This window comes from Janthinobacterium sp. PSPC3-1 (assembly GCF_049896105.1).
Taxonomy (GTDB): domain Bacteria; phylum Pseudomonadota; class Gammaproteobacteria; order Burkholderiales; family Burkholderiaceae_D; genus Janthinobacterium.
Window position 1 is genome coordinate 1 of the sequence record NZ_JAFCTQ010000019.1, and the last position, 113,357, is coordinate 113,357.

Here is a 113,357-nt window from a genome sequence, read left to right on the forward strand (position 1 = left end):
GGCATTCGGCGTGCTCAGGTCGGGAAAAATATTTGATCCAACCTTGCACAACGCTTGACGGGGATAACAGTATCTACCCGACCTACTTGATGGGTAACTCAACGTTTTTCTGGTCAAAGAACAGCGTCTGGATCTTCTCGCCGTCCTGCACATTGAGGGTATTGCGCTGGCCGGGCAGGAAATCGGTCAGCAGCTGGTGGTGGATGCGGGCGCCGGGTGCCAGGCGGGTGCGGGGGATCTCCTGGAAGATCACCACATTGTCGGCATTGACCTTGATGCCGACCCAGTCCAGGCGCAGGCGCTTGCCGTTGGCGGCCGTGATATGAAACTGCTTTTCCACGTAGCGGCGCAGCGCCGCTTCGCTGTCTTTCTGGCCCAGGTCGAACTGGCGCTGGTAGACCTGGGTCAGCAGCGCCTCGACGTCGTGGCCGGTATAGGTGTGGACGATTTCCGTGCTGCCGCTGGACGGGTTGTAGCTGATGTCGGCGATGCCCATATGGTAGTTATGGGCGAAGGCAGCCGTGCTGGCCACGGCCAGGGTCAGGGCCAGCAGGGTAGCCTTGATCACGACTCGCCGTCCTTGTCGCCCGCTGCGCCTTTGGCTTTCAAGGGTGTATTAAAGTCGCGCATCAGGTTTTCCTTGGGCGACTTCTCGCTCTTGAACAGTTCCAGGCGCGACGGCGTCAGCTTGCGCGGCCAGCTGTTGTTGCTGGTGTCGATGTCGGCCGTTTCCCAGTACGGGTCCTGCACCAGGCCCACTATCGGTTCGTCCGTGATGACGACCTTGGTGATTTTCTTCGGCGAGTAGCGCCACACTTCGGCCGGTACGCGCTCGATGTATTTCTTGCCGCTTTTCAGTTCGATCTCGAGGATCAAGGGCATCACCATGCCGCCCAGGTTGGACAGGTCGACCAGGTACAGATGCTTGCCCTGTTTCAGCAGCTCTTTTTCCCACGGTTCCAGGCTGGCGATCGCTTCGGCGTAGGCGTTGCGGTCCTTGTTGGTGACGGTGTAGTCGTCGTGCTGGTTATAGAAATCCTTCAGCTCCGGGTGCGCGTCGACCCGGCGCGGCATGCCCTTGTTGGCGCGGTCGGTGACGGATTCCGGCTGGGCCGCTTTCTGCGCCTTCTTCCAGGCTTTTTCCGTTTCCGGATTTTTGCTGCTTACGCCGTATTCGCTGATGCCGTCGATGCTGATGTCGACCGCATCGGTGGTGTAGAACCAGCCGCGCCAGAACCAGTCCAGGTCGGTGCCGGAGGCGTCTTCCATGGTGCGGAAAAAGTCGGCCGGCGTGGGGCGCTTGAACTTCCAGCGCTGCGCATATTCCTTGAAGGCGTAGTCGAACAGCTCGCGGCCCAGAATGGTTTCGCGCAGGATGTTCAGGCCGGCCGCCGGCTTGGCGTAGGCGTTGTTACCGAACTGCAGCAAGGATTCGGAATTGGTCATGATCGGCACCTGGTCGCGGCTACGCATGTAGTCGACGATCTCGCGCGGCTCGCCACGCGAGGCCGGATAATTTTCTTCCCATGCCTGCTGCGCCAGGTACTGCACGAAGGTGTTCAGGCCCTCGTCCATCCAGGTCCACTGGCGCTCGTCCGAGTTGATGATCATCGGATAGTAGTTGTGGCCCACCTCATGGATGATCACGCCGATCAGGCCATATTTGGTGCGCTTCGAATACGTCAGCTCGCCCGTCTTTTTATCCTTGACGGGGCGCGGGCCGTTGAACGAAATCATCGGGTATTCCATGCCGCCCACCGGGCCGTTGACGGAGATCGCGGTCGGGTACGGATAGTCGATGCTGTACTTGTTGTACTGTTCGATGGTGTGGACGATGGCCTGCGTGCTGTATTTTTCCCACAGCGGATTGCCTTCCTTCGGATAGTAGGACATGGCCATCACGTCGCTGCCGTCCTTCTTGTAGCCTTGCGCATCCCAGATGAACTTGCGGCTCGAGGCCCAGGCGAAATCGCGCACATTGGCGGCCTTGAAATGCCAGGTCTTCTGCGCGCGGCTGACCGATTTTTCGGCCGCTTCGGCTTCCTTCTGCGTGACGATGATCACCGGCTTGTCGCTGGTGCGCGCCTTTTCCAGGCGCTCGCGCTGGGCCGGCGTGAGGACATCCTGCGGGTTTTGCAGTTCGCCCGTGGAGGCCACCACATGGTCGGCCGGCACCGTCAGCTGCACGTCGTAGTCGCCGAATTCCAGCGTGAATTCGCCCGAGCCCAGGAACTGCTTGTGCTGCCAGCCGGCCGCATCGTAGTAGGCGGCCATGCGCGGGAACCACTGCGCCACTTCGAACAGCGCGTTCTTGTCCTCGGCAAAATACTCGTAGCCGGCGCGCCCGCCCAGCACCTTCTGTTCGTTGATGCGGTAGTCCCAGTCGATCTGGAATACGAAATCCTGGCCCGGTTTCAAGGGTTGCGGCAGGTCGATGCGCATCATGGTGCGGTTGATGACGTGCTTCAAAGGCTGGCCATCGGCGCCCTTGAGCGCACGGATATTGAAGCCGCCCTGGAAGTCGCCGCGCGCCAGGATGCCGCGCAGGCCTTCGAATTTCATGGTGTCTTCGCCGGCCGTCTTGGCCCAGGCCTGGCGCGAGGGCGCAGTGGCCATGCGGCGCGCGTCGGAGTCCGGCTTGTAGATATTCTGGTCCAGCTGCACCCACAGATAGCCCAGGGTATCGGGCGACTTGTTGTGATAGGTGACGGTGCCGCTGCCGGTGATCTCGCGTTTCGCTTCGTCGAGCGTGGCGCGGATGGTGTAGTCGGCGCGCTGCTGCCAGTAGGCGTGGCCGGGCGCGCCGGAGGCGGTGCGGTAGGTGTTCGGGGTGGGCAGCAATTCTTCCAGCTGGCGGAACTTGTCGTCGAAGGGCTCGGCGGCAAAGGCGGAAACGGTAAAGCAAAAAGCCAGGCAGGCCGCGGAGCCGGAAAGAATGCGCATGTTCACCCTGATATTGTTGTAAAGAAATAGTGGCGACTATTCTAAACGCAGGGGAGGGTCGGCCTTGTATCGATTTGTAATAAAGAAAGGCGAATTTTATGCCAGCTTTTGGCTGGCGCCGTGCATGCCGGGATTCGCCTTATTTTGCTTGGAAAAAGCGCCGGTTTACTCACTTTTCATCAGGCTGGCACGCAACTGGTCGAGCTGTTGTTTCATATCTACAACTTGCGCCACGCTGCACTGGCTGGCCGTCAAAATCGCTTCCGGCAGCAGCGCCGCCTGCTCGCGCAACTCGCTGCCCGCGTCCGTCAGCGTGATGATGACTTGTCGCTCGTCGCTGGCGGCGCGCGTGCGGTTCAACAGGCCGGCCTGCTCCATGCGCTTGAGCAGGGGCGTGAGGGTGGCCGAGTCGAGGAACAGGCGCTCGCCCACCTCGGACACGCTCAGGCCGTCGCGCTCCCACAACACCATCATCACCAGGTATTGCGAATAGGTCAGGCCCAGCTTGCGCAGGAGCTTGCGGTACAGCTTGTTCATGGCAAGCGAGGTCGAGTACAGCGCGAAGCACAGCTGGCTGTCCAGGCGCGGCACCTGGTGCAGGGGGTTGTTGGTATCCATCTGCACAGTATATATAGCGCGCGATCTAATTACAAGCGATTTGCAATCAAGTTGCAAGCGACGCCAGTGCGGCCAGCGCTGGCGCATCGAGCGTCAGTCCACCGGCGGCGACGTTTTCACGCAGATGGGCCACCGACGAGGTGCCGGGGATCACCAGCATGTTCGGCGCGCGCTGCAGCAGCCAGGCCAGCGCCACCTGCATCGGTGTCGCCTGCAGGCTGGCCGCCACCTGGCTCAAGGCATCGGACTGCAGCGGCGAAAAACCGCCGAGCGGGAAGAAGGGGACATAGGCGATGCCTTGCGCGGCCAGGCTGTCGATCAGCGCGTCGTCGACCCGGTGCGCCAGGTTGTAGTGATTCTGCACGCAGACAATCGGCGTGATGGCCTGCGCTTCGGCCACTTGCGCCGCATCGACATTGGACAGGCCGATATGGCGTACCAGCCCTTCCTGCTGCAGCTTTGCCAGCGCGGCCAGCGGCTCGGCCAGCGAGGAGCCGTCGGCGCCGTCCAGCCCGGGTGCGCGCAGGTTGACCACGTCGAGCACATCGAGGCCCAGGTTGCGCAGGTTGTCGTGCACGGCGTCGCGCAGTTGCTGCGGCGAGGCGGCCGGCAGCCAGGACTGGTCGGCGCCGCGCACGAAGCCGATCTTGGTGACGATGGCGAGACCGTCGCGGTAAGGGTGCAGCGCTTCGCGGATGATCTGGTTGGTGATGTGCGGGCCATAAAAATCCGAGGTGTCGATATGGTTGATGCCCAGCTCGATGGCCTCGCGCAGCACGGCCACGGCGGCGGCGCGGTCTTTCGGCGGACCCCACACGTGGGGGCCGGCCAGCTGCATGGCGCCGTAGCCGATGCGGTTGAAAACGAGATCGGAACCGGCGGGCGTGAACTGGTGCTGATTGGGAGAATAGGTGGTCATGGCTGCTCCTGTGGGGTGGATCGGGATACGGGAACAGTCATGGTAGCGCCGATGGCGCTGTGTGATAATCGGGGCAATCGCGCACAGGCTGTGCGCATTTACGCACAATCATATGCATCCATCCAGTCCTTCCATGGCCGACCTGGCCACCTTTGCCCAAGTACCCCAGCACCAGGGTTTTCGCCAGGCCGCGCGCCTGTCCGGCCAGTCGGCGTCGGCCATGAGCGAGGCGGTGCGCCGCCTGGAGCAGCAGCTGGGCATCCGCCTGCTGCTGCGTACCACGCGCAGCGTGACGCCGACCGAGGCTGGCGCGCTGCTGCTGTCGCGCCTGCGGCCCGCCTTGAGCGAGGTGGCCGGCGCGCTCGATGTGCTGAACGATTTGCGCGACAGTCCGCGCGGCAGCTTGCGCCTGAACGTGCCGGTCAACGCGGCGCGCTTCTTCCTGCAGCCGATGGTTGACCAATTCCTGCGCGCCTACCCGCACATCGTGCTGGAACTGGTGGTCGATAATAATTTCGTCGATATCGTCGCCAGCGGCTGCGACGCCGGCATCCGCTATGGCGAGCGGCTGGAACAGGACATGATCGCCATCCCGATCGGCCCGCGCACGCAGCGTTTCGCGGTGGCGGGCGCGCCGTCCTACCTGGCGCGGCGCGGCGTGCCGGCGCATCCGCGCGACCTGCTGCAGCATGACTGCCTGCTGGGGAAATTCTTGAGTGGCGCGATTCCGGCGTGGGAATTCGAGCGCGACGGGCAGAAGGTGAGCGTGGAGCCCGGCGGACCGATTATCGTCACGCCGACGGCCTTCGATTTTGCGGTCAGCATGGCCATCGCCGGCCATGGCCTGGTGTATCTGTTTGAAGAATGGCTGCAGCCGCATATCGATGCGGGCCAGCTGCAGCCGGTGCTGGAGGACTGGGCGATGCCGTTTCCCGGCCCGTTTCTATACTATGCGGGCCGGCGCCATCTGCCGGCGCCGCTGCGCGCGTTTATCGATTTCGTGCAGGCCAATTTTGCTCAATCGGCGTAGCGCTGGCGCAGCAGGTGCAGCATCGCCACATTCTGCTGCCACGCATCGGCAACCGGCTGCTGCGTCCAAGGCAGCGTTTGCAGATACGGCGCCGGGCCGAATTCGGGCGTAAACGTCAGCAGTTCGGCGCCGGCCGCGCGTCGCAGCGCCACGATCTGGTCCCACCAGGACAGGTGGGCGTCCAGCGCCTCCCTGGCTTCCGGTGCGCGGAAGTCGGCCACCTGCGGCCCTTGCGCATGGCCCACGCGCGCATGGATATGGCGCACCTGGGGCAGGGTGCGGGCCAGCGTGTGCGGTTGATCGGCCAGCAGCGATTCGCAGGCGCAGCACCAGTGCGACAGGTCGGCCGTCAGGGGCAACTGCGGGAACTGGTCCAGGTAGGGCAGCAGCAGCATCGGGTGGCCGCTGAAACGGCTGCGGTGGATTTCATGCACGATGGGCACGCCGTGCCTGTCCGAAATGGCGGCTGCCAATTCGATCAGTTCGGCGTTTTGCGCCTGGCTGTAGTAATCCTTGCCCGTGTGCGTGTTGACCAGCACGGGGCGCGCCAGGCAGGCGTTCTCCAGCAGTTCGGCCAGCGCGGCGCGATGCTGCTTGAAATCGCTGTGGAACACGGTCTCCCACTGCGCGGCGATCAGGGCCAGGCCGGCGTCGGCGATGCGGCCGGTCCACTCCTCGCGCAGGGCCACGTCCAGCGGCAGCGACATCTCGATGCCGTCGAAACCGGCCGCCAGCACCTTGTCGATAAACACGGCGGCCGGCAGCTCGTTATTGCCCCACTGCGGCGCAAAAATCTGGATACGCATTACTCGAAACCCCGCACCGGCAACGAGGCGTCGCGCTGTATCCAGTTATGCGCCGCGTATTCGGTCTGGCCGTCGGTGGCGTGTAGCGTATAGGCGTGGCGCGAGACGGGCGAGCGGTTCGGCGCGCTGTAGTGCGGCAGCAGGCCGTGGAAGCAGACCAGGGCGCCGGCCTTGACTTCCAGTGGCACGGCGGTGCTGTCGTCGGGCCAGGGCGTCGCATCGAGTTTTTCCACGCGTACCTGGTCGCCGTTGCGGATAAAGCGTTCGCGCAGCGGGCCGCGGTGGCCGCCCGGTTCGGCCCACAGGCAGCCGTTGTCCAGGGTCGCGTCTTCCAGCGCGAACCAGAAGGTGGTCACGCTGATCGGCGTGGTTTCAAAATAGGTGGCGTCCTGGTGCCAGCGCACTTCGCCGCCGATGCCGGGCTGCTTGAAGATATACATCGATTGCCACACTTGCGCGTCGGCCAGGCCCAGGTCGCGCGCCACTTGCGCCAGTGCCGGATCGGCGGAAAAAGCGCGGAACACGGGGTCCAGGTCGTGCATGGCGTGGCCGATCTTGTTGATCGACAGCGACTTGGCCTGCTTCAGCTGGCCGTCCGGGCCGAACGCTTCTTCTTCAAAAAAGCAGCGGATGGTGTTGTCGGAGGCGAGAAAATAATCGTTGGTGTTTTTCGCCTGATCGCGCGTGGTGAAAATCGACTGGCTGACGCTGGGATCGAATTCGTTGACAATCTGCTCGGCGCGCGCACGCAGGGCGGCGATTTCATCGAGGCTCTTGAAGCCGGGCAGCACCAGGTAGCCGTCGCGTTGGTATTGTTCTTTTTGTTCAAGTGTCAGCATGGCGGCGGCTCCGGAAGGTGATGGAAGACGCCATTGTAGGATGGGTGTGCATGGCAAACAATCGATCATCGGTTGACAGATTGTCGCCAAAACGCAGACAATCTTTGATATGGATCAATTGCAAGCGATGGAAATTTTCGTGGAAGTGGCGCAGCAGCGCAGCTTCACCGTGGCCGGCCAGCGCCTGGGCCTGTCACGCGCCATGGTCAGCAAGACCATCATGCAGCTGGAAGACAAGCTCAACGCCCGCCTGCTGCACCGCTCGACGCGCGAAGTGAGTTTGACCGATGCGGGGCGGGCTTATCTGGCGCCGTGCATGGCCACCGTCAGCCAGGCGCAGGAAGCGGCCCGTTCGGTGGCGCAGGTGGTGCAAACGGGCGCGGCGCTGGCCGGGCCGCTGCGCATCCAGGCGCCGTCCAGTTTTGGCAGCGCCTGGCTGGCCGACGCGGTGGCCCGCTTCAGCCTGCTGCATCCGCAACTGCGGGCCGAACTGTTTGTCGACGATGCGCTGCTCGATCCGATACGCCACGGCTTCGACTTGACCATCCGCGTCGGCGGCATTCCCGACAGCAGCGCGCTGGCCATGCGCCCGCTGGCGCCGTGCCGCGCCGTGCTGTGCGCCAGCCCCGCCTACCTGGCGCAACAGGGCATGCCGCAAACGCCGCAAGATTTATTGCACCACCAGTGCCTGCATTTCAGCCACCTGACCGATGGCACCAACTGGCATTTTCAGCGGGACGAGGGAGGCCAGCGTGAGGAGGTGAGCGTGCGCGTGCAGGCGGGCTTTACGGCCAATAACGGCCTGGTGCTGCAGCAGGCCGCAAAGCAGGGCCTGGGCATCGTCTACAGCACCACGTTTCTTGCCTGGCGCGCGTTGCTTGATGGCAGCCTGGTGCCGGTGCTGGCCGGCTGGTCGCTGCCGCTGAACTACCTGAGCGCGCTGTATCCGGCCAGCCGCCAGTTGTCGCCCAAGGTGCGCGCCCTGATCGACTTCCTGGTGCTTGAGTACCAGCCGGTGCCGCTATGGGACCGCGAGCTGGCGGCGGCCGGGATTGTGTAGCTACGCCGCCAGACGCTGGCGCTCGCGCCTTGGCGCAGTGGGCCGCTGCAAGGCCGGCGTGCTGGCGGCACCGGTCTTGAACACCGCCATCGCCTGCGCCAAGGTACCCGCCTGCTGCTGCATGCTTTCGGCCGCCGCCGACGATTGCTCGACCAGCGCCGCGTTCTGCTGGGTCATTTGATCCATCTGCGTGATGGCCATGTTGACCTGCTCGATGCCGGCGCTTTGCTCGGCGCTGGCGGCCGTGATCTCCGCCATGATGTCGGCCACCTGGCGCACGCTGGTGACGATTTCTTCCATGGTCTTGCCCGCCTCGTCGACCAGTGCGCCGCCCTGCTCGATCTGGCTGACGGAGTCGCCGATCAGGGTCTTGATTTCCTTGGCCGCACCGGCGCTGCGCTGGGCCAGGTTGCGCACTTCGGTGGCGACCACGGCAAAGCCGCGTCCTTGCTCACCGGCGCGCGCCGCTTCCACCGCCGCGTTCAGTGCCAGGATATTGGTCTGGAAGGCAATGCCGTCGATCACGCCGATAATGTCGGCGATCTTGCGCGAGCTGTCCTTGATGCCGTTCATGGTGGTCACCACCTGCTCGACCACGCTGCCGCCGCGACCGGCCACGCCGCTGGCCGAAATCACCAGTTGATTGGCCTGGCGCGCATTGTCGGCATTTTGCCGCACGGTGGACGTCAGCTCTTCCATCGAGCTGGCGGTTTCCTCCAGTGAACTGGCTTGCGATTCGGTGCGGCTCGACAGGTCGGCATTGCCGGCGGCGATTTCCTGCGAGGCCGTATTGATGGTGTCGCTCGAGCCGCGCACCTCGCTGACCATGCCCGATAGCTTGCCGTTCATCTCGCCCAGCGCGCGCAGCAGTTGCCCCGCTTCGTCGCGCGCCGAGCTGGTGACGGTGGAGGTCAGGTCGCCATCGGCCACCTGGCGCGCCAGCTGCACCGCTTTTGCCAGCGGTACCGTGATCGAGCGCGCCAGCAGCGACGCGCATACCAGCACGAACAGCACCATCAGCACCGTCAGGGCCAGCATCAGGTTGCGGCTGGTTTCATAGATCTGCTGGATTTCCTGCGCGCGGCGGTTGAGGTCGTCGCGTTCGTATTGCAGCAGCTCTTTGATCTTGTCCGCATAGTTTTTTGCTACCGGAGAAAATTTGCTGTCGACCAGGGTCGAGGCTTTTTCGGATTCGCCCTGTTTTTTCAGCGCCAGCACTTCGTCGCGCGACGACAGGTATTGCTTGCGCAGTTCACCGAGCTCGCCCCATATCTTTTGTTCTTCCGGCGTATTGATGGATGGCTCGATCAGTTTTTGCAATTCCGACGAGTTGCGCGTCGATTCGGCGATATCGGCGGCGAAGAATTCGTTGAGCGAACCGTCGCTGCTCTTGGCAATCGCCAGGCTGCGGCGCACGCCTGCAAATACATTGCGGTACCAGTCGCTGATATGGCGCTCGCTGGCCAGCGGTTCGTCCAGCAACTGGCGGGTCGACTCGGCCACCGTGTGCAGGCGGGCAATACCGATGCCGATCGCCAGCAACGAACACAGCATTACCACGGCAAAGCCCAGCAGCAAGCGCCTGCCGATGGTGATGTTATTGAGAAAAGAACGCATTGCAGCTGACTCCAAAATGAGTTTGTTCGGGATGCAGTGGGGCTGCCGGCTCCTGATGGGAGCTGGCGCTGGATAGACGGGGGTGGGGTCATCACTGCGGAGCGCAGAATATATATCAACTATTTTCCCTGCGGAAAATTTTATGTAATTAATATCTCATTTTGATATGCAGGTGTTGTATCAATGTTGAATATCGGCGCAGAAGAGGGGTTTTCCCTGCCTTTTGGCAGGGAAAGCGAAAGAAGGGAGAGCAGGAAGGGCGGCTCAGACTTGCCAGGCGCCGTCGGCATAGACGCGCTCGTCGTCGAGGTAGACCGCTTCGGTGACGGCAAAGATATCGACGTGGTAGCGCGCGTCCTTGCGTTTGAACTGCGGCTTGGTGTAGACGCCGTGCTTGGCGCCCAGCGACAGGTGGATGCCGCACATGCGCTCGTACGTGCCGATATCGTTGACCAGCTGTTCGCGCGTAAAGGCGCGGTTCATGCCGAAGCCCAGTTCGCGCACCCAGACCTCGCCTTCGTGGGCGCGGATAATCTCCAGCATGTCGAGGAACTCGGGCGTGGCGTTCTCGGTGCCGGCCACGCGGCCCTTCTCGACGATCAGGGTGATGGGCGTATCGGGGCGGTTGACCATGAATTTGGTATCGCCGAACACGAAGATGCGCACGCGGCCGTTGACGGCTTCCAGGTCTTGCGCCTCGGTGAATACTTCGCCCAGCGGAAACTGGCCGCCGATATTGTTCATGCCGCTGTAGTCGCCGATATTGAGCTTGGCCGATTCGAACGGCGAGGCGAACACCAGTTGCTCGCCGCCGCTGTCGACCATGCCGTGGCGGGCACGGTCGATGCGCTCTTTCAAGGCGTGGCCGACGCCGCGGTAGTAGGCGGGGTCGTAGGCCAGCGACGCGATATAGTGCAAGCCCTGCACGCCGGGCATGCGCGACAGGTGCACGTGTTCGATCACCTTCAGGCCGCGCTTGAACAGTTCGATGCGGATGCGGAATGCTTCCAGGCGGAAACTGGTCGACTGGATCAGCACCACCAGGCTGCCGGCCGGCAGCGCGGCAAATGCGGCCAGCACGGCGTCGGGCGTGACCTCGTCGAAATCGATCAGGGCCGCCTCCGGCAGGGCTTGCCGGTAGGCGTCGGTCAGCACCAGGTTGAGCCAGCTGCGCTTGTCGCAGACCAGCAGCGCCGGTTCGTCTGGCCGGTGGCAGATGGCCATGGCCAGCAGGTCGGCCACGTTTTGCGCGGCCACTTCGGTGGCGGCGGCGCTGATGGCGTCTAGCCGGCTGGTGTCATTGTCTGGAAGCGTCATGGTGGGGAAATCAAGGCAGGTAGGCTGGAACTGCGCATTATAAGGCGCAGGCGGTCTGTATCGCCATTGGCCATCGGAACCATGGCCGCCGACTGATTACCTTGTGTAGTGCCTAGTGGCAATGTATTATTTGTAAAACAGCCTGCCGCCGACGGTGGCAGTGCGACATCAACAGAGTAATGTTAAGAGTGCTGCGATGAGCTTGATTGGACAAGATATTCCGATGGAACGGCCCGATACCGATGGCCGCGCTGCCCTGCTGGTGCCCGTCACCGGCGTCAAGGAAGATGTCCTGATGACGATACGCAAGGGCGCCGCCATTGTCGGCTTCGCCAACCACGACCGTACCGTCACCGTCTATTTCGAGAGCAACCGCTTCGACGACCCGGTACTGGCCAAGTGGGAACACAAGGCGCGCAAGGCCTACGACCGCCTGGTCGAGAACGCGCCCACGGTATCGAAACTGACCACCAGCCAGACCAACTTCGAGCAGATCGGCTATATCAACGGCAAGGGCATCACCATCCGCCGCATGGACAGCCTGAAACGCTGGCTCGAATATTCCGATGCGATGGCGTCTTGCCCGGAGACGGAGATCGTGCCGAGAACGGTCATTGCCAAGGTTGATGTTGTCAAAGCCTAGGGCGGTTGATAAAAAGCCCATGGCGGCGTTGCGTTCGCCTCGCCGTACTGGCGTACTGTCTTCGGCGACGCGCCTTGCCCTGAGCATTTTCTCAAGCGCCCTTGATAATGCAGCTTAGGTTTCCCTAAACAACAACGATACTTGCCTGCGCCTTGAGCGGACAGGGCAGGCTGTCGTCGAAGGTCAGCTCGATGGCGCTGGCGACGAACATGCCGCCGATGTGCTGGGCGGCGATCTCGGGCGGGGTGCCGGGCTTGGTCAGGTTGACGTCCTGGGCGAACACGAACACGCGCCAGGTGCCGACCACTTGCTGGCCGTATTTCAACAGCAGGCGGTACGCTTCCTTCAGGTTCAGGCTGGCCGCATAGACGCCATCGTTGGCGCCGGGGTCGAAACCGAGGCCGTCGTCGACCAGCGGCTGGACGAAATACAGGCCCTGCGGCGCCTGGAACAGGGCGAACGCATACAGTTCGTTGCCACGGAACAAATCGTTGTTCTCGCGCTGGAAGCTGGCGCGCAGCCATAGCGGCTCGAACGCCTGCACCACGGCCGGCGTATCGGTTTCCACCGGGCCGGCGACATGGATATTGACCTGGGTTTCGCTGACGGCATGCTGATAGGTGCCGCCGCTGGTAAAGCGCTCATATTGCCATTTGATGTCGGCCGTGTAGGGCCGGCCCGCGTTCGGCGCTTCCGGCAAGACCCATTGCGCCACCACCCGTTCGCCCAGGGTCAGCTCGCCGGTGGCGGGTGGCGTCGCTTCCTGGCCGCGCCAGAACGGATCGGCGGCGTCCGAGCAGGCCACCGCAATCGCGCCCGAGGCGATGGCCGAGGCCACGCCCGCCACCGTGAACTCCGGTTCGCCCGAGCCGGCGCCTTCGAGCGAGCAGCAATTGACGCTGGGGTCGGTTTCCTCGAATTCGCCGCCCACGCTGAAGCTGGCCTGGCCCGCCCCCTGGGCCGCCGCGATGATGGCCACCAGCGCGGCGATGATGGCGATGATAATCGCCAGCACCTTCCACCACGGATCGGAAAACGGCAGCTCGCCATGCGTGCCCGCATAGGCGGGATTCGGCACCCAGGCCAGGGTAAAGCCGGTCGGCACCACTGGCCCCAGACCGGGCGGACAGCGGCACTCCTTGCCGTCGGAGGCGCCCCAGCCCTTGCCGGGCAGGTGGCCCTGCGGCTTCGACAGGGTCAACGTGCCTTCCTCGATGGCGCAGGTATAGGTATTGCTGGTGTTGTCGAAGCGCGTCTGCGACACGAAGATCTGCTGGATCGAACGGCGCGGCGTGTGGCCGTCGGCCTTGGCGACAAAGCTGACCAGGCGCTTGCCGGGCGCCGCATGCTGGAAGTTGGCGTCCCACATCACCAGCATGGCGGCGCCGGCCGGGATGCTGGCAAAGAAAAAGGTGCGCGCCACGGGCACGATGCCGGGGTCGCCCACGCTTTCCAGGTAGACGGTGACGTTCGTGAGCGCCGTGCCGGACATGTTCGTGACGTGGGCGGCGATGCGCAGATGGTAGAGGGCGTTGTCGAAGATGCCATCGGGCATCATGATATTGGTGACGGGCTCGATCGCGAAGGGCCGCGTCAAGACCTGCATCGGTGTGTCGCTCATGATGGAGTCTCCTGTTTGTCATCGCCGGCATCGACCAGCACATGGGTGACGCCGCCCATCACCTTGCCATCCACGGTTTCCAGCACCCGCAGCAGCGCGTATTCACGCGGTGCCAGTTCGCCGGCGCGCACGCTCAGGTAGACCGGCACGGCGCGGCCGCGCGGCACCTCGACTTCCAGCTTCTGTTCGCCGGGGCGGTCGCCGTCGCAATACGGCGTGCGCGTAAGGCCGGCCTCGATCTTGGCCGCCTTTGCGGGACGCCACTTGTCCAGTCCCAGGGTGGCCAGCACGGCGTCGGGCAGCTCGCCGCCCTGTTCCAGTTGCAGCACCACGCGTTTGCCCTGGCGCGGCAGGGCCGCCACGCTGATGGCCAGCAGCTGCGCGCGCCGCGCCGCCTGCACCACCGTCACATTGCGCTGGGCGATCTGTTCGTACAGCTGCGGCTGGAAGGCGAAGCCGATGAGGAGCGGGTCGGGCAGGGGATTGACGTCGCCCGGTCCGTGGGCCACGGCCAGCAGGCATTCGTGGCCGCCATTGACGATGACGGGCAGCCAGGGCACCAGGCACAGCACTTCCTGGGTGGCGCCGGGCGCCAGGTCGGCAAACGCCGAGCCGATTCTGGTGGCAAAACCGACGGCGATCTGGCCGGATGGATCGGCCCAGTAAAAATCCACGCGCACGCCGTTCGAGCTGCTGTTGCCGATATTGTGCACGCGGCCCCACAGGAAGTTATTGGCGCCGGCCACCGGTGCGCCGGGCGCGCCGTTCGGGTCGTTGCCGGGCACGACCCAGATATCGGCGCTGTCCCACCACCAGGGCTGGCCGTCTTCGATGATCAGGTGGGCTGGCATGGCGTTCTCCCGTTCTGCTTGTCCGAGTGCTACCAGCTTAGGCCGCAACGCCGGGTGGCGATTGATCAGTGTCAAAGCGCGGCAGGGTGCGGGCTGGTGCAGTGGTGGCGTCGCCGCCATGCCTGCGTAGGGTAATATTGCAAGGGAGCGCAGCCGGGATCTGGCGACAGTATTGGCCGCAGCGTTCGCCACGATGGATGTCTAAAAAGGTAGTAACGTGCTTGAACCCGTAAATGATCGTTGTATCGATGCCGCGTGCGGCAAGGAACTGCCGCTGCGCGTGGCTTATTGCCCGTTTTGCGGCACTTCCCAGTCGGCGGCAATGCCGGAACCGGTGGTCGCTGCCGCGCCCGCCGCGCCGGCCGTGATGCCGCCGCCGGTACCGCCGCAGTGGCGGCCCATGCCGCCCGCCGCCGTGACTCCGGCACCCGCCGCCGAGCCGGTAACGGCGGCCGCACCCGTTGCGCCGCAGCCGGCCAGGCCAGCCCCCGCCAAACCCGCCGTGGCCCGCTCCGTGCCGCCACCGCGCGCGCCCGTGCGCCTGCGCACCTGGCTGCTGGCCGTGGCGGCCCTGGTCGGTATCTGGTTCGTCAACAAGCCCGCCGACAAGCCGGCCAGCGTGGCCGAGCAGGTACAGGCGGGCACCGTGCTGGCGCAGCAGTGCGACCTGGACGGTGCGCGCAGCGCCCTGGCCGTGCTGAAAAGCGCCAAGGCGCCGGCCGCGCAAGTGAAGCGCTTGCAGGCCAGCATCACCAGTGCAGCCGTCACCTGCGACAAGCGGGAGAAGCGCGCGCAGGCCTGGGAGCAGGTGGTGCTGGCTTCCGGTCAGGCGTTTGACGCTGGCAAGCCCGAGCAGGCCGCCACGCGGCTGGCGGCGTATGTGAAACGCTGGGGTGAGGATGCCGATACGATGGCACTTGACGGCCGCATCAAGGTGGCGCTGGCCAGCCGCGAACTCGACACGGCCGATGCCTGCCTGGCCAGGCGCGACCATCGCTGCATGGAAAAGAGCCTGCTGGCGGCCGAGCGTTATCAACGGCCTGAACTGGCGGCGCGCACCAGGGTCTTGCGCGCCTCGCTGTCGCAGTTGCTGGAACGCGCCCTGCTGGACGGCGAAACGCCTCCCTGAGCGCCTGTTGACGACTGAAACCATTGCTTACAACTGCATGCGAAAAGGCCCATTCTTATGTGCGTTGGCGTACGCTGGAAAAGAATTCCCGGGTGTATATTACAGACTGATCTGTTTGTTTTGATAACAATGAAAGGGAATATCATGAAAGCAACTAAACACCTGATGACGATGTGTGCCGCCGGCATGATGGTCGTGGCGCTGGCCGCTTGCCAGAAGAAGGATGACATGTCGACCAAGGGCCCTGCCGAGACGGCTGGCGCGCAAATCGACGCCACCGCCGCCAAGGCCGAAGCCGATATCAAGGCCGCCGCCGCCAACGCCGATGCCAAGATGAGCCAGGCCGCCGCCGATACCAACGCCAAGATGGACCAGGTCGGCGCTGACGCCAGCGCGAAAATGAATGAAGCGGCAGACGCGGTCGGCAAGAAAGTCGAACGCGCGGGCGAAAAGATGCAAGAGTCCGCCAAAAACTAAGCTTTGATACGATGGCCGGCATGCCCGGCCATCGTGGCTGCGCTCAGGCGGCCGCGCGCGGCTGCCCGTTCTGCGGTCCCGGCACCACATTCAAGTCGACCACGCCGTCGCGCCAGGCGCGTTCCAGGTCTTGCTCCACCACTTCCAGGGTCGTGCCTTCCATTTGCTGAAATCCCCGCACGCCATACGCGCGGTTGCGTCCGTGCGCCTTGGCCAGGTACAGCGCCATGTCGACCAGGTTGACGCTGCGCTCCCAGGACAGCGGCTGGCCCAGCGGCGCCAGGGGGTAGGGCGCAAAGCCGATCGACACGTGGACATGGATGGCCTGGCCCTGGTAGACCACGCCTTGCGCCGCGATGCCGTCCAGTACTCTTGCCGCGATATGGTCCAGGCTGCCGCGCGTGACGGATGGCAGGAAGGCGAGGAACTCTTCGCCGCCCCAGCGCACGATCATGTCGGTTTCGCGCAACACCTCATGCAGGGTGGCGGCGATGGTGGTCAGCACCAGGTCGCCCGCCGCATGGCCGTACTCATCGTTGATCTGCTTGAAATGGTCGACATCGAGCAGGAACATGGCGCCCACCAGGTCGCTGTCCTTCTGCACGCCAGGCGCCGGCGGCGCGCCCGCGTGGCGGCGCATGAAGTCCTGGAAGTGGCGCCGGTTGTACAGGGCGGTGAGGGGGTCGCGGGAACTCTGGTGCGCCAGTTCCTGGTTCTTTTCCTTCAACCGCACATTCGCGTGGCGCACCTTGCGGTACAGCAGGCCGACGATGACGGCCGCCAGCGCCATCACCAGCGCCAGCAGCCACCACACGCGCTGTTGCAGGCGCCGGTTGTCCAGTTCGGCGCTCTTGACCTGGTTTTCACGGCTCAGCAGTTCAATCTGGCGCTGCTTTTTTTCCGTCTGGTATTTTTCCTGCAATTCATACACGGCTTTTTGCCGCTGCTGTTCGAACAGCTGGCTGGAAATCTTGCGTTCGCGGTGATAGGCCGTCACGGCGCCCTTCATGTCGCCGGCTTTTTCCAGCGCCATGCCGTATTCCAGCAGCACCGCTTGCAGGTCGGGCTTGTTGTCCATCAGATCGTAATAGGCCAGCCCGGTTTCCACGCTGCGCTTGCCTTCCTCGTGGCGGCCCAGGCCGATCAGGGCCTGGCCGATATTCAGGCGCGCCGTCGCTTGCACGTCGTCATTGCGCACCAGGCGCGCAGCGGCGATGGCCTCGTTGGCGTAGCTCAGGGCGCGCTGGAAATCGCCTTGCTTCAGGTAGCTGTCCGACAGGTTGACGAGGGTGGTCGCCACCATGGTCCTGGCACCCAGCTGGCGCTCCAGCGCCAGCGCTTCGAGCAGGGCGCGCTGGCCGCGGCGTGGCTGGCTGGCGTCCAGCGCCAGGCCGTACTCGGTATTCTTTGCCTGCGCCAGGCGCCCGGGCGACTCCAGCTTGCCGGCCACGGCCAGCAATTCGTCGAGCACCTTGAATCCCTTGTCATAGTCGCGCATCTGCGTGTACAGCAGGGTCAGGGCATTCAAGGCGGCCGCCAGTGTGGCGGGCGACTTGCTCAGGCGCGCCAGGTCGACCGCCGTCTGCAACTTGGCCAGCGCGGGCGGAAAATTGCCTTCCTCGGCCCACGACTGGCCGGCGCTGATGGTGGCCTGCACGCGCACTTGCAAGTCGTCGGTACGGTTGGCGATGGTTTCCGCCTCGAAGGCGAACAAATGGGAGGCGCGCCGCTCGCTCAGGGCAAAACTGATATACGCCTTGCTGAGCATGGCCTTGGCCAGCGCCACGTCATTCTTGTGCCTGGTGGCATCCAGAATCAGGTCTTCGGTCAGCTGCAGGGCAATATCGTTCTGCCCCAGCCGCATATGGGCATTGCTGAGCTGGGTGATATATTCGGCGCGCAGCGCCAGCGGCGCACTGAAGGCCTCGATTTCGATCTCTTTCAGGTGCTGCAGGGCGCGTTCCGGCACGAAGCGGCCTTCCTCGCGCAAGGCGTCCAGCCGCTGCTGCAAATGGGGGCTGGCACCAGCGGCCACGGGCAGCAGGCAGCCCAGCGCCAGCAGCCACCGTGCTGCGCGCCGGCTGCCTTGCCGTGCTGACCAATTCATTCTGCCTGCCAATGCCCGCTCCCGACTCGCTACTTGTTTGCAAGTAATTATATTCTGTTGCAATCAAGAAATTCCGAGCGCTCTCTACATTTTGCGCAAAGTGCACACTTTATTGTGCCAGTTGTTGCAACAGATAAAGACGCTGGTACAAGCCGCCTTCCAACTGCATCAGCCGCTCGTGCGGCCCCGCTTCCGTGATGCGGCCGTGGTTCAGCACGATGATGGTGTCGGCGTCGCGGATGGTCGACAGCCGGTGCGCAATCGCGATGATGGTGACCTTGCCGCGCAATTCGTTCAGTGCCAGCTGCACGATCTGTTCGGTCTGGCTGTCGATGCGCGAAGTGGCTTCGTCCAGCAGCAGGATGCGCGGCTGGCCGGCCAGCGCGCGGGCAATCGCGATCAGCTGCTTCTGGCCCGACGACAGCCGCGAGCCGCCTTCGCCCAGCGGCGTGTCGTAGCCGTGTTCCAGCGCGGCGATGAAGTCGTGCGCATGCGCCGCGCGCGCCGCCTGCTCGATCTGCGCCTGGCTGTAGCCGCGGCCCATGTCGATGTTTTCGCGCGCCGACGCGGCCAGCAGGAAGGGGTCTTGCGGCACCAGCCCCACGTCGGCGCGGAAGCGCTCGTTGTCGATGGCGTCCAGGGCCATGCCGTTGATGGCGATGCGGCCTTGCGCCACCGGGTAAAAGCGCAGCAGCAGGGACAGCAGGGTGGACTTGCCGCTGCCCGTGTGGCCGACGATGCCGAAGAAGGCGCCTTGCGGTATCGTCAGTGACAGGTCGTGCAGCACCGGCTGGTTTTCCACGTAGGCGAATGTCAGGTGCTCGATGGCCACCGCCGGCGTGCCGGCGGTGGGGGCGATGGCGCCTGTGCCGGCGGCCTTGCCCGGCGCATGTTCCAGCGCCTGGCGCTCGTCGAGCAGGGCCGAGACGCGGGCGGTGGCCACCACCGACTGCTGCAGCTGGCTGAACTGCATGGTGATCTGGATCAGCGGCTCGATCACGCGCGCGATATAACTGATGAACGCATACAGCACGCCCACTTCCACGGCGCCCATCTCGCGCTGGCCGAAGCTGAAGATGACCACCGCCAGCAGCACGATATTGAGCATGTCGAGCGCGGGGCGCAGCAGCCAGGCGTTGGCGCGCAGTTCGTGCATGCGCGCCGCGTAATGGTCCTGGTTGATGCCGGCAAAGCGCTGGCCGAAGCGGCGCTCGGCATTGTTCGCCTGCAGCACGCTCATGCCGCCGATCGATTCGGCGATCTGGCCGTTGATCTCGCTGCGCAGGGCGCGCGCACGGGTCACGGCCGGCGCGCTCCAGCGCTGGTACAGGAAGACGATCACCAGCACCGCCGGCAGCAGCGCCAGCACGATCAGCATCAGCCGCCAGTCGAGAAAAGCCATGGCGGCCATGGTGCCGATCAGGACGATGGAGCTGTCGAGGATCACGAACAGCACCTGCACGTACAAGGACTTCACGGCCTCGGTGTCGTTGGTGACGCGGCTGACCAGCTGGCCCGTGATGGCGCGGTCGAAGAACGCCATCGGCAGGCGCAGCACGTGCTGGTACACGGTTACACGCAGGCGCTGCACCGAGCGCATCGCCAGGCCCGACAAACGCACCAGCTGCAGGTAGCGCAGGCCGGAGGCGATCCAGCCCGTCAGCAGACAGCCGCCCAGCAGCAGCGACATGCGGGTCCAGTCCAGGTTGCGCGGCAGCAGGTGCTGGTCGATCAGGGCCTTGCCCAGGATCGGGCCCGTCACTTCCAGCGCGGCGGCGATGATCAGCCAGAAGGTGGCCCAGTACAGGTGACGCAGGTCGGGCGCGGCGGCGCGGCGCAACAGGCCGATCGCCTGCATCGCCTGGCGGCGCACATTGTCCTGCGGGTTGGCTTGCACGGTGTCAGTTGGCGTCAAGGCTGGCCTCCAGTTGTTGATAGCGCCACTGGCTGGCATACCAGCCATCGTGCTGCAGCAGTTGTTCGTGGTTGCCCGCTTCCGTGATGCGCCCGTCGCGCAGGACCAGGATCAGGTCGGCGTTGACGACGGCGCTCAGGCGGTGGCTGGCGATAATGGCGCTGCGCTCGGGGCGTGCGCGCCGCAGTGTTTCCAGGTGCTGCAGGATGCGCGTCTCGGTGCCCGTGTCGACGGCCGACAGGGCGTCGTCCAGCAGCAGCAGGTCGTTGTCGGCCAACAGGGCCCGGGCGATCGCCACGCGCTGGCGCTGGCCACCAGACAAGGTAATGCCTTTTTCACCGACATGGGTTTCATAGCCGTCGGGGAACTGCAGAATATCGGTGTGGATGTCGGCCAGTTCGGCCGCATGTTCCACTTCGGCGCGCGTGGCGCCGGGGCGGGCCAGCGCGATATTGTCGGCGATCGTCGCCGAAAACAAAAACGATTCCTGCGGAACCCAGCTGATCGCCGCGCGCAGCGCATGCAGGGTATAGTCGGCCAGCGGCTGCCCGCTCCAGGTGGCCTGGCCTGATTGCGGCGTGACCTGGCGCAGCAGCACGCGCAGCAGGGTCGACTTGCCGCTGCCGGTGGGGCCCACCAGGCCCAGGGTCTGGCCCGGTTCCAGCCGCAGCGCGATGTCGGCCAGCGCGGGCGTGGTCTGGCCCGCATAGGCAAAGCCGACCTGCTCCAGCAGCAAGGGGCCGGGTGGCAGCGTGGCGATGGTGCCGTGGTCGTCGATGGCCAGCGGCGCGTCCAGCATCGGCTGCAGGCGCTGCCAGGCGGCGCGGCCCCGTTCGATCAGCGACAGCACCCAGCCGGCCGCGAACATTGGCCAGATCAGCTGGCCCAGGTACATGGAAAAACTGGTCAGCGCGCCGATGGTCAATTGATCGTGCCAGACCAGGTAGCCGCCCAGGCCCAGGGTCAGGGCGGTGGCGGCGGTCAGGGTCAGGCCGACGGCCGGTTCATACGCCGCTTCCCAGCGCTGCGCCGTCAGGCTGGCGTTGGCCGCGTGGCCGGCCAGGGTGGAAAACTGCGCGCTGCTGCGCTGTTCCAGGCCCAGCGCGCGCAAGGTGCGCACGCCCGACAAGGACTCCTGCACATGGTCGTTCAGCGCCGAAAAACGTTGCAGCGAATCGGTCGATGCCGTATGGATATGGCTGGAAATGCGCCAGAAGGCCAGTCCCATCAGCGGAAAGGGCAACAGGGCGATGCAGGCCAGGCGCCAGTCCACGCCCAGCAGCATGATGCCCAGTACCATGAGCAAGGTCAGGGTGCCGTCGAAGCCGGCCAGCATCGCTTCGCCGGCCGCCATTTCGATGGCGTCGATATCATTGGTGGCCAGCGCCATCAGGTCGCCCGTGCGCTGGCCCTGGTAGAACGAGGCACCCTGCTGCGACATGCGCGTGTAGAAACGCGTGCGCAGCATCACGCCCAGCTGATAGGCGGCCTTGAACAGGGTGATGCGCCAGCCCACGCGCAGGAAATAGATGGCCACGCCGACCGCGAGCAGGGTCAGCAATTCCAGCCACAGCTGGGACATGCTCATCTGGTGGGCGGCCAGCGCGTCGATGATGGCGCCGATGCGGCGCGGTATCCAGACGGTCAATGTGGCCACGCCGGTCAGCATGACGGCGGCGGCGGCGTAGGCCGGCCAATGCTGGCGCACGAAGCCGGCGATGAGCCTCGATAAACTCATGGTTACCTTTGTCTTGTGTTGGTTTGTTAGCGGGGTGTCGCGGGGCGGACGGAAGAGGCGCGCGGACGGAAAGTTCGCACAGGATACAACAAGGCGGGAAAACGCGCTGCGCGCCAAGGCGCATGTAGCGTGCAAAAAACACAACAAAAGCGCGCAAAAAACGGGCCGTAGCCCGTTGCGGTCCTGCACCAGGGTTGACTGGTGACTACTTGCGCTTGCCTTTCGGCGCAGGCTGGACCACGGCCTTGCTGGGGCCGCCTTGCTTGACGGCCGGTTTGCTGCTTGCCGGTGCCGGCGCCGCCTTGGCCGTGGCTTTCACGGCGGCAGGCGCTTTGGCGGGCGCTGCTGCGATGGCGGCCGGCGCCGAGGCGGCGATCGGCAAGGTGGCGGCCAGTGGCAATGGCGCTGGCGCGGCCGCTTCCGGCTCGGCGACGGGGGCCAGGAGGGCGGCCGGGGCCGGGGCTGGTTCCGGGACCGGGACCGGGACCGGGACCGGTTCAGGAGCGGGCGCTGCGACGGCGGCGGGCACCTCGACGATGGCCTCCACCTCGACCTGTGCCGGCGCGCTCGCGGGCGCGGCCGCTGCTGCTGCCAGCGGGCTGGCGCCAGCGATACTCGCCTTGGCCGCTTCCAGCAATTGCGCCTGGGTGCCGGAGGCGATGCCGAACAGCTGGCGGCTGTAGGCCAGCACGCTCTCGATGCCGGGCTGGGCCTGGCTGGTGCTGTAGCTGAGGAATTCACGCGCATCGTGCGCCGCCAGCAGGTGCTGCGCCGTGTCCGCCGTCCTGGCGATGGCGGCCTTGCTCGCATCGAGGTGAAGGGCGATGATTTTTTCGGCGCCATCGAAGGCCTGATGGCTCAGGGTATTGAAAAGTTGCAACTGCGTTTCCCATTGCGATTTCGCCGCGCTGGATAACTGTTCTGGAAGCGGAAACATATTTACTCCTTGGTCCGGATTAAAATGCTGGCAAAACGCTGGTCACATCCTGTCCGCGTTTTGTAGAGTTTTGATGATGATTAAGCGTTGTGCCTGCCTGTTTTGATGCAACGCAATATGAATATTCTAGCGGTGATTCGTGTTGGTTGAAAGCTATTTCGAATGGTGCGGTGGCCGTGCCACATGACTATCCATCGGCTTTTGCCTTATTCAGGGATATTTGCGGCCGCGCAAGATGCTTGTTTTATGTTTATGCTGTTGCCTTGGTTTTAATTTATATTCGTGCAGTGCAACATCGTGCTCTGCCGCCGCCTCATCCCGCCACTCTCTTGCCAGGAAAACCATGGACCTCGTTATCCGCAACGCCAGCCTGCCCGATGGGCGCAAGTCGATCGATATCGCCATCGAGCATGGCCGCATCGCCGCCGTCGGGCCCGCCTTGCCCATCACGGGCGGGCGCGAAATCGATGCGCAGGGCGACCTCGTCACGCCGCCGTTCGTCGACGCCCACTTCCATATGGACGCCACGCTCAGCTACGGCCTGCCGCGCGTCAACGCGTCCGGCACCTTGCTGGAGGGCATCGCGCTATGGGGCGAGCTGAAGCCCGAGCTGACCCAGCAGGCGCTGGTCGAGCGCGCGTTGCAGTATTGCGACTGGGCCGTGGCGCGCGGCCTGCTGGCCATCCGTTCCCACGTCGACATCTGCGATCCGCGCCTGCTGGCCGTCGAAGCGCTGCTCGACGTCAAACGCCAGGTGGCGCCGTATCTGGACCTGCAGCTGGTGGCGTTTCCGCAGGACGGCATCCTGCGCAGCCCGAACGCCTTCGATAACCTGAAACGGGCGATCGCCATGGGTGTCGACGTGGTCGGCGGCATCCCGCATTTCGAGCGCACCATGGCCGACGGCGCCGAGTCGGTGCGCCTGCTGTGCGAATACGCCTGCGAGCAGGGGCTGATGGTCGACATGCATTGCGACGAATCGGACGACCCGCTGTCGCGCCATATCGAAACCCTGGCCTTCCACGCGCAGCGCCTCGGCATGCAGGGCCGGGTGACGGGCTCGCACCTCACCTCCATGCACTCGATGGACAATTATTATGTGAGCAAGCTGCTGCCCCTGATCCGCGAAGCGGGCGTGGCGGCGATCGCCAACCCGCTCATCAACATCACCCTGCAGGGCCGCCACGACAGCTATCCGAAACGGCGCGGCATGACGCGCGTGCCCGAGATGCTGGCCGCCGGCATTCCGGTCGCCTTCGGCCACGACTGCGTGATGGACCCGTGGTACAGCCTGGGTTCGGGCGACATGCTGGAAGTGGCGCACATGGGCCTGCACGTGGCGCAGATGACTGGCCAGCAAGCCATGCACGACTGCTTCCTGGCGGTGACCGAAACGCCGGCCACCATCCTGGGCCTGGACGGTTACGGCATCGCGCCCGGCTGCCATGCCGACCTGGTGATCCTCGATTGCGGCTCCACCGTGGAAGCGCTGCGCCTGCGCGCGGCACGCCGGCTGGTGCTGCGCCGCGGGCAGGTCATCAGCGAGTCGCCGCGCGCCGGCGCTAGATTGCAACTGCCGGGCCGGCCCGAAACGGTCAACTTCCGCCTGGGGCGCTGATACAATCGGCCATGACTTGTTATCGGGAGCAGCACCTTGAAAGAAATTGAACTCCGCCCGGCCGTCGAGGCCGACTTCGACGCCATGTGGGCCATCTTCCAGGTCCTGGTGGCCGCCGGCGACACCTATACCTTCGATGCCGGCGCCACGCGCGAGGACTGCCACGCCTACTGGTTCGGCCCCGGCGTGCAAAGCTTCGTTGCCGTGATGGGCAGCGAGCGCCTGCTGGGCATGTACAAGCTGGTGGCCAACCAGATTGGCCACGGCAACCATGTGGCCAATGCCTCCTTCATGGTCGACCCGGCCGCGCAGGGCGTGGGCGTGGGCCGCATGATGGGCGTGCACTGCATGCAGGAAGCGCGCCGCGCCGGTTTCCTGGCGATGCAGTTCAACTTTGTCGTCAGCACCAACCTGGCCGCCGTCACCTTGTGGAAAAAGCTGGGCTTTACGGTGGTCGGCACCCTGCCGATGGCGTATCGCCACGCGCAACTGGGCTATGTGGACGCGTATGTGATGTACCAGCTGCTCAGCGATCCGATGCAGTGGCCGGCATGATGATCATGGAAACACCGCGTTTGCGGCTGCGCACCGCCAGCGTCGGCGATGCGGCATTTTTCCTCGGCCTGGTCAACGAGCCGACGTGGCTGGCCACCATCGGCGACCGCCACATCCATACGGTGGACGCCGCCCGCGCGGCGCTGGAGCAGGGCCCGATCACGCAGCAGCGCGAGCTGGGCTACTCCTTCTACATCGTCGAACACCGCGCTGACGGCGTGGCGATCGGCATGTGCGGCCTGATCAAGCGCGCCACCATGCCCGGCCCCGATATCGGCTACGCCCTGCTGCCCGCGTATTGCGGCCAGGGCCTGGCCTGGGAAGCGGCATCCGGCGTGCTGCGCCATGCACGCGAGGTGCTGCGCCTGCCTGCGGTGTATGGCCTGGTGTCGCCGCAGAACCAGCCCTCGATCAATCTGATCAACAAGCTCGGTTTGCGCTTCGAACGTTTTTCGCGCCAGCCCATCGCTGGCAAGGATATCAATATCTATCGCAAGAGTTTTTTTAGTTCCTGCATGCTGTGGGGAACACCAAATATTGAAGGGATAAGGCGCTGAGAAGGATGTAGATGTCCACAAGTAAAAGGAAGTTATCCTCTCGAAAGCATATTTTCGATTTGCAAAAGATGGCTGGCCCACCGCATCAGCAATGCCGATGCTGCGAATGAGCGATAAAATACGCCGGGCTCGATAACACCAAGGCCATCAAGTCTACTTGGCGATGGGTGCCCGTCTTGTTGAAAATGCTTTTCAGCTGGCTGCGTACTGTATGGATTGAGGTGTCGCGACCTGAAGCAGCCTCTTCCAAGGTATTGCCCGCACATAGCGCGACGACCAATTCTGATTCGGCAACAGTCAGCGAAAACAGGCGTGCTACCATTTTCGCCGTGGCCTGTGGGATGCTCATTGAGTCATAAATAAACAAGATGGCCGCGCCGCGCAGGCCCGAAGCGACTGGCAGGACCGGCGTGATCATCAGTGTCAGGGATGGCAATCGATGGCGCGGAACAATTACCACCCCCGGGACGGCGTTGTCGCTGCCGCGGCTTGCGCTCACGGCGACTATCACCTCCAGGTTAATTTGCTTCGTCAGTGCCAAATTATTGGTACAAAGATGGCGCTCCTCCATCCAGAACCACGTTCGCTGGTCAAGCATCGCCTTTGCCGCCTGATTGTGATATGCGACGCAGCCGGACTCATCAAACATAATTGATGGCATGGCAAGGATATCAAGACCGGCAGTGAACAAGCTCTGTCCGATCTGCAGTTCAATGAAGCGCTGACGCATTTGCACAGCACGCTGCAAGTGGACGATAATACGGTTGAAAACATCGAGCTCAACTTGACTAAACGGCGGCTGAAGTCGTGAGCGTTGCATCACGACTTGTGTGCACCATACTCCTTCCTTCAGAACGATTGCTCCGGCTGCGCAGGCAATCCCTTGAGGCATAACCCACTCGCGAAAGAAACGGGTACTGGTATAGTCCGCAGCGGACAGGTGAACATTCGTAGCATAAAATTTGGCAATATCTGATGTGGCAAGGTGACTTGCGAGCATGTCTTCTTTGCCAAATTCAATCGCATAGTTCTCAAGCCATCGGCGCTCCATGCCCCTCTGCCACATACCCTTTGAATCACCATTCAGGATGTTGTGTGTAAAGAGCATGGCCGCCTTCAGTTCAAATGTATCGACAAGCTTGTCGATACATTGCTGGAACCCCGCAGCGGACGTCACGGCATCATAGATGGTACCAACAACAGCATCAAAGTCTATAGCTTGCATATGGCACCATTGCTATTCTGGGGTTGTTAAATATACACTTTTAACGCCATCATGTGGGTATTCTTTCCATGTTCTTCAGCCGTTCTGCCTTGGCGTTCCAGGCTCCCGTTTATCTTGCGGTATTCGACCTGGCCTTGCGCCTGCCTGCGACCAGTCAGGACGTGCATGTGCGATCTGGACAAGCCCGATAAGTGCCAAGTCCGCAAACATCTCGGCTGCCAGTGATTATTGAACGACATACCCCATTTACGGGACGAGATTCTAAAAATTTGTCATTAAAGTAGCCTATCGAAATTTATTTTAGACTGCGAACAAGACCATGCGCTCACACTCTACGCTTGCCTTCCTGCTCTCCCTCGGGCTGGGATTGAATATGACCGGATGCGGCGGTGGAGCCGGTACCGGTAGCACGTCATCGCCAACGGTGACCTCGCCGGCCACGCCGGCAGCGGGGCGCATCGCGCAGATCGACTATATCGCCGAAGCCGCGGACCGTTCGGATCTGTTCGCGACATCGAGCGGGCTATATCTACGCAAGAATTCTGAGAATGGGATGGATACAATCGAAAAATATGAAGTAAGTTCCGGCACCGCCGGTTGGCTGAGTAGAGCACTCTCAGTCACCGGGGCGGTCTTCGCGCCGCCCCTCAATGGGGCCACCGCTGGCTCGGACGTCTATTGGGCAGGTTTTGACCGTTCCACGGTCAGGAATATGTTTGGATTCGCCAATATCAAGGGCATCGACGACATCGGTATCGAAGCCATTGTTCCCGCCGGCGCACGCAGCACCAGTGCGCTAAACTGGGTCATTACCTTATCCGGTGACGTCTGGCTCAAATCGACAAGCAGCAGCGCCAGCAATGCAAAAGCCAGCTATCGTCTGATAGCGCAAACGAAGATGGCCTATTTGGGTGAAACCGCCGCCGCGTCGATGGACGATGATGTCGTGCTGTTCGCCAGCAGCGGCAGCGACCTAGTGCGCGTGACACCGCAGGGCCAGGTCACCAGTTGGACACTCCCCGGCCGCATTACCGTCATCAAGGCAGGATTGGGCTCGATCTGGGTAGGCGCTGGTAACACCATTTACCGGCTCAACAACGATTCGCTGTCCACCTATGCCCAAGTAAGCGGGGGAATTTCTGCTGTTCTGGGGCCGTTGTTCTGCCTCAGCAAGAACGACATCTTCACCTCGCATGGTATGGCGTATATGGACATCGATAGCGGACCCGCGCCGACTCCGCGCTCTTACCTTAGCACCTCGGAAGTGGGCCTGTCCGCGACCGATTTGGGTAAACTGCAATCCTTGAAAGGCGGGATGGGTGCCTCCGGCGTTTTTTGTGGTGACACATTGAACCAGGAAGTGTATGCGTACGCTCTCGATTTGCAGACATCAAAGCAAATGATAGTGAAGATCATTCCAATCTGAAACCAATCGCCGCGTATTGCTCAGCACTGAGCGGAGTGATTTGCGTTTGAAAACGGGCATGCCCGCATTCGGTACCGGTTCGAATTCGCCGCAACTGGCGGACGGCACTGCTTACGCCATTTGCAAACGTGCTCGCAATCCATGGCTGTCCCCTTTCATGCCACTCGTCCTGCCTTCATGCAATCACCCTGTTTTTTCCTCAAATGACCGCTTGAAAAGTACCACAAGCCACCGGCAGGTTGTTGGTGTTGAAGTTGAAGCCTCGCGAGCCGGACTAGTTTGTTCAGGTGGTTCTGTCGCATTGGCGCTCGTCGGCAGGCCGATCAGGTAAACCGAGGTGTTCAAGATCAAGAGCGCCTGGGGAGCAACGCGACAGAGCCTTTACTTGAGGAACAGGTCGCGGTCCGGCGCGAAATGCGCGTACAGGGGGAGGAAGGCGCCGCCGACGGCCCGCGCGTCGGAGCCGACGGTGCCGCCGAGCACCTGCGGCCGGGCGATGCCCTCCCAGCTATAGCATTCCAGCGCGCGTTCGACCTGGGCCAGCAACTGATCGAGCAGGCCGCGGTCGAAGGAGCCGTCGATAATCACCCCCTCCAGGTCGAGCAGGCAGGTGGCGCTGTTGATGCTCAGCGCAATCGCCCGCGCCGCGTCGTCGAGCCAGGCCGCGGTGTGCGTGACGAACGGTTCCTGCAGCGCGCGCCCGTCGTGGGCGGCGGCCGGGTCCAGCCCGGCCAGGGTGAACAATTGCTCGAGGTTGAACAGGGAGGCGTCGCCCAGCAACTGGCCCGGCGGGTTTTTGGCGCCGGGCGTGGCCATGCCGAGCGGCAAGGAGCCGACCGCGCCGGCGTTGCCGTGCAGGCCGCCGTGCAAATGGCTGTTGATGACCAGGCCGCCGCCGATAAAGATGTCGACGAAGACGTACAGGAAGTTCTTGATGCTGCGCCCGCGCCCGAGCACCAGTTCGGCGACGCAGGCGGCGGACGTGTCCTTGGCGAACTCGACCGGCAACGCCGTCATCGCCTGCACGCGCTGGCGGATGTCGATGTGGTCCCACTCGTTGGCTTGCTCCGGCGCCATCTCGAGCAGATTCTGCCAGCCGCCCAGGCCCAGCGGCGCGGCGATGCCGACGCCGCACAGGCGCGGCAGCAACTTCGGTCCCAGCCGCGCGGCCATGCTGTGCAGCGCCGACGCGATCTGGCCGAACACGGTGTCGGCGACGGGAAATGGATAGGACAGCGACAGGCGCTCGCGCGTCTTGCCGACGAAGTCGACCAGCAACACGTCGAGGCTGCGCCGGCCGATCTTGATGCCGATCGAGAAGGCGCCGTCCGGATTGAGCATGATCGGCACCGACGGCTGGCCGACCTTGCCGCGCACCGGCGCGCGCTTGCTGACCAGGCCCTCCCCGAGCAGGCGGTTGATGATCAGGGAAACCGTTTGCGTGCTCAGGTTGGTCAGCCGGGCCAGGTCGGCCTTGGGCATGCTGCCGTGCAAGCGCACCGCCTGCAGCACCACCCGCTCGTTGAACTGGCTCATGCCCATCTGGTTCGAGCCGCGCGGCTGCAGCCATTGAACATCGTCGATGGCCGCCGGCGGCGCGGACGATACGGTAAAGCTGTCTGACATGGTGGGGGTGGGTCCGATTTCTACAGGCGTAAGAAGGATATTTTATTACAGATCCGACGCCCCGCCAGTGAAACAGGTGTAAAGCGCGCAGCCAGCCGGAATCAGGCCGCCAGCGCCTCGCTGATCACGCCCTTCTTGAACAGGAAATTGGCGTACGGTTGCATTTCGCCGGTCTGCACGATGGCGTAGGCGCCCTTGACGCGTTCGTAAAAGGCGAAGCGCTCGACCGCCTCGCATTGCGCCGGCGTGGCGGCGCCGGTGGCGGCGATCTGCTCGAGCATGGTGCGCTGCAGCGCCGACAGATAGCCGTCGGCGGTGTTGCATACCTTCATGAAGGCAACCGGCTGGTCGACCATGGCGTCGAGCGGAAACACCGACAGCAGCGCCGCGCTGGCGCGCTGCAGGTCGATGCCGGGCAGGCGCACCAGCGGCTTGCCCTGGCCCAAAGTCTGGCTGGTGAAGTTGGCGTCGACCAGCACGATTTCCTCGCCATGCCCCATTTCGCACAGGATCTTCAGCAATTCCGGGCTGAGCAGCGGATCGATTCCCTTAAGCATGGGCTTCCTCCGGAAAGTCTTCGGCGCTCTTCGCGCCCGTCATCACCGCCACCGTGTCGGACATGCTGATGTGCTTCGGGTCGAGGACGGCGACGCGCTTGCCCAGGCGCTGGACGTGGATGCGGTCGGCGATCTCGAACACGTGCGGCATGTTGTGGCTGATCAAGATCACCGGCAGGCCGCGGTCGCGCACATTGCGTATCAGTTCCAGCACCATATTGCCCTCCTTTACGCCGAGCGCGGCAGTTGGTTCGTCGAGGATCACGACGTGCTTGGCAAACGCCGTGCTGCGCGCCACGGCCACGCCCTGGCGCTGGCCGCCCGACAGGGTGCCGACGGCTTGCTTCATCGAACGGATGCCGATCTTCAAATCGCGCATATGGGCTTCCGCTTCGGCCAGCATGCGCTTCTTGTCGATCAGGCGCAGGAACCGTGACAGCATGCCCTTGCGCAGCAGTTCGCGGCCGAGGAACAGGTTCTCGGCGATCGTCATGGCGGGCGCCACCGCCAGGTCCTGGTACACCGTTTCGATGCCGTAGCGGCGGGCGTCGATCGGCGACTTGAGATGAACCGGCTTGCCGTCAAGCAGCATCTCGCCCGCGTCGGGTACCAGGGCGCCCGACAGGGCCTTGATCAGCGAGGACTTGCCGGCGCCGTTGTCGCCGATCACGGCGAGTATCTCGCCCGGCAGCAAATCAAAATCGGTGCCGTCGAGGGCGGTCACGCTGCCGTAGCGCTTGACCAGGCCGCGGGCCTGGAATACGGGTTGTACATGTGTCGTCATGCTCATCAACCTTTCTTGTGTGTCAGTTGATCGGTTGCCACTGCCAGAATGACCAGGATGCCCGTCACCAGGATCTGGTACACCGAGGACACGCCCATCAAGGTCAGGCCGTTGCGGAACACGCCGACGATCAGCACGCCGACCAGGGTGCCCATGATCGAACCGCGCCCGCCGAACAGGCTGGTGCCGCCGAGCACGACCGCGGTGATGCTGTCGAGGTTGTCGGTCTGGCCGCCCTGCGGGTCGCCCACGCCCATGCGCGCCACCGACATCAGCGCGGCGATGCCGTAGCACATCCCGGCGATCATGTAGACGCCCAGCAGCACTTTATTCGTGGCGATGCCGGTCAGGCGGGCCGCCTCCGGATTGTTGCCGACGGCATAGAGGTGGCGGCCGGGCGCCGTCTCGCGCAGGTACAGCCAGGTCAGCACGTACATGCCCAGCATCAGCACGGTGCCGTAGGTGAAGGTGGCCTGGCCGAGCTGGAAGGTGTTGCCGAAAAAACCCATCGCTTCCGGCAGGCCGGTGACGGTCTGGGCCTGCGAGTACAACTGCGTGACGGCGAAGGCAATGTTCATCGTGCCCAGCGTGACGATAAACGCCGGCAGCTTGATCGAGGTGACCAGCGCGCCGTTGATGAAGCCGATCAGCACGGTGACGGCGATGCCGCACAATACCGCGAGATACGGGTTCATGCCGAGGTCGACGGCGAATTTGGTCATGATGACCGAGCCCAGCGCCATCGCCATGCCGCAGGACAGGTCGATGCCGGCGGTCAGGATGATCAGGGTCTGGCCGATGGCGATGATGCCGACGACCATGACCTGCTGCAAAATCAGGGAAAAATTCTGGCTGCTGAGGAAGCGGTCGCTTTGCGACGCGAAGAATGCGCAGGCGGCGAGCAGGGCAATGACCGGGCCCAGTTTCGAGAGTGGCGGCATAAATGTTGGAACGGTGGAACTCATCTGTTATCCATATTCAAGAGGGGAAAAGAGGGCGCGCAGGCGGCCGCGCGCCGGCAAGGCACGCAGCCTTGCCGAACGCGGCCGCCGGCGTGGGCTTATTTACCCCAGCAGGCGTTCAGGCCGAACGCCGTGTCGCGGCTCGCGACGCCCGGCTGCTGCTTGTCGCTGATCAGGGTGACGCCGGTGTCGACGTAGCCGCTGGCCTTCTTCCCGTTCTTGGCGTACTCGACGCCGGCTTCGACGCCCAGGCCCGCCATGTTCAGCGGATACTGCTGCGAGGTCGCCGCGATGACGCCTGCCTTGACGTCGCGCACGCCGGCGCAGCCGCCGTCGACCGAGACGATCATCACGTTCTTTTCCTTGCCCAGGGCCTTGAGCGCCTTGTAGGCACCGGCGGCGGCCGGTTCGTTGATGGTGTACACCAGATTGATGTCAGGATTTTTCTGCAGGCAGTTTTCCATCGCCGTCTGGCCCTTGCCCTGGTCGCCGAAGCTGTCGGCCATGCACACCACGTCGGCGGTTTTCGCCGGTGCGACCGTCTTGGCGCTGATGCCCGGCGCGCCGAAACCGGCCAGGAAACCGTTGTGGCGGGCAATCCCCACCGGATGGCCCGGGAACAGGTCCAGCATGGCGATCTTGGCAGGCTTGCCGGCGAAGGCCGCCTTGGCGTACTGGCCGATCAGCGTGCCGGCCTTGTAGTTGTCGGTGGCGAACAGCGCGTCGGTCGCGTCCTGCGGCTCGGTCGGGCTGTCGAGGGCAATCACCAGCACGCCGGCGGCACGCGCCTTCTTGATGGCCGGCACGATGGCTTTCGAATCGCTGGGGGTGATCATGATCGCCTTGGCGCCGGCGGCCACCATGTTTTCAATCGCCGTGACCTGGCCGGCGTTGTCGCCATCGGCGCGTCCGGCCGCCGTCAACAGCTTGGCGCCTTTCAGTTTTGCGCGTTGCTGCGCGCCTTCCTTCATCTTCACGAAGAAGGGGTTGGTATCGGTCTTGGTGATCAGGCCGACGATCGGTTCTTCGGCCATGGCGGCGCCGCCGGCTGCCGTCAGGATAGCCAGCGCGATGCATTGTTTGACGTTCATTGTGTTGTCTCCAGAATCTCTTGTTTTTTACCGGGAGGGCGAGTGCCTCGGCCTGGGGGCGGCCGCCAAGTGGCGGTACCCGAGGCAAATATACTCTCGGTTAATTGATAAATCAAGCGGATTTATATATTGTTCTGGCCGAAAAATATCAGTACGGCGCGGCCGGCATGGAGGTCGTCTTGCTGAAAAATAGTATTTGAAAACTGGCCGCTTTTGCAGTGGTGGCGGGCCGTCTTTGTTTTTATAGTGGTGTCACCGGTGGAAAACCGCCGGACTATAAAAATGGAGACGTGTTATGAAAATCATGACTGCTATCGCATGGGGCGCCCTCATGTCCGCCGGGTTTGCCGACGCCTCGGCGCAAAGCTGCAAGGTGCCCGTGCTCAAGGTACTGGCGCAAAAAAGCCTGGGCCTCACCGTGATGGAAAAGACCCTGGCCGATTATGAAAAGGCCAGCGGCACCAAGGTGCAAATCAGCTATTTCGGCGAGAACGACCGCCGCTCCAAGGCCAGGCTCGACGCTTCCACCAAGGCCGGCTCCTACCAGGTGTATTACATCGACGAAGCCAATGTGGCCGAATTTGCCACCGCCGGCTGGGTGGTGCCACTGCTCAAATACCTGCCGAAAGAGGCCGACTACGACGATTTCCTGCCGGGCCGCCGCGCCGTCGCTTCGTACAACGGCGTGGCCTATTTCGCACCGCTGATCGGCGGCAGCGACTTCCTGTTCTACCGCCGCGACCTGCTGGAAAAGGCCGGCATCGCCGTGCCGAAGACGCTCGACGAACTGGTGGCGGCAGTGAAAAAAATGCATAGTCCTCCGAGTGTTTATGGCTGGGCCGCGCGTGGCCAGCGCGGCTCGGGCATGAATGTCTGGCGCTGGGCGCCGTTCATGCTCGCTGCCGGCGGCAAGTGGGAAAACAATGGCGTACCAAGCTTCAATTCGGCGCAGGCCGTGAAAGCCACCATCCTCTATCGCGACCTGTTCAAGTACGCGCCGCCCGGTGGCGCCACCTATGACTGGAGCAATGCGCTCGAAGCGTTCAGGTCGGGCAAGGTCGCCTTCATGATCGAGTCGACGCCGTTCGCCGACTGGATGGAAGACCCGAAAAAATCCTCGGTGGTCGACAAGGTCGGCTATGTGCGCCCGCCGGCGCCGCTGGCCTCGGCCGCCTACGGCCACGGCCTGGCCATTTCCACCTCGGGCGCGAAAGACGAATGCACGCGCCAGGCAGCCGGCAAGTTCATCGCGTTTGCCACCGGCAAGGAGCAGGAACAGGCGCGCCTGAAGGACAACGTCTTCAGCGACTACAACCGCAGCAGCACCATCAACAGCGACTACTTCCGCAAGCACGTCAAGCCGCAGATCCAGGCCGGCCTGACCGACACCACGCCGGTCTCGCGCGTCACCATCTGGCCTAGCCCCGAGTGGCCGGACATTGGCGACAACCTGGGCGTGGTGCTGGAAGAAGTGTTTACCGGCACCCGCGGCGACGTGCAAAGCGCGCTCGACGAGGCGAACGAGTATGCGACCGATGTGATGGCGCGGGCGAAGAAGCGTAAATAAGCCGATAGCGCTGACGATCCCCAGCAGCTGAAATCAGGGGGCAGACCCGGCGGGTCTGACCCCAGCTCTTGCGTTTGTGCTAAAGCCAGCGCTTGCATCTTCTCGCCTGAAAGTCACCACTTATGCCGCACTCCATCCGAAAAAAACGCCATACCTGGCTGCCAGCGGTGTTCCTCACGCTGCCGCTGCTGGTATTGCTGGTGCTGGGCCTGGTGCCCACCATTGCCGCCATCAACCTGGCCCTGCAAAACCGCGTGCTGCGCTACCGCGACAGCGAATACGTGGGGCTGGCCAATTTCATTCGCCTGTTTGGCGACCGCCGCTTCATGAACGCCGTGCAGGTCTCGGCCGTGTGGGAAGTGGTGACCGTCGCCGGTTCGCTGATTGTCGGCGTGCTGCTGGCCGTGTTCCTGTTCGAAAAAGTGAAGGGCCGCACGCGTGACGTGATCGCGCTGCTGCTGATCGTGCCGGTGCTGCTGCCGCGCGTGTCGGCCGCGTTTATCTGGAAGTTCATGTACTCGCCGCTGATGGGCATCCTCAACTGGATGCTCGAATGCGTGGGCCTGGGCGGCACGGCGCTGCTGTCCGATCCGGCCACGGCGCTGTATGCGGTGGCGCTGGTCGATATCTGGCAGTGGGGCCTGTTCTTCGGCGCCGTGATCCTGAAACTGCTGGAAACGCTGCCGCCCGAACCGCTGGAGGCGGCCCGCCTCGATTACGCGTCTACCTTGCAGGTATATGCGTATATCGCGCTGCCCATGCTCAAGGTGCCGATCATGAGCCTGGTGTTCATCAAGATGGTCGAGTCGCTGCGTTCGTTCGACCTGATCTACGTGATGACCAAGGGCGGCCCCGGCATCGCCACCGAAACGCTGGACATGTATGCGTATGCGCAGGGGATCGGCCTGATGGGCAAGATCTCGTATGCGTCCAGCATGGCCGTGCTGATGATGATCGCCACCACCATCATCTTTACCTTGCTGTGGAAACGGGTCGCCAAATGGGAAAACTGACTTTGACGCGCGGCGCGGACCGCGTTGCCACCACCGCCATCACGACCGCCATCGTGCTGGTGGCGCTGTTCCCCATCCTGTGGGCCGTGCTCAATTCCTTCAAGGATCTGATGGACATCGTCACGCCGGTGCCGCGCTTTATCTTCAGCCCGACCCTGGCCAATTACCGGCAGGTGCTGGCCAGCCCCGAAGTCCTCACGGGCCTGGGCAACAGCGTGGCCATCGTCGGCATCGCCGTGCTGCTCGGCGCCGTGCTGGGCGTGCCGGCCGCGTATGCGATCGCCCGCTATCCGGTGCCGGCCAAGAAGGATATCCAGTTCTTCCTGCTCTCGCTGCGCTTCCTGCCGCCGGTGGCCGTGGCGATACCGCTGATCTCGATCTGGATCGACCTGGGCCTGTACGACTCTCGCCTGTCGATGGTGGTGACGTATCTGCTGGTGACCCTGTCGACCATTATCTGGCTGTCGATTCCCGCCTTTGCGCGCATCCCGAAAGAGATCGAGGAAGCGGCCGCGCTGGACGGCTATGGCCCCTACCAGGTGTTCTGGAAGGTGGCCCTGCCGGTGGCCTCGAAAACCCTGATGGGCGGCATCGTCTTCAGCTTCGTGCTGGTCTGGAACGAACTGATGATCGCGCTGGCGCTGACGTCATCGAAAAGCGTGACCTTGCCGGTGATCGCCTCGGCCTTCACCTCGATGGGCCAGGAAGTGCCGTGGGGCGTGGTCAACGCCTCCACCGTGCTGCTGGCGCTGCCGCCGCTGCTGTTCGTCGGCATCCTGGGCCGGCTGCTCAACTCCATGCTCAAACACAAATAGACAAAGGACTTCAATCATGCAAGCTCTCGTACTGGAACAAGCGCATTCCATCACCCTGCGCGACATCGACATTGCCCTCGCCGTCGGTCCGCGCGACGTGAAAATCAAGATCCACACGGTCGGCATCTGCGGCAGCGACGTGCACTACTTCAAGCATGGCCGCATCGGTCCGTTCGCGGTCGAAGCGCCGATGGTGCTGGGCCATGAAGCGTCGGGCGTGGTGGCCGAAGTGGGGGCGGAAGTGACGCACCTGAAGGTGGGCGACCGCGTCTGCATGGAGCCGGGCGTGCCGCAGTTCGATTCGCCGGCCACCATGCGCGGCCTGTACAACCTGGACCCTGCCGTGCGCTTCTGGGCCACGCCGCCCATCCACGGTTGCCTCACGCCCTACGTGGTGCATCCGGCCGCGTTCACCTTCAAGCTGCCCGACAACGTCAGCTTCGGCGAAGGCGCCATCGTCGAACCATTGGCGATCGGCCTGCAGGCGGCCAAGAAGGCGGCCATCAAGCCGGGCGACGTGGCGGTGGTGATCGGCGCCGGCACCATCGGCGCGATGAATGCGCTGGCGGCGCTGGCGGGCGGCTGCTCGCGCGTGATCCTGGCCGACCTGGTGGCGGAAAAGCTGGCGCTGTTTGCCGACAATCCGGCCGTCACCACGGTCGACATACGCCAGGTGAACCTGGCGGACACGGTGCGCGAGCTGACCGGCGACTGGGGCGCCGATATCGTCTTCGAGGCCAGCGGCAGCATGCGCGCCTACGACAACATCATCGACCTGCTGTGCCCCAACGGCTGCCTGGTGCTGGTCGGCATGCCGCCCGATAAAGTCCCTTTTGACATTGTCGCCATCCAGGCCAAGGAAGTGCGCATCGAGTCGGTGTTCCGCTACGCGAACATCTTCCCGCGCGCGATCGCCTTGCTCGGCTCGGGCAAGATCGACGTCAAGCCTTTCATCTCGCGCACCTTCGGCTTTGCCGACGGCGTGCAGGCCTTCGACGAGGCGGCCAAGGCCTTGCCCGGCGACGTCAAGATACAGATAGAACTGGCCTGAGCCAGTCATCACGGAGACAATAATATGGCCAATATCGCCTGCAGGCAGCTGTACAAGACCTATGACCACAAGACGGCCGTGCTGCAGCCGTTCGACCTGGACATAGCCGACGGCGAATTCATCGTCCTGCTGGGGCCTTCGGGCTGCGGCAAATCGACCCTGCTGCGCATGATCGCGGGCCTGGAAGACATCAGCGGCGGCGAGCTGCATATCGCCGGCGCCGTCGTCAACGACCTGCCGGCGCGCGCGCGCAACGTGGCGATGGTGTTCCAGAACTACGCGCTGTACCCGCACATGACGGTGTACGACAATATCGCCTTCGGCCTGCGCCGCCTGAAGGTGCCGAACGACGAGATCGATCGCCGCGTGCGCGAGGTGGCGGCCATCCTCAGCCTCGATACGCTGCTGGAGCGCAAGCCGCGCGCCATGTCGGGCGGCCAGCAGCAGCGCACGGCGATCGCGCGCGCGATGATCAAGACGCCGCAGGTATTCCTGTTCGACGAACCGCTGTCGAACCTGGACGCCAAGCTGCGCGCGCAGCTGCGCGCCGATATCAAGCGATTGCACCGGCGCCTGCGCACCACCACTTTATACGTCACCCACGACCAGCTCGAAGCGATGACGCTGGCCGACCGCGTGGTGCTGATGAAGGGCGGCCATATCGAGCAGATCGGCACGCCGGCGGAACTCTACAACCATCCGCGCACCCTGTTTGCGGCCGGCTTTATCGGCACGCCGGCGATGAATTTCATCGATGGCGTGATCGAAAAAGAAGGGACTGACCCGGTGCTGGCGTGCGCCGGCCGGCGCTGGCGCTTGACCTCCAGCCGCTTTACCTCGCTGGTGGCCGGCACGAAGGTGGTGTTCGGCCTGCGCCCGAACCACTTGCGCACCGCCACCGCGCAGGACCGGCAGGAGGGCAGCACCAGCCACGGCCTGGACTGCACCATCGACCTGGTGGAATTGCTGGGCGCGGAAGCTTTGACCAGTTTCCAGTGCGGCGAGCTGACTTTATCGGCGCTGCTGCCGGCCAATGCCGCCAACAGCGTGGCGCAAATCGGACAGTCGCTGGCGCTGGCGTTTGACGAAGAACATATCCACCTGTTCGACGCCGAAAACGGCTTGGCGCTGGCGGCAAACCGTTAGAATACCGCCATCGAGACCGTGCAGGGGAGACGCCGTGACACCAGACCTGGAAGTGATCTACAAGCCATCGTACGAATCGTTTCGTGCGTGGGCGCACGGCTTTCCGCACACGGTGGCCAAATGGCATTTTCACCCCGAGTACGAGCTGCATTTCATCATCACCTCGACCGGCAAGTTTTTTATCGGCGACCATATCGGCAGCTACGGGCCGGGCAACCTGATACTGACCGGGCCCAATTTGCCGCACAATTGGGTCAGCGAATTGCCCGAAGGCATGGTGCTGCCCGAGCGGGACCTGGTGCTGCAGTTTTCCAGCGATTTCATCGAGCGCTGCACCTTGCTGTTTCCCGAGCTGGCGCCGTTGAAGTCCTTGATGGGCGAGGCGTCGCGCGGCTTGCAGTTTCCCGATGCGCTGGGCCTGCGCCTGGTGCCGCTGATGCAGGAGCTGACGACGGCGCAGGGCCTGCGCCGGGTCGAGCTGTTCGCGCGCCTGTTCGGCACCCTGTGCGAGTGCCGCGAACGCCGTCCGCTGGCCAGCGTCACCTATATGGCGCAGGCGGGGCGCTACATGTCGTCCACCATCAACCAGGTGCTGGCGTATATCAAGCAGAACATCACGCTGGACTTTTGCGAGCAGGACGTGGCCGACGTGGCCGAAATGAACACGCTCAAGTTCACGCGTTTCTTCCGCAAGCACACCGGCACCTCGTTCATCCAGTACGTGAACCAGGAACGCATTGCGCTGGCCTGCGAGCTGCTGATGAACACCGACCTGAAGGTGACCGATATCTGCTACCGCACCGGCTTTAACAATCTGTCCAATTTCAACCGCCAGTTTTTGGCGCACAAGCAGATGTCGCCATCGAAGTTTCGCTCCTGCCTGTTGATGAATATGTCCGACCCGTCAGCCTGACGGCCCCTAGATCACTTTTTGGAATCACATGACTTATCTTGGTATCGATATCGGCACTTCCGAAGTCAAGGCCATCCTCACAGATGACGCGCAAACCATCCTGGCCAGCAGCGGCGTGACCCTGCGCGTGGCCAGCCCCCATCCGGGCTGGTCGGAGCAGAATCCCGAGGACTGGTGGCACGCCACGCTGGACGTGATCGCGGCCATCCGTGCCGCCCAGCCGGTGGCATTTTCGGGCCTGCGCGGCATTGCGCTGTCGGGCCAGATGCATGGCGCGACCCTGCTCGACAAGCAGCAGCACGTGCTGCGCGCCGCCATTTTGTGGAACGACACGCGCTCGTTTGCCGAATGCGTGGAACTCGAAGCGCTGGTGCCCGAGTCGCGCGCCATCACGGGCAACCAGGCCATGCCGGGGTTTACGGCACCGAAGCTGCTGTGGCTGCAAAAATACGAGCCGGCGCTGTTCCGCGCCACCGCCACCGTGCTGCTGCCCAAGGATTACGTGGCGCTGCGGCTGACGGGCGACTGCGTGTCCGACATGTCCGACGCGTCCGGCACCTTGTGGCTGGACGTGGCCAAACGCGACTGGTCCGACCGCATGCTGGCCGCCACCGGCCTCACGCGCGAGCATATGCCGCGCCTGGTCGAAGGCAGCGCCGCCGCCGCCCAGGTGCGCGCTTCGCTGTGCCAGGAATGGGGCATCAGCCACCCGGTGATATTGGCCGGCGGCGCCGGCGACAATGCGGCCGCCGCCGTCGGCCTGGGCGTGGTCGAGCCGGGCGCCGGCCTGCTGTCGCTGGGCACCTCGGGCGTGCTGTTTGCCGGTAGCGACGGCTATGCGCCGAATCCCGGCCAGGGCGTGCATGCCTTCTGCCATTGCCTGCCCGAGCGCTGGCACCAGATGAGCGTGATCCTCAGCGCCGCGTCGAGCCTGTCCTGGGTGGCGCAGCTGACGCAATCGTCCGATATCGGCGAGCTGGCCAGCCTGGCCGAAAAAGTCGACGCGCGCAAGGCGCCGATCTTCCTGCCTTACCTGAGCGGCGAACGCACGCCGCACAACGACGCCACCGCGCGCGGCGTGTTTTTCGGCTTGTCGACCGAACACGGGCGCGCCGACCTGGCATATGCGGCGATGGAAGGCGTGGCGTTTGCCATGGCCGACGGCAACGAGGCGCTGCGCAGCGCCGGCACGCATTTGAGCGAAGCGTCGTTCGTCGGCGGCGGTTCGCGCAGCCGCTTCTGGGCGCAGCTGTGCGCCAATGCCTCGGGCCTGAACGTGCTGCGCCACGACCATGGCGTGGCCGGCGGCACCATGGGCGCGGCGCGCCTGGCGCAGATGGCCGTCACCGGCCGCGCGCCCGCCGAGGTCTGCACCCGTCCCGCAATACAGGAAACCATCGCGCCACAGGCGTCAAACGTGCTGGCCGACCGCCTGGCCCGCTACCGCCGCCTGTATCCGCTGCTGCGCGAGGAGTTTGCGGGCGCGACGGCGGCGGCGCGCTGACCAGAGGGAGCCGAGGCGCTCCCGGCAGGGCATTCCAATATTGACATACGTGGCGTATGTGAATAACATACGCTGCGTATGTGAAAGGAATTCCCATGCCCGTATCCACCGTATCCACCGTAGCAAGCCCGCGCCGTCGCCGCAGCACCATGATCGAGGAAACCCGCGCCAGGCTGCTGGCCGCGGCGCGCCTTGCCTTTGCCGAACAGGGCTATGCACATACCTCGATGGACGATTTCACGGCCGCCGCCGGCCTGACCCGCGGCGCGCTGTACCACCATTTCGGCAGCAAGGAAAAGCTGCTGCTGGCCGTCATCGACCAGCTCGAAGGCGAGGTCGGCGCCCGCCTGCAGGCGATTGCCGACAGCGCGCCCACCACCCGGGAAGCGTTGCGGCGCCGCTGCCAGGGCTACCTGGAGCTGGCGCTGGTGCCCGAGCTGCGCCGCATCATCCTGCAGGACGCGCGCGCCATGTTCGGCGACGTGCAGCAGGCGCACCAGCGGCTCGGCATCGCCGCGCTGGAGGCGGCCCTGCAAGGGCTGATCGACGACGGCGTGGCGCGGCCCGTGCATGCGGGCGTGACGGCGCGCATGCTGTATGGCGCCGTCACCGAAGCGGCCTTCTGGATCGCCGAAGCCGATGGCGATCCGCCGGCGCGGCTGGCCGCATCGCAGGCCGCGCTCGACCATCTGCTGAACGGCCTGCTGGTCCGCCAGGCCAACCTTCCGAACGCCCAGGAGCGCCCACATGCAATGGAAAAATAACCGCCAGCGGTTTGGCGCGCTGGCCAAGTTCTTTCACTGGACCAGCGCCGCCGCCTTTATCGGCGCCTATCTCGTTGTCTATTATGTGATCTGGTTCCTGGACGAGGAAGCGCCCGGCACGCTGCCGGTGCTGAACGTGCACTGGATGCTGGGCCTGCTGGTGGGCGCGCTGGCGCTGCCGCGCCTTGCGTGGCGGGTGCTTGACGTGCAGCCGCTGGACCCGCCCGGCTCCGCCCTGGAGCACAGGCTGGCGCATGCCGCGCACTGGGGGCTGTACGGCCTGCTGATCGTGCTGCCGCTGACCGGCTACGCGGGTACCGGCCTGCACACGGACTTCGGCCTGTTTGCCGTGCCGTCGTTTCGCGATACCGCGCTGTTCGACGCGATGGCGTCCATCTTCGGCCTGACGTGGGAAAGTTTCGAGCCGCCGGTGGACGCCGTGCACCACTTCCTGGGCAAGTGGGTGGCCTGGGGCGTGGTGGGCTTGCATGTGCTGGCGGCCCTGTATCACCACCGCGTGCGCAAGGATGACGTGTTGCGCCGCATGCTGCCTTGATGTCCTGATTGGCAAGCTTGCCTGGATCGTCATGGTCGCAGCGGAAGAGCATGGCCATCCAGTCAACCTTGTTATGTAATTTGTTGTTTCTACGCTGAAAATATTTAAGCCGATTAAACCCTGCTTGGTTTTTGGCTGTGTGCACTGCATCATTTCTGTGTCCGGTGAGAATTGGATAGTTTTTCACTGTCACACAAAGGAATGCCATGCAATTCATCAATCTTAAAATATCCGCCCGCCTCGCCTTGCTGGGCGCCTTTTTCTTTCTCGCCCTGGTCGTCGTCGGCCTGCGCGGCTGGAGCGCGCTCGACGCGGCCAGCGCGCGCAGCGCACACGCCATGCAGCGGGCCGTCGCCCTGACGGAAGCCATCGACACGGCGCGCAGCGCGCAGGTGGAATTCAAGATCCAGGTGCAGGAATGGAAAAACATCCTGCTGCGCGGCGGCGACGCGGCTGCCTTCCGGCGCTACCGCGAGGCCTTTGTCGTCAGCGGCGCGCAGACGCGCAAGGAGCTGAAACAGCTGCACACCCTGATGGCCGGCCTGCGGCTCGACACCCAGCCTGTCGAACAGGCCGTGCAGGCGCATGATGCGCTGGGCGTCGCCTACCTGGCGGCCTTGCAGCAATACGATGGCGCGCGCGCCGACAGCGCGCAGCTTGTCGATGCGCTGGTCAAGGGCAAGGACCGCGAGCCGACGCGCCAGATCGACGCCATCGTCGCCACCATCGGCAAGCAGTCGCACAGCCTGATGGCGCAGATGAAGGAAGAGGACGAGGCCGCGCACCGCAGCGCCACCATCGCCATGCTGGCCACGGTGTTGCTGACCCTGCTGATCGGCAGCGTCACCGTCTGGTGGCTGATACGCAGCATCACGCGTCCGCTTTCCGCGGCGGTCGGCATTGCGCAGCAAGTGGCGCAGGGCGACCTGCGCGCGGTGGTGGCCGATGGCGGCCGTAATGAAATCAGCGACCTGCTGCGTGCCTTGAAGGCCATGAGCGGCAACCTGGCGGCCATTGTCGGGCGCGTGCGCGACGGCACCGACGCGATTGCCACGGCCTCCAGCGAAATTGCCAGAGGTAATATGGACCTGTCTTCGCGCACCGAGGAGCAAGCCAGTTCGCTGGAAGAGACGGCCGCCTCGATGATCGAGCTGACCACCACCGTGCGGCAGAATCATGACAATGCCGACCAGGCACGCCAGATGGCCGGCAGTGCCTCGGACGTGGCCCAGCGCGGCGGTGCGGCGGTGGCGCAGATGGTGCAGACCATGGGCAGCATCAATGCGTCGTCGAAGCGCATCGTCGACATTATCGGCGTGATCGACGGCATCGCCTTCCAGACCAATATCCTGGCCCTGAATGCGGCGGTGGAAGCGGCGCGCGCGGGCGAGCAGGGACGCGGCTTTGCGGTGGTCGCCACCGAAGTGCGCAGCCTGGCGCAGCGTTCCGCCGAAGCGGCGCGCGAGATCAAGCAGCTGATCGGCGACTCGGTGCGCACGGTGGAAGCGGGCAGTGCATTGGCGGGCCAGGCCGGGCAGACGATGGACGAGGTGGTGACCAGCGTGCAGCGCGTCAACGCCATCATCGACGAAATCGCGCTGGCCAGCGTCGAGCAGCGCGACGGCATCGAGCAGATCAGCATGGCCGTCAGCCAGATGGATGGCGTAACGCAGCAGAACGCCGCCCTGGTGGAACAGGCGGCCGCCGCAGCGGACGCCTTGCAGCAGCAGGCTGCCAGCCTGGCCGACGCCGTCAGCATTTTCAAGCTGCACGCGGCGCCGGACGCGCCGGCAGCGGTCGGTATGCCCGTGGTCGCGCGCCACGTCCTCGCTTAAAACGTATATTTCGCCGTCAGCACGGCACTGCGCGGTTCGCCAAACGCATTGCCGCTGTCGATGCCGCTGATGGCCTGGTAGTAGCTGCGGTCAAACAGATTGGTCAGGCTCAGGCGCACGTCCAGCTGCTTGCTGGCCTGCCAGCCCGCGTTCAGGTCGGCGATCGCATAGCCGCCCTGACGGATGGCGCTGTTGGTCTTGTAGATCTGGTTCTGCGCGCGCAGCGCCGCACCGACGCGCCAGGCGCTCCATTCGCCCGGCAGGCGGTAGTTGGTGGACAGGCGCAACAAACGGCTCGGGCGTTCGGCCGCATAGCGCGCACCGGCCTGGTTGCTGCCCTGGGCTTTGGTGTATTCGGCCGTGTTGTAGGTCAGGCCCGCGCTCACCTGCCAGCGTGGCGTGATCGCGCCGGCGATGGTCAGTTCCACGCCCTGGCTGCGCACTTCGCCGGCCGCTTCCGAGCACGACAGCAGGCCCGGGCCGCACTGCGCCAGCGGCAGCGAGGTGGCCAGGTTTTCCTGCACGATGCGGAACACGGCGACCGAGGCGTTCAGCGCGCCGCCGAAGTACTCGCCTTTCACGCCCGCTTCCATATTGGTGCCCGTGACCGGGTCGAGCAGCACGCCATTCTTGTCGAGCGCGCTTTGCGGATTGAAGATGCTGGTCCAGCTGCCGTACAGCGAGTGGTGGGCGTCGAAGTCGTACACCAGGCCCACGTAAGGCGTTACTTCCTGGCTGACCTTGTAGCCCGAGCGCACCTGGGTCAGGGGATTGAGGGCGCCGTATTCATACCAGTCGACGCGCCCGCCCACCAGCAGGGCCAGCGGGTCGGTCAGGCTGAAGCGGGCCGTCGTGTAGACGCTTTTCTGGGTGGTTTCGGTATTTTGTCCGTAGTAGAACGTGCCGATCACGGGCTTGACGGGGGCCGCCGTATTCCAGCTGACAGGGTCGAAGGCATAGCTGTAATCGGGCACCGATTTGTAGCCCTTGTCTTCCGTGTCGCGCGTGCGGTAGTTGGCGCCGAAGACGATTTCATGGCGGCGCCCCAGCAGGCTGAATGGCCCGGACGCCTGCGCGTCCAGGATGCGCTGCTGGCGGTCATAGATAAAGGCGTTGGCCGCGCTCAGGCGGAACAGGTTGGTGCGCGGCACGCGGGCCACGCCGGTGACGATGGAATCGAGTTCATCGTCGAGCGCCTGGGCGGCAATCTTGAGCTTCCAGCCGTTGGCCAGGCGGTGTTCCACTTCGGCGAACAGCCGCGTGTTCTTCTTGTTCCAGAAAGTCCAGTCGGGCGCATTGCTGGCCGAGCGGTCCAGCGGCAGGAAGCTGCCGTCCAGCGCGGTCGGCAAGCCATACCAGGTCGAGCCGGGATTGCGCTCGTCGTTGACGTGGAAGCCCACGCCGAGGGTGGTGTCGCGCGTGATGTCGGCGTCAACGGTGGCGTACAGCAGGGCGCGCTTGTGGCCGTAGTTCGAAATAAAGGTGTCGCCGTCCTGGTAGGCGGCCACGGCGCGGCCGCGCACGGAACCGTTGGCGTTCAGCGCGCCGCGCGCATCGACCTCGCCGCGGTAGTCGTGGTAGCGGCCGACGCTGCCCGTGACCGACACTTCATTGTCGGCCGTCGGGCGCTTGCGCACGAAATTCATGGTGCCCGACGGGTTGCCCACGCCATTGAGCATGCCGGCCGCGCCGCGCAGCACTTCCACGCGGTCGTACATGGCCAGGGTGGCGAAACCGAGCGTGTCGCCGTCGCCCGACATGGTCAGTCCGTCTTCGGTGAAATTGCTGATGGCGAAACCGCGCGAATAGAAGCTGGCGCGTTCGGTGGCGCCCTTGTTCAGCGTCAAGCCCGGCGTGATATTGACGATGTCTTCCACCGAGCGGATATTCATGTCATCCATCTGCTGGCGCGTGACCACGCTGACCGACTGCGGGGTTTCGCGCACGGACAGGTTCAGGCGCGTGGCCGCATTCATGCTGCCGGTGGTGTAGGAACCGCTGCCTTCGGTGGTGGCGCCAGCTGCGGCCTGCGCGCTGACCTGGACTTCCGGCAGGCTCTGTTCCTGCGTCTGCGCCTGGACTGGTGCGGCTAAGGCGGCAAGGATGGCCACGGCCATGATCTTCGGCGCCAGCATGGCGCGCTTGTTAGTGATTGTCATTGGAACTCCCCGTATCGCTGTCTGAAAAGCAGGCCTGTGCCCGCCGCTGTCGTGTGCGTCGCTGGGGTGGTGCTGCGCCTGGCTGGCATGGCCCTGCCGCCGTATCCTGGACCAGCTGTGGAAACGCGGCGATGAACCATCTCAAGAATGAGAATTATTCTCATTTTAAGGTGGGTACTGTCATTGCAGCAATTTTTTGTGGAATTTGGTGAGAATGTTGCGCTACCTTGTTGGGCGTTTACAACAACCATGGGGGCCATCAGCCGCTTGAGCGCCATCAAGCGGGGCGCCATCAGGCAAAAAAGTGGGGAGGGATTCTTATACTATTTCCACTCGGAATCTTTTTGGCCGGTATCGTTGCGAGGAACGCCATGAGCCCACTCTTTTGTCCCGCTGGTGATCCATGATGGCGCTGCTGCTGGCGCTGTGCCTGCTGCTGGCCATGCTCGGTGCGCTGCTGGCGGGGCAGTGCTGGGGGGAGCGGCAGTGGCGCGGCCGCCATGCGCACGGTGAGGCACGGCTGGCGGCGCAGGCGCCCATGCTGGCGCTGCTGCAGGCGCTGCCGGTGGCCGTGATCGGCACCGACCGCCATGGCGTGGTGCGCTACCTGAATGCGCGCGCACTGGCGATGGGCGGCTTGCCGGCGGCGCACGGGGTGGGTGCCAGCGTGTCGCAGCTGCTGCCGCTGTTCCATGACGGCGCCGCCATCGATGCGGCGCAGCAGGTGCGCGATTGCGTGGCGCAGCAGGCCATGCTGGAAGTGGCGCGCGGCGCGGTACTGCTGCGCGAAAGCGACGGCAAGCGCATCGACGTGCATTACAGCTGCGCACCGCTGGCGCACGACGGCGCGGTGCTGCTGCTGCACGACGTGTCGGCGCGCCGCCGCGCCGAGCAGCAACTGGAATTCATCGCCCACCATGACGGCCTGACCGGCTTGCCGAACCGCCTGCACTTCCAGATCCGCTTCGAGCACGGCATCGCCTATGCGCGCCGCCACCAGAGCTTGCTGGCGGTGCTGTTCGTCGATATCGACCGCTTCAAGGCCATCAACGACAGCCTGGGCCATGACGTGGGCGACCAGGTGCTGGCGGAATTCGCGCGCCGGGTGCAGCAGTGCGTGCGCAAGGTCGACACGGTGGCGCGCCAGGGCGGCGACGAATTCATCGTCCTGCTGACCGAACTGCACGATCCGCATGATGCGACGCGCGTGGCCGAGAAAATCATCGCCGCCATCGCCGCGCCGTTCGTGATCGACCAGTACAGCCTGTCGGTGGCCGCCAGCGTGGGGGTGGCGCTGTATCCGGACGACGACGACGATGTCGATGCGCTCATCGAAAAGGCGGATCTCGCCATGTATGCGGCCAAGCGGCATGCGTCCGGTACCTGCCTGCGCTACGCGCCGCGCATGCAGACGCAATCGTATTCGCGCACCATCCTGGAGACGGCGCTGCGCCATGCGCTCGAGCGCAATGAATTCGTGCTGCAGTACCAGCCTTGCATGGACCTGGCGACCGGTGCCATCACGGGCGTGAAGGCGCTGCTGCGCTGGAAGCACCCGGAACTGGGGCTGATGATGCCGCTCGACTTTCTACCGGTACTGGAGGAGAGCGCGCTGATCCTGCCGGTCGGCGCCTGGGTGCTGGCCACCGCCGTCGAGCAGGCGAAACGCTGGATCGCGCAGGACCACAGGCTGACGGTCACCGTCAGCCTGTCGGCGCGCCAGTTCTACCAGCGCGACATCGCGCGCAATGTCGGCGCGGCTTTGGATGCGGCCGGCGTGCCGGGCCATTGCATCGAAATGGAAATCGCCGCCGGCACCCTGATCGACCATAGCCACGATGGCGAGGCGATCCTGCGCCAGTTCCGCCAACTGGGCATGACGATCTGCATCAGCGACTTCGGCACCGGCGACGGCCCGCTGCATTCCCTGCATCGTTTTCCGGTCGACGCCGTCAAGATTGAAAAGTGTTTTATCGACGAACTGGGCGAATCAGCCGATGACGGCGCCATGGTGCGCGCCATGGTGGCGATGGCCCACACCCTGAAACTGCGCGCGATCGCCGGCGGCGTGGAAAACGCGCGCCAGCTGGAACTGCTGGCGGCCATGGGCTGCGACGCCGCCTTCGGCTATCACCTGGGGCGCGCGATGGCGCCGGATGGGGTGGAGGCGCTGCTCAAGGCGCGCGCCGCCCCGGCCGCCTGCTGACGCAGCTTGGCCAGGAAGCGCCGCAGGTGCGGCTCGCCGCGTTCGAAGGGTACCTCGTCAAAGGCAAACCAGCGTATTGACGAAAATTCTGTTTCATCATGGATGATCTGCTGCCGGCGGTCGGCATGCAGCACATACCACAGCGACACATCGGTGTGGCCAGCGGTCAGGCCCACGGTGGTGGTCACGGTCAGCATCAGCGGTGCTGCGATGGGATGCGCGGGCGCCAGGCCCAGTTCCTCGGCCAGTTCGCGCAGCACGGTGGTACGTGGATGCTCGCCGGGATCGACATGGCCGCCGGGCGGCAGCCACAATTGGGCATTGCGATGGTCGACCAGCAGCACGTGATCCTCATCGACGACGACAAAGTAGGCGACCAGGTGCTTCGGCGGGGTGGCCGGCTTGGCCAGGCGGAACAGCTCGGCGCCGCTATCGATCCAGGCCAGCGTGTCGGCAAGCTGGCCGCGTTCGAGTTCGTCCAGCGGGACGATGGTGGCAACTTCTTGCCGGATTTGCTGGCGCATCTGCTGGGGCCTCGGTCAATGACAAGCCGTGAGCGTAGCAGATGTGCCGGCAAAGAGTGCCGTTAAAACCTGTAGCGCAGCGACAGCATGGCGTTGCGCGGGTCGCCATAGTAGCCGCCCATGCCGGTCGAGTAGTAGCGCTTGTCGAACACATTATTGACATTGACGGTCGCCACCAGGCGCGGGTCGAACTGGTATTGCGCCATCAGGCCCGCCACCGCGTAGGCTGGCTGCGTGAAGCGCTCGCCGTTCGGGCCACGGTCGTCCATGTAGATGCCGCTCTGCCAGTTCACGCCGGCGCCCAGCATCAATCCTGGCACGCCTTGCGACAGGCGATAGGTGGTCCACAGCTTGGCCATGGCCTGCGGCTGGCTGGTCTGGATGCGCTCGCCGGCCGCGTTGCGGATGCGGCTGTAGGCATAGCTGGCCGTCAGTTGCCAGTCCGGGCGCAGCTGGCCCGACACTTCCGTCTCCAGGCCGCAGGTGGTGGCGCCCTTCACCGTGTGATAGGCGTACGAGCCGCCGCCGGTACCGATGATCCAGATATTGCCCGGATCGGCTTCGGCCAGGTTTTCCTGGCGCAGCTGGAACACCGAAGTGCTGGTGGTCAGGGCGCCGTTGAAGAATTCGCCCTTGATGCCGGCCTCGTAGTTCTTGCCTTCCAGTGGCGGCAGGAAGCGGCTGTTGATGTCGCGCTGGCTTTGCGGCGTGAAGATGCTGGTGTAGCTGGCGTAGGCCGACCAGTGCCGTCCCAGGTCGTAGACCAGGCCCGCATACGGCGTGATCTTGCCGCTTTCGCGCATCGCGTCGTAGAGATCCGTGTCGGCATCGTAATCGCTGCGGATATCGCGCTTCCAGTACGACAGGCGCGCACCGAGGATCACGGACAGCGCATCCGTCGGGCGCAGGCGCAAGGTGGAATACACGCCGCTCTCGCGCTCCTTGTCGTACGAGGTGCCCATGCGGGTGCCGCGATAGTCGGGCACCGGCATGGCGCCATTCCATGCGTTGATGTCGGGGATGCTGTAGTCGTAGCCGTCCAGCCGCCAGCCCGGATAGATGGGGCTGTTGGTCTCGAGTTCGGAGCTGCTCACGCCGAACACCAGTTCATGCTTGCGCCCGAAGGCCTGGAACGGCCCGCTGACATAGGCGTCGAGCGAGGTTTGCTGCGGCTTGCTGTGCCAGTTGGCCAGCCACAGTTTCAGGTTGGCGCCCGTGACGCGGTCCGCATAGCCGTTGCCGGCAAAGCCCTGCAGCGCATCATATTGATTGCTGCTGCGGCTGACGGCCAGCTTGGCGATCCAGTCGTTGTCGAAATAATGGTCGAGCGTGGCGAACAACATGCTTTGTTCGCGGTCGTACGTGCTCCACGCCGCCGTGCCGTTCATCGACCGCTTGAAATGGGTCAGCGAGCCATCGCTGTAAAAGACGGGAAATTCGCGGCCCGCGCCACCCAGTTTTTCCTTCTGGTAGTTGACGCCCGCGCTGAGCACCGTGGACGGCGACAAATCGGCTTCGACGATCGCGTACAGCACGTCCTTTTTCTGGCGGTAGCGCTCGATGAAGGAATGCTGGTCTTCATGCGCCGCCACCAGGCGGGCGCGCACGCTGCCGTCCTGGTTCAGCGGACTCGAGATGTCGCCATCGATGCGGTAGCGGTCCCACGAGCCGGCCTGCACGCCGGCCGATGCGGCAAATGTGCGGCCCGGGCGCTTGCGCACCAGGTTGACGGCGGCGGACGGGCTGCCCGTGCCGCTGATCAAACCGGTGGCGCCGCGGATGATTTCGACCCTGTCGTAGATGGCCGCGTCATAGGTGCGCGCTTCGAGGTTCTTGCTGGTCGGGATGCCGTCGACCATGTAGGACGTCACTTCGAAGCCGCGCGAGAATCCCTGGTCGTATTCCCGCGTGCTCGACGAGCGGTCGACCGTGATGCCGGGCGACTGCACCAGCACGTCCTGCAAGGTGCGCAGGCCCTGGTCTTCGATCTGCTGGCGCGTGATGACGCTGACGGCCTGCGGCGTTTCGCGCAGCGACAGGTTCAATCGCGTGGCGCTGGTCAGGCCCGCGTAGCTGCGCCTGCCCTCGGTGGTGCCGTCGCGCAGGGCGCTGGAGCTGACGGCCACTTCGCCGAGGGTGGTGGCGATCGGCGCGCCGGTACTGGCACCGGCGCCGCTTTTGCGCAGCACATAGCTGTTGGCGCCGCCGGGCACCGCTTCGAGTCCGGTGCCGGCCAGCAGTTGCGCCAGCGCCTGCGGCACCGTATAGCTGCCCTGCAGGCCCGGCGAGCGCACGCCCTGCAGCAGTTCGGCCGCGCCGCCCACATTGACCCTGGCGTTGATGGCAAAGGCGGCGATCGCGGCGGACAACTCGCCGGCCGGCACGCTGTAATGCGTTGGCGCGGCGCTGGCGGCGCCAGTCGTATCGGCGGCCATCGCCGGCGCATGCGCCAGCGACAGCAGCAACAGGGCGCCGCCAACGGCGCGTGCGAGGGGAGTGGGGTGCGGAGGATGCAGGTGCATGAGAGAGCCTTTCCGGTGTAGTTAAGTGACAGACATCCACAGGACAGGCGAGGCGTGAAAAAGGGGCCAAAAAAACGCAATTATTTTGCGTGGGGAGCAATCGTGACCCAGTAGCGGCTGCGGTACAGCACGTCGACCGGCAGCATGCGCGCCAGGCTGTCCAGCACCGTCTCCGTGTCGTCGAGACGGAAGGCGCCCGTCAGGCGCAGGCCTGCCACCTCAGGTTCGACGCGCAGCAGGCCGGGGCGGTAGCGCGCCAGTTCGGCGGCAAAGGCGTCCAGGCGCATGTCTTGCGCCATCAGCATGCCCTGCGTCCAGGCGCCCGTCTGCGGCGTTGCTGCCACGGGCAGGTTGGCGTGGTCGGCGTCGAAGCGGCTTTGCCAGCCGGCCTCGACCCGGCGCACGGTGGCCGAGGGCGCGCGCGGCGCGATCTGTACCGCATGTTCCAGCACCGTCACGCGGCTGCTGTCGTCATCAAGGCGCACGATAAAGCGCGTGCCGAGCGCGCGGATGCGGCCATGCCGGGTGGCGACGATAAAGGGACGGTTCCCCGCATGGTCAGGCCGCGTTTCCACCAGCAGCTCGCCGCGCCGCAACGTCAGCAGGCGCTCGTGCCCGGTATAGTTCACATCGACGGCGCTGTCGGTATTGAGCACCAGCCGGCCGCCATCGGGCAGGGACAGCTCGCGGCGCTGGCCGATGGCGCTGCGGACGGCGCAGCACGGGCGCGGCCACGCTGGCTGGCAGCAGGGCCGATGCGTGCTCCAGCTGGCCGCTGACCTGCCGCACCTTGTGCCAGGCGCGCAGGTGTTCGGGGTCGCGTGCGCGCCAGCGTGCGCTGGCCGCCAGATCTTCCGGCGTGGCCTGGCCCGACTGCTCGATCAGAAACCATTCGACGGCCTGGCGCGCGATCTTGCGGGACAGCGGCGGCGTCAATGGCGCGGGCAGGCCGGTGGCATTCATGCCAGCAGCACGCATTCGGTCAGCGCCTCGGCCATGTAGCGCTTGACGGAGCGTTCGCCGATACCGAGTGTTGCGGCGATGTCCGCATAGGCATGGCCCTCGATCTGCGCCATGATGAAGACGGCGCGTACCTTCGGTTTCAGTGCGTCGAGCATGGCGTCGACCGCTTGCAGCGCCTGCAGCATCTCTGCCTGCTGCTGCGCCGACGGCACCTGCTGTTCGGGCAGGGCGGCGAGGGTGGCCAGCCACGCGTGCTCCAGCGACTGGCGCCGCAGATGGTTGATCAGCAGGTGTTTGGCGATGGTCGCCAGGTAGGCCCTGGGCGCGCGCAGGGCCGGGGTTTGCGGCTGGGCCGGCGCGCCGGCCAGCAGGCGTGCAAATGTGTCCTGCATCAGGTCGGCCGCGTCAAACGCGTTGCCGAGGCGCCGTTGCAGCCAGTGCGCCAGCCAGCCGTGGTAGGCGCTGTAGCAGTGCTCCAGTTGCATTACAGCACGGCCAGCAGCACCGCCGCCAGCGCCGCCGCCACGCCGGTCACGCGCGCCAGGCGCATCGCCTGGTGCGGCGCGTAGGGCAGCAGCCAGATCAGCAGCAGGCCGCAGCCGGTCAGGCTGCCGACCCAGAACACGGTGCCGTAGCCGGCGCCGGCGATATGCATGGCCCACGCCAGGCCAAAGGCCAGCGCCAGAGCGCCGCCCCACTGCAGGCGGCGGCGCAGCTGCGGCGGCGGTTCCGCGCCGCGGCCATGCAGGTCGGCGTAGTGGCGGTCCATCGCCAGGCACAGGCAGGACAGGCCCGCGTAGCACAGGGCGAAGACGAGGAAGTTCGACAGGATCTCCATCATGCGGCTCCCGGCAGCGTGGTGTTGGTCGGCGCAGCGGGGGCGGGCGCGGCTTTCTTTGCCTTCGCCGCCAGCGGCCTGAGTTTGTACGCCGCGTAGCCCAGCAGCAGGCCCAGCGCCAGCACCACCAGATCAAAAGCGGCCACCGACACGGGGCCACGGCCCAGGAACAGGGTCACGCCCAGGTGCGACTGGGTGGTGAACACGTTCAGGACAGGCAGGCCGGCCAGCAGGATCGCGCCGGCCGTCAGCTGGATGCGCCACATGGCGCGCGTCGGGCGCAGCTGCGCGACGATGGCGGCCAGCGCCCAGGCGCCGAAGAAGCAGGCGATTTCTTCTTTCGGGCGCTCTTCCATCACCACCGGCAGCAGGCGGTTGGCCCAGAAATAGGCGCCGAAGGCGATCGGGATGCCGGCGATGGCGCCGATATTGAGCGCCTCGACCAGCCGCAGGCCGAAGCTGGCGCGCTTGCCGGCGGCCAGCGCCTTGGCCTGCTTCTGGCGCGTCTTGACGGCCCACAGCAGGGCACCGGTGGCGACCATGGCGCAGCCGGCCAGGCCGGACAGGAAGAACAGGGCGCGCAGCAGCGGCCCGCCGAAGTGGGCCACGTGCAGGCCGATCATCACGCCCTGGGTGGCGGCCGCGCCAGGCACCGTCTCGCCGTTCGACGACAGCAGCTTGCCGGTCACGCCATCGAAATCCATCGACGGCTGGCGGGTCGACATCTCGCGCCCCGACGAGCGGCTGAGGGTAATGACGGCATTGGCGTCGCCGGGCGCGTTGACGGAGATGCGTTCGACCTTGCCGCCCCATTGCTGCTCGGCCTGGCGCACCAGCGGCGCGAATGGCGTCAGGGGCGCGGCCACGCCGGCCGCCTTGCGTTCTTGCGCGCGCGGAAACGCTTCGGCAAAGAAGGTGTCCTGGTCGCCTTTGTAGGCGGCGGTGGCGCCGGACGGCATGTACAGGAACATCAGGGTGACCAGGCCGGTGTAGGTGATCATCAGGTGGAAGGGCAGGGCCAGCACGGCCGTCACATTGTGCGCGTCCAGCCACGAGCGCTGGCCTTTTTTCGGACGGAAGGTGAACAGGTCCTTGAAGATGCGCTTGTGGGTAATGACGCCGCTGATGATGGAGACCAGCATGAACATGGCGCAAAAGCCGACGATCCAGCGGGCCCAGATGGCGGACATGTAGTGCAGGTCGAAATGCAGGCGGTACAGGAATTCGCCGCCGCGCGTGTCGCGCGGCTTGGACAGCACGTCGCCGGTGGCCGGATCGGTCTTCTCGCTATGGAAGTTGCCGCGCCGTCCCTTCTTCTTTTCGCCCGGTTTCGACGGCTTGCTCCAGCCCAGCTGCGTCGCCTGCGTGCGCTCGTCGGGCAGGCTGATGAACCAGCGCGTGGCGCCGGCCGCGCGGTCGGTCATCGCGGCCTGGGCGGCGCTGGCGGCGACTTCGCTGCTGACCGGATTGGCCGCCACGGCGTGCAGTTCGGGCTGCATCCACAAGGTGATTTCGTTGCGGTAGTAGCTGGCCGTGCCGCCGCAAAATACCAGCAGCAGCACCCAGCAGACCAGCAGGCCGGACCAGGTATGCAGCCATGCCATCGACTGGCGGAAACCTTCTTTCATGCGAGACTCCAGGACAGGGCGCCCATCGCTTGCAGGATGGCGGCGAGGACGGCGCACGGTATCAACAGGCCCAGCCAGGCGCGCAGGGCGCTGCCGGTGGCGAAGACCCACAGTACGGCGCAGGTGTAGATGGTGAACGACAGCAGGGTCGCCGTCATGACGGCTTCCGAGCGCGCCATCGGCAGGGTCACCGACAGCAGCATGGTGACCAGCGCCGCCAGCACATAGCCGCCGACGATGGCGGCCACGCCGCGCGAGGCCACGCCGAGGCGGTAGATCGCCCCGGCGGACAGCCGCAGGCGCGGCGGTTTGGGTGTGGTGGCGGGCGCTTGCATGATCAGCCGTGGTCTTTGCTTGGTGCGACGGGAGCCGGTGCCGGCAATGGCGCCACGCCTTGCGCCTGCACCAGGCTCAGGGTGGTGACGTAGCTGGCGTTGTCATATTTCTTGCCGTCGCGCTCGCCGCCGGTCTTGTCTTCATGGTGCACTTCCAGCACATAGCCGCCCTGCCATGGCAGCGGGAAGCTGACCAGGCCCTGCTCGTCGCTGTAGGCTTCGCGCATCCAGCCCGATTGCACCACGGCGCCGACCTTGGCTTTCGGCAGCGGCTTGCCCTGGTAGGTCACCTTGAACTGGCCCGGCGTGCCGGTCGGCAGCAGGTCCAGCGTCAGGGCCGGCGCCTGGGCGCTGTGGTCGGCGACAATGCGCGCGGCCGGGGTCCAGATCGAGAACAGCACCTTGCCATCCTTCTTGCTTTCCCAGCCCGGATAGCTGTTTTCTTCGGCGATGATGGTTTCGCCAGGAGCCACTTTACCGTTCAGCACGAAGGCGCCGGCCGTCTTGCTCGCCTGCAGCGGCTTCCTGGTGCCAGCCGAAATCCAGGTGACGTTTTTCAGGGTGAATTTGTCCAGCAGGCCCGGCGACGCTTCGCGCAGGTTGTCGCCGAATTCGCCGAAGTACACGCTGGCGGCCTTGTCGTTCTGTTCCAGCCAGATCTGGTGGGCACCGGCCGCGCCGGACAGCAGGGCGCCGCTGACTAAGGCGGTGGCGAGGACGGACAAACGCGCGATGGAGGTGATGGTCATGGTGTATCCCTTGGTGTAGTTGTTATGGCTGTCGTAAAACGGCCGCCGTCCCGCAGGAGTGGCGGCCAGCAGCATCAGTACTGGTAACGCAAGTTCAGCGTACTTGCCTGGCGTACCAGGCAAGATATGCGGCATGGGGACGGAAACGCTTGTTGAAACACAAATCGTAATGAGAACGATTCTTATTATATTGTGGCGTTGCGAGACATGCAAGGGAGGAGTGAGGCAATTGCACACGGCAGCCGGAAGAAATCCGGCTGCGCGAGGGGGCAAGCAGGGGGACCTGCAGCGATCAGAGCTGGCCGCGCAGGGTCAGGGTCGCGTTACGCGGCTCGCCGTAAAAGTTGGAGCCATAGGCGGCCCATACGCGCTGGTAGTATTTTTTGTCGAACAGGTTGTTGACTGTCAGCGACAGATCGAGTTTCGGGCCCAGGCGGTAGCCGGCCTGCAGCGCGACCGTGGTGACCGGCGCCTGCTCGAATTTCACCGGGCCGTTCAGGCGGTACATGCTGCTGACGCTGCGCACCCCGCCACCCACGCTGACCTTGTCGAGTGCGCCGGCCAGCCGGTATTTGCTCCACAGGTTGAGATGATGGCGCGGTGCGATAAAGGTGTACAGCTGGGCCTTCTGGTCGGCGCTGCCTTCCAGCGTGCGCGTGCTGGTGTAGGAATAGCCGGCCGTCAGGTCCCAGCCGGGCAGGGGACTGCCGCTCAGTTCCGTTTCCACGCCCTGGCTGCGCATCTTGCCGGCGCCGATGGAAAACAGCGGATTGGCCGGATCGGGCATGACGCGGTTTTCATCTTCCATGCGAAACAGGGCCGCATGCGCATTGGCGCGCCGCTCGAACAGTTCGGCTTTCAGGCCCAGTTCGAATTGCTGGCCCTTGCGCGGCTTGAGCGTCTGGCCGGCCGCATCCGTGGTCGACTGTGGCGAGAAGATGCGCGTGTAGCTGCCGTAGGCCGACACCTGTTTGTCGAGTTCATAGACCAGCCCCGCATAGGGCGTCAGCTTGGCGTTGATCTTGTTGCTGACATCGGTGAACTGGTTGAAATAGGCATTGCGGTTGACGGTATGGTTGTCCCAGTGGGTCACGCGCGCGCCCAGGTTGACGGCCAGCCTGTCGCTGGCCTGCAGGCGCGTGCGTGCGTACAGTCCCAGCTGTTTCGTGCGATTGTCATTGCCGTTTGAAAAAACGTAGGCGGGCTGCGGCAGATTGTTGTCCGGGTTAAAGATATTGATCGGCGCCGTGTCGCCGCCGCCATACTGGAAGTTCTTGTGTACTTGCCGGTAGTCCGCGCCCACCACCAGTTCGTGCCGGCGGCCAAAGGCGTCGAAAGGCGTGGCCACGTAGGCGTCGGCGCCTTGCGTGGTCCAGTGGCTGCGATAGCTCCAGCTGACCAGGCAGCTGTCGCCCGTGACGGGATCGGCCGAGCAGTCGGACCAGCCGAAGTGGCGCGACGGTTCATCCTGCTCGCGATACATGGCGCTGAGCTTGAACTGGCCGCCATTGGCCAGTTTATGGTCTAGCTCGGCAAAGTATTCGGTGACTTTTTCCGTGATGTGGTTCCAGCCCGGATCGAGGTAGGTCGAGCGCGGCACGTCGAGCAGGCGGCCGTCTTCGTAGGCGGGCAGGCCGAAGGCGGGGCGGCCCTTGTATTGCTGGTAGGTGATGCCGCCGGTCAGCACGGTGCCCGGCGCCAGGTCGACGGCGACGGTGCCGTACAGCAGCGGTTTTTCCGCGTACACGTGGTCGACAAACGAGCGCCGGTGCTCGTGGGCGGCCACCAGGCGGCCACGCACCCTGCCGTCGGCCGTCAACGGCCCTGTCACGTCGGCTTCCGCGTAATAGCGGTCCCAGGAGCCGGCGCTGAGCACGCCGCTGGCGGCAAAGGTGTCGCGCGCGCGTTTGCGCACCAGGTTGATGGTGCCGCCCGGATCGCCGGCGCCCTGGAGCAGGCCGGCCGGCCCGCGCAATACTTCCACGCGGTCATAGATGGCCAGGCCGAAGCCGGCCGACAGGTCGTTGCCGGTGCTGGCCGGCGTCATCACGCCATCGACCTGCACCGAGTCGAGCGCGTAGCCACGCGAATAGAAATTGCCGTGGTTGCCGCCGGTGCTGCTCGCTTCGACCGTGATGCCGGTCACGCCGCGCATGGCGTCGTCCAGGCTCAGCAGGTTCTGGTCGTTCAATTGCTGGCGCGTCAGTACCGATACCGACTGGGGAATTTCGCGCAGCGTTTGCTGGCCCTTGCCGATGCTGACCGCGTGCGCCCTGTACGATGCTGTCTGCTCGCTGTCGGCACCCGCATCCGCGCTGGCGCTGACGGTGATTTCGGCCAGGGTGGCGACCTTGCCCGACACGGCGGGCGCCGGTTTGATGATGACGGCATTGCCATCGATGGCGGCCACCAGGCCGCTGCCGGCCAGCAAACGCTCGAGTCCCTCCTGCAGACTGTAGACGCCGCCGATGGCGGGAGCCGTCTTGCCGGCCACCAGTTCTGGCGCGAACAGCAACTGCACGCCGGCCTGGCGCGCCAGTTCATTCAGGGCCTGGCCCAGCGGCTGCACGGCGATGGCCAGCCTGACGGTCGGCAGCGCCTGCGCCTGTGCGACGCTGGCGGTGCCCAGCGCCAGCATGGCGGCCAGGGCGAATGGCAGGGGATTGAGGGAAAGTGTGAAAGTCGGGTGCCACATGCTGCGTTCTCCAGGTTAATGAGTATTGCGTGCTGATTAACGAGGTATACGCAGCAGCGGTAGCAATCCTCACCTGCGAATGCGAATTATTTTGATTTATTTTCAGCCAGGCGGATTTCGCGTATTTTTCCCTGTTGCACCAGGGTCACCGGCAGCAACTGGGGCAGGGCGCCGGCAAAGCCATCGAGGCGTTGCAAGGTAAAACTGCCGCCTATGCGCAGGCGCGCGACGGCCGGATCGCGTATCACCAGTCCGCTGTCGCCATAGCGATCGAACTCGGCCAGGGCCTGGCCCAGCGGCACATTGTCGAAGGTGATCCTGCCTTCGCGCCAGGCGGCCACGCTGCCGGGGGGCAGGCTGGCCACGCTCGACAGCCTGCCGGCCGCATCGGCCGTCACGCCCTGGCCGGCCGCCAGGTCCACGCGGGCCTGCCGCGCGCCCGCCACACGCACATGGCCATGCTGCACGGCCACGCCCAGCTGGCCGTCATGGGCGACGGTATTGCGCACCGAAAACTGCGTCCCTACCACCGTGACGCGCAAGGGGCCGCTGACGACGTCGAAAGGCTGGCCTTGCCTGGCCTGTACCGTGAACAGGGCCGCACCCTGCAACAGTTGCACTTCGCGCCGCTGGCGGTACAGGGCAACCTGAACGCGCGTGGCCGTGTCGAGTTGCAAACGGCTGCCGTCAGGCAGGTCGATGGCCAGCTGCTGGCCCCGCTGCGTGGCATAGCTTGCGCTGAAAATGGCTTGCTGCTGCCACCAGTGGTAACCGCCCGTGCCGACGCCGAGCGCCAGCATGGCCGCCGCCGCATAAGGCAGTGCGCGCAGCCAGTGGCGGCGCGCGCGCACGGCTGGCATGGCCGCTGGCGTGGTCCAGCGGGCGGCCACGTCGGCGGGGATGGTGCGCATGGCCCGCGCCGTGTCCTGCAGCGCGGCATACGCACGCGCATGGCCGGCATCCTGGGCCAGCCAGGCATCGAAGGCGGCCTGTTGCCGCGCATCGAGCTGGCCGCGCCGGTTGAACCAGCTGGCGGCCGCCAGCGCCACCGGATCTTGCGTGGCGGCAAAGCGTTCGTACTCGCGCAACTCCGCCTGCTCCTGGGCGGAAGGGCCGAAGTCGTGGCGGGGCGGTGGCGTGGTCATGGACGGCATTATGCGGATTCCCGCAGCGATTGCAATTGCGCCTGGCAACTGAGCAGGCCGCGCGCGATATGTTTTTCCACCATGCTCACGGAAATGCCCATGCGCGCGGCGATCTGCGCCTGCGGCAGTTCCTCGAACAGATGCAGCACCAGCGCTTCGCGGCAGCGCGGCGGCAGGGCGTCGATGGCGGCCACGCAGGCTTGCCAGTCCTGGCTGTCCGCCAGCGCCTGTTCCGGTTGCAAATGCAGGGGCGCGGCCGGGTGTTCGCCTTCGGGCAAGGTCTCGAGCTCCTCATGCTGGCGCACGCTGGCGCGGCGGTGATTGTCGATGATCAGGTTGCGCGCCGTGCGATACAGCAGCGCCCGTGGTTCGCGCTCATCCCCTTCGTGCGGCGCATGCCTGTCCTGCGCGCCGAGTACGCGCGCATAGCTTTCCTGCACCAGGTCGGCAGCCTGCTCGCGGTTGCGCAGGCTGCGCCAGCAGAAATTGAGCAGTTCTTGGTAATAGCGAGCAACCACGGCATCCGATGAAAAAATCTGCAGCCCGGTGCGCCGCATATGAGAATGATTCTCATTATATTGGATCGTGTGATGATACGCGAGGCCAGTTATGCGCATTGCCGCACCGTGGCAAGCGTACAACGCTTTGCCAGCTTCTCCGCATGCGCTACCATCACCGGTTATTAAGGAGGCAAGATGGCTATTCAACTGATCAATACGGCACCGATCGCCGGCCAGCAGCCGGGCACCTCGGGCCTGCGCAAGAAAGTGGGCGTATTCAGCGAACCGAAATACCTGGAAAATTTCGTGCAGAGCGTGTTCGATACCCTGGGCGACTGCCACGGGCAAACCCTGGTGCTGGGCGGCGATGGCCGCTATTACAACCGCACCGCGATCCAGACGGTGCTGCGCATGGCGGCCGCGCACGGCTACGCGCGCGTGCTGCTGGGCCAGGGCGGCATCCTGTCGACGCCGGCAGTCAGCTGCGTGATCCGCAAGCGCGGCGCCAGCGGCGGCCTGATTTTGTCGGCCAGCCATAATCCGGGCGGCCCGGACGGTGACTTCGGTATCAAGTACAACATCGCCAATGGCGGCCCGGCGCCCGAAAAAATCACCGACGCCATCTTTGCGCGCACGAAAGAACTCACGGAATACCGCATCAGCGACGCGGCCGACATCGACCTCGATACGCTGGGCGAAGTGCGCATCGAGCAGATGGTGGTCGAAGTCATCGATCCTGTGGCGGACTACGCCGAACTGATGCAGGAACTGTTCGACTTCGACGCCATCCGCGCCCTGTTCGCGGGCGGCCTGCGCATCTGCTTTGACGGCATGCACGCCGTCTCCGGCCCGTACGCCACCGCCATCCTGGAAGGCATGCTGGGCGCACCGAAGGGCAGCGTCATCAATGGCCTGCCCCTGGAAGACTTCGGCGGCGGCCACCCGGACCCGAATCCGGTCAATGCACACGAACTGATCGCACGCATGTCGCAGGACGACGCGCCCGACTTTGGCGCCGCCTCGGACGGCGATGGCGACCGCAACATGATCGTCGGCCGGCGCTTCGACGTCACGCCGTCCGACAGCCTGGCCATCCTGGCCGCGCACGCCACCGTGGCGCCCGGCTACCGCGCCGGCTTGAAGGGCATCGCCCGTTCGATGCCGACCTCGGGCGCGGCCGACCGTGTGGCCGCCGCGCTGGGCATCCCCAGCTTTGAAACGCCGACCGGCTGGAAGTTCTTCGGCAACCTGCTCGACGCCGGCATGGCCACGTTGTGTGGCGAAGAAAGCTACGGCACCGGCTCGAACCATGTGCGCGAAAAAGACGGGTTGTGGGCCGTGCTGTTCTGGCTCAACCTGCTGGCCGCGAAACAGCAATCGGTGGAACAGATCGTGCGCGCGCACTGGGCCACGTATGGCCGCAACTACTATTCGCGCCACGACTACGAGGATATCGACAGCGCCGCCGCCGCCGGACTGATGGACGCCGTGCGCACCCAGCTGGCCGCCTTGCCGGGCCAACAGCTGGGCGAGTACACGGTGGCCCTGGCCGACGACTTCAGCTATACCGACCCGGTCGACGGGTCCGTCTCGCACAAGCAGGGCCTGCGCATCATCATGACGGACGGCTCGCGCATCGTGCTGCGCCTGTCCGGCACCGGCACCCAGGGCGCCACCCTGCGGCTGTACCTGGAGCGCTATGAAGCCGATGTTGCCCAGCACGACATTCCGACCCAGCAGGCGCTGGCCGGGCTGATCGCGATTGCCGAGCAGCTGGCCCAGATCAGGCAGCGTACGGGGCGCGATGCGCCGACGGTGACGACGTAAAAAAAGGCGCCCGGAAGGGCGCCTTTTCATTTCAAGGGCTTGCGTGCTTGATTACGCCTTGCCCGGCACCACCGCCTGGCGGTAGTTGTCGACCATCTTGTAGCGCTTCGCATACAGGCCGAAGGCCAGCATGGCCACCGCGGCAAAGGCGGCAAAGAAGAACATCTGGAAGGCCGTGACGCTGATGCCGCTCTCGGCGATCTTGCCGATCACGCCTTCGTTCATCACGCTGCGGTTGACGATCAGCACCCACAGGTTGCCCACCGTGGTCGACAGGTTCCAGAAGCTCATGATGGCGCCCTTCATCGACACGGGCGCCTGGCTGTAGGCAAATTCCAGGCCGGTGGCCGAGACCAGCACTTCGCCGAAGGTCAGCAGCGCATACGGCAGGATCTGCCACATGATGGAGACGGCGCTGCCGCTGTCCAGGGCCAGTTGCAGCAGGCCGATGACGATCCAGGCCAGCGAGGAAAAGCCGATGCCGGCCGTCATGCGGCGCAGGGCCGTCGCTTCCAGGCCGAAGCGGTTCAGCATCGGGTACAGCACCAGGTTGTTGAACGGGATCAGCAGCATCACCAGCATCGGGTTCAGCGCCTGCATTTGCGCCGGCAGGAACCAGCTCGGTTTTTCCATGGTGTTGGCCTGCACGATCCAGGTCGAGGCTTTCTGGTCGAACAGCGAGAAGAACGGCGTGACCAGCGCAAAGATGACGAGGATGCGCAGCACGGCGCGCACGCCTTCGACGGCTTCGTCCGGGTGGATGCCGCGTGCGCGTTCCAGCTGCATCGCCGTGCCGATGCTGCCGAAAGCCAGCAGCAATACCAGCGCGGTACAGGCCGAGATCACGAAGCCCCATTCAGGGATGCTGTAGAACGCATACAGGGCGCCGATCACGCCGACATAGGCGACATACAGGCCGGGGCGCGAACCGCCTTCGACACGGGCCAGCAGGGCGGTGCGGGCGACGCGGGTGAACGAATCGGGATTCGGCGGCGCCGGCGGCACGTGCACGTATTTCTTGGCACCCATCCAGAAGACGACGGTGGCGGCCAGCATCATGATGCCGGGAATGCCGAAGGCGATCGACGGACCGTAGTCGCGCAGGAACATCGGCATCAGCAAGGACGCGAAGAAAGAGCCGAAGTTGATGATCCAGTAGAACAGGTCGAACACCAGCTTGGCCTTGTGCTTGTTGGTCTGGTCGAACTGGTCGCCGACAAACGAGGCCACCAGCGGCTTGATGCCGCCCGAGCCGAAGGCGATCAGGAACAGGCCGAAATAGAAGCCGTTGACGCTGCTTTCAAAGATGGCCAGGCAGGCATGGCCGGCGCAATAGACGAGGCTGAGCCAGAAGATGGTGTTGTACTTGCCAAAAAAACGGTCGGCCAGCCAGCCGCCCAGCAGCGGGAAGAAATACACGCCGATGACAAACGTATGGAACACATGCTTGGCTTCGCCCGTACGCTGGTCGATCGGTATCATCAGCAGCAAGGTGCTGATCAGAAACGGCGTCAGAATATTGCGCATGCCATAAAAGCTGAAACGCTCGCAGCCTTCGTTGGCGATAATGTACGGAATCTGCCGCGGCATCTTGCCGGTGGCGGTTTGTGTCTCGGCCGTTGACATTGGCTCTCCCAGGTAGTTTTTTTGTAAGCCGCGATGCTAAGGCCTGCCGCGTTTGCTGGCAACAGAAAAAACGGCTTCAGCCCTATTTCGCAGGGATTCGTAAGGGTTTGATTTTCAGAAAGACACTACTTTGTGGCACTTTCGCGGCAGGCATGGCAGGGCGCGGCAGCCGCAATTGCAGGTGCAGCATGCCGTCCTGCGGCGCGGCGCCATCGAGCGCGAAACCGCACGCCAGATACAAGGTCAACGCCGCCTGGTTGTCCTGCGCCACGGCCAGCCGCACGGTGGCCAGCTCCGGGATGGCGCAGGCATGGTCGATGGCCGCCTGCACCAGCTGCCGGCCCAGTCCCTGGCCGCGCGCCTGTGGCGCCACATACACGCCCCACAGGCTGGCCTTGTCGTGCACCACCGCGATCGCTTCCCGGCGCAGGCCCGCCATGGCGATCAATTGCGCATCATCAAAAATGCCAAATATTATTTGGTTTGAAGTGGGCAGCAGGCGCTGGCGCATCTGTGCCATCGGCACGCTGCTTTCCAGCGCATGCGTGGTGCAAAAGGCGGCCGGCAGTTCGGCGATGCCGGCCAGGCGCAGCGCGCGGTAGGCGGGCGCGTCATCGGCAGTGAGCGGGCGGACAAGGCGATGGAAGGATGGCATGCGCCGAGTATCGGATGTTGCGGCGGGAAAGTAAACCTTGCGCTGGGCTCGCTGTTTCTCCAAGATATATCTTTTATGATATATCTGGATCCTGGCATGACGTCTCTCCCTGTCGCCGTCTTGAGCCCGGCGCGCGAACGCTGGATGTTGTGGCTGCTGGCGCTGACGCAATTCACGGTGATCATGGATTTCATGGTGATGATGCCGCTGGCGCCGCAGCTGATGCAGGCTTTCAAGATTGGCCCGGCCGCCGTGTCGGGCGCCGTCTCGGCCTATGCCTGGTGCGCCGGCCTATCGGGCTTGCTGGCCGCCACCTATATCGACCGCTTTGACCGCAAGCGCCTGCTGCTGGCCATGTTCTGCCTGTTTACCGTATCGAACCTGGCGTGCGCGCTGGCGCCGAACTTTCATGTGCTGCTGTGGTCGCGCGCATTCGCCGGCCTGACCGGCGGCGTGCTGGGCGCCATCACCATGGCCATTATCGGCGACGTGATTCCGGCCGAGCGGCGCGGCGCGGCCACCGGCGTGGTGATGACTTCGTTTGCCATGGCGGCCATCGGTGGCGTGCCGATCGGCGTGGTGCTGGCCGCGCATTTCGGCTGGGCCTCGCCGTTCTTCCTGCTGGTGCTGCTGTCGCTGCTGATCTGGCTGGGCGCGGCGCGCGTACTGCCCTCGTTGACGGCGCATCTGGCCAGCGTTCCGGCGCCGCTGCGCGAAGTGCTGCCGAACCTGCTGGCGCTGTTGCGCGAGCCGCGCCATGTGCAGGCGTTTGCCTTATCGGTGGTCAACATGGCGGCCGGCATGCTGCTGATCCCGTTCATTTCGCCGGTGCTGGTGGGTAACCAGGGCCTGGCGCCGCTGGACGTGACTTGGGTGTACCTGGCGGGCGGCTGCGCCACGCTGGTGACGGCGCGCATGGTCGGGCGCTGGGCCGACCGGGCCGGCAAGCAGACGGTCTACCGCTGGATGGCCCTGTTCTCCATCGTGCCGATGCTGTTGATCACGCATTTGCCGCAACTGCCGCTGCTGGCGCTGATGCTGGTGTTTCCGCTGTTTATGGTGTTTGTTTCAGGGCGCACCATTCCGTTGCAGGCGCTGCTGACGACCATCCCCGCGCCGCAGCAGCGCGGCGCGTTCCTGAGCGCCAATTCGGCGCTGCAAAGCGTGGGCAATGGCCTGGGGGCCTGGCTGGGCGGATTGAGCCTGCATACCGACGCGGCCGGCCATATCAGCGGTTATGGCATCAATGGCTGGATCGCGGCGGGCCTGTCGCTGCTGACGGTGTGGTGGGCGGCGCGCGTCAGTGGCGCGGTCCAAGTAGTGCCGGCGAAAGCCTAGTTCGGCACGCGTTTCATGGGCGCGCTTTCCTTGCGCCAGCGCTCCAGGCTCAGCAATTCCCCTTCGGCAGTGTCTTCCACCAGGATGCGCTTGCCGTCTGGCGTGACCAGAAAGCTCTCCCAGCGGTGCGCCGCATCGGGCGCGTTTTCAAAAAAGCTCAGTTGAAAATAGGTCTGGCCATCGACCAGGCGCTGTTCGGGCGCCGTTTCCATCACCGCGCCATGTGAACGCCCGCCCGAGGCTTTTTCGATATGCGCCGACCAGGCGCGGATTTCCGGCAGCGCCAACAGCGCATTGACCGCTTTGTCGTCAGCCTGTGCGGCGGGCGCCTCCTGCATCGCCGGCCCTGTCGAGCTTGCCGGCGGCTGATACACATAATAAGCGCCCAGTGCGGCGGCCAGCAGGCCGGCCAGGATGCCGGCGGTAATGGCGGTTTTGGAAGACGAGGCGCGTGGCGGCATGGTGGCGAACAAGAGGTGGATGATGGCGGCCATGCTAAAGCAAAACCGGGGCGCGGGCAATCGCGCTGGCGGCTTCTTGCGTATCCCCAAGAACGGGGCGAGTACAGGGAGTAGGCTGCGAAAGGGGCAGCATGAATCAGCCAACATCATGCGGCCATAAACGCGAATGGCCCACCGAAGTGGGCCATTCTAACTCTCTTGTTTCCGGGGGGAGGCTTGCGCCAACAAGTCCCGGAACACGCAAATCCATTATATACCGTTTTGAAAAGAGCGCATCACTTTTGAAGTGGACGTTATATGGCATTGTCAGCACAACAAACTGCGGCCGTCACGGCCGCCATTTCGCCGACAAGGATGGGCACGTATATCAATGCCGCAGGCTTCGGGCCAGCTGCGACGGCGCTCGATATTTATGTCTGGAACGCCTTGGTATCGTGTGCATTTTTTTCGACGCTGCATATTTGCGAAGTCGTGATCCGCAACGCGGCAGCCCATGCACTTGAACTGAAATATGGGGCCAACTGGCCTTGGCATCCGGGATTTGAACGTTCGCTGGCCGCATGGGCCAAGGGCGAATTGCAATCGGCCAGGCAGGGTATCCCGCTTGGGGCGACCGGCAAGGTCATTGCCGAATTGAAATTTGCATTCTGGTGCAAGATGTTTACGGCAGGTCAGGACCAGCATCTCTGGAATGCGCACATGCATGCTGTGTTTCCGCATCTTCCGTTACCGCTGACGGTCGCGGCCAGCCGGCAGAAAATCTACGACGACCTGGAGGCACTGCGTGGCTTGCGCAACCGCATCGCGCATCATGAACCGGTCATCGGCTATCCGCTGATGGCACTTCACGCTCGCATGCAAGGCCTGCTCAAGCTGCGCTGCGCGCATACCGAGGCCTGGATGGCCGAATGGGAAATCGTCAGCGCGGCGCTGGCGGCGCGGCCATGATCATGCCCTTGCTTCATTTTGACGAGGCGAAAAAAAGCCACCTTCCGTGGAAGATGGCTCTCGGGGTTGCCGCAGATAAAAGAGCAGCTTTTGGCCTGCCAGTGATCATGCGGCGATGCGGCCCGGCGACGCCGTCGCCTGCGCGCCGGGCCGCAGGGGTTACATCATGCCGTCCATGCCACCCATGCCGCCCATGCCACCCATGCCGCCGCCCATGCCGCCGCCTGCTTTGTCGTCAGCGATTTCGCAGACCATGCAGTCGGTTGTCAGCATCAGGGAAGCGATCGAAGCGGCGTTTTGCAGCGCCGAACGGGTCACTTTGGCTGGATCCAGCACGCCCATTTCGACCATGTCGCCATAGGTGCCGTTGGCGGCGTTGTAGCCGTAGTTGCCCGAGCCAGCCAGTACGGCTGCCACGACGACCGACGCTTCTTCGCCGGCGTTCTGCACGATCATGCGCAGTGGCTCTTCCATCGCGCGCAGGACGATCTTGATACCTGCGTCCTGGTCAGGATTGTCGCCCTTGACCGTGATGTTGGCGCGTGCGCGCAGCAGGGCTACGCCGCCGCCTGGCACGATGCCTTCTTCGACGGCAGCGCGGGTCGCGTGCAGTGCATCTTCAACGCGGGCTTTTTTCTCTTTCATTTCGACTTCGGTGGCTGCGCCAACCTTGATCACGGCAACGCCGCCAGCCAGTTTGGCCACGCGCTCTTGCAGTTTTTCACGGTCGTAGTCCGAGGTCGCTTCTTCGATCTGCACACGCACTTGTTTCACGCGTGCTTCGATCGAGGCAGCTTCGCCGGCGCCGTCGATGACGATGGTGTTTTCCTTGCCCACTTCGATGCGCTTGGCCTGGCCCAGCTCTTCCAGCGTGACTTTTTCTAGGGTCAGGCCGACTTCTTCGGCGATCACTTGACCACCGGTCAGGACAGCGATGTCTTCCAGCATGGCTTTGCGGCGGTCGCCGAAGCCTGGTGCTTTCACTGCGCACGTTTTCAGGATGCCGCGGATGTTGTTCACAACCAGGGTCGCCAGTGCTTCGCCTTCGATGTCTTCCGCGATGATCAGCAGTGGACGGCCAGCTTTGGCGACTTGTTCCAGTACCGGCAGCAGGTCACGGATGTTCGAGATTTTCTTGTCGCACAGCAGGACGAATGGATTGTCCAGGATGGCAACTTGCTTTTCTTGATTGTTGACGAAGTACGGCGACAGGTAGCCGCGGTCGAACTGCATGCCTTCCACGATGTCCAGCTCGTCGTTCAGCGACTTGCCGTCTTCCACGGTGATCACGCCTTCTTTGCCGACTTTTTCCATCGCTTCAGCGATACGCTCGCCGATCGAGTAGTCCGAGTTGGCCGAGATCGCGCCAACCTGGGCGATTTCCTTGGTGGTGGTGCAAGGACGGGCGATTTTTGCCAGCTCTTCAACCGTTGCAGCGACAGCCTTGTCGATGCCGCGCTTCAGGTCCATCGGGTTCATGCCGGCGGCAACGAACTTCATGCCTTCGCGCACGATGGCTTGTGCCAGCACGGTCGCGGTGGTGGTGCCGTCGCCGGCGTTGTCGCTGGTGCGGGAAGCAACTTCCTTGACCATTTGCGCGCCCATGTTCATGAGCTTGTCTTTGAGTTCGACTTCTTTCGCTACCGATACACCATCCTTGGTGACGGTAGGGGCGCCGAACGAGCGCTCCAGGACCACGTTGCGGCCTTTCGGGCCCAGGGTCACTTTGACTGCGTTGGCGAGAATGTTCACGCCTTCGACCATCTTGGCGCGCGCTGCGTCGCCGAATACTACTTCTTTAGCTGCCATGTTCAATTCTCCAGAAATTTCGGAATAGATCTATTTAAAACGTGGAAACGAATTACTGAACGACGATCGCCATGATGTCTTCTTCGCGCATGACCATCAGTTCCTGGCCATCGACCTTGACGGTCTGGCCGGCGTATTTGCCGAACAGGACGCGGTCGCCTACTTTGACATCCAGAGGACGGACTTTGCCATCGTCGAGAATCTTGCCATTGCCTACGGCAAGGACTTCGCCTTGATCCGGTTTTTCAGCAGCTGCATCAGGAATGATGAGGCCGGACGCAGTCTTGGTTTCCTGGTCGAGGCGTTTGACGATGACGCGATCGTTCAATGGGCGCAGATTCATACAAAACTCCTTAAAGTTCAATGGATAAGTGTTGCTCGATCCTGGCCAGCCCGGCATCGTGCCAGGCCCGCTGTCGACCGACCGCCGTATCGAGGAATCAATAACGGCATGCAACGAATCAAGCAAACCTCGATCGTCCCGTGCCTGTCCGCCTCTGGCGGGAATGCGCTGCGGCGTCGCCCACCGCGCGTACTCCTTGCCGAAAGCTGGCAAGCATCGGTCTGTCATGAGGATTGCTACGAAAGAGTTTGTTAGCACTCTCTACTAACGAGTGCTAATTATAGGGACGGCAGGGGGCTTATTCAAGGGGAACATATATATACACGATCCGTGCAAGTGGCATTCGGGCTGAGGTTTGCGCTGGCGCAAGCCATCTTCCCGGGCGTCAGCGGCGGATGCGACTCTAGCATGGCCTGGGCGGCAGGGCTGTTCCTGTACACGCAGGAAACATTGCATCGCGATCAAATTTGCTAAGATGATCAGTATTGCTTATCAAACACTTCACTATCATGCCCAGCTTGTTTTCCCGTCATGCCCTTTGCCTGTCCTTCGCCGCCTTCAGCCTGGCCTGTTCCGGCCATGCCACCGCGCAAACTTTTCTCGACGAACTGACGGTGGTGAGCCTGTCGCCGCAGGACAAGGAGGCGCTGATGAATGAACTGTTCAACGATTTGAACAAGGATGACGACGACCAGGAAGCGCATGTATGGGACAACGCGAGCGCGAAGGCGGCCACCATGCAAGCCGTCTACAGCTTCAGCAATTCCGGCATGACCGAACACAGCCTGAAGGCGCATGTGTGCCGCGACCTGAAATTCGTCGTCACGGCCGGCGGCAAGACGCAGGACCTGAGCCGGCGTACCTGCTCGCAAAACAGCGGACGCTGGGATATCCAGGGCAAGGATGCGCCGCCCGTCACTTATCCGCCCTTCCTGTCCGACGTCACGGTGGCCATGCTGAACGCGCAGGAAAAGAAGGATCTGCTCAATGCGGCCGTGCGCACCCTGAAGGATGAAGAGGATGGCAAGCGCCGGCAGTGGAGCAACCAGGGGCTGGGCAACAATATTCCCCTGCGGGTCAGCCTGACGCCGTCCGACACCGGGACCAAGCCCGGCAGTTTCACCACCTGCCGCGACCTGACCATGGTGTTCGATGGTAAAAACGGCAAGCAGGAACTGCGCCGCCGTTCCTGCGAAAACCGCTATGGCACGCTGGACATCGAACCGGACTACGAAGAGCCTGCGCAAAGTGGTCGTTAATACATCAGAAATAGTGACGTGATGATAAAAAGCATGTATTTACCGGCAACTACGCGTATTGATGTAATTATGTGTGTCAGCAACGTGATTCGATTGACGCCCGCATGACCTGCGCCCTATAGTGGCGGGATGATTTCCGAATTCAACGAATTATCCGACAAAATCGGCCTGCTGGCCGAAATGACCCATGCGCTGCGTCGTGAAAACGCGCAACTGCGCAAGGACAATGCCGCCCTTGCCGCGGAGAATGCGCTGTACGTGCAACGCATGCGCGAGGCGCAGGAGCGGGTCGAGGCGCTGCTGGAAAACATTCCGCAACTGGTGCAGGCGGGCCTGGAACAGGCCGCCTCCGAAGCCATGGCCCAGGCGGCTGACAACGGGAAGGAAGCGTAATGTCGCGTGTCGATGTCAATATCATGGGCCAGTCGTACAGCATGGTCTGCCGCGATGGCGAAGAGCGCGCGCTGCGCGAAGCGGCCATTTATCTGGACAGCAAGATGAAGGCCATCCGCGACGCGGGCAAGGTCAAGGGCAATGACCGCATCGCCGTGCTGGCGGCGCTGGGCGTGGCGGCGGAATTCTTGTCCGTCAAGTCGCCGCAAGGACCGCTGTCGGAGCTGACCATCATGGAAGTGAAGCAAAAAATCTCGGCCATGCACATGGTGTTGGACAGCGCGTTGACGCCCCAGGAAAATTTATTTTAAGCAGCGCTTAAGTGCCCGGGCCGCGTTTTCTGTACGAATTCCCTTTGCGATGCGCGGACTAAGGAGTAAACTTCGGCCTACCCTGCGGTGTTCGCGATTGCCATATATTCCTTGAACCATTTATGCGCATCGGTTGCGAATTTTGTTTGATGGGAGTGAGCGTCGCTCGTTCGACGAACCCGAAATTGAACTAACGTGACCACCTTGAACCGTTTGGTTCGGGATGCCGGCATAGCGGCACAGGCGGGGCCTAATACAGAAAAAACGGTTGCGGCATGACGATGCGCAGCCGTTTTTTTACGTCCGCAGTGTTCAGGGGAAGACATGAAGCAATACTGGTTGATGAAATCCGAGCCCACCGAAGTGAGCATCGATGACCTGATGGCCGCGCCGCAGCACACCATGCCCTGGTTCGGCGTGCGCAACTACCAGGCCCGCAACTTCATGCGTGACGGCATGCGTGTAGGCGACGGCGTGCTGTTTTATCACTCCAGCTGTGCGCAGCCGGGCGTGGTGGGCGTGGCCGAAGTGGCCAGCACGGCCTATCCCGACCACAGCCAGTTCGAAAAAGACGGCCATTACTTCGACCCGAAAGCCACCCAGGAGCAGCCGCGCTGGGTCAGCGTCGACGTGCGCGGCCTGAAAAAGACGGCGCTGCTGCCGCTGTCCGAACTGCGCCAGATGCCGGCGCTGGAAGACATGCTGCTGTTGAAAAAAGGCAGCCGGCTGTCGATCACGCCCGTCACGCCGGCGCAGTGGAAAGCCATCCAGGCACGCCTGGAAGACTAGTCGGGCGCCTGCGTACCCACTTCCTCGATATCGATTTCCATGCGGTAGGCCAGCGCGATGAACAGCGCCTGGCACAGGCAGATGGTGCCGGTCAGCGAGCGGAAGGCAAAGGCGCTGCCCTCGGTCACTGTCAGCAGGGCGTCGGCGCTGCGCGCCAGCGGCGCCAGCGTGCTGTCGGTGATCACCAGCGTCTTGGCGCCATTGTCATGTGCCATGCGCGCGCACTCCAGGGTTTCCTTGCCATACGGCGCGAAGCTGATGGCAATCGCCACGTCGCCTTCGCGCACGCTGCGCATCTGGTCGCGGTGGCCGCCACCCAAACCTGTCACCAGGTGCACGCGCTTGCTGGTGTGCTGCAGGGCGTAGGCGATATACGAGGCCACCGGAAACGCCCGCCGCACGCCGACCACATAGATATTGTCGGCCTGCTGCAGCAAGGTGACGGCCGCGTCGAGCTGTTCGTCATCAAGGCCGGCCGCCAGTTCATCGAGGCCGCTGCGGCTCGCACCGATGAATTCGCGCGTCAGGTCGCCCGTGCGCACCTTGCTGTCGCGCGAGGAAATGAGCTTGCGGATGCGCTGGCGGTAATTGGGCGCGGCGCGCGCCTGGTCGGTGTAGGCCTGGCGGAACACGTCCTGCATTTCGCTGAAGCCGGAAAAGCCGAAGCGCTGGGCGAAGCGCACGATGGCCGACGGCTGCACGTCGCAGGCGGCGGCGATGTCGCTGATGCGCTCGAGCATCAGGCTGGCGCGATTTTGTTCGATATGCTTGGCGATCAGTTTCAACTGGCGCGACAGGCTGTCGTATTCATCGACGATTTGCTGCATTAACTGGTCGATTGCGGCTGCTTGTGCCATCTCTTTACTCTCTTGTCAGGGTGACTGGTGTCGCACCTTGCCTGGCAAGGCAAGGGCACGGGCGTCGGCCCGGAGTAAATTATAGAATCGAATGCCGAAAATGAAAAGGATTTTCTAATTTTTCAAATTTGGAAAAAATTATTTCAAGATCATGCCTTGCGCCTCGTTGTGCTCATCAAAGTGATTCACTCCATCAGCTCTTGCTCGATACGGTTGCGGCCATTGTGCTTGGCCCGGTACAGTGCCTGGTCGGCGGCGGCCAGCAGCTGCTCCGGCGCGTGAGCGGAACCACTGACCGTGCTGAGCGCCAGGCCGATGCTGGCCGTCACCTTGCCACCGCGCGTGGGCGCATGGTGGACGGCAGCCGCCGCGATGGCTTCCTGCATTTTTTGCGCTACCGCCAGCGCGCCAGGCTGGCCGGTAGCGGGCAGGATGGCGGCAAATTCCACGCCGCCGTAGCGTGCCACCAGGTCGCTGGCGCGCGGCAGCGCCGATTGCAGGGCGGCGGCGATTTTCACCAGGCAGGTGTCGCCGTAGGGATGGCCCAGCTCGTCGTTGATGCTCTTGAAGAAATCGATATCGATGATCAACAGCGCCAGCCCGGTGCCGTTGCGGTTGTTGCGCTGCCATTCCAGCTGCAAGGTCTGGTCGAAGCAGCGCCGGTTGGCGATGCCTGTCAGGCCGTCCGTCAGCGACAGCTTTTCCAGCTTGTCGAGCGCGGCCCGCAAGTCGTTCTCGCTTTGCATGTAGCGGCTTTGCAAGGTGGCCGAGCGCAGCGCGTGCACGGCCAGCGCGACGAACAGGGCGGTGGCGGCCAGGTAAAAATGCTCGCGCATGATGACGAACCCCAGGCCCAGCAAGGACGCCGTGAAAAAGATCGGGCTGAAATTGTCGATCAATAAGGTCAGTTGCTGGCGCGGCCGCGGTATGCGCGTTTCTTCCCGGCCAGGCACGGTGGTCAACGCCAGAGCTGCCAGCAGCAAAAAGGGCAGCACCGGCAGCAGTTCGGCCAGGCCGGCGCTCTCGATGGCATGCAGGGTCAGGTAGTTATGGATGCCGGCGCAAATGCCATAGCACCACAGGAAGCTGGTGAGCAGCAGGTAGAAGCGCCCCTGTTCACCATCGGCGCGGTGGGCCAGCAGGCGCAGGCTGGCGCAGCTGGCCAGCACCAGGTTTTCCACGTGGTATGTCACCACCAGCAGTTCGATCGGTATCGGCGCGGCCGAGCGCCGGTCAAACGGCGAGACGTTGAAGATGGCCGTATAGGCCAGGTAGCCGGCCAGCAGGATCTGCACGGCGTCCAGCCATTGCAGCGTACGCGATGGGCGCTGTTCGCCGACCGAGGAGATCGCCAGCAGGATGGGGGCGCCGTACATGAAGTAGGCGAAGTCGGAAAAATAGGTGGCGCGCGAGGCCACCAGGTCGCTCATGTCCTGCCAGGCCGACAGCGCCATGCCGCTGGTCCACAGCAGCACGGCCGCCGCCAGCAAGGCCCAGCCATTGCGCGCCACGCCCGGCGCGCTGAGCCAGGCGCAGCGGCAGCAGGCCAGCAGCGCCAGCGCCGGCGCAAGTGTGCAGAACAGATAGGAGACGGCTTCGGCATGGCTGCTGGCCAGCGCGGTCATGCAGGCCTGCAGCAGCAGGTAGGCCGGCACCAAGGTCATCCACAGCAGCGGCTTGCGTTGCACGGCTTGCATCATCGTGACTCCCGGGGTGATCGTATCGCCGAGGCCGGCAAAACGATGATACTGAACTCCGGAAGTCAAGTCTATCTATCAGGAAACATTGATCCTGATCAAGCGTCGGCGATGCGGGCCTTGCTCGGTGGTGTGGCCATGATGCGGCTTTTGTACGACCACACCAGCAGCAGGATGGCGCCGACGATCATCGGCAGCGACAGCATCTGGCCCGAGGTGATCGGCACGCCGAACCAGACGACTTCCCAGTCCGGCGTGCGGAAGTACTCGGTAAGGAAGCGGGCGCAGCCATACAGCAGGGTGAACATGGCGCCGACCGCCACGCGCGGATGCGGCTTGCGCGCAAACAGCCACAGGATGATGAACACCAGGATGCCGTCGACCAGCATCTGGTAGAGCGGCGACGGGTGCACGGGGTAGGCAATGCCGGGCCACTGCATGGCCCACGGCAGGCTTTCCGGGGCGATGCGGCCCGGCAGTTCGGCGTTGATGAAGTTGCCCAGGCGGCCGGCGGCGTAGCCCAGCGGCACCAGCGGCGCGATAAAGTCCAGCACGTCGAACAGGTTGCGGCCCGCCTTGCGGCCCCACAAATACATGGCCAGGATTACGCCCAAAAAGCCCCCGTGGAAGGACATGCCGCCATGCCAGACCATGAAGATCTCGAGCGGATTGTGAAAGAAATATTCGGGGCGGTAGAACAGCACTTCGCCGAGGCGCCCGCCGATCACCACCCCCAGCATGCCGTAGAACAGCATGTCGTCGAGGTCCTCCTTCTTCCAGCCCAATGCAAAGATATGGGGCTGTTTGATGCGTACGCGTCCCAGCGCGATAAACAGGGCAAAGGCCAGCACATACATCAGGCCATACCAGTGTACGGCCAGCGGGCCGATCTGGATGGCGATCGGGTTGGGCATCGGGTGGATCAGCATCGGTATTCCTTCTAAAAATCAGGCAGGGTGCCGCGCAGCAGGGTCAGAAAACCCTGCAGCACGGGCGAAGTATTGTCGCGGCGCCAGGCAAGCCCCGTCTCCACCAAGGGCGTTGGGTCTTGCAGCGGCCTGTATTCTACGCCGGGGCGCATCAGATTCGACACCGATTGTGGCACAAGCGCGATGCCCATGCCAGCCGAGACCAGGCTGACGATGGTTTGCATCTGGATCGCCTGCTGGCCGATCAGCGGCGTGATGCCGGCCGCGCGAAAGACGCCCAGGATGGCGTCGTGCAGCGCCGGCGAAATGGCGCGCGGGAAAATGATCAGGGGCAGCGCCGGCACGTCGCGCAGCCGCAGGGGACCTGGCGTGTTCAATATGGCCAGCCCGGCCGGCGCGGCCAGCACCAGCGGTTCGGCCAGCACCGGCAGGTAGTCGAGCGCCAGCCTGGCCTTGTCGGGCAGTGGCGGGATCAACAGGCCGGCGTCGATGCGACCGGCCAGCAGTTCGTCCAGCTGCAAGTCCGAGGTCGCTTCCTGCAGCTGGATCTGCACCTGCGGGTAGCTGGTTTGATAAGCGCGCAGCAGCGGCGGCAGCACGCTGTAGTCGGCCGACGAGACAAACGCCAGCGACAGCCGGCCCGCTTCCCCTTGCGCCGCGCGCCGCACCAGCGCCGGCAGGTCCTGCGCTTGGGCCAGCAGCCGGCGCGCCTCGGGCAGCAGGGCGGTGCCGGCCGGCGTCAGGCTCACTTCCCTGCGCGTGCGGACAAACAGCGGCGCGCCCAGCAGCTCTTCGAGTGCCATGATGGTTTGCGACAGCGGCGGCTGCGTCATGTGCAGGCGCAGCGCGGCGCGGCCGAAGTGCAGTTCCTCGGCGACGGTGACGAAATAGCGCAGCTGGCGCAGCTCGAGCGGCATCATTGATATGTATTTCCATGTTGAACAATTGCTGTGATATCTATTTCGACTCACAGATGCGTGCATCATATATTTGACACGGGGGCGTGCGCAAGGCAATCTGGCGTACCCCCACTGCGCACAGGGCTTTCATCATCCAGGCCCGGCAGTCAGGCAACTCTTTTGAAAGACCATCATGCCGCAATACCGCTCACGCACCACCACCCACGGCCGCAACATGGCCGGCGCCCGCGCCCTGTGGCGCGCCACCGGCATGAAGGACGGCGACTTCGACAAGCCCATCGTGGCCGTCGTCAACTCGTTCACCCAGTTCGTGCCTGGCCACGTGCACCTGAAGGACCTGGGCCAGATGGTGGCGCGCGAGATCGAGGCGGCCGGCGGCGTGGCCAAGGAATTCAACACCATCGCCGTCGATGACGGCATCGCCATGGGCCACGGCGGCATGCTGTACTCGCTGCCCTCGCGCGACCTGATCGCCGACTCGGTCGAATACATGGTCAACGCCCACTGCGCCGACGCCATGGTCTGCATCTCGAACTGCGACAAGATCACGCCGGGCATGCTGATGGCCGCCATGCGCATCAATATTCCCGTGGTGTTCATTTCCGGCGGCCCGATGGAAGCGGGCAAGGTGATCAAGGTGGTCAACGGCGCCCAGAAGATCATCAAGCTCGACCTGGTCGACGCCATGATCAAGGCCGGCGACAGCAGCGTGTCCGACGCCGACGTGGCCGAAATCGAACGTTCGGCCTGTCCGACCTGCGGTTCGTGTTCCGGCATGTTTACCGCCAACTCGATGAACTGCCTGACCGAAGCGCTGGGCCTGGCCCTGCCCGGCAACGGCACGATTTTGGCCACCCACTCGGACCGCCAGCAGCTGTTCCTGCGCGCCGGCCGGCTGATCGTGGAACTGGCCAAGCGCCACTACGAGCAGGACGATTATTCTGTGCTGCCGCGCTCGATCGCCACCAAGGCCGCGTTCGAGAACGCGATGGCGCTCGATGTGTCGATGGGCGGCTCGACCAATACGGTGCTGCATCTGCTGGCCGCCGCGCATGAGGCGGAAGTGGAATTCACGATGGCCGATATCGACCGCATTTCGCGCAAGGTGCCGTGCCTGTGCAAGGTCGCGCCGATGACCGACAAATACCATATCGAAGACGTGCACCGCGCCGGCGGCATCGTGGGCATCCTGGGTGAGCTGGCGCGCGCCGGCCTCTTGAACACCACCTTGCCGACCATCCACGCGCCGACCATGGCCGACGCCATCGCGCAGAACGACATCAAGTGCACCGATGCCCCGGCCGTGCATGAACTGTTCCGCGCCGCGCCCGGTGGCGTGCCGACGCAGACGGCGTTCTCGCAATCGGAGCGTTTCGCTTCCGTCGACACCGACCGTGCCACCGGCTGCATCCGCGACAAGGCGCACGCCTATTCGCAGGACGGCGGCCTGGCCGTGTTGTACGGTAACCTCGCCGAGAAGGGCTGCATCGTCAAGACGGCCGGCGTCGACGAAAGCATTTTGAAATTCTCGGGCAAGGCGCGCGTGTTCGAAAGCCAGGATGAGGCCGTGGCCGCGATCCTGGAAGACACCGTGCATGAAGGCGACGTCGTCATCATCCGCTACGAAGGCCCGAAAGGCGGCCCTGGCATGCAGGAAATGCTGTACCCGACCTCGTACATCAAATCGAAGGGCCTGGGCAAGGCCTGTGCGCTGTTCACCGATGGCCGCTTCTCGGGCGGCTCCTCGGGCCTGGTGATCGGCCACGCTTCGCCGGAAGCGGCCGAAGGCGGCGCCATCGGCCTGGTGGAAGAGGGCGACTTCATCGATATCGATATTCCCGAGCGCACCATCAACCTGCGCATCACCGATGCCGAACTGGTTGCGCGCCGCGCCGCCATGGAAGCCAAGGGCGATGCGGCCTGGCTGCCGGTCAACCGCGAGCGTTATGTGTCGCAGGCGCTGCAGGCCTACGCGGCCCTGACCACCTCGGCCGACCGCGGCGCCGTGCGCGATCTGTCGCAGCTGAAAAAGCGCTGATCGTTGTAAAAACGCCGCACCGGCCGTGCCGCTTTCAGGGGCTGCGCGGCCGGCGTTACATCGCCTTACAAACAACATGGTCATGGCCATCCAGATGGGGCAAAATGGATCTGCCTCAAACGTTAGCCTGTTTAAAACGCTTGATCTGGGCTCGTGGTGAACCTGCCGAAACACGGTAGAATGCCGGCAGGAAGTTACTCTGGAGAAAAGACAATGAAACGTTCCATGATGTTGGTAGGTGTGTTGGCTGTGTCGGCGTTGACCTCGCAAGTGGCGATGGCCAATCCCGACCTGGCGAAAGCAAAGAATTGCATGGCTTGCCACGCCGTCGGCAGCAAGCTGGTCGGTCCTGCGTACAAGGACGTGGCCGCCAAGTATGCCGGTCAAAAAGACGCGGAAAACAAGCTGGTGGCGAAAGTCATGAAGGGCGGCTCCGGTACCTGGGGCGCGATCCCGATGCCAGCCAACCCGCAGGTGAGCGAAGCGGAAGCCCGCACCCTCGTCAAATGGATTTTGGCACAGAAATAATCTGTGCCGACACCGCAGCAGTATCGCAAACAGCGCGCCGGCATGCCCGGCGCGTTTTTTTACGCGCGCAGATTGCCCATCCCCTCCAGCGTCGCCTTGACCGCCACGTCCAGCGGCGTATGCGGCTCGTGCCCCAGCACCGCCAGCAGCTTTGCATTATCCATGCGCACCGGCGTCCGCCACAAGTAACGCATCTCGCGCAGTTCGCGCAAGGTCGCCACGAACGGCGCCGCCAGGGCCATCAGCCACCACGGAAACGCTGTCACGCGCGGTGTGCGGCGCGTCGCTTGCGCCACCACGCGCGCAATCGCGTCCGTCATCTGGCGCCCGTCGTGATCCCAGTGGCCGGCCAGGTGAAAGCGGGCAAATGGCGGCAAGCGTTCGCGCAGTGCCAGCAGTTCGACCATGGTGCGCGCCACGTCGGGCAGGTAGGACCATTGATGTCCCACGCCAGCGGCGCCCGGATACTGGATGGCGCGCACCGGCCGGCCCGGCTTGACCAAGCCCTGTGCAAACCAGCTGTTGCCGGCATGGGGACCGAAGAAGTCGCCGGCGCGCACGATCAGCACCCGCGCGCCTTGCGCTGAAGCACTTTGCAGCCGCGCTTCCAGCTCGACCCGGATCGCGCCCTTGCGCGTGGCCGGCCGCTGCGGCGCGTCCTCTGTCAATACGGGAAAGGCATCGGCGCCATAGTTGTAGACCGTGCCGGGCAGCACGATGGTCGCGCCTTGCCGCTGTGCGGCGGCGATCGTGTTGTCCAGCATCGGCAGCACCAGCTTGTCCCAGTCGCGGTAGCCGGGCGGGTTGACGGCGTGCACGATCACGGAGCAGCCTTCGCTGGCCGCCAGCACGTCGGCGCGCACCATGGCGTCGCCACGCAGCCAGCGGATTCCATCATTGCGCGGCGATGGCAGTTCCCCGCGGCGCAAGGCGCGCACCTGCCAGCCCGCCGCCAGCAACTGGCGCACCATTTCACCGCCGATGCCGCCCGTGGCGCCCAGTACCAATGCTGTTTCCATAATGCTCTCCCTGTGGTTGATGGTCCCAGTATCGGCTGTAAGGAGCTAGTTGGGAATTGACGAGCATCGCCTGTCAGCTATACATTCATGCATGACCAAAAACATCGCCTGGGAATACTACCGTTCGCTGCTGGCCGTGCTGACCCACGGTTCGCTGTCCGCCGCCGCGCGCGCCCTGGGCATCACGCAGCCCACTGTCGGCAGGCATATTGCCGCGCTGGAACAGGAACTGGGCGTGCTGCTGTTTACGCGCTCGCAGCAGGGCTTGCTGCCCACCGATATCGCGTTGGCCTTGCGGCCCCATGCGCAGGCGATGGAGCAGACGGCGGCGCTGATGGCGCGCGCGGCCGGCAATGCGGGCGAAGGCGTGGCCGGCGTGGTGCGCATCTCGGCCAGCGAAGTGGTGGGGGGGGAAGTGCTGCCGCCGATACTGGCGCGCCTGCGCGAGCGCCATCCGGCGCTGGTGGTGGAACTGGTATTGAGCAACCGGGTGCAGGATTTGCTGCGGCGCGAAGCGGACATCGCGGTGCGCATGGTGGCGCCGCGCCAGGAGCGGCTGGTGATGCGCAAAATCGGCGTGATCGAGGTGGGACTGCACGCGCACGAGGATTACCTGGCGCGCCATGGCGAACCGCTGGAACTGGCCGAGCTGGTGCAACATGCGCTGATCGGCTACGACACGCCCAGCGCGCTGGTGCGCAGCGCGGGCGGCAACTGGCAGGCGTTTTCACGCGACCGCTTTGCCCTGTGCTGTGACAGCGACCTGGCCCAGCTGGCGTTGATACGCGCTGGCGCCGGCATCGGCGGCTGCCAGGTGGCGCTGGCGGCAAGGAATCCCGCCTTGCGGCGCATCCTGCCGCAGGCTTTTACCCTGCCGCTGGAAACCTGGGTGACCATGCACGAAGACCTGCGCGCCAGCCTGGGCTGCCGCGCCGTCTTCGATGCGCTGGTAGCGGGGTTGCAGTCTTATACCGCCGGCGCGCTTACTTGACCACTTCCATCTTGGTTTTCTTGCCGTCACGGTAGGTGAACAGGGTCAGCGCGCCGTCCTTGATGTCGCCATTCGCGTCAAACGCGATCGGCCCTGTCACGCCCTGGTATTTGACCTTGGCCAGGAAGGGCAGGTAGACCGACGGCTTCGACGATTTGGCGTCGGCCATGGCGGTGGCCATGGTCATCACGGCGTCGTACACATACGGTGCGTACAGCTGCACTTCCATATTGTATTTCTGCTTGTAGCGGGCGCGGAAATCGTCCATGCCCTTCTGCTGCTCGCCCGTCACGCCGCCCGCTTCCGCGCAGGTGACCAGGTTTTCGCCGATGGCGTCGCCAGCCAGCTTGCCCAGCGGCTCGGTGCAGACGCCGTCGCCGCCCATGAACTTGGCCTTGATGCCCAGCGCCTTCATCTGGCGCAGCATCGGGCCGCCCACCGAATCCATGCCGCCGAAGAAGACCAGGTCGGGATTCTTCGATTTGATGCTGGTGAGAATCGCGTTGAAGTCGGTCGCGTTGGCATTGGTAAATTCCTTGCCGACGATCTGCACGCCCGGCAGCGCCTTCTTCGCGCCCTTGACGAACTGCTCCGCCACGCCTTGGCCATACGCCGTGCGGTCGTCGATCACGGCGATCTTCTTGGCGCCCAGCTTGCCCACCGCATACGCGCCCAGGGTGCCGCCCAGCTTGTTGTCATTGGCCACCACGCGGAAGGCCGTATTGAACTTCTGCTGGGTGTAGGTGGGGTTGGTGGCGGCCGGCGAAATCTGCGGAATGCCGGCATTGAAATAGATGCGCGAGGCGGGAATGGTGGTGCCGGAATTCAAGTGACCGATCACGCCGTTGACCTTGGCGTCGACCAGCTTCTGCGCCACCGCCGTGCCCTGTTTCGGGTCGCCCGCATCGTCCTCGCCCACCAGCACGAACTTGACGGCCTTGCCGTCGATCTTGAAGCCCTTGGCGTTCAGGTCGTCGATGGCCATCTTGGCCGCGTTTTCATTGTCCTTGCCCAGGTGGGAGCTGGCGCCCGAGACCGGTGCCACATGGCCTATCTTGATGACTTCCTGCGCGCCCGCAGTGCCGGCAAAGGCAAAGGCGATGGCGAGGGAAACGGTGGTGGTCTTGAGCAGCATGAACATTCTCCAATGGATAATAAATACGGCGGCGTCTCGTGAAAACCGCTTCGACGGGCGGTGCGTGTGGAGAAAGGTACAATAAAAATCAGGCCGCGCAAAGCCGCAATTGCGGCTTTTTGCATTTTGTCGCGACAATCACCAAAGTGAGGCGCGATGCACCAATTTCACGGGTGTGGGTGCACCAAACAATGGCGTGGGGAAAGGTTTGGGTGTAACGAAGTTCAACCTAAATATCCAGCAAACTTACGACACCTGACAAAACCGACGCGCAGTAGGTTTTGACAGGTGTCTTATCGCGGCGGATGCAGATGCCCCAACTCATGACTCACCGCATGCGCCACGATCTGTTCCAGCGACTGCTGCAAGTCTTCGCGCAGGGCGCCGCGCATGCCGATCAGGGCGTTTTGCAGCGCCGTCTGCAGCACGTGGGCGATGCGCTCTTCCAGCAGGTGGTCGATCTTGCCCTGCACCTGGTGCAGGATGCGCTGGGTCAAACGCTGCTCGATGGCGTCCCAGTCGGGCTGGACGATGGCCGGTACAGCAACCGGCGCGGCCTCAATCTCGGCGATCTCGGCCATCTCGATAATGTCGATCTTGCCGATGGACGGCGCCGGTTCCGGCTCCGCTGTCGTCTCGTGCAGGGCTTCCGGCCCCGACAGCACTTCCGTCAGCAGCGGGATGCCCTGGTCGAATGGCTGCTCATTCGTGCTTGCATTCATGATTTACCCGCCACAAAGTGCGTCGGCTGCAGGTTCTGCTTGCGGTAGTGCAAAAAGCGCTGGCGGCCCGCCTGGGCGTCCTGTTCATCCATGGAAACGATCTCGAACACGCGCTGAAAGTCGGCGTAGTGGCCGGGGATCAGCTGCGACACATTGACCAGGATATCGTGGTGCGGCAGCTCCACGTCCTCGCTGTCGGTCAGCACGATCGGCGTCTGCGCGGCCAGCGGGTCGCCGGCCAGCACATGCGGCACGAAGTCGGTCGGCGACAGGGTCCACATGGCCGCGTTCATGGCGTCGAGCTGGGCGCTGTTCCCCGCCAGCACCACGACCTTGTTGCCGGCCATATAGGCTTTGCGTGCCAGGCGGCAGGCGTAAGCCAGCTTGTCCGGCACATTGGTATGAAAGTCGACGCGCGTCATGTCTGCCATGTCGTCCTTCAGGCCGCCATGCCGCTGTGGCGCAGCAGGGCGTCGATGCTCGGCTCGCGGCCGCGGAAGGCCGTGAACGATTCCAGCGCCGGGCGCGAACCGCCGACCGACAGGATTTCCTGCAGATAGCGCTTGCCGGTTTCGGTTGATGCTTCCGGTCCCAGCGCCTTGGCTTCCTCGAAGGCCGCATAGGCGTCGGCGGACAGCACCTCGGCCCATTTGTAGCTGTAGTAGCCGGCCGCGTAGCCGCCGGCAAAGATATGGCCGAACGAGTTCTGGAAGCGGTTGAATGATGGCGGCACGATCAGCGCGAACTGGGCGCGCACGCCGTCGATCAGCTGCTGCACGCTCTGGCCGCTGGCCGCGTCGTAGTCATAGTGCAGATGCATGTCGAGCAAGGAAAATTCCACCTGGCGCAAGGTCTGCAGGCCGGACTGGAAGTTTTTCGCCGCCAGCATCTTGTCGTACAGCGCGCGCGGCAGCGGCTCGCCGGTGACGGCGTGGGCCGTCATATGTTCGAGCACTTCCCATTCCCAGCAGAAGTTTTCCATGAATTGCGACGGCAGTTCCACCGCGTCCCATTCGACGCCGGAAATACCCGACACGCCCAGTTCATCGACGGCCGTCAGCATATGGTGCAGGCCGTGGCCGAATTCGTGGAACAGGGTGATCACTTCGTCGTGGGTAAACAGCGCAGGCTGGATCTTGCCGTCGACCACCGCCGGTTCCGTGAAGTTGCAGGTGAGGTAGGCGATCGGGGTTTGCACGTGCTGCGCGTCGGCACGGCGGCCGCGCGCGTCGTCCATCCAGGCGCCGCCGCTCTTGCCCGCGCGCGCGTACAGGTCCAGGTAGAACTGGCCGACCAGCTTGCCGTCGCGCTCGATGCGGTAGAAACGCACATCCTTGTGCCAGACGGAAGCGGTGTCAGGCTTGATCTCGACCGCAAACAGATTCTGGATCTGGCGGAACAGGCCGTCGATTACTTTATGTTCAGGGAAATACTGTTTCACTTCCTGGGCCGAGAACGCATAGCGGCGTTCCTGCAGCTTTTCGGAGGCGTACGGTACGTCCCACGCCTGCAGGTCGGCGATGCCGAGTTCTTCCTGCGCGAATTGTTTCAGTTCGGCCAGGTCTTTTTCGGCGTACGGGCGCGCGCGGCGGGCCAGGTCTTCCAAAAAGGCGATCACCTGGTCTGGCGAGGTGGCCATTTTCGGCACCAGCGACACTTCGGCGAAATTGGCGTAGCCCAGCAGTTTGGCTTCTTCGTCGCGCAGTTTCAACAGCGTGACGATGTTCTGCGTATTGTCCCAGTCTTCTTTCTTGCTGAACACCGTGCCCTGATCGGACGCCTTGGTGGCGTTGGCGCGGTAGATGGTTTCGCGTAATTCGCGCTGGTCGGCGAACTGCAAAATAGGGAAATACGAAGGGAAGTGCAGCGAGAACTCGAAGCCCTGCTTGCCGGCTTTCTCGGCGGCGGCGCGCGCGGCCGCTTTCACGTCGTCGGGCAGGCCGGCCAGATCCGCTTCATTGTCGACCAGCAGTTTGTAGTCATTGGTGGCGTCGAGCACGTTTTCGGAAAAGCGCGTCGAGACGGCCGCGTGTTCTTCCTGGATGGCGCCGAAGCGTTCCTTCTGGTCGTCCGGCAACTCGGCGCCGCCGAGGCGGAAATCGCGCACGGCATTGTCGACGATGCGGCGGCGCGCCGGCGACAGGCTGGCAAACGCGGCGCTGGCCTGCAGCTGCTTGTATTTGCCGAACAGGATTTCATTCTGGCCCAGCTCGGTCCAGAATTCCGTCACCTTGGGCTGGTTCGCATTGTAGGCGGCGCGCAGCTCGGGCGTGTCGACCACGCTGTTGAGGTGATTGACGATGCTCCAGGCACGGCCCAGGGTTTCGCCGATCTGGTCCAGCGGCGTGACGAAGTTGTCCCAGCTGACTTCTTCCATCGGCGCTTCGAGCTGCGCCACGGTGGCGCGCGCCTGGGCCAGCAGGGTGTCGATGGCGGGCGTGACATGCTCGTGCGTGATCGCGTCGAAGCGTGGCAGTCCGGAAAAATCAAGCAGGGGATTGGGTTTCATCGTCGGTTCCATATAGTAAGAGGGGCGGTCATGCCGCCCCGGTGTCGTTACACGCGCTCTGCGGCCTCGACGGTATTCATCAGCAACATGGTGATCGTCATCGGACCCACGCCACCCGGCACTGGCGTGATGTGCGAGGCTACTTCTTTCACGCCGGCAAAATCCACGTCACCGCACAGCTTGCCGTCATCGTCGCGGTTCATGCCCACGTCGATGACGATGGCGCCCGGCTTGACCATGTCGGCCGTCAGGGTGTTACGGCGGCCGACGGCGGCCACGACCACGTCCGCCTGGCGCGTGTACAGGCCCAGGTCCGGGGTCGCACTATGGCAGATGGTGACGGTAGCGTTCGCTTGCAAGAGCAGCAGGGCCATCGGTTTGCCGACGGTGTTGCTGCGGCCGATGACGACGGCGTGCTTGCCGCGCAGGTCGACGCCCGTGCTTTCGATCAGTTTCATGCAACCATATGGCGTGCACGGACGGAAGCCGGGCAAGCCCGTCATCAGTTCACCGGCGCTCAGCACGGAATAGCCGTCGACGTCTTTCGTCGTGGAGATCGCTTCGATGACCTTGTGCGGGTTGATGTGCTTGGGCAAGGGCATTTGCACGAGGATGCCGTGGATGGCGGGATCCGCGTTCAGGCTGGCGATGCGTGCCAGCAAGTCCGCTTCGGACAGGTCCGCTTCATATTTTTCCAGCACCGAGTGGAAACCGACATCGCCGCACGCCTTGACCTTGTTGCGGACATACACCTGGCTGGCCGGGTCTTCGCCGACGAGGATCACGGCCAGGCCGGGCTGGGTGCCCCTGGCGGTCAGGGCGGCGGCGCGCGTGGCGATTTCGCTGCGCAGTTTTTGGGAGAGGGCGATTCCGTCGATCAGTTGTGCTGGCATGGTAGGGGCTAAGAGCTGTGGCAGGGAAAACCAGATTATAAAGCCGGGCGGGGCAAACGGGCGGTTTTGGCGCCAATGCCGCCACGTTGCTGTGCCATGTATTTGAAAGCGCAAGGCGTAACAACAGCGGGCCGGAGACGCGGGCCCGAGAAAATGCCGATGGCGGCGTTGCAGCTCCTTGCCGTACTGACGTACTGTCTGCGTCGCTGCGCCTTGCCCTCGACATTTTTCAGGCCCGCTTGGCCCGGAGTGCCTTTGCGGGCGATTGGGGTGTGAATGCGTTTTGCTGCCGTTTTTGGTACTTTGATCACGCTAATTTCTGGTCAGAATTTGCCGCAGTGCAGCATATTCTCCGAGGGGAATTTCACAATATGAAATCTTATATCGTAATTTGAAAAATACAAAATACACTGTTAGAATCCCCACACTTATCGACCTTAATAGTAAATAATCAGCGAAATACCGTCCGACAGCGATCCGGAAAAATCGGGGTGGGGCGTTCACAAAGGAGACTCAACAGATGTCAGCTCAACTGAACCAGGTAACGACACAGATCGGCACCGACCCGGATATGCAGGAAACCAAGGAGTGGCTGGACGCGCTCGAAGCCGTTCTGGAAAATGAAGGTCCGGAACGCGCGCATTACCTGATGGAGCGCATGGTCGACCTGGCCCGCCGCCGTGGCGCCCAGATCCCGTTCTCCAGCACCACCGCCTACGTCAACACCATCCCCACCAAACAAGAAGCACACTGCCCCGGCAACCTGGAATACGAAGAGCGCCTGCGCTCGTGGATGCGCTGGAACGCCATGGCCATGGTGGTCAAGGCCAACCGCGCCGACGGCGACCTGGGCGGCCACTTGTCCTCGTTCGCTTCGCTGGCGAACATGCTGGGCATCGGTTTCAACCACTTCTGGCACGCGCCAACGGCCGACCACGGCGGCGACCTGCTGTACATCCAGGGCCACTCCTCGCCCGGCGTCTACGCGCGCGCCTTCCTCGAAGGCCGCCTCTCCGAAGAGCAAATGCTGAACTTCCGCAAGGAAGTCGATGGCAAGGGCCTGTCCTCGTACCCACATCCTAAACTGATGCCGGATTTCTGGCAGTTCCCGACCGTGTCGATGGGCCTGGGCCCGCACATGGCGATCTACCAGGCGCGCTTCCTGAAATACCTGCACGCACGCGGCATCGCCAAGACCGACAACCGCAAGATCTGGGCCTTCTGCGGCGATGGCGAGATGGACGAGCCGGAATCGCTGGGCGCGATCGGCCTGGCCGCACGCGACATGCTCGACAACCTGGTCATCGTGGTCAACTGCAACCTGCAGCGCCTGGATGGCCCTGTGCGCGGCAACACCAAGATCATCCAGGAACTCGAAGGCGAATTCCGTGGCGCCGGCTGGAACGTCGTCAAGGTCATCTGGGGTCCGGGCTGGGATGCCCTGCTGGCGCAAGACAAGGACGGCATCCTGCAGCGCGTGATGATGGAAACCGTCGACGGCGAATACCAGAACTACAAAGCGAAAGACGGCGCCTACGTGCGCAAGCACTTCTTCGGCAAGCATCCGAAGCTGCTGGAAATGGTTGCCAACATGACGGACGACGACATCTGGCGCCTGACCCGTGGCGGCCACGATCCGCACAAGATCTACGCGGCCTTCAAGATCGCCCAGGAGCACAAGGGCCAGCCGACCGTCCTGCTGGTGAAAACCATCAAGGGCTACGGCATGGGCAAGTCCGGCGAAGCGCGCAATACGGCGCACCAGACCAAGAAACTGGACGACGAAGCGATCAAGGAAATGCGCGACCGTTTCTCGCTGCCGATCCCCGACGACCAACTGGCCGATATTCCATTCTTCAAGCCGGCCGACGATGCGCCGGAAATGGTCTACCTGCACGAGCGCCGCAAGGCCCTGGGTGGCTATCTGCCGCAGCGCCGCCAGAAAGCGGAAGAAACCCTGCCGGTGCCGGCACTGGACGCGTTCAAGAACGTGCTCGACGCCACCCCTGAAGGCCGTGAAATCTCGACCACGCAAGCGTTCGTGCGCGTCATCTCTACCCTGCTGAAAGACCCGACCCTGGGCCAGCGCGTCGTGCCTATCCTGGTCGATGAATCGCGTACCTTCGGCATGGAAGGCCTGTTCCGCCAGATCGGCATCTACAATCCGAAAGGCCAGCTGTACGAGCCGGTCGACAAGGACCAGGTGATGTACTACCGCGAAGACAAGGCCGGCCAGATCCTGCAAGAGGGCATCAACGAAGCGGGCGGCATGAGCTCGTGGATCGCCGCGGCGACGTCGTACTCGACCAACGACCGCATCATGATCCCGTTCTACACCTTCTACTCGATGTTCGGCTTCCAGCGCATCGGCGACCAGGTGTGGGCTTCGGCCGACATGCGCGCCCGCGGCTTCCTGATGGGCGGCACGGCCGGCCGCACGACCTTGAACGGCGAAGGCTTGCAGCACGAAGATGGCCACAGCCATATCTTCGCCGCGACCATCCCGACCTGCATGCCGTACGATCCGACCTTCAGCCATGAAGTCGCCGTCATCATCCAGGACGGCCTGCGCCGCATGATCGCCAACCAGGAAGATGTGTTCTACTACATCACGATCATGAACGAGAACTACGCCCAGCCCGGCATCAAGCCAGGCCAGGAAGAAGGCATCCTGAAAGGCATGTACAAGCTGCAGGAAGGCCCGGCTGACGCCAAGCTGCGCGTACAGCTGATCGGTTGCGGCACCATCCTGCGCGAATCGATCTTCGCTGCCGAACTGTTGCAAAACGACTGGGGCGTGGCTGCGGACGTGTGGTCGGCGCCGTCGCTGACGCTGGTGGCCCGCGATGGTCAGGATGCCGAGCGCTGGAACATGGTCAACCCGTCGAAAGAGCAGCGCGTGCCGTACGTGACGTCGCTGTTGAAAGATACCGACGGCCCGATCGTCGCCACCACCGACTACATGCGCGCGTTTGCAGAACAGATCCGCGCCTTCATGCCGAAAGACCGCACCTACAAAGTGCTGGGCACCGACGGCTTTGGCCGCTCGGACAGCCGCGCCAAGCTGCGCGAGTTCTTCGAAGTGAACCGTTATTATGTCACCGTGGCCGCGCTCAAATCGCTGGCTGACGAAGGCAAGATCGACGTGTCGGTAGTGGAACAGGCGATCGCCAAGTACGGCATCGACGCCAACAAACCGAATCCGGTGACCCAGTAATCGTTAAGGGACTCGATCACGCCAGGGCAGTGCGCAAGCGCCGCCCTGGCGTGTCTGCGGGTCCATCTGACACATAAAATAACGGAGCAAGCTATGAGCATTGTGGAAGTCAAAGTCCCGGATATCGGCGATTTCAAGGAAGTCGAGATTATCGAATTGATGGTCAAGCCAGGTGACACGGTCAAGGTCGACCAGTCCCTGATCACGGTCGAATCGGACAAGGCCAGCATGGAAATTCCATCGAGCCACGCCGGTGTCGTCAAGGAATTGAAAGTCAATGTCGGCGACAAGATCGCCGAAGGTTCGCTGGTGCTGCTGCTGGAAGTGGCGGACGACGCCTCGGCTCCAGCGCCTGCCGCCGCCGCACCTGCACCGGCTGCCGCGCCGGCCGCTGAAGCCGCACCTGCTGCCGCCCCGGCACCAGCTGCTGCCGCGCCAGCCGCCGCCGGTGGCCTGGTCGAAGTGACCGTGCCCGATATCGGCGACTTCAAGGAAGTCGAAGTCATCGAGCTGATGGTCAAGGTCGGCGACATCATCGCCGTCGAGCAATCCTTGCTGACGGTCGAATCGGACAAGGCCAGCATGGAAATCCCGTCGAGCCACGCCGGTATCGTCAAGGAATTGAAGGTCAAGGTCGGCGACAAGGTCGCCAAGGGTAGTCTGGTGCTGATCGTGGAAACGACCGGCGCCGCTGCCGCTCCTGCTGCCCCTGCCGCTGCTGCTCCTGCGCCAGCCGCGCAAGCCGCCGCCGCGCCAGCCGCTGCCGTCGCTTCGGCGCCGGTCGCCGCTGCTGCACCAGCCCCTGCCGCCGCGCCTGCCGTCAACGGCAAGCTGGCGCACGCGTCGCCATCGATCCGCAAGTTCGCGCGCGAACTGGGCGTGGAGCTGGCCAGCGTGGGCGGTTCCGGTCCGAAGGGCCGCATCACCCAGGAAGACGTGCAGAACTTCGTCAAGGGCGTGATGTCGGGCGCTGTCGCCGCACCAGGCGCCGCCAATGCGGCCCCTGTCGCCAAAGGCGGTTCCGGCGTGGGCCTGGATCTGCTGCCATGGCCGTCGCTGGACTTCAGCAAATTCGGTGCGACCGAACTGCTGCCGCTGTCGCGCATCAAGAAAATCTCGGGTCCGAATTTGCACCGCAACTGGGTCATGATCCCGCACGTCACGCAGTTCGACGAAGCGGACGTGACGGACCTCGAAGCGTTCCGCGTCGACACCAACGCGGCCAACGCGAAGAACAAGGATGCGGCCAAGCTGACCATGCTGGCCTTCGTCATCAAGGCGTCCGTCGCCGCGCTGAAGAAGTTCCCCGCGTTTAACGCCTCGCTCGACGCCAAGGGCGAAAACCTGATCCTCAAACAGTACTACAACATCGGCTTCGCGGCCGATACGCCGAATGGCCTGGTGGTGCCCGTGATCAAGGGCGCGGACCAGAAGTCGGTTTCGCAGATCGCCCGCGAAATGACGGAACTGTCGCTGCAGGCGCGCGAAGGCAAACTGAAACCGGCCGACATGCAGGGCGCCAGCTTCACCATTTCGTCGCTGGGCGGCATCGGCGGCACGCATTTCACGCCTATCGTCAATGCGCCTGAAGTGGCGATCCTGGGCCTGTCGAAAGCCTCGATCAAGCCGGTATGGGACGGCAAGGCCTTCCAGCCACGCCTGATGATGGGCACCTCGCTGTCGTACGACCACCGCGTGGTCGACGGCGCGATGGGCGCGCGATTCTCGGTGTACCTCGGCGAAGTGCTGGCCGACATGCGCAAAATTCTGCTGTAAGGAGCGACTATGAGCACAGTAGAGGTAAAAGTACCGAATATCGGCGACTTCAAGGAAGTCGAAGTGATCGAGCTGATGGTCAAGGTCGGCGACACCATCAAGGTGGACCAGTCTTTGATCACCGTGGAATCGGACAAGGCCAGCATGGAAATTCCGTCGACCCACGCCGGCGTGGTCAAGGAAGTCAAGGTCAAGGTCGGCGACAAGATCGCCGAAGGCAGCGCGCTGCTGGTGGTGGAAGCGTCCGAAGGCGCGGCTGCTGCTGCACCGGCGGCTGCGGCTCCTGCACCGGCGGCCGCACCTGCCGCCGCTCCGGCTCCGGCGGCAGCACCTGCGCCAGCCGCTGCCGCCATCCCGGCCGGCAGCTACTCGGGCCAGGTCGACATCACCGTCGACATGATGGTATTGGGCGGCGGTCCTGGCGGCTATTCGGCAGCCTTCCGCGCGGCCGACTTGGGCCTCAGCACGGCCATCGTCGAGCGTTATGCGACCCTGGGCGGCGTGTGCCTGAACGTCGGCTGCATCCCGTCGAAAGCGCTGCTGCATGTCGCTTCCGTGATCGACGAGACGGCGCACATGGGCAATACCGGCGTGACGTTTGCCAAGCCGACCATCGACATCGATCAGGTGCGCGCATACAAGGAAGGCGTGATCAAGAACATGACGGGCGGCCTGGCCGGCATGGCCAAGGCACGCAAGACGCAAGTCGTCACCGGCGTGGGCCAGTTCCTGTCCGCGAATCACATTGAAGTGACGGCCGCCGACGGCACGAAAAAAGTGGTGCAGTTCAAGCAGGCGATCATCGCTGCCGGCTCGTCGGTGGTGAAACTGCCGTTCGTGCCGGACGACCCGCGCATTGTCGATTCGACCGGCGCGCTGGAACTGCGCCAGATCCCGAAACGCATGCTGGTCATCGGCGGCGGCATTATCGGCCTGGAAATGGCGACCGTGTATTCCACGTTTGGCGCGCGCATCGACGTGGTCGAAATGATGGACGGCCTGATGCAGGGCGCCGACCGCGACGCGGTCAAGGTGTGGCAGAAGTTCAATGAAAAACGCTTCGACAACATCATGACCAAGACCAAGACGGTTGCCGTCGAGGCGCTGCCGGAAGGCATCAAGGTCACCTTCGAAGCGGCCGAAGCCGGTGCCACCGCGCCGGCGCCGCAGATCTATGACCTGGTGCTGGTGGCCGTCGGCCGCAGCCCGAACGGCAAGAAGATCGCCGCCGACAAGGCCGGCGTGAACGTCACCGACCGCGGCTTCATCGAAGTCGACAGCCAGATGCGCACCAATGTGCCGAACATTTTCGCCATCGGCGACCTGGTGGGCCAGCCGATGCTGGCGCACAAGGCCGTGCACGAAGCCCATGTGGCGGCGGAAGCGGCTGCCGGCCAGAAGTCGCACTTCGACGTCAAGGTGATTCCATCGGTCGCCTACACGGATCCGGAAGTGGCATGGGCCGGCATCACCGAAGACGAAGCGAAAGCCAAGGGCATCAAGGTCGAGAAGGGCCACTTCCCGTGGGCCGCCTCGGGCCGCGCCGTGGCCAACGGCCGCGCCGAAGGTTTTACCAAGCTGCTGTTCGACGCTGAAACCCACCGCATTATCGGCGGCACCATCGTCGGCACGCATGCGGGCGACATGATCGGCGAAATCGCGCTGGCCATCGAAATGGGCTGCGACGGCACCGACATCGGCAAGACCATCCATCCTCACCCGACCCTGGGCGAATCGATCGGCATGGCAGCCGAAGTGTACGAAGGCGTGTGCACGGACTTGCCACCACCGCGCAAGCGTTGATGGCAAACGTGATGCAGTAACAAAAAACCCGCAGCGATGCGGGTTTTTTTATTGCCGTTCAGATTTATTCGCGTGTCCTGGTCTCGCGCAATGACGCCGACGCCGAGCCGACCAACAGAACGATATACGCGTTCATTTCCAGCAGTTCTTCCATGAAGCCGGAATCCTGTTCCGAGATCGATTCGAATTTCTTCTTGTCGAAGGGCCAGCCGGATGCCATCAGCACGGCCGCGCACAGGGCGGTGATGATGACGGGGGTGGCCAGCAGTTGCCAGCGCAGGGCCCAGATGCGGCGGATGCGCGAGGCGAAGGCCACCAGGTAGATTACCCAGCAGCTCCAGCCGATGCCGCGCAAGATATGCTCGGTCCAGGCCCAGAAATGGCTGCCCGGGGCGTCGAATTCGCGGATTTCCAGTTCGCGCAGCAGGAAGGAATACATCAGCAGCGACAGGCCGGCGTGCAGGATGAAGCCCACGCTTTTCTTGTCGAGCTTGCTGGCGCGCCAGCCATGCACCAGGCAGGCCAGCAGCAGGGCCACCGACTGGATGTTTTCCATCAGGTGGTTTTCATCGGCCAGGTGAGGGTCGGCGCCATAGCCCACCCAGCAGGCGAGCGACAGGGTGGCCAGAAAGGCCAGCAGGGCGGCCACATGCCGTGCGGGGCGGCTGGCGGGAATGCCGATGGTATTGAGGAACATTATTTTGTGTTTGCAATATTGGGGAGTCGGCAACTATACACGCGATCTTGCCTGCGCATGGTTCATCGGTGAAAATTGGAGAGTATTGCTCCAAGGAAAAATGGCACAATAGAGGTCCAAAGCGATGTTTCGCTCTGCCTGGCCAGATAGTGTGATTTTCCTTGTGCGTCTCCGGTCAAGCCAGGCTGTGCCGAGAAAGAAGTGCAACGATGAAAAAATTTACCGCCCTCCATCTCGCCGACGTGCGCCTGCGCCGTGGCGACGAACAAGCCCACGCACCGGTGCTGCATGCCCTGTTCCAGGATATGGCTGCCTTGCGCGATGCCGGCACGCAGATCGACGCGATCTTCTTTACGGGCGAGCTGGTGGCGCCCGACGCCTGCGCCGGCACCACGCCCGCCTATGTCTATGAATACCTGCTGCGGCCCTTGCTGCAGGCGGCCAGCTTGCCGGGTGCACGCTTTTACCTGGTGCCGGGCAGCCGCGCGCAGGGCGGCACGGCGGTCGCCGCCGGGCGCGCCGGTTTCAGCTTTTTTTCGGCCGGAGAACACGCCACGGCCGAGCAGCGCGGACTGTACAAGAATATCCATGCCGTCTTCCATGGCAACAGTCATACGGGCGACAGCAGTTCCTTGATGAAGTCGCTGGGCATCCTGTTCAAGAGCAGTCCCGCCAGCCTGTATGGCGGCCCGGAACAGCGCGCCGCTTATGCCTTGATGGAATATGATGCCGAGGCCGTCCCTGTGCAGTGGACGGTGGCCCTGCGCGAATTCGACGAGGCCGGCAAGGCTTTCGGCCTGTCCGTGCTGTACACGCCGAATGGCCAGGAATCGGCCGAACGCGATGCCGAATATGTGTTTTCCACTTTGCTGCCGCGGCTGGCCGTGGATGGCGCCTACCTCGACGGCTTGCTGGGCAAGCGTGCGCTGTCGCGGCTGGCCCTGCCGGACGAGCCGCTGGCGGTGCGCGAGTTCCTGATCGAGCTGGCCTTTGTGTTATTCGACGCCAAGACCCTGTTCCTGCAGCAGGATGAGCTGGAACGCTTTGCCGGCGACTATTGCGCCGTCAAGGGCTGGGACATGCCGGCGCGGCAATGGCTGGCGCCCTTGTATGCGAAGGGCCTGCTGCTGCAGGCCGACGGCCAGGTGGTGTTTGCCTACGATTATTTCCGCACCTATTTCCTGGCGCAGCGCTTTGAAACCTCGTTCGGCCTGATGCCCTATGGTCCCGAGCGGCGCGATGGCATGGCGCCAGCACTGCAGCTGGACGGCCTATCGGCGGCCCGGCCTTTTCTCAGTGCTTTGGGGGTGGATGGCGAGCGCAGCGCGCCAGCAGAGGCAGTTTGCAGAAGCTCCTGATCAGCTTGCCGCGTCCTGCAAGGTGGCGCGCAGGAACAGGTCCAGCCTGACCTCCACCAGCTTGCGCAGCTGCGCCACGTCGGGCTGGGTCTGCGGCAGGAGCAGCAGGCGCGACATCTGGTCGCCCAGCAGGCAGTTCAGCAGATGCATGGACAGCAGTTCCGGCGTCAGGTCGGCGCGGAACAGCGGCGCGATATCGGGCCGGCTGAAAAAACGGCTCAGCATCTCGCGCGTCTGGCCCGGTCCCACCTTGTAGAACGTTTCGGCCAGTTCAGGGTGGCTGGCCGCCTCGGCGATCACCATGCGGTTCAAACGGATTGCCGCCGGCATCGTGATCAGCTGCATGAACAGCAGGCCGAACTCGGCCAGTATGATCGGCAGCGGGCGCATGTCCGTCTGCAGCGCCGGCATGGTGGAAAAATACGCGGCGCGCTTCTGTTCCACCACCGCATTGAACAAACCTGACTTGCCGCCAAACTTCACATAGATGGTGCGCACGGCCACGTGGGCTTCGCGCGCGATCATTTCCAGGCTGACCTTGCCATATCCCTTGTCCAGAAACAGGCGGCCCGCCGTGTGCAGCAGGTTTTCCGCGCGCGCCTCCATGTCGGCGGCGCGTGGCCGGCCGGCCGGCTTGCCGCAGCAGCCAAGTTCCATGGTGTCGGTGTCGGCGGGGTCGATGGGAGGGGTGTCGCTGAGGCCTGGCTCGGACATGGTCTGGGTCTCGTGGAGGGTGAATGATGGCTGACACTGTAGTGCAAATTAAAATGAAATGCAATCGTTTCATTTCTTGACAAGCGGATTTGTTTGTCCAATAATGAACCTATATCATTTCATTTTGGAGCGCAGCATGCCCACCCCGTCCAGTTCCGCCGAGCAATCCGGCGTCCCGCCAGCAGGCCCCGTGGCCGCCCGTATTGCTCCCGCTGCTCCGGCGCCGGCTGCCGCGCCGAATCACCGCGTCAAAATCATCGCCGGCCTGATCGTGCTGGTCGCCCTGGGCGCCGGCGCCCGCATGTGGTACCGCAGCCACTATTTCGTCGAAACGGAAAACGCCTATGTGGCCGGCCACGTGCATCCGGTCTCGGCGCGCATTTCCGGCGTCGTCACCAAGGTCTTTATCGAGGACAACCAGATCGTCAAGGAAGGCGACGTGATCGCCGAACTCGACCCGTTCGACCAGCGCGTGAAAACCGAACAGATCGCCGCCCAGATCGCAAGCGCCGAACAGCAAGTGTTGCAGGCCGACGCGCAGATCGCGCAAGTGCAGGCACAGGCCAGCGCGGCGCAAGCCCAGGTGGCCCAGTCCGACGCCCAGCTGCTGCGCACGAAACAGGACGCCGAGCGTTTCGGCCAGCTGTACACCAGCCAGATGAAAGCCGTGTCGAAAGCGGAACTGGACGCCGCCAATGCGGCCCGATCGGGCGCCGTGGCCGACCTGGCCGCCCGCAAGGACAGCGCCGTGGCCGCCAAGGCCCAGATCGGTGCGGCGCAAGCTGCGCGCGATGTCGCCAAGGCCCAGGTCGCCGTGCTGCGCGTGCAACTGAAGGACGCCGAGCAGCAGCTGCAATACAACCGCATCCTGGCCCCCGTCGCTGGCCGCATCGGCAAGCGCAACGTCGAAACCGGCATGCGCGTGCAGCCCGGCCAGCAGCTGACGGCCATCGTGCAGGATAACGTGTGGGTGACTGCCAACTTCAAGGAAACCCAGCTGGCCGACCTGCGCCCCGGCCAGAGCGTGCATGTGTCGGTCGATGCCATGCCCGGCAAGAAACTGGTCGGTACCGTGGACAGCTTCGCACCAGCTTCGGGCGCGCAGTTCGCTCTGCTGCCGGCCGATAACGCCACCGGCAACTTCACCAAGATCGTGCAGCGCGTGCCGGTCAAGATCGTGTTCCAGCCGCAGGACATCAAGGCCATGAACGGCCGCCTGGTGCCGGGCATGTCGGTGATCGCCGAAGTGGAAATCAACCAGCCAGATGCCCAGCCGGCGCGCCACGCCGCCGCACCGGCCAACACCGCTGCCACCACACCCGCCGCCAACGCCGCCCGCTAAGTTCCCATGAGCAGCCCCACAACCACGCTGGCGAAACCGCCGGCCTTTTCCGTGCCCGACGAGAAAGTCTCGGCGCGCACCTGGCTGGCGGTCGCCGCCGGCATGCTGGGCGCCTTCATGGCGGTGCTCGACATCCAGATCACCAACTCTTCGCTCAAGGATATCCTGGGCTCGCTGTCGGCCACCCAGGAAGAAGGTTCGTGGATTTCCACCGCCTACCTGGTGGCCGAAATCATCGTCATTCCGCTCACCGCGCTGCTGGCGCGGGTGTTCAGCCTGCGCGGCTACATGATCGGCACCACCTCGTTCTTCCTGCTGTTCTCCACCCTGTGCGGCACGGCCTGGAACCTGGAAAGCATGATCGTCTTCCGCATGTTGCAGGGCTTTACGGGCGGCGCCCTGATCCCGATGGCGTTCACGCTGGTGATGCTCAAGCTGCCGCCGTCGAAGCGCGCCACCGGCATGGCGATTTTCGGCCTGACGGCCACCCTGGCGCCGGCCATGGGCCCGACCCTCGGCGGTTACCTGTCCGAGCTGTATGGCTGGCCGTCGATCTTCTATATCAACTGGGTGCCGGGCGTGCTGCTGATCGTCGGCATGATCTACGGCCTGGACCGCGAACCGAGCAACCTGAAACTGTTCTGGAAGGCCGACTGGCTCGGCATCTTCTTCATGGCGCTGGGCCTCGGTTGCCTGACGATTTTCCTGGAAGAGGGCAACTCGAAGGACTGGTTCGATTCCGGCTTCATCATCACCTTTGCCGCGCTGGCGTTGACAGGCCTGCTGGGCTGGGTGGTCACCAGCGCCACGCGCGCCGAACCGTTCGTCAACCTGGGCCTGTACAGCCAGCGCAATTTCCTGGTCGCGACCCTGCTGTCGGCGGTCACGGGCATGGGGCTGTACGGTTCGGCCTTTCTGCTGCCGCTGTTCCTGGGCCAGATCGCCGGATATTCGCCGATGCAGATCGGTGAAGTCATCATGTGGGTGGGCTTGCCGCAGCTGTTCATCATGCCCTTCGTCGCCAAGCTGTCGTCCGTGGTCGACAACCGCATCCTGTGCTCGTTCGGCCTGCTGCTGTTTGGCGGCTCCTGCCTGATGAATGCCTATATGGATGCCAGCACCGGCTACGACCAGCTGCTGTGGTCGCAGGTAGTGCGCGCGCTGGGCCAGCCCTTCGTGATGCTGACCCTGTCGAACTTTGCCATGAAGGGCATCGCGCCAAAAGACATGGCGTCGGCCTCGAGCCTGTTCAACATGACGCGCAACCTGGGCGGCTCGATCGGCATCGCGCTGCTGGCCACGGCGCTGAGCACCCGCGAGCACTTTCACTCGCAGCGCCTGGGCGAAGCGATCAACGCCTACTCCAGCGCCACGCAACTGCGCATCGACCAGCTGACGTCGTCGTTCATGGCCAAGGGTTTTGATGCGGTCACGGCCGGCAACCAGGCCTTGCAGGCGATCGACGGCATCGTGCGCCGCGAGGCGTATGTGATGGCATACAACGACGGTTTCTTCCTGGTCGGCATGATCCTGATCGCCTGCATCGTGCCGCTATGGCTGGCCGACAAACTCAAAGCCCCCGGTGGCGGTGGCGGCGGTCACTGATCGCTTGTTGCGACGACCGCGCCCACTCAAGAACAAGAAGGTACACATCATGAATACAGTTATGACCAAAATCGCCGCCGCCTCGCTGGCCGTGCTGCTTGCCGCCTGCGGCACCGTGGGCCAGGACTTCAAGGCGCCCGCCAACGTGGCCGGCATCGATACGGCCACTTTCCGCCATGGCGGTGGCAGCGCCGATGCGGCCCGGCTGCCGGCCGAGTGGTGGAGCGTGTTCGGCGACGACACCCTGAACCGCCTGGAACAAGCCGCGTTGCGCGACAACCCCAGCGTGAAAGCGGCCGGCGAGCGATTGCTGCAGGCCCTGGCGCAAAGCGGCACGGCGCGCGCCAACCAGGGGCCTAGCGTGAACCTCAGCACCGGCATCTCGAACTCGCGCACCTCGGCCAATACCTCGCAGGGCCTGGCGCTGGGCAACCGTTCGATTAGCGGCAACAACTTTTCGGTCGGCGGTTCGCTGTCGTATGAAATCGATTTGCTGGGGCGTGTGAAACGCATGGTCGAAGCGGCCGATGCGCAGGTGCTCGCTTCGCAGGCCGACCGCGACGGCGTGCTGCAGATGCTGTCGGCGCAAGTGGCCAGCAACTACTGGCAGTTGCGCGGCCTGGACGCCGAAATGACCATCCTCAATGGCGCGCTCGACACCCGCCGCGAATCGCTGCAACTGGTCGACGCCCGCTTCAATGCGGGCCTGACCAATGAGCTGGACCTGGCGCGCGCGAAAGTCGAACTGCAGAACGCGCAGGCCGACCTGCACGAGGTCAAACGCCAGCGCAACCAGCTGGAAAACAGCCTGGCCACCCTGACCGGCAAGCCGCCATCGGCGATGCAACTGCCACTGGCCAGCGACCCGGCCGCCTTGCCGCAGCCGCCAAGCATCCCCGTCGGCCTGCCGGCCAGCCTGCTGGCGCACCGCCCGGACCTGGTCTCCAGCGTGGCCGGCCTGCGCGCTTTCAATGCGCAGGTAGGCGTGGCCGAAGGCGCGTTCTATCCGTCGCTGCAACTGACGGGCAACTTCGGCTTTGCCTCGGAAAAGCTGCGCGACCTGGCGCAGGGCGGTTCGCGCCAGTTCAGCGTGGGGCCGCTGGCCCTGTCGCTGCCGATCTTCGACGGTGGCCGCAACCAGGCCAACCTCGATCTGTCGAAGGCGCGCTACAACGAAGCGCTGGCCAACCATGAAACGAAGCTGCTGACGGCCTTGCGCGAGGTGGAAGACGCCTTGTCGGATGTCGAGCAGCGCCAGTTGCAGGGCGACGCCCAGGCCCTGTCGCAGCAGGCGGCGGCGCGCGCCTACCTGGTGGCGCGCACCCGCTACGAGCGCGGCGTGTCGAACTACCTCGACGTCACCGACGCCCAGCGCAGCTCGCTGGCCGCCGACCGCGCCGCCGTGCAGATCAAGACCCAGCGCCTGCTGGCGACCGTGGCCGTGGCCCGCTCGCTGGGCGCCGGCTGGCAGCCGCAGGGCGACCTGGCCAAGGTCGCCACGGCGCAGTAAGTTCCCCGCGCAGTTATCCTCGATTACGTGAGCGTGGCCGGCGGCGGTATCGCCGCCGGCCCGTAGCGTTGCAGGATGAATTCAATCAAGGTCGTCAGCTTCGGCGTCGGCTGGCGGTCGCGCGCATACAGCAAATGCATCGGGCGCGCCGGCGGTACGTGGTCTGTCAGGATCGGCAGCAGCCGTCCGGCGGCGATATCGCCAGCCATCAGAATCTCCGCCTGCATCACGATGCCGAAACCGTGCAGGGCCGCCACCCGCAGCGCTTGGCCATTGTTCGAGCGAAAGCGGCTTTCCTCCCTGGCGCCTTCTTTTCCATTCAGGCGCCAGCGCAGATGGCGCGCCCACTGCATGAAGTCCAGGCATTCATGCCGCGCCAGTTCGTCGGGCGTGTGTGGCACGCCATGTTTTTCCAGGTAGGCCGGCGCCGCGCAGATCACCATGGCGTAGGGCCGCAAGGGCCGCGCCACCATGCCTGAATCATCGAGCTTGCCGATGCGAATCGCCGCATCGAAGCCTTCTTCCACCAGGTCTACCAGCCGGTCGTTCAGGTTCAGCTCCAGGCTGACCTCGGGATAGGCGTCCAGGTAGTCCGCCATCAGCGGCGCCAGGCATTCGCTGCCGAAGGACACCGGCGCGGTGATCTTCAGCTTGCCGCGCGGCGTGGCGCGCATGGCTACGGCCCCCGTTTCGGCGGCCTGCACCTGCGCCAGGATCTGCCGGCACTGTGCCAGGTACTGCGCGCCGATTTCCGTCAGGTGCTGGCGCCGCGTGGTGCGCGCCAGCAGCCGTGCGCCCAGGCGCTCTTCCAGGTACTTGATGTGCTTGCCCACCATCACCGGTGATATGCGGAAGGTGTCGGCCGCCGCGCTCAGGCTGCCCGCGTCGACAACAGCAACGAATACTTCCATGCTGCGCAGTTTATCCATTTGTTTGATTGCAAACCCTGAGTTCATGATCTTGTCCATGCTAGCGTATTTATCGTCGGGCGAGGGCGGCGCATACTGGCTGCTTTCCAACCAGACCAGGACTCCATCATGAACATCGTCATTATCGGCGCCAGCGGCACCATCGGCTCGGCCGTTGCCAGCGAACTGGCACAGCGCCACGAGATTATCGAAGTGGGCAGCCGCAGCGGCGCACACCAGGCCGACATGGGCGATATCGCCCAGGTACGCGCGCTGTTTGCGCGCATCGGCAAGGTCGACGCAGTGGTGGTGACGGCCGGCAAGCTGCACTTCGGTCCGCTGGCCGAGTTTACGCCCGAACAGTTTCAAGTGGGTCTGGGCAGCAAGCTGATGGGGCAGGTCAATGTGGCGCTGGTGGCGCAGCAATATTTGAACGACGGCGGCTCGATCACGCTCACCAGCGGCATCGTGGCCGAGCAGCCCATCCGCAACGGCGCGGCGGCCAGCATGACCAATGCCGCCGTGGAAGGCTTCGTGCGCGGCGCCGCCATCGAGCTGGTGCGCGGCATCCGCATCAACGTGGTGAGCCCGACCGTGCTGGAGGAATCGCTGGACGCTTACGGCCCGTTTTTCCCGGGCTTCGAGCCGGCTGCCGCCAGCCGCGTGGCGTTGGCTTACCGGCGCAGCGTGGAAGGCGCGCAGACGGGCCAGGTCTATCGCGTCTGGTAGCGTTTTCAAACTAGAACAGCCGCTTTTGACCGGCCGCAGGCAGGCTTGCCGCATTCATGATAAATTAACTTTTATTTCCAAATGTCAACATCATGGGGATGGTGAATTTGGACACTTTCATGAATGAATGGATGGACGGCTATGCAAAGTACTAAAATCAGCACGCGGCTTTATACGGGATTCGGCCTGGTCCTGCTGCTGTTGATCATCGTTACCGCACTCGGCATCAACCGGGTGCAAAAGATCGACGCCATCCTCACCAATATCAGCGACGTCAACAACGTCAAGCAGCGTCATGCGATCAATTTCCGCGGTAGCGTGCATGACCGCGCGATCGCCTTGCGCGACGTGGTGCTGGCGGCCGATGCCGCCGCCGCCAGGACGGAAGTCGCGCGCATCGAATCGCTGGCCGCCAATTACGCCCAGGCCGCCACGCCGCTGGAGCAGATCATCGGCAGTGGCAAGGGCGTCACCGAAGCGGAGCGCACGGCCCTGGCCGGCATCAAGGCCAGCGAAGCCAAGGCCCAGCCGATTATCGCCAAGGTGATTCAATTGCGCCTGGCCGACGACGTGCCTGGCGCCACCGCCTTGCTGCAGCAGCAGGGCGCCAGCGCCTTTGCGGGCTGGCTCGCGTCCGTCAACCAGCTGATCGACCTGGAAGAAAAGATGAGCCGCGAACAGGCCGACAGCGCCACCAGCGTGGCGCGCAGCTTTTTCTTCTTCATGGTGCTGCTGTGCCTGGGCGCGATTGCCATCGGCACGGTCGCGGCCTGGCGTATCAGCCACGGCTTGCTGCGCCAGCTCGGCGGCGAGCCTGAATATGCGGCCGCCATCGCCGGCGAAATCGCCGCCGGCAACCTGGCGGTGAATATCGCCACCCAGCCGAACGACCGCGCCAGCCTGCTGTACGCCATGCGCGGCATGCGCGACAGCCTGGTGGCCATCGTCAGCCAGGTGCGCGCCGGCACGCAGACCATCGCCACCAACTCGCGCGAGATCGCGGCCGGCAACCTGGACCTGTCGAACCGCACCGAGCAGCAAGCCGGTTCGATCGAGGAAACCGCCACCTCGATGGAGCAATTGACGGGCACCGTCAAGCAGAACGCCGAGCACGCGATCGAAGCGAACCAGCTGGCCATGTCGGCCTCGGGCGTGGCCGTCAAGGGCGGCGCCGTGGTGGCGCAGGTGGTGCAGACCATGGCCGCCATCAACGAGTCGTCGAAAAAGATTGTCGACATTATCGGCGTGATCGACGGCATCGCCTTCCAGACCAATATCCTTGCCTTGAACGCGGCGGTGGAAGCGGCGCGCGCGGGCGAGCAGGGTCGTGGCTTTGCCGTGGTCGCCACCGAAGTGCGCAGCCTGGCCCAGCGTTCCAGCCAGGCCGCCAAGGAAATCAAGTCGCTGATCGACGACTCCGTCGAGCGGGTCGACACGGGCGCGCGCCTGGTCGATGAAGCGGGCGCCACCATGCAGGACATCGTCGACAGCGTCAAGCGCGTGACCGACATCATGGGCGAGATCAGCGTGGCCACGCGCGAGCAGTCGTCGGGCATCGAGCAGGTGAACCAGGCGATCGGCCTGATGGACCAGGTGGTGCAGCAGAATGCGGCGCTGGTGGAAGAATCGGCCTCGGCCGCCGCCTCGCTGGAAGAGCAGGCGGGCAGCCTGTCGCAAGTGGTCAGCATCTTCAAGCTCGATGACTCGCAAGTGCAGGTGCAGGTGCAGGCACAGGCGCCGGTGCCTGCGCGTCCGGCCGTCGTGGCTGCTGCCAGGCCGGTCGTCAAGGCAGCGTCCAAGCCCGCACCGAAAAAGCTGGCTCCCAAGGCGCCGGCCGATGAGGCCTGGGAAGAGTTTTAAGCGCCGCTCGCATACAATACGGACCTCACAATAGTCTTGCCGAGGTCCCCATGAAACATATCCTGTTCCCGCTGCTGATGGCCGTTGCCGTCGGCAGCGCCTGCGCCGCTCCCGCCAATACCCCTGCCACCGTCACGCAACTGTCCGCCATGAGCGCGCGCTACGCGCCGGTCGAGCTGACGGCCGATATTACGCACCTGTCGGCCGGCGACCGCCAGGCCATCGCCAAGCTGGTCGACGCGGCCAGGCTGGTCGACGTGCTGCAACTGCGCCAGCGCTGGTCCGGCAATGAAGCGCTGTGGGCGGCGCTGAAGAAAGACAAATCCGCCCTGGGCCAGGCCCGCCTGAATTATTTCTGGATCAACAAGGGACCCTGGTCGGTGCTCGACGGCCATGCCTCGTTCATGCCGCCATCCTACGCGGGCATCGCGATTCCCGCGCACAAACCCGAAGCGGGCAATTTCTATCCGCAGGGCGCCACCAAGGCCTCGCTGGAAAGCTGGATGAACGGCTTGTCGCCTGAAGATAAACAGCAGGCGCAATGGTTCTTCACGACCATACGCGCCGGCAAGGATGGCAAGTATGCCACCGTCAAGTATTCGGACGAATACAAGGTCGAGCTGACTCAGCTGGCCAAGCTGCTGGACGAAGCGGCCGCCGCCACCGACAACGCCTCGTTGAAAAAATTCCTCACCTTGCGCGCCAGGGCCTTCCTCGACAACGACTACCTGCCGTCCGACTTTGCCTGGATGGACCTCGATTCGCCGGTCGACATCACCATCGGCCCGTATGAGACCTATAACGATGAGTTGTTCGGCTACAAGGCCGCCTTCGAAGCGTATGTGAATATCCGCGACCAGGCCGAAACGCAGAAGCTGAATTTCTTTGCCCAGCACATGCAGGAACTGGAAGACAACTTGCCGCTCGATGCGCAATACCGCAATCCGAAAGTGGGCGCGCTGGCGCCGATGGTGGTGGTGAACCAGGTGTATGGCGCCGGCGACGGCAATATGGCGGTGCAGACGGCCGCCTACAACCTGCCGAACGACGAGCGCATCATCAGCGCGCGCGGCTCCAAGCGCGTGATGCTGAAAAACGTGCAGGAAGCCAAGTTCAAGGCCACCTTGACGCCGATCTCGAAGCTGGTGCTGACGCCCGAAGCGCAGCAGGACGTCGACTTCAATTCCTTCTTCACGCATATCCTCGCGCATGAAATCATGCATGGCCTGGGGCCGCATGCGACCACCGTCGACGGCAAGGCCTCCACGCCGCGCCAGGACCTGAAGGAAACCTATTCCACCATCGAGGAAGCCAAGGCCGATATCACCGGCCTGTTTGCACTGCGCTACATGATGGACAAGGGGCAGTTGAACGATACGCTGGGGCAGGGCGAACTGGCCGAGCGCAAGCTGTACAACACTTTCCTGGCCTCGGGTTTCCGCACCCTGCATTTCGGCCTGACCGATTCGCATGCGCGCGGCATGGCGATCCAGATGAACTACATCCTCGACAAGGGCGGTTTTGTGTCCCTGGGCGACGGCAGGTTCGGCGTGGATTTCGGCAAGATCAAGCAGGCCGTGATCGACCTGGACCGTGAATTCCTGACCATCGAAGCCACCGGCGACTATGCGCGCGCAAAAGCCCTGATGACCAAATATGTGGTGATCCGCCCGGAAGTGCAGGTCGCGCTGGACAAGATGAAAACCGTGCCCAACGATATCCGCCCGGCATTCGTGACGGCGCGTGCGCTCGACCAGGCCGCCAAGGCCACAAAATAAACAGTTGAAGCGGTAACTGTAGTCATTATCCGAAGCCGGCCGAAACGCCGGCTTTTTTGTGACTTTTTTTCAGGAAAGTTGCCACTTTTTCCTTGTGGAAATATTTTTCCGGCTTACTCTGCAGATTCACCTCCCGCCCTTGATGACTGTGCCGTCCATGCTGAAACTGTTGCCGCTGTTGAGTCTGCTCTTCCTGTCTGCTCCCGCGCTTGCCGCATCCGCCTTGAGCCCGCTGGAAACGCGCTGGCTGAAAGCGGCTGCGCCCGTCGTCCACTATGCGCGCGAGCAAGGCTTGCCACTCGATATCGTGGTCCAGCCGCAGGACGCGCCCGACAGCGTGCCGCTGGCGCTCGGTTTCGAGGGTGGGCGCTGCAAGCTGGTCCTGTCGATGCGCGGCAATGCGCAGGCCGAAGCGGTGCTGCGGGAGGTGGCAGCCGAACGCCAGAGCCTCATGATCGAAACGATGGCGGCGCACGAGATCGGCCACTGCCAGCGCTATGCCCAAGGCGACTGGCACGCCTTGCCGCGCGGCTTTGTCGAGCGCGGCAGTGTACGCGGCGATGTGCGGCAACAGCGCGAGACGCGCCGCGAGGAGGGCTATGCCGACCTGGTGGCGCTGGCCTGGGTGCATGCGCGCCACCGTGACGATTACCAGGAAGTGCTGGCCTGGATGCGTTCGGTGCGCCAGGCGGGCGGTTCGCACGACACCCAGGCCTGGCTGGCGCTGGCGGCTGGCAGCGCCGTGTTTGACACTGCGCAGACACCGTTCGAACAGGCCGATCTGTTGTGGCGCCAGGGGCTGAACGGTCGCTAAGTAATCGTCAGGAAATTATTGTGAAGTTATGACGAACAGAACCGGATGCTATGCAAGGCGCCAACTGCGACGCAGTGCGGGCACTGCTAGCAGTTGGCAACGCCGCAGAGCGCCGGTTATGGAAGTCAGAAATCACAAGAATTTATTGGGGGTTACTTAATTGCTCATCGGGAAGACCGAACTGGGTGCGTTGTCGCACAGAGGTTTGCGTGCGACAGGGGTTTAATCGGGGCATCAACCAAACCGAGAGGTCCCATCATGAACAAAATGCTCTCCTTCGTGCTGGCCGCCAGCGCCAGTGCCCTGCTGGCCGCCGCACCCGCGTATGCACAAGATACTTCCTATAAATCGCTGACCGACCAGGCGGCCGCCAACTACAAGCAGGCCAAGGCCGCCTGCGATGCCCAATCCGGCAATGCAAAAAAAGTATGCGTGGAAGAAGCCAAGGTGGCCCGCGCCAAGGCGGAATCGGACGCCGTGGCCCAGCACCGCAACACCCCGCGCGAACTGGGCAAGGCCCGCAAGGACGTGGCCAATGCCGAATATGACCTGGCCAAGGCCCAGTGCGGCGACCGCTCGGGCGCCGATAAAACCAGCTGCATGACCGACGCCAAGGCCAAACAGAAGGCCGCCCTGGCCGACGCCAACACGGGCGCGGCGGCCGGCACCAATGTGGCACAGAATCCCGCGCCGGCCAGCCGTGAAAACTGCGACAACCTTGATGCCGGCGACAAGACCGCCTGCATGGCCCGCAACGCGGCCGGCAGCACCAAGAATGTAGTGGCCGACACCGTGATCACCACCAAGATCAAGGCCGACCTGGTCAAGGATGACGACCTGAAGGCGATGGACGTGCACGTGGAAACCGTCAATGGCGTCGTCATGCTGAGCGGCTTCGTGCCGTCGCAGGCGCAAGTGCAGAAAGCGGCCGACCTGGCGCGCAGCGTGGAAGGCGTGACGGATGTGAAGAATAGCCTGAAGGTGAAATAAGCAGCGACATGCCGGGGGTGGACAGGACCAGTTCGTTCGCCCCCATTTTTTTGATTGTATAAATTATGATCATCATATATCATGAAATCCACCCGCCATCCGGCGTCCCGTTTTTCATGAGGTTCACATGCTTTCCCTTCCAGTATCGCAATGGCTGGCGCGGCGCGGCATCCACTTTGCGTGGGTGATCGTCGCCATCACTTTCCTCACCGCCTTGACTTCGTCCGCCGCGCTGGGCTTGCCGGGCGCGCTGCTGCAGCCTTTGAGCCGCGAGTTCGGCTGGAACGTGGAACAGATCTCGTCGGCGCTGGCCGTGCGCTTTGTGCTGTTTGGCTTGATGGGGCCGTTTGCGGCCATCCTGATGGAGCGTTTTGGTTTACGCAATATCATCTGCGTGGCGCTGGGCCTGATCGCGGCCGGCATGCTGCTGGCCACGCGCATGACGCAGTTCTGGCACCTGGTGGCGCTGTGGGGCATCTTGCTGGGTCTGGGCTCCGGCATGACGGCGCTGGTCTTGAGCGCGGTGGTGGCCAACCGCTGGTTCGACACGCACCGCGGCCTGGTGGTGGGCGTGCTGACGGCCAGTTCGGCCACCGGGCAACTGCTGTTCCTGCCGGTCGGCGCCTGGCTGATCGAACACGTGGGCTGGCGCATGGCGGTGATCCCCGTGTTTGCCAGCTGTGCGGTAGTGGCGGTGCTGGCGTTTTTCTGCATGCGCAACCGTCCGCAGGATGTGGGCTTGCGCGCGTATGGCGCTGACCCGGCCAGCGAATTGACTGTCCCGGCTGCGCCCAAAATGACCTTTGCCACGCCATTCCTGATCCTGCGCAGCGTGGCCGGCCACCGCACCTTCTGGATACTGTTTGCTACCTTCTTTATCTGCGGCCTCAGCACCAACGGCCTGATCCAGACCCATTTCATTTCGCTGTGCGGCGACTCGGGCCTGTCGGCCGTGCCGGCCGCGTCCGTGCTGGCCATGATGGGGGCGTTCGACCTGTTCGGCACGATCTTGTCGGGCTGGCTGTCTGACCGCTATGACAACCGCAAGCTGCTGTTCTGGTATTACGGCCTGCGCGGCCTGTCGCTGTTCTGGCTGCCGTATTCGGAATTCACCCTGTACGGCCTGTCGCTGTTCGCCATGTTCTATGGCCTGGACTGGATCGCCACCGTGCCGCCGACCGTCAAGCTGGTGGGCGCTACCTTCGGCAAGGAAAGGGCGGGCATGGTGTTCGGCTGGATCTTTGCCGGCCACCAGCTGGGCGCCGCCGTGGCCGCCTACGGCGCGGGACGCATCCGCACCCTGATGCTGACCTACAATCCTGCCCTGTTCGCGGCCGGCGCCGCCTGCCTGGTGGCGGCGCTGATGGTGCTGGCGATCGCGCGCCAGCGCACTGCCGTGGGCATGAAAAAAGCCAGTCCTGCCTGAGCAGGGACCGGCTTTCGATGAAACAGATGGATATCAGTTGAGGTACTTGGCCAGCCAGCCCTCTACTTCGCTGTAGAAGAAGCGGCTGTTTTCGCCTTTCATGATCCAGTGGTTTTCGTCCGGGAACACCAGCAGCTTGGCCGGCACGTTCAGGCGCTGTTGCACGGCAAAGTTCATCAGGGCGTTGTTGGCCGGCACGCGGTAGTCGAGCTCGCCCACGGTGATCAGGATGGGCGTCTTGAAGCCCGTGCCTTTTTCGTGGTTGCCGGCTTGCATGATCGGGCTTTGATCGCGCCACACGGGCAGGTTGGACCAGACCGGGCCGCCCGCGTTGACTTCACGCCCGAAGCCGCCGTCGCTGGTGCCCCACTGCATGATCAGGTCCATTTCGCCCGCGTGCGAGACGATGGCCTTGTAGCGCGTGGTAGTCGCCTGCAGCCAGTTGGCCAGGTGGCCGCCATAGCTGGCGCCGCCGGCCGCCAGCTTGCTACTGTCGATAAACGGATATTTCTTGATCGCTTCATCGACGCCCTGGTTGAGCTCGTCGGCCGGCCCTTTCAATGGGTCGAACTGGATAGCACGGGCAAACTCCTCGCCGTAGCCGGTGGAACCCTTGTAGTCGGTCAGCAGCACGATATAGCCGGGCTTGGCCAGTAAGTGATAGTTCCAGCGCAGCACGAACTGGTCGCGCCACATGCTGGCCGCGCCGCCGTGGATCACCGTAAACAGCGGGTATTTTTTGTTCGGATCGAAGTTGGCGGGCTTGACGATCATATTGTGGATCTGGCGGCCATCGGCCGTCTTGAACCAGAAATGTTCAGGCGCCTGCCAGTCGATCTTGCCGGCTTTTTCGGTATTGAAGGCGGTCAGCCGTTTCGGTTGCTTGCCGTTGAAGGCATAGATTTCCGGCGGGTTGATGCTGGACTCCCACACACCGACCAGGGCCTTGCCGCCGCTGCTGAGCGAGCTGATGCTGCCGGTCGCCAGAGACGGCTCTTCGCGCACTTCGCCGCCTTTGACATCCATCGAATACAGCTTTTCCAGGCCCGCATGTTCATAGCTGAAGATGACGCGCTTGCCGCCGTCCGGCAGCACGAAACGCGAGATCGAACGGTCCAGCTTGTCCGTCAAAATGGTGGGGGTAGGCGTGACCAGCGGCCAGGCAAAGCTGGCCAGGCGTTTCACGTCATACACCTTGCCCGGCGTTTCCGCATCGCTCAGGGTAAACAGGGTCTTGCCGTCGCTGGAGAATTTCAGGGAACCATAGCTGCGCTGGTCCTGCGTCAGCTTCTGTGGCTCGCCGCCGGCCACCGGCACCAGGTAGAGCTGGGAATAGGTGGCGGCGCGCTGGGCCGCATCGCGGTTGGTGGCGGCGTTGAACACGACACCCTTGCCGTCCGGCGTCCAGATGGCGTCCAGCGACTGGCCTTCGTCGCCCTGGCCACCGCCAAAGCCGGGCAGGGCCACCAGTTGCGTACCGGACAGGATATCGCGCGGGGTGGTGGCCGCCTCGGTATCGATCACGAACAGGCGCACCTGCTTGTCGGTCAGCCATTTGTCGAAATAGCGCGGCGCCGTGGTTTCATACGAGCGGGCGCTGTACTTGCGGTCCTTGCGTTCCTTCGCACTCTGTTTGACCTCGGCTTCGGTCTTGTTGCCCGGATAGATATCGCTGATAAACAGCAACTGCTTGCCGTCCGGGCTCCATTTCGGCATGCGCGCGCCCATGGTCAAGCTCGTCAGGCGCTGCGCTTCGCCGCCGGCCACCACGTCGAGGCGGTAGAGTTGGCCGGCCTCGTCGCCATCGCGGCGGGCCACGAACACCAGCTGGCGGCTGTCCGGCGACCAGGCCACGGCGCTTTCGCCGCCCCTGGAAAAGGTCAGGCGGCGCGGCGCGCTGTCGTCGGTCAGCGACTTGATCCACAGGTCCGACCATTGTTCCTTGCTATCGTAGGCGGCATCGACCACGGCAAACACGGCCCACTTGCCGTCAGGGCTGGCGACGGGCGCGCCGACCCGTTTCATCAGCCACACGTCTTCATGCGTAATGGCGTGTTTGGCAGATTGGGCCGCAACAGCGGGGGCCGCAGCCACAGGTTCGGCGGCATGGGCAAGCGAAGCGCACGCCGCTGCGATCAGCAGCGAGGCGAGGGAACGGCGAAGACGGGGTGATGTCATGAGCGGGATCCTGGATTGAATATAGACGACGAGCAACATTATTGCCCATCACTTTGCCGTATGCCAAGCAGATGGACCGTTACTTACCACGGCTGGGGTGCGCGACCATGGCAGGCGATGGGCTAAACTTGTCGCTTTACTGATGCTTGCATTGCCAGCCCATGAAAATTTATCTTTCCTTATTGAAAACGGTCCTGTTTGCTTCCGGCGCGCTGCTGGCCAGCCAGTCCGGCGCCGCGGATGCCGCACCGTATCCGAATACCAGCGCCATGGGCGTGGGCCAGGCGGAAACCACGGCCTGGCATGCCGCCTGCATGAAGGTGGCCAGGGCCGCGCCGCCGCCGGCCGACCTGCCCGCGCCCAGCGCCGTGGCGTCCTTGCAGCAATGCAAGGCCAGCGACCTGTATTACGATACCAAGAGTATGTCCGCGCCCAAGCCGGACGACTGGCGCCAGGTGCGCCATTGCGCCGTGGCCACCAATAACAGCGAAGTGCTGATGATGTTGTACCAGAACGGGCAGGGCGTGACGAAAGCGCCGCCGCTGGCCATGAAATATGCGTGCAGCATCGTCGCTGCGCCGGCCGAAATGGCGGGCCGGGTCGAGCACCTGCAACAACTGGCCGCCAGTGGCCAGGGCAATATCGACCTGTGCGACGACATTACCAGCGGCTACATGATGGGCGTCTGCAGCGCCATCGACGCGCGCCAGAAAAACCGCGTGCGCGGCCAGGCCAGTGGCAAGGCGACCCAGGCCTGGCCGGCCGCAGCGCAGGCGTCGTTCAAGAAACTGGAAGCGGCGACGGCCAACTTTGCCGACGCCCGCGCCGGCAAGGAAACCGACCTGAGCGGCACGGCGCGCGCCGCCATGAGCATCGCCGCGCGCACGGCCGAGCTGGAATTGCTGGCGCAGGACGTGAAACAATATGAGGCCGGAAAATTGCCGGCGACCATGACCCCAGCCCAGGCGCAGGCGCTCGACAAGCAATTGAATGTGATCTACGGCAAGCTGATGAAGCAGCCCAAGCCAGACTATGCTGGCGCCGTCGAGAAAGATGGCATCCGCGACACCCAGCGCCTGTGGCTCAAGTATCGCGACGCCTGGATGGCGTTTGGCGCCGTGCATTATCCGTCCGTCACCAGCCACACCTGGGCCGCCCTCCTGACGGCGCGCCGCAATGCGCAGCTGGAAGCCTTGCTGGAACCTTGATGCGCGAAGCTTATTTTCACGAAGACGACGAGGGCCAGGTCCAGCTGCTGCCGCTCGACAACCTGCAACACTGCCAGGCGCAGATGGGCCAGCAGCAGGCCTTTGCCGACGCCCACCAAAGCGGCGCCGGCTGGAGCGAGATGTATGTGCGCGAAGCTCCGCCGTCGAAGCTTGTCGCGCTGGGCATCACGGCGCAGCAGTTGCGGCTGGCAGTAATGGAAGTATTGCCGCCGTACGACGCCGTGTTTACCGGCTACGGCAGCTATCGCGTGGAATGCAGGAAGGTGCTGGCGTTTGGCAGGGATGATACGGAAACCCTGTTTGCCGGCCTCGACGAGCACGGCATCGTGGTGGAACTATGGTGCAGCGACGGCATGCCGGAACTGCTGCGCTTGCCGCTGCAGGAACAATTGCTGCTGGCCGACTGGAACGCGGGCCTGGCGTGTCCCTTGTCGGACCGGGAATTGTTTGCGCGCTATTTGCAGGAATACGAGCTGGACTGAAAGCGGCTCCGGAAATGCAAAAAGCCTATCTCGGAAGATAGGCTTTTTGGTACTGCGCATTCGTGGTAGGCCGTGCGGGATTCGAACCTGCGACCAACGGATTAAAAGTCCGCTGCTCTACCAGCTGAGCTAACGACCCGAAAGAGGCCGCATTATATATGGGTTTTGAAAGAATGCAAAACCTTTTTGCGGCGAGATCGAACTCAGTGCAGGGCCGCCGTGATCTTCAGCACTTCCTCGATGGTGGTCAATCCGGCGATGATCTGCTGCGCGCCGGCCAGGCGCAGCGGGGTCATGCCGTCCAGTAAGCTCTGGCGCCGCAGCGCATGCAGGTCGGCGCCTTCGCGGATCAGCTGGCCAAAGCGCTCCGTGACGCTCAACAGTTCATAGATGCCGGTGCGGCCCCGGTAGCCGCCTTGGCGGCAACTTGAACAGCCCACCGGGCGATAGCAAGCGTCCGGGCGCGCCAGCTGGCCGGCGGCCAGGCTGTTCCATTGCGCACCACCGGGTGCTGGCGCCTGCTGCTTGCACTCGGCACACAGGCAGCG

The 113,357-nt window shown here is 63.8% G+C and carries 98 protein-coding genes, 1 tRNA gene, 1 other RNA gene and 1 pseudogene (1 of these 101 running past the window's edge); 46 read left to right on the plus strand and 55 right to left on the minus strand.

Annotated elements, in window-relative coordinates:
• Window positions 1-82: 82 nt before the first annotated feature.
• The 4 genes from ACP7B7_RS19010 to ACP7B7_RS19025 all read right to left on the minus strand — a co-directional run bounded on the left by ACP7B7_RS19010 (window position 83) and on the right by ACP7B7_RS19025 (window position 4,480).
• Window positions 83-568 (minus strand): DUF6702 family protein, encoded by a 486-nt coding sequence (locus ACP7B7_RS19010; RefSeq protein WP_426077704.1) that lies wholly within the window; start codon window positions 566-568, stop codon window positions 83-85.
• The gene (locus tag ACP7B7_RS19015; protein ID WP_426077705.1) at window positions 565-2,943 is read right to left on the minus strand and encodes a M1 family metallopeptidase; all 2,379 of its coding nucleotides are present in this window, start codon (window positions 2,941-2,943) and stop codon (window positions 565-567) included. Before ACP7B7_RS19015 ends, ACP7B7_RS19010 begins: the two co-directional genes overlap by 4 nt.
• Window positions 2,944-3,108: 165 nt before the next feature.
• Window positions 3,109-3,561, minus strand: a complete 453-nt coding sequence (locus ACP7B7_RS19020; RefSeq protein WP_308924722.1) for a MarR family winged helix-turn-helix transcriptional regulator — start codon at window positions 3,559-3,561, stop codon at window positions 3,109-3,111.
• Between the two features lie 46 nt (window positions 3,562-3,607).
• Window positions 3,608-4,480: an oxidoreductase gene (locus tag ACP7B7_RS19025; protein ID WP_426077706.1), complete on the minus strand. Its 873-nt coding sequence runs from the start codon at window positions 4,478-4,480 to the stop codon at window positions 3,608-3,610.
• Window positions 4,481-4,592: 112 nt separating this feature from the next.
• Here ACP7B7_RS19025 and ACP7B7_RS19030 point away from each other — a divergent pair, with 112 nt between their 5' ends.
• A complete protein-coding gene (locus ACP7B7_RS19030) occupies window positions 4,593-5,510 on the plus strand; it encodes a LysR family transcriptional regulator (protein ID WP_308924724.1) in 918 nt (305 codons plus the stop codon).
• Here ACP7B7_RS19030 and ACP7B7_RS19035 read toward each other — a convergent pair.
• Window positions 5,498-6,316: a sugar phosphate isomerase/epimerase family protein gene (locus tag ACP7B7_RS19035; RefSeq protein ID WP_308924725.1), complete on the minus strand. Its 819-nt coding sequence runs from the start codon at window positions 6,314-6,316 to the stop codon at window positions 5,498-5,500. The genes ACP7B7_RS19030 and ACP7B7_RS19035 overlap by 13 nt on opposite strands.
• Complete coding sequence (locus ACP7B7_RS19040) at window positions 6,316-7,155, minus strand: phytanoyl-CoA dioxygenase family protein (RefSeq protein ID WP_308924726.1); 840 nt, start codon at window positions 7,153-7,155, stop codon at window positions 6,316-6,318. Before ACP7B7_RS19040 ends, ACP7B7_RS19035 begins: the two co-directional genes overlap by 1 nt.
• A 109-nt stretch (window positions 7,156-7,264) precedes the next feature.
• Between ACP7B7_RS19040 and ACP7B7_RS19045 the strand changes: the two genes are divergently transcribed.
• Window positions 7,265-8,215: a LysR family transcriptional regulator gene (locus ACP7B7_RS19045; protein WP_426077707.1), complete on the plus strand. Its 951-nt coding sequence runs from the start codon at window positions 7,265-7,267 to the stop codon at window positions 8,213-8,215.
• Here the strand turns inward: ACP7B7_RS19045 and ACP7B7_RS19050 are convergent, their stop codons facing one another.
• The gene (locus ACP7B7_RS19050) at window positions 8,216-9,832 is read right to left on the minus strand and encodes a methyl-accepting chemotaxis protein (protein ID WP_426077708.1); all 1,617 of its coding nucleotides are present in this window, start codon (window positions 9,830-9,832) and stop codon (window positions 8,216-8,218) included.
• Window positions 9,833-10,096: 264 nt separating this feature from the next.
• A complete protein-coding gene (locus ACP7B7_RS19055; protein ID WP_426077709.1) occupies window positions 10,097-11,149 on the minus strand; it encodes a hypothetical protein in 1,053 nt (350 codons plus the stop codon).
• A gap of 196 nt (window positions 11,150-11,345) precedes the next feature.
• Between ACP7B7_RS19055 and ACP7B7_RS19060 the strand changes: the two genes are divergently transcribed.
• Entirely contained in the window at window positions 11,346-11,792 is a 447-nt protein-coding gene (locus ACP7B7_RS19060; protein WP_308924730.1) for a hypothetical protein, read from the plus strand.
• Between the two features lie 124 nt (window positions 11,793-11,916).
• Here ACP7B7_RS19060 and ACP7B7_RS19065 read toward each other — a convergent pair whose 3' ends face one another.
• Both ACP7B7_RS19065 and ACP7B7_RS19070 read right to left on the minus strand, forming a co-directional pair.
• Entirely contained in the window at window positions 11,917-13,413 is a 1,497-nt protein-coding gene (locus ACP7B7_RS19065) for a choice-of-anchor X domain-containing protein (RefSeq protein WP_426077710.1), read from the minus strand.
• Window positions 13,410-14,264, minus strand: coding sequence for a hypothetical protein (locus ACP7B7_RS19070; RefSeq protein WP_308924732.1), 855 nt, complete (start codon window positions 14,262-14,264; stop codon window positions 13,410-13,412). The genes ACP7B7_RS19065 and ACP7B7_RS19070 overlap by 4 nt, the downstream gene beginning before the upstream one ends.
• Window positions 14,265-14,481: 217 nt before the next feature.
• On the opposite strand from ACP7B7_RS19070, the gene ACP7B7_RS19075 reads away from it, so the two are divergent.
• Window positions 14,482-15,393: a hypothetical protein gene (locus ACP7B7_RS19075; protein WP_426077712.1), complete on the plus strand. Its 912-nt coding sequence runs from the start codon at window positions 14,482-14,484 to the stop codon at window positions 15,391-15,393.
• A gap of 144 nt (window positions 15,394-15,537) precedes the next feature.
• Complete coding sequence (locus tag ACP7B7_RS19080) at window positions 15,538-15,870, plus strand: apolipophorin (protein WP_308924734.1); 333 nt, start codon at window positions 15,538-15,540, stop codon at window positions 15,868-15,870.
• A 43-nt stretch (window positions 15,871-15,913) separates the two neighbouring features.
• On the opposite strand, the gene ACP7B7_RS19085 is transcribed toward ACP7B7_RS19080, so the two are convergent.
• The 4 genes from ACP7B7_RS19085 to ACP7B7_RS19100 form a co-directional block, all read right to left on the minus strand.
• Complete coding sequence (locus tag ACP7B7_RS19085; protein ID WP_426077713.1) at window positions 15,914-17,977, minus strand: tetratricopeptide repeat-containing diguanylate cyclase; 2,064 nt, start codon at window positions 17,975-17,977, stop codon at window positions 15,914-15,916.
• Between the two features lie 109 nt (window positions 17,978-18,086).
• A complete protein-coding gene (locus ACP7B7_RS19090) occupies window positions 18,087-19,835 on the minus strand; it encodes an ABC transporter ATP-binding protein (protein ID WP_426077778.1) in 1,749 nt (582 codons plus the stop codon).
• Window positions 19,836-19,878: 43 nt separating this feature from the next.
• A complete protein-coding gene (locus tag ACP7B7_RS19095) occupies window positions 19,879-21,630 on the minus strand; it encodes an ATP-binding cassette domain-containing protein (RefSeq protein ID WP_308924736.1) in 1,752 nt (583 codons plus the stop codon).
• A 205-nt stretch (window positions 21,631-21,835) separates the two neighbouring features.
• The gene (locus tag ACP7B7_RS19100; protein WP_426077714.1) at window positions 21,836-22,567 is read right to left on the minus strand and encodes a phasin family protein; all 732 of its coding nucleotides are present in this window, start codon (window positions 22,565-22,567) and stop codon (window positions 21,836-21,838) included.
• Between the two features lie 343 nt (window positions 22,568-22,910).
• Here ACP7B7_RS19100 and ACP7B7_RS19105 point away from each other — a divergent pair, with 343 nt between their 5' ends.
• From ACP7B7_RS19105 to ACP7B7_RS19115, 3 genes are read left to right on the plus strand one after another with little or no spacing between them, the layout of a single operon-like run.
• The gene (locus tag ACP7B7_RS19105; protein WP_426077715.1) at window positions 22,911-24,185 is read left to right on the plus strand and encodes an amidohydrolase family protein; all 1,275 of its coding nucleotides are present in this window, start codon (window positions 22,911-22,913) and stop codon (window positions 24,183-24,185) included.
• Between the two features lie 36 nt (window positions 24,186-24,221).
• On the plus strand, window positions 24,222-24,740 hold the full coding sequence (locus ACP7B7_RS19110) for a GNAT family N-acetyltransferase (RefSeq protein WP_308924739.1): 519 nt from the start codon (window positions 24,222-24,224) through the stop codon (window positions 24,738-24,740).
• A 5-nt stretch (window positions 24,741-24,745) separates the two neighbouring features.
• Entirely contained in the window at window positions 24,746-25,297 is a 552-nt protein-coding gene (locus tag ACP7B7_RS19115) for a GNAT family N-acetyltransferase (RefSeq protein ID WP_426077716.1), read from the plus strand.
• Between the two features lie 85 nt (window positions 25,298-25,382).
• Here ACP7B7_RS19115 and ACP7B7_RS19120 read toward each other — a convergent pair whose 3' ends face one another.
• Window positions 25,383-26,522: a helix-turn-helix transcriptional regulator gene (locus ACP7B7_RS19120; RefSeq protein ID WP_426077717.1), complete on the minus strand. Its 1,140-nt coding sequence runs from the start codon at window positions 26,520-26,522 to the stop codon at window positions 25,383-25,385.
• A gap of 319 nt (window positions 26,523-26,841) precedes the next feature.
• Between ACP7B7_RS19120 and ACP7B7_RS19125 the strand changes: the two genes are divergently transcribed.
• Window positions 26,842-27,948, plus strand: a complete 1,107-nt coding sequence (locus ACP7B7_RS19125) for a hypothetical protein (RefSeq protein ID WP_426077718.1) — start codon at window positions 26,842-26,844, stop codon at window positions 27,946-27,948.
• A gap of 381 nt (window positions 27,949-28,329) precedes the next feature.
• Here the strand turns inward: ACP7B7_RS19125 and ACP7B7_RS19130 are convergent, their stop codons facing one another.
• From ACP7B7_RS19130 to ACP7B7_RS19150, 5 genes are all read right to left on the minus strand, one after another.
• Window positions 28,330-29,574: an ROK family transcriptional regulator gene (locus ACP7B7_RS19130; RefSeq protein WP_426077719.1), complete on the minus strand. Its 1,245-nt coding sequence runs from the start codon at window positions 29,572-29,574 to the stop codon at window positions 28,330-28,332.
• 101 nt (window positions 29,575-29,675) lie between these two features.
• Window positions 29,676-30,131 (minus strand): RbsD/FucU family protein, encoded by a 456-nt coding sequence (locus tag ACP7B7_RS19135; protein ID WP_426077720.1) that lies wholly within the window; start codon window positions 30,129-30,131, stop codon window positions 29,676-29,678.
• Window positions 30,124-30,921, minus strand: a complete 798-nt coding sequence (locus tag ACP7B7_RS19140) for an ATP-binding cassette domain-containing protein (RefSeq protein ID WP_426077721.1) — start codon at window positions 30,919-30,921, stop codon at window positions 30,124-30,126. Before ACP7B7_RS19140 ends, ACP7B7_RS19135 begins: the two co-directional genes overlap by 8 nt.
• On the minus strand, window positions 30,921-31,880 hold the full coding sequence (locus ACP7B7_RS19145; RefSeq protein ID WP_426077722.1) for an ABC transporter permease: 960 nt from the start codon (window positions 31,878-31,880) through the stop codon (window positions 30,921-30,923). Before ACP7B7_RS19145 ends, ACP7B7_RS19140 begins: the two co-directional genes overlap by 1 nt.
• A 95-nt stretch (window positions 31,881-31,975) precedes the next feature.
• A complete protein-coding gene (locus tag ACP7B7_RS19150) occupies window positions 31,976-32,968 on the minus strand; it encodes a sugar ABC transporter substrate-binding protein (RefSeq protein ID WP_426077723.1) in 993 nt (330 codons plus the stop codon).
• A gap of 304 nt (window positions 32,969-33,272) precedes the next feature.
• Here ACP7B7_RS19150 and ACP7B7_RS19155 point away from each other — a divergent pair, with 304 nt between their 5' ends.
• The 10 genes and pseudogenes from ACP7B7_RS19155 to ACP7B7_RS19200 all read left to right on the plus strand — a co-directional run bounded on the left by ACP7B7_RS19155 (window position 33,273) and on the right by ACP7B7_RS19200 (window position 44,132).
• Entirely contained in the window at window positions 33,273-34,535 is a 1,263-nt protein-coding gene (locus ACP7B7_RS19155) for an ABC transporter substrate-binding protein (RefSeq protein ID WP_308924746.1), read from the plus strand.
• A gap of 122 nt (window positions 34,536-34,657) precedes the next feature.
• Entirely contained in the window at window positions 34,658-35,548 is an 891-nt protein-coding gene (locus ACP7B7_RS19160) for a carbohydrate ABC transporter permease (protein ID WP_308924747.1), read from the plus strand.
• Window positions 35,536-36,363: a carbohydrate ABC transporter permease gene (locus ACP7B7_RS19165; RefSeq protein WP_308924748.1), complete on the plus strand. Its 828-nt coding sequence runs from the start codon at window positions 35,536-35,538 to the stop codon at window positions 36,361-36,363. The genes ACP7B7_RS19160 and ACP7B7_RS19165 overlap by 13 nt, the downstream gene beginning before the upstream one ends.
• Window positions 36,364-36,379: 16 nt before the next feature.
• Complete coding sequence (locus ACP7B7_RS19170) at window positions 36,380-37,414, plus strand: NAD(P)-dependent alcohol dehydrogenase (RefSeq protein WP_308924749.1); 1,035 nt, start codon at window positions 36,380-36,382, stop codon at window positions 37,412-37,414.
• Window positions 37,415-37,438: 24 nt separating this feature from the next.
• Window positions 37,439-38,536 (plus strand): annotated as a pseudogene (locus tag ACP7B7_RS19175) (ABC transporter ATP-binding protein); the annotation flags it as partial.
• 58 nt (window positions 38,537-38,594) lie between these two features.
• On the plus strand, window positions 38,595-39,473 hold the full coding sequence (locus tag ACP7B7_RS19180; RefSeq protein ID WP_308924750.1) for an AraC family transcriptional regulator: 879 nt from the start codon (window positions 38,595-38,597) through the stop codon (window positions 39,471-39,473).
• Between the two features lie 28 nt (window positions 39,474-39,501).
• Window positions 39,502-40,977 (plus strand): xylulokinase, encoded by a 1,476-nt coding sequence (gene xylB, locus ACP7B7_RS19185; RefSeq protein WP_308924751.1) that lies wholly within the window; start codon window positions 39,502-39,504, stop codon window positions 40,975-40,977.
• Between the two features lie 95 nt (window positions 40,978-41,072).
• Entirely contained in the window at window positions 41,073-41,741 is a 669-nt protein-coding gene (locus ACP7B7_RS19190; protein ID WP_308924752.1) for a TetR/AcrR family transcriptional regulator, read from the plus strand.
• Entirely contained in the window at window positions 41,725-42,297 is a 573-nt protein-coding gene (locus ACP7B7_RS19195; protein WP_308924753.1) for a cytochrome b, read from the plus strand. Before ACP7B7_RS19190 ends, ACP7B7_RS19195 begins: the two co-directional genes overlap by 17 nt.
• Before the next feature lie 206 nt (window positions 42,298-42,503).
• The gene (locus tag ACP7B7_RS19200; protein ID WP_426077724.1) at window positions 42,504-44,132 is read left to right on the plus strand and encodes a methyl-accepting chemotaxis protein; all 1,629 of its coding nucleotides are present in this window, start codon (window positions 42,504-42,506) and stop codon (window positions 44,130-44,132) included.
• Here the strand turns inward: ACP7B7_RS19200 and ACP7B7_RS19205 are convergent.
• Window positions 44,129-46,291: a TonB-dependent siderophore receptor gene (locus ACP7B7_RS19205; RefSeq protein ID WP_426077725.1), complete on the minus strand. Its 2,163-nt coding sequence runs from the start codon at window positions 46,289-46,291 to the stop codon at window positions 44,129-44,131. The genes ACP7B7_RS19200 and ACP7B7_RS19205 overlap by 4 nt on opposite strands.
• 403 nt (window positions 46,292-46,694) lie before the next feature.
• Between ACP7B7_RS19205 and ACP7B7_RS19210 the strand changes: the two genes are divergently transcribed.
• Window positions 46,695-48,497 (plus strand): putative bifunctional diguanylate cyclase/phosphodiesterase, encoded by a 1,803-nt coding sequence (locus tag ACP7B7_RS19210; RefSeq protein ID WP_426077726.1) that lies wholly within the window; start codon window positions 46,695-46,697, stop codon window positions 48,495-48,497.
• Here the strand turns inward: ACP7B7_RS19210 and ACP7B7_RS19215 are convergent.
• The 12 genes from ACP7B7_RS19215 to ACP7B7_RS19270 form a co-directional block, all read right to left on the minus strand.
• Complete coding sequence (locus ACP7B7_RS19215; RefSeq protein ID WP_426077727.1) at window positions 48,422-49,021, minus strand: NUDIX hydrolase; 600 nt, start codon at window positions 49,019-49,021, stop codon at window positions 48,422-48,424. The two genes, ACP7B7_RS19210 and ACP7B7_RS19215, sit on opposite strands and share 76 nt — an antisense overlap.
• 62 nt (window positions 49,022-49,083) lie before the next feature.
• Window positions 49,084-51,543 (minus strand): TonB-dependent siderophore receptor, encoded by a 2,460-nt coding sequence (locus tag ACP7B7_RS19220; protein ID WP_426077728.1) that lies wholly within the window; start codon window positions 51,541-51,543, stop codon window positions 49,084-49,086.
• Between the two features lie 80 nt (window positions 51,544-51,623).
• Window positions 51,624-52,199, minus strand: a complete 576-nt coding sequence (locus tag ACP7B7_RS19225) for a FecR domain-containing protein (RefSeq protein WP_308924758.1) — start codon at window positions 52,197-52,199, stop codon at window positions 51,624-51,626.
• The gene (locus ACP7B7_RS19230; protein ID WP_426077729.1) at window positions 52,102-52,521 is read right to left on the minus strand and encodes a DUF4880 domain-containing protein; all 420 of its coding nucleotides are present in this window, start codon (window positions 52,519-52,521) and stop codon (window positions 52,102-52,104) included. The genes ACP7B7_RS19225 and ACP7B7_RS19230 overlap by 98 nt, the downstream gene beginning before the upstream one ends.
• Window positions 52,503-52,991 (minus strand): sigma-70 family RNA polymerase sigma factor, encoded by a 489-nt coding sequence (locus tag ACP7B7_RS19235; protein WP_308924759.1) that lies wholly within the window; start codon window positions 52,989-52,991, stop codon window positions 52,503-52,505. The genes ACP7B7_RS19230 and ACP7B7_RS19235 overlap by 19 nt, the downstream gene beginning before the upstream one ends.
• Window positions 52,991-53,347, minus strand: coding sequence for a DUF3325 domain-containing protein (locus tag ACP7B7_RS19240; RefSeq protein WP_308924760.1), 357 nt, complete (start codon window positions 53,345-53,347; stop codon window positions 52,991-52,993). The genes ACP7B7_RS19235 and ACP7B7_RS19240 overlap by 1 nt, the downstream gene beginning before the upstream one ends.
• Window positions 53,344-54,972, minus strand: a complete 1,629-nt coding sequence (locus ACP7B7_RS19245) for a PepSY-associated TM helix domain-containing protein (protein WP_426077730.1) — start codon at window positions 54,970-54,972, stop codon at window positions 53,344-53,346. The genes ACP7B7_RS19240 and ACP7B7_RS19245 overlap by 4 nt, the downstream gene beginning before the upstream one ends.
• Window positions 54,969-55,307 carry a DUF3649 domain-containing protein gene (locus ACP7B7_RS19250; protein ID WP_426077731.1) on the minus strand — a complete coding sequence of 113 codons (339 nt, stop codon included), beginning with the start codon at window positions 55,305-55,307 and terminating at the stop codon, window positions 54,969-54,971. Before ACP7B7_RS19250 ends, ACP7B7_RS19245 begins: the two co-directional genes overlap by 4 nt.
• A 2-nt stretch (window positions 55,308-55,309) precedes the next feature.
• Complete coding sequence (locus ACP7B7_RS19255; protein WP_426077732.1) at window positions 55,310-56,056, minus strand: DUF4198 domain-containing protein; 747 nt, start codon at window positions 56,054-56,056, stop codon at window positions 55,310-55,312.
• A gap of 292 nt (window positions 56,057-56,348) precedes the next feature.
• A complete protein-coding gene (locus tag ACP7B7_RS19260) occupies window positions 56,349-58,751 on the minus strand; it encodes a TonB-dependent siderophore receptor (RefSeq protein ID WP_426077733.1) in 2,403 nt (800 codons plus the stop codon).
• Window positions 58,752-58,837: 86 nt separating this feature from the next.
• On the minus strand, window positions 58,838-59,905 hold the full coding sequence (locus ACP7B7_RS19265; protein WP_426077734.1) for a FecR family protein: 1,068 nt from the start codon (window positions 59,903-59,905) through the stop codon (window positions 58,838-58,840).
• Window positions 59,905-60,414, minus strand: a complete 510-nt coding sequence (locus ACP7B7_RS19270; protein ID WP_308924766.1) for an RNA polymerase sigma factor — start codon at window positions 60,412-60,414, stop codon at window positions 59,905-59,907. Before ACP7B7_RS19270 ends, ACP7B7_RS19265 begins: the two co-directional genes overlap by 1 nt.
• 177 nt (window positions 60,415-60,591) lie before the next feature.
• Between ACP7B7_RS19270 and ACP7B7_RS19275 the strand changes: the two genes are divergently transcribed.
• Window positions 60,592-62,223, plus strand: a complete 1,632-nt coding sequence (locus ACP7B7_RS19275) for an alpha-D-glucose phosphate-specific phosphoglucomutase (RefSeq protein ID WP_426077735.1) — start codon at window positions 60,592-60,594, stop codon at window positions 62,221-62,223.
• A 51-nt stretch (window positions 62,224-62,274) separates the two neighbouring features.
• On the opposite strand, the gene ACP7B7_RS19280 is transcribed toward ACP7B7_RS19275, so the two are convergent.
• On the minus strand, window positions 62,275-63,849 hold the full coding sequence (locus tag ACP7B7_RS19280) for an oligopeptide:H+ symporter (protein WP_308924768.1): 1,575 nt from the start codon (window positions 63,847-63,849) through the stop codon (window positions 62,275-62,277).
• Between the two features lie 82 nt (window positions 63,850-63,931).
• Window positions 63,932-64,504, minus strand: a complete 573-nt coding sequence (locus tag ACP7B7_RS19285; RefSeq protein WP_426077736.1) for a GNAT family N-acetyltransferase — start codon at window positions 64,502-64,504, stop codon at window positions 63,932-63,934.
• A 96-nt stretch (window positions 64,505-64,600) separates the two neighbouring features.
• On the opposite strand from ACP7B7_RS19285, the gene ACP7B7_RS19290 reads away from it, so the two are divergent.
• Window positions 64,601-65,842 (plus strand): MFS transporter, encoded by a 1,242-nt coding sequence (locus ACP7B7_RS19290; protein ID WP_426077737.1) that lies wholly within the window; start codon window positions 64,601-64,603, stop codon window positions 65,840-65,842.
• Here the strand turns inward: ACP7B7_RS19290 and ACP7B7_RS19295 are convergent.
• A complete protein-coding gene (locus ACP7B7_RS19295) occupies window positions 65,839-66,336 on the minus strand; it encodes a hypothetical protein (RefSeq protein ID WP_426077738.1) in 498 nt (165 codons plus the stop codon). The genes ACP7B7_RS19290 and ACP7B7_RS19295 overlap by 4 nt on opposite strands.
• A gap of 264 nt (window positions 66,337-66,600) precedes the next feature.
• On the opposite strand from ACP7B7_RS19295, the gene ACP7B7_RS19300 reads away from it, so the two are divergent.
• A complete protein-coding gene (locus ACP7B7_RS19300) occupies window positions 66,601-67,251 on the plus strand; it encodes a hypothetical protein (protein ID WP_426077739.1) in 651 nt (216 codons plus the stop codon).
• 159 nt (window positions 67,252-67,410) lie between these two features.
• Here the strand turns inward: ACP7B7_RS19300 and groL are convergent, their stop codons facing one another.
• A complete protein-coding gene (gene groL / locus ACP7B7_RS19305) occupies window positions 67,411-69,060 on the minus strand; it encodes a chaperonin GroEL (RefSeq protein ID WP_065307518.1) in 1,650 nt (549 codons plus the stop codon).
• 52 nt (window positions 69,061-69,112) lie between these two features.
• Complete coding sequence (gene groES, locus ACP7B7_RS19310) at window positions 69,113-69,403, minus strand: co-chaperone GroES (protein ID WP_065307519.1); 291 nt, start codon at window positions 69,401-69,403, stop codon at window positions 69,113-69,115.
• Window positions 69,404-69,921: 518 nt separating this feature from the next.
• Between groES and ACP7B7_RS19315 the strand changes: the two genes are divergently transcribed.
• From ACP7B7_RS19315 to ACP7B7_RS19335, 5 genes are all read left to right on the plus strand, one after another.
• Window positions 69,922-70,662: a hypothetical protein gene (locus ACP7B7_RS19315; RefSeq protein WP_426077740.1), complete on the plus strand. Its 741-nt coding sequence runs from the start codon at window positions 69,922-69,924 to the stop codon at window positions 70,660-70,662.
• A gap of 129 nt (window positions 70,663-70,791) precedes the next feature.
• On the plus strand, window positions 70,792-71,055 hold the full coding sequence (locus ACP7B7_RS19320) for a DUF904 domain-containing protein (RefSeq protein ID WP_308924775.1): 264 nt from the start codon (window positions 70,792-70,794) through the stop codon (window positions 71,053-71,055).
• Window positions 71,055-71,366: a cell division protein ZapA gene (locus ACP7B7_RS19325; protein WP_308924776.1), complete on the plus strand. Its 312-nt coding sequence runs from the start codon at window positions 71,055-71,057 to the stop codon at window positions 71,364-71,366. The genes ACP7B7_RS19320 and ACP7B7_RS19325 overlap by 1 nt, the downstream gene beginning before the upstream one ends.
• Before the next feature lie 76 nt (window positions 71,367-71,442).
• Window positions 71,443-71,620: non-coding RNA, 6S RNA (gene ssrS, locus ACP7B7_RS19330), on the plus strand.
• A 70-nt stretch (window positions 71,621-71,690) separates the two neighbouring features.
• Window positions 71,691-72,155, plus strand: a complete 465-nt coding sequence (locus ACP7B7_RS19335; RefSeq protein WP_426077742.1) for an EVE domain-containing protein — start codon at window positions 71,691-71,693, stop codon at window positions 72,153-72,155.
• On the opposite strand, the gene ACP7B7_RS19340 is transcribed toward ACP7B7_RS19335, so the two are convergent.
• The 4 genes from ACP7B7_RS19340 to ACP7B7_RS19355 form a co-directional block, all read right to left on the minus strand.
• Window positions 72,152-73,012: a MurR/RpiR family transcriptional regulator gene (locus ACP7B7_RS19340; protein ID WP_308924778.1), complete on the minus strand. Its 861-nt coding sequence runs from the start codon at window positions 73,010-73,012 to the stop codon at window positions 72,152-72,154. The two genes, ACP7B7_RS19335 and ACP7B7_RS19340, sit on opposite strands and share 4 nt — an antisense overlap.
• Window positions 73,013-73,197: 185 nt before the next feature.
• Window positions 73,198-74,712, minus strand: a complete 1,515-nt coding sequence (locus ACP7B7_RS19345; RefSeq protein ID WP_426077744.1) for a GGDEF domain-containing protein — start codon at window positions 74,710-74,712, stop codon at window positions 73,198-73,200.
• Window positions 74,713-74,807: 95 nt separating this feature from the next.
• Complete coding sequence (lgt, locus tag ACP7B7_RS19350; protein WP_426077745.1) at window positions 74,808-75,638, minus strand: prolipoprotein diacylglyceryl transferase; 831 nt, start codon at window positions 75,636-75,638, stop codon at window positions 74,808-74,810.
• An 11-nt stretch (window positions 75,639-75,649) separates the two neighbouring features.
• Window positions 75,650-76,555 carry a LysR family transcriptional regulator gene (locus ACP7B7_RS19355; RefSeq protein ID WP_308925699.1) on the minus strand — a complete coding sequence of 302 codons (906 nt, stop codon included), beginning with the start codon at window positions 76,553-76,555 and terminating at the stop codon, window positions 75,650-75,652.
• A gap of 175 nt (window positions 76,556-76,730) precedes the next feature.
• Here ACP7B7_RS19355 and ilvD point away from each other — a divergent pair, with 175 nt between their 5' ends.
• Window positions 76,731-78,596 carry a dihydroxy-acid dehydratase gene (ilvD, locus tag ACP7B7_RS19360; protein ID WP_426077746.1) on the plus strand — a complete coding sequence of 622 codons (1,866 nt, stop codon included), beginning with the start codon at window positions 76,731-76,733 and terminating at the stop codon, window positions 78,594-78,596.
• A gap of 213 nt (window positions 78,597-78,809) precedes the next feature.
• Window positions 78,810-79,124, plus strand: a complete 315-nt coding sequence (locus tag ACP7B7_RS19365) for a c-type cytochrome (RefSeq protein WP_065307527.1) — start codon at window positions 78,810-78,812, stop codon at window positions 79,122-79,124.
• 59 nt (window positions 79,125-79,183) lie between these two features.
• On the opposite strand, the gene ACP7B7_RS19370 is transcribed toward ACP7B7_RS19365, so the two are convergent.
• A complete protein-coding gene (locus ACP7B7_RS19370) occupies window positions 79,184-80,143 on the minus strand; it encodes an NAD-dependent epimerase/dehydratase family protein (protein ID WP_426077747.1) in 960 nt (319 codons plus the stop codon).
• 91 nt (window positions 80,144-80,234) lie between these two features.
• On the opposite strand from ACP7B7_RS19370, the gene ACP7B7_RS19375 reads away from it, so the two are divergent.
• Window positions 80,235-81,134 (plus strand): LysR family transcriptional regulator, encoded by a 900-nt coding sequence (locus ACP7B7_RS19375; protein WP_426077748.1) that lies wholly within the window; start codon window positions 80,235-80,237, stop codon window positions 81,132-81,134.
• On the opposite strand, the gene ACP7B7_RS19380 is transcribed toward ACP7B7_RS19375, so the two are convergent.
• The 6 genes from ACP7B7_RS19380 to ACP7B7_RS19405 form a co-directional block, all read right to left on the minus strand.
• On the minus strand, window positions 81,127-82,269 hold the full coding sequence (locus tag ACP7B7_RS19380) for a branched-chain amino acid ABC transporter substrate-binding protein (RefSeq protein WP_308924784.1): 1,143 nt from the start codon (window positions 82,267-82,269) through the stop codon (window positions 81,127-81,129). The genes ACP7B7_RS19375 and ACP7B7_RS19380 overlap by 8 nt on opposite strands.
• Window positions 82,270-82,562: 293 nt before the next feature.
• The gene (locus ACP7B7_RS19385) at window positions 82,563-82,991 is read right to left on the minus strand and encodes a hypothetical protein (protein WP_426077749.1); all 429 of its coding nucleotides are present in this window, start codon (window positions 82,989-82,991) and stop codon (window positions 82,563-82,565) included.
• Window positions 82,988-83,413 (minus strand): DNA polymerase III subunit chi, encoded by a 426-nt coding sequence (locus tag ACP7B7_RS19390; protein ID WP_308925700.1) that lies wholly within the window; start codon window positions 83,411-83,413, stop codon window positions 82,988-82,990. Before ACP7B7_RS19390 ends, ACP7B7_RS19385 begins: the two co-directional genes overlap by 4 nt.
• 17 nt (window positions 83,414-83,430) lie before the next feature.
• On the minus strand, window positions 83,431-85,500 hold the full coding sequence (locus ACP7B7_RS19395) for a M3 family metallopeptidase (protein WP_426077750.1): 2,070 nt from the start codon (window positions 85,498-85,500) through the stop codon (window positions 83,431-83,433).
• Between the two features lie 47 nt (window positions 85,501-85,547).
• Window positions 85,548-86,393, minus strand: coding sequence for a bifunctional methylenetetrahydrofolate dehydrogenase/methenyltetrahydrofolate cyclohydrolase FolD (folD, locus tag ACP7B7_RS19400; protein WP_426077751.1), 846 nt, complete (start codon window positions 86,391-86,393; stop codon window positions 85,548-85,550).
• Window positions 86,394-86,428: 35 nt separating this feature from the next.
• On the minus strand, window positions 86,429-86,704 hold the full coding sequence (locus tag ACP7B7_RS19405; RefSeq protein WP_426077752.1) for a hypothetical protein: 276 nt from the start codon (window positions 86,702-86,704) through the stop codon (window positions 86,429-86,431).
• Window positions 86,705-86,913: 209 nt separating this feature from the next.
• Between ACP7B7_RS19405 and aceE the strand changes: the two genes are divergently transcribed.
• From aceE to lpdA, 3 genes are all read left to right on the plus strand, one after another.
• A complete protein-coding gene (gene aceE / locus ACP7B7_RS19410; protein ID WP_426077753.1) occupies window positions 86,914-89,610 on the plus strand; it encodes a pyruvate dehydrogenase (acetyl-transferring), homodimeric type in 2,697 nt (898 codons plus the stop codon).
• Window positions 89,611-89,703: 93 nt separating this feature from the next.
• The gene (aceF, locus tag ACP7B7_RS19415; protein WP_426077754.1) at window positions 89,704-91,386 is read left to right on the plus strand and encodes a dihydrolipoyllysine-residue acetyltransferase; all 1,683 of its coding nucleotides are present in this window, start codon (window positions 89,704-89,706) and stop codon (window positions 91,384-91,386) included.
• 9 nt (window positions 91,387-91,395) lie between these two features.
• The gene (gene lpdA / locus ACP7B7_RS19420) at window positions 91,396-93,189 is read left to right on the plus strand and encodes a dihydrolipoyl dehydrogenase (RefSeq protein ID WP_426077755.1); all 1,794 of its coding nucleotides are present in this window, start codon (window positions 91,396-91,398) and stop codon (window positions 93,187-93,189) included.
• A gap of 64 nt (window positions 93,190-93,253) precedes the next feature.
• On the opposite strand, the gene ACP7B7_RS19425 is transcribed toward lpdA, so the two are convergent.
• Complete coding sequence (locus tag ACP7B7_RS19425) at window positions 93,254-93,886, minus strand: hypothetical protein (protein WP_426077756.1); 633 nt, start codon at window positions 93,884-93,886, stop codon at window positions 93,254-93,256.
• Between the two features lie 209 nt (window positions 93,887-94,095).
• On the opposite strand from ACP7B7_RS19425, the gene ACP7B7_RS19430 reads away from it, so the two are divergent.
• On the plus strand, window positions 94,096-95,244 hold the full coding sequence (locus tag ACP7B7_RS19430; protein WP_426077757.1) for a hypothetical protein: 1,149 nt from the start codon (window positions 94,096-94,098) through the stop codon (window positions 95,242-95,244).
• Here ACP7B7_RS19430 and ACP7B7_RS19435 read toward each other — a convergent pair whose 3' ends face one another.
• Window positions 95,245-95,958 carry a TetR/AcrR family transcriptional regulator gene (locus tag ACP7B7_RS19435; RefSeq protein WP_426077758.1) on the minus strand — a complete coding sequence of 238 codons (714 nt, stop codon included), beginning with the start codon at window positions 95,956-95,958 and terminating at the stop codon, window positions 95,245-95,247. It lies immediately after the preceding gene.
• A 136-nt stretch (window positions 95,959-96,094) separates the two neighbouring features.
• Between ACP7B7_RS19435 and ACP7B7_RS19440 the strand changes: the two genes are divergently transcribed.
• The 3 genes from ACP7B7_RS19440 to ACP7B7_RS19450 are packed head-to-tail and all read left to right on the plus strand — an operon-like array spanning window position 96,095 to window position 100,415.
• Window positions 96,095-97,300, plus strand: coding sequence for an HlyD family secretion protein (locus ACP7B7_RS19440; RefSeq protein WP_426077759.1), 1,206 nt, complete (start codon window positions 96,095-96,097; stop codon window positions 97,298-97,300).
• A 6-nt stretch (window positions 97,301-97,306) separates the two neighbouring features.
• A complete protein-coding gene (locus ACP7B7_RS19445; RefSeq protein ID WP_426077760.1) occupies window positions 97,307-98,905 on the plus strand; it encodes a DHA2 family efflux MFS transporter permease subunit in 1,599 nt (532 codons plus the stop codon).
• Window positions 98,906-98,954: 49 nt separating this feature from the next.
• Window positions 98,955-100,415 carry an efflux transporter outer membrane subunit gene (locus tag ACP7B7_RS19450; protein ID WP_426077761.1) on the plus strand — a complete coding sequence of 487 codons (1,461 nt, stop codon included), beginning with the start codon at window positions 98,955-98,957 and terminating at the stop codon, window positions 100,413-100,415.
• Between the two features lie 23 nt (window positions 100,416-100,438).
• On the opposite strand, the gene ACP7B7_RS19455 is transcribed toward ACP7B7_RS19450, so the two are convergent.
• Window positions 100,439-101,344 (minus strand): LysR family transcriptional regulator, encoded by a 906-nt coding sequence (locus tag ACP7B7_RS19455; protein ID WP_426077762.1) that lies wholly within the window; start codon window positions 101,342-101,344, stop codon window positions 100,439-100,441.
• A 108-nt stretch (window positions 101,345-101,452) separates the two neighbouring features.
• Here ACP7B7_RS19455 and ACP7B7_RS19460 point away from each other — a divergent pair, with 108 nt between their 5' ends.
• From ACP7B7_RS19460 to ACP7B7_RS19485, 6 genes are all read left to right on the plus strand, one after another.
• Window positions 101,453-102,052: a short chain dehydrogenase gene (locus ACP7B7_RS19460; RefSeq protein WP_426077763.1), complete on the plus strand. Its 600-nt coding sequence runs from the start codon at window positions 101,453-101,455 to the stop codon at window positions 102,050-102,052.
• Window positions 102,053-102,193: 141 nt separating this feature from the next.
• Window positions 102,194-103,912, plus strand: a complete 1,719-nt coding sequence (locus tag ACP7B7_RS19465) for a methyl-accepting chemotaxis protein (RefSeq protein WP_426077764.1) — start codon at window positions 102,194-102,196, stop codon at window positions 103,910-103,912.
• A gap of 50 nt (window positions 103,913-103,962) precedes the next feature.
• Window positions 103,963-105,690 carry a dipeptidyl-peptidase 3 family protein gene (locus ACP7B7_RS19470; protein ID WP_426077765.1) on the plus strand — a complete coding sequence of 576 codons (1,728 nt, stop codon included), beginning with the start codon at window positions 103,963-103,965 and terminating at the stop codon, window positions 105,688-105,690.
• A 157-nt stretch (window positions 105,691-105,847) separates the two neighbouring features.
• Entirely contained in the window at window positions 105,848-106,504 is a 657-nt protein-coding gene (locus tag ACP7B7_RS19475; RefSeq protein ID WP_426077766.1) for a hypothetical protein, read from the plus strand.
• A 258-nt stretch (window positions 106,505-106,762) separates the two neighbouring features.
• Complete coding sequence (locus tag ACP7B7_RS19480; RefSeq protein WP_426077767.1) at window positions 106,763-107,494, plus strand: BON domain-containing protein; 732 nt, start codon at window positions 106,763-106,765, stop codon at window positions 107,492-107,494.
• A gap of 127 nt (window positions 107,495-107,621) precedes the next feature.
• A complete protein-coding gene (locus ACP7B7_RS19485) occupies window positions 107,622-108,920 on the plus strand; it encodes an MFS transporter (RefSeq protein WP_426077768.1) in 1,299 nt (432 codons plus the stop codon).
• A 33-nt stretch (window positions 108,921-108,953) separates the two neighbouring features.
• Here the strand turns inward: ACP7B7_RS19485 and ACP7B7_RS19490 are convergent, their stop codons facing one another.
• Window positions 108,954-111,098: a prolyl oligopeptidase family serine peptidase gene (locus ACP7B7_RS19490; RefSeq protein WP_426077769.1), complete on the minus strand. Its 2,145-nt coding sequence runs from the start codon at window positions 111,096-111,098 to the stop codon at window positions 108,954-108,956.
• Between the two features lie 161 nt (window positions 111,099-111,259).
• Between ACP7B7_RS19490 and ACP7B7_RS19495 the strand changes: the two genes are divergently transcribed.
• Both ACP7B7_RS19495 and ACP7B7_RS19500 read left to right on the plus strand, forming a co-directional pair.
• On the plus strand, window positions 111,260-112,306 hold the full coding sequence (locus ACP7B7_RS19495; protein WP_426077770.1) for a lysozyme inhibitor LprI family protein: 1,047 nt from the start codon (window positions 111,260-111,262) through the stop codon (window positions 112,304-112,306).
• Window positions 112,306-112,809 (plus strand): hypothetical protein, encoded by a 504-nt coding sequence (locus tag ACP7B7_RS19500; protein ID WP_426077771.1) that lies wholly within the window; start codon window positions 112,306-112,308, stop codon window positions 112,807-112,809. Before ACP7B7_RS19495 ends, ACP7B7_RS19500 begins: the two co-directional genes overlap by 1 nt.
• Window positions 112,810-112,872: 63 nt before the next feature.
• On the opposite strand, the gene ACP7B7_RS19505 is transcribed toward ACP7B7_RS19500, so the two are convergent.
• Window positions 112,873-112,948 (minus strand) — tRNA-Lys (locus ACP7B7_RS19505).
• Window positions 112,949-113,012: 64 nt separating this feature from the next.
• On the minus strand, window positions 113,013-113,357 hold the end of the coding sequence (locus ACP7B7_RS19510; RefSeq protein ID WP_426077772.1) for a GspE/PulE family protein. Its footprint extends 1,422 nt past the window's final position; 345 of the gene's 1,767 nt are visible here — the last part of the coding sequence; the start codon falls outside the window, past its right edge — the gene reads right to left on this strand; the stop codon is at window positions 113,013-113,015.

What these genes read in the sequence shown, in the direction of transcription:
- ACP7B7_RS19015 (WP_426077705.1), bottom strand. Translation starts at nt 2,943, where the DNA reads ATGCGCATTCTTTCCGGCTCCGCGGCCTGCCTGGCTTTTTGCTTTACC.
- ACP7B7_RS19020 (WP_308924722.1), bottom strand. Translation starts at nt 3,561, where the DNA reads ATGGATACCAACAACCCCCTGCACCAGGTGCCGCGCCTGGACAGCCAG.
- ACP7B7_RS19025 (WP_426077706.1), bottom strand. Translation starts at nt 4,480, where the DNA reads ATGACCACCTATTCTCCCAATCAGCACCAGTTCACGCCCGCCGGTTCC.
- ACP7B7_RS19030 (WP_308924724.1), top strand. Translation starts at nt 4,593, where the DNA reads ATGCATCCATCCAGTCCTTCCATGGCCGACCTGGCCACCTTTGCCCAA.
- ACP7B7_RS19035 (WP_308924725.1), bottom strand. Translation starts at nt 6,316, where the DNA reads ATGCGTATCCAGATTTTTGCGCCGCAGTGGGGCAATAACGAGCTGCCG.
- ACP7B7_RS19040 (WP_308924726.1), bottom strand. Translation starts at nt 7,155, where the DNA reads ATGCTGACACTTGAACAAAAAGAACAATACCAACGCGACGGCTACCTG.
- ACP7B7_RS19045 (WP_426077707.1), top strand. Translation starts at nt 7,265, where the DNA reads ATGGATCAATTGCAAGCGATGGAAATTTTCGTGGAAGTGGCGCAGCAG.
- ACP7B7_RS19050 (WP_426077708.1), bottom strand. Translation starts at nt 9,832, where the DNA reads ATGCGTTCTTTTCTCAATAACATCACCATCGGCAGGCGCTTGCTGCTG.
- ACP7B7_RS19055 (WP_426077709.1), bottom strand. Translation starts at nt 11,149, where the DNA reads ATGACGCTTCCAGACAATGACACCAGCCGGCTAGACGCCATCAGCGCC.
- ACP7B7_RS19060 (WP_308924730.1), top strand. Translation starts at nt 11,346, where the DNA reads ATGAGCTTGATTGGACAAGATATTCCGATGGAACGGCCCGATACCGAT.
- ACP7B7_RS19065 (WP_426077710.1), bottom strand. Translation starts at nt 13,413, where the DNA reads ATGAGCGACACACCGATGCAGGTCTTGACGCGGCCCTTCGCGATCGAG.
- ACP7B7_RS19070 (WP_308924732.1), bottom strand. Translation starts at nt 14,264, where the DNA reads ATGCCAGCCCACCTGATCATCGAAGACGGCCAGCCCTGGTGGTGGGAC.
- ACP7B7_RS19080 (WP_308924734.1), top strand. Translation starts at nt 15,538, where the DNA reads ATGAAAGCAACTAAACACCTGATGACGATGTGTGCCGCCGGCATGATG.
- ACP7B7_RS19085 (WP_426077713.1), bottom strand. Translation starts at nt 17,977, where the DNA reads ATGAATTGGTCAGCACGGCAAGGCAGCCGGCGCGCAGCACGGTGGCTG.
- ACP7B7_RS19090 (WP_426077778.1), bottom strand. Translation starts at nt 19,835, where the DNA reads ATGCAGGCGATCGGCCTGTTGCGCCGCGCCGCCGCGCCCGACCTGCGT.
- ACP7B7_RS19095 (WP_308924736.1), bottom strand. Translation starts at nt 21,630, where the DNA reads ATGAGTTTATCGAGGCTCATCGCCGGCTTCGTGCGCCAGCATTGGCCG.
- ACP7B7_RS19100 (WP_426077714.1), bottom strand. Translation starts at nt 22,567, where the DNA reads ATGTTTCCGCTTCCAGAACAGTTATCCAGCGCGGCGAAATCGCAATGG.
- ACP7B7_RS19105 (WP_426077715.1), top strand. Translation starts at nt 22,911, where the DNA reads ATGGACCTCGTTATCCGCAACGCCAGCCTGCCCGATGGGCGCAAGTCG.
- ACP7B7_RS19115 (WP_426077716.1), top strand. Translation starts at nt 24,746, where the DNA reads ATGGAAACACCGCGTTTGCGGCTGCGCACCGCCAGCGTCGGCGATGCG.
- ACP7B7_RS19120 (WP_426077717.1), bottom strand. Translation starts at nt 26,522, where the DNA reads ATGCAAGCTATAGACTTTGATGCTGTTGTTGGTACCATCTATGATGCC.
- ACP7B7_RS19125 (WP_426077718.1), top strand. Translation starts at nt 26,842, where the DNA reads ATGCGCTCACACTCTACGCTTGCCTTCCTGCTCTCCCTCGGGCTGGGA.
- ACP7B7_RS19130 (WP_426077719.1), bottom strand. Translation starts at nt 29,574, where the DNA reads ATGTCAGACAGCTTTACCGTATCGTCCGCGCCGCCGGCGGCCATCGAC.
- ACP7B7_RS19135 (WP_426077720.1), bottom strand. Translation starts at nt 30,131, where the DNA reads ATGCTTAAGGGAATCGATCCGCTGCTCAGCCCGGAATTGCTGAAGATC.
- ACP7B7_RS19140 (WP_426077721.1), bottom strand. Translation starts at nt 30,921, where the DNA reads ATGAGCATGACGACACATGTACAACCCGTATTCCAGGCCCGCGGCCTG.
- ACP7B7_RS19145 (WP_426077722.1), bottom strand. Translation starts at nt 31,880, where the DNA reads ATGAGTTCCACCGTTCCAACATTTATGCCGCCACTCTCGAAACTGGGC.
- ACP7B7_RS19150 (WP_426077723.1), bottom strand. Translation starts at nt 32,968, where the DNA reads ATGAACGTCAAACAATGCATCGCGCTGGCTATCCTGACGGCAGCCGGC.
- ACP7B7_RS19155 (WP_308924746.1), top strand. Translation starts at nt 33,273, where the DNA reads ATGACTGCTATCGCATGGGGCGCCCTCATGTCCGCCGGGTTTGCCGAC.
- ACP7B7_RS19160 (WP_308924747.1), top strand. Translation starts at nt 34,658, where the DNA reads ATGCCGCACTCCATCCGAAAAAAACGCCATACCTGGCTGCCAGCGGTG.
- ACP7B7_RS19165 (WP_308924748.1), top strand. Translation starts at nt 35,536, where the DNA reads ATGGGAAAACTGACTTTGACGCGCGGCGCGGACCGCGTTGCCACCACC.
- ACP7B7_RS19170 (WP_308924749.1), top strand. Translation starts at nt 36,380, where the DNA reads ATGCAAGCTCTCGTACTGGAACAAGCGCATTCCATCACCCTGCGCGAC.
- xylB (WP_308924751.1), top strand. Translation starts at nt 39,502, where the DNA reads ATGACTTATCTTGGTATCGATATCGGCACTTCCGAAGTCAAGGCCATC.
- ACP7B7_RS19190 (WP_308924752.1), top strand. Translation starts at nt 41,073, where the DNA reads ATGCCCGTATCCACCGTATCCACCGTAGCAAGCCCGCGCCGTCGCCGC.
- ACP7B7_RS19195 (WP_308924753.1), top strand. Translation starts at nt 41,725, where the DNA reads ATGCAATGGAAAAATAACCGCCAGCGGTTTGGCGCGCTGGCCAAGTTC.
- ACP7B7_RS19200 (WP_426077724.1), top strand. Translation starts at nt 42,504, where the DNA reads ATGCAATTCATCAATCTTAAAATATCCGCCCGCCTCGCCTTGCTGGGC.
- ACP7B7_RS19205 (WP_426077725.1), bottom strand. Translation starts at nt 46,291, where the DNA reads ATGACAATCACTAACAAGCGCGCCATGCTGGCGCCGAAGATCATGGCC.
- ACP7B7_RS19210 (WP_426077726.1), top strand. Translation starts at nt 46,695, where the DNA reads ATGATGGCGCTGCTGCTGGCGCTGTGCCTGCTGCTGGCCATGCTCGGT.
- ACP7B7_RS19215 (WP_426077727.1), bottom strand. Translation starts at nt 49,021, where the DNA reads ATGCGCCAGCAAATCCGGCAAGAAGTTGCCACCATCGTCCCGCTGGAC.
- ACP7B7_RS19220 (WP_426077728.1), bottom strand. Translation starts at nt 51,543, where the DNA reads ATGCACCTGCATCCTCCGCACCCCACTCCCCTCGCACGCGCCGTTGGC.
- ACP7B7_RS19230 (WP_426077729.1), bottom strand. Translation starts at nt 52,521, where the DNA reads ATGCGTGCTGCTGGCATGAATGCCACCGGCCTGCCCGCGCCATTGACG.
- ACP7B7_RS19235 (WP_308924759.1), bottom strand. Translation starts at nt 52,991, where the DNA reads ATGCAACTGGAGCACTGCTACAGCGCCTACCACGGCTGGCTGGCGCAC.
- ACP7B7_RS19240 (WP_308924760.1), bottom strand. Translation starts at nt 53,347, where the DNA reads ATGATGGAGATCCTGTCGAACTTCCTCGTCTTCGCCCTGTGCTACGCG.
- ACP7B7_RS19245 (WP_426077730.1), bottom strand. Translation starts at nt 54,972, where the DNA reads ATGAAAGAAGGTTTCCGCCAGTCGATGGCATGGCTGCATACCTGGTCC.
- ACP7B7_RS19250 (WP_426077731.1), bottom strand. Translation starts at nt 55,307, where the DNA reads ATGCAAGCGCCCGCCACCACACCCAAACCGCCGCGCCTGCGGCTGTCC.
- ACP7B7_RS19255 (WP_426077732.1), bottom strand. Translation starts at nt 56,056, where the DNA reads ATGACCATCACCTCCATCGCGCGTTTGTCCGTCCTCGCCACCGCCTTA.
- ACP7B7_RS19260 (WP_426077733.1), bottom strand. Translation starts at nt 58,751, where the DNA reads ATGTGGCACCCGACTTTCACACTTTCCCTCAATCCCCTGCCATTCGCC.
- ACP7B7_RS19265 (WP_426077734.1), bottom strand. Translation starts at nt 59,905, where the DNA reads ATGCCGTCCATGACCACGCCACCGCCCCGCCACGACTTCGGCCCTTCC.
- ACP7B7_RS19275 (WP_426077735.1), top strand. Translation starts at nt 60,592, where the DNA reads ATGGCTATTCAACTGATCAATACGGCACCGATCGCCGGCCAGCAGCCG.
- ACP7B7_RS19280 (WP_308924768.1), bottom strand. Translation starts at nt 63,849, where the DNA reads ATGTCAACGGCCGAGACACAAACCGCCACCGGCAAGATGCCGCGGCAG.
- ACP7B7_RS19285 (WP_426077736.1), bottom strand. Translation starts at nt 64,504, where the DNA reads ATGCCATCCTTCCATCGCCTTGTCCGCCCGCTCACTGCCGATGACGCG.
- ACP7B7_RS19290 (WP_426077737.1), top strand. Translation starts at nt 64,601, where the DNA reads ATGACGTCTCTCCCTGTCGCCGTCTTGAGCCCGGCGCGCGAACGCTGG.
- ACP7B7_RS19295 (WP_426077738.1), bottom strand. Translation starts at nt 66,336, where the DNA reads ATGGCCGCCATCATCCACCTCTTGTTCGCCACCATGCCGCCACGCGCC.
- ACP7B7_RS19300 (WP_426077739.1), top strand. Translation starts at nt 66,601, where the DNA reads ATGGCATTGTCAGCACAACAAACTGCGGCCGTCACGGCCGCCATTTCG.
- groL (WP_065307518.1), bottom strand. Translation starts at nt 69,060, where the DNA reads ATGGCAGCTAAAGAAGTAGTATTCGGCGACGCAGCGCGCGCCAAGATG.
- groES (WP_065307519.1), bottom strand. Translation starts at nt 69,403, where the DNA reads ATGAATCTGCGCCCATTGAACGATCGCGTCATCGTCAAACGCCTCGAC.
- ACP7B7_RS19320 (WP_308924775.1), top strand. Translation starts at nt 70,792, where the DNA reads ATGATTTCCGAATTCAACGAATTATCCGACAAAATCGGCCTGCTGGCC.
- ACP7B7_RS19325 (WP_308924776.1), top strand. Translation starts at nt 71,055, where the DNA reads ATGTCGCGTGTCGATGTCAATATCATGGGCCAGTCGTACAGCATGGTC.
- ACP7B7_RS19335 (WP_426077742.1), top strand. Translation starts at nt 71,691, where the DNA reads ATGAAGCAATACTGGTTGATGAAATCCGAGCCCACCGAAGTGAGCATC.
- ACP7B7_RS19340 (WP_308924778.1), bottom strand. Translation starts at nt 73,012, where the DNA reads ATGGCACAAGCAGCCGCAATCGACCAGTTAATGCAGCAAATCGTCGAT.
- ACP7B7_RS19345 (WP_426077744.1), bottom strand. Translation starts at nt 74,712, where the DNA reads ATGATGCAAGCCGTGCAACGCAAGCCGCTGCTGTGGATGACCTTGGTG.
- lgt (WP_426077745.1), bottom strand. Translation starts at nt 75,638, where the DNA reads ATGCTGATCCACCCGATGCCCAACCCGATCGCCATCCAGATCGGCCCG.
- ACP7B7_RS19355 (WP_308925699.1), bottom strand. Translation starts at nt 76,555, where the DNA reads ATGCCGCTCGAGCTGCGCCAGCTGCGCTATTTCGTCACCGTCGCCGAG.
- ilvD (WP_426077746.1), top strand. Translation starts at nt 76,731, where the DNA reads ATGCCGCAATACCGCTCACGCACCACCACCCACGGCCGCAACATGGCC.
- ACP7B7_RS19365 (WP_065307527.1), top strand. Translation starts at nt 78,810, where the DNA reads ATGAAACGTTCCATGATGTTGGTAGGTGTGTTGGCTGTGTCGGCGTTG.
- ACP7B7_RS19370 (WP_426077747.1), bottom strand. Translation starts at nt 80,143, where the DNA reads ATGGAAACAGCATTGGTACTGGGCGCCACGGGCGGCATCGGCGGTGAA.
- ACP7B7_RS19375 (WP_426077748.1), top strand. Translation starts at nt 80,235, where the DNA reads ATGACCAAAAACATCGCCTGGGAATACTACCGTTCGCTGCTGGCCGTG.
- ACP7B7_RS19380 (WP_308924784.1), bottom strand. Translation starts at nt 82,269, where the DNA reads ATGCTGCTCAAGACCACCACCGTTTCCCTCGCCATCGCCTTTGCCTTT.
- ACP7B7_RS19385 (WP_426077749.1), bottom strand. Translation starts at nt 82,991, where the DNA reads ATGAATGCAAGCACGAATGAGCAGCCATTCGACCAGGGCATCCCGCTG.
- ACP7B7_RS19390 (WP_308925700.1), bottom strand. Translation starts at nt 83,413, where the DNA reads ATGACGCGCGTCGACTTTCATACCAATGTGCCGGACAAGCTGGCTTAC.
- ACP7B7_RS19395 (WP_426077750.1), bottom strand. Translation starts at nt 85,500, where the DNA reads ATGAAACCCAATCCCCTGCTTGATTTTTCCGGACTGCCACGCTTCGAC.
- folD (WP_426077751.1), bottom strand. Translation starts at nt 86,393, where the DNA reads ATGCCAGCACAACTGATCGACGGAATCGCCCTCTCCCAAAAACTGCGC.
- aceE (WP_426077753.1), top strand. Translation starts at nt 86,914, where the DNA reads ATGTCAGCTCAACTGAACCAGGTAACGACACAGATCGGCACCGACCCG.
- aceF (WP_426077754.1), top strand. Translation starts at nt 89,704, where the DNA reads ATGAGCATTGTGGAAGTCAAAGTCCCGGATATCGGCGATTTCAAGGAA.
- lpdA (WP_426077755.1), top strand. Translation starts at nt 91,396, where the DNA reads ATGAGCACAGTAGAGGTAAAAGTACCGAATATCGGCGACTTCAAGGAA.
- ACP7B7_RS19425 (WP_426077756.1), bottom strand. Translation starts at nt 93,886, where the DNA reads ATGTTCCTCAATACCATCGGCATTCCCGCCAGCCGCCCCGCACGGCAT.
- ACP7B7_RS19430 (WP_426077757.1), top strand. Translation starts at nt 94,096, where the DNA reads ATGAAAAAATTTACCGCCCTCCATCTCGCCGACGTGCGCCTGCGCCGT.
- ACP7B7_RS19435 (WP_426077758.1), bottom strand. Translation starts at nt 95,958, where the DNA reads ATGTCCGAGCCAGGCCTCAGCGACACCCCTCCCATCGACCCCGCCGAC.
- ACP7B7_RS19440 (WP_426077759.1), top strand. Translation starts at nt 96,095, where the DNA reads ATGCCCACCCCGTCCAGTTCCGCCGAGCAATCCGGCGTCCCGCCAGCA.
- ACP7B7_RS19445 (WP_426077760.1), top strand. Translation starts at nt 97,307, where the DNA reads ATGAGCAGCCCCACAACCACGCTGGCGAAACCGCCGGCCTTTTCCGTG.
- ACP7B7_RS19450 (WP_426077761.1), top strand. Translation starts at nt 98,955, where the DNA reads ATGAATACAGTTATGACCAAAATCGCCGCCGCCTCGCTGGCCGTGCTG.
- ACP7B7_RS19455 (WP_426077762.1), bottom strand. Translation starts at nt 101,344, where the DNA reads ATGGATAAACTGCGCAGCATGGAAGTATTCGTTGCTGTTGTCGACGCG.
- ACP7B7_RS19460 (WP_426077763.1), top strand. Translation starts at nt 101,453, where the DNA reads ATGAACATCGTCATTATCGGCGCCAGCGGCACCATCGGCTCGGCCGTT.
- ACP7B7_RS19465 (WP_426077764.1), top strand. Translation starts at nt 102,194, where the DNA reads ATGCAAAGTACTAAAATCAGCACGCGGCTTTATACGGGATTCGGCCTG.
- ACP7B7_RS19470 (WP_426077765.1), top strand. Translation starts at nt 103,963, where the DNA reads ATGAAACATATCCTGTTCCCGCTGCTGATGGCCGTTGCCGTCGGCAGC.
- ACP7B7_RS19475 (WP_426077766.1), top strand. Translation starts at nt 105,848, where the DNA reads ATGCTGAAACTGTTGCCGCTGTTGAGTCTGCTCTTCCTGTCTGCTCCC.
- ACP7B7_RS19480 (WP_426077767.1), top strand. Translation starts at nt 106,763, where the DNA reads ATGAACAAAATGCTCTCCTTCGTGCTGGCCGCCAGCGCCAGTGCCCTG.
- ACP7B7_RS19485 (WP_426077768.1), top strand. Translation starts at nt 107,622, where the DNA reads ATGCTTTCCCTTCCAGTATCGCAATGGCTGGCGCGGCGCGGCATCCAC.
- ACP7B7_RS19490 (WP_426077769.1), bottom strand. Translation starts at nt 111,098, where the DNA reads ATGACATCACCCCGTCTTCGCCGTTCCCTCGCCTCGCTGCTGATCGCA.
- ACP7B7_RS19495 (WP_426077770.1), top strand. Translation starts at nt 111,260, where the DNA reads ATGAAAATTTATCTTTCCTTATTGAAAACGGTCCTGTTTGCTTCCGGC.
- ACP7B7_RS19500 (WP_426077771.1), top strand. Translation starts at nt 112,306, where the DNA reads ATGCGCGAAGCTTATTTTCACGAAGACGACGAGGGCCAGGTCCAGCTG.